This is a genomic window from Pedobacter sp. V48 (assembly GCF_000523515.1).
Taxonomy (GTDB): Bacteria; Bacteroidota; Bacteroidia; order Sphingobacteriales; family Sphingobacteriaceae; genus Pedobacter.
In genome coordinates, this window is record NZ_AWRU01000002.1 from 57,672 (window position 1) to 173,014 (window position 115,343).

Below are 115,343 nucleotides of genomic sequence, written 5' to 3' on the forward strand. Positions count from 1 at the left end.
ATATTTCCTCAGGCAGCAAATATGCTTCCCGGAAACACTACGATAGCACTTATTGCATTGCTGTTATTTATCGGAGCCTGCGGTAAATCTGCTCAGCTACCTCTTTTTACATGGTTACCTGATGCGATGGCCGGACCAACTCCAGTTTCAGCGTTAATACATGCTGCAACAATGGTTACTGCCGGTATCTATATGATCGCCAGATCTAACCTGATATTTGATTTGGCCCCTTTAATTCAGCATGTAATTGCAATCGTTGGCCTTGCTACTGCTATTGTAGCAGCAATTATTGCACTCACGCAAACAGATATCAAAAAAGTACTTGCTTATTCTACAGTGTCCCAATTAGGATATATGTTTTTAGGTTTAGGTGTAGGCGCATATAATGGAGCTTTCTTCCACGTGATTACCCATGCCTTCTTCAAAGCATTGTTATTCTTATGTGCAGGATCCGTTATTCATGCTTTACATCACGAGCAAGATATGAGACATATGGGCGGGTTACGTAAAAAACTACCTGTAACTTTCATAACAATGCTTATCGGTACTGTTGCGATAGCGGGGCTTCCTCCTTTTTCCGGATTTTTCTCTAAAGATGAGATTTTGGCACATGTATACCTGCACGATAAAGTAATGTGGGGCATCGCGGTGTTTGGCGCATTTCTTACCGCATTTTATATGTTCAGGATGTTGTTCCTTACTTTTTACGGTAAATATCGTGGAACTCATCATGCCGAAGAAAAAATTCATGAATCACCTAAGTCAATGACAATCCCTTTGATCGTGTTGGCAGTATTGTCAGCCGTTGGTGGTATCATTGGTGTGCCTGAGGCTTTAGGCGGAAATCATTGGTTGTCACATTGGCTTTCTCCGGTAATTAAGCATACTGGCGAATCACCGGATCATGCTACTGAATATATCCTTATGGCAGTTTCTGTTGTTGGTGTTTTAATCTCTATTGCAATTGCATATGGCAAATACATCAAGCAAAACCACATACCTGCTCCAGATGAAGCTAAACGTTCTGTCCTTGCAAACTTATCTTACAATAAATTTTATTTTGATGAGGTATATGATGCATTAATTAGAAAGCCTTTGGATGCAATTTCAGTATTCTTCTACAAAATTGTGGATAATAAGATTGTTGATGGTATTGTGAACAGCTTAGGTTGGGGAACTACCGAAGCGAGTAAAGGTTTACGCTTGATACAATCCGGCAATGTTGGGTTTTATATTTTTATGATGGTGGTAGGAATCATCTCATTGTTATTGTATACTTATTTATCTCTATAAAAGATCGTTCAAGAAAACATAATGGAACAACTTTTACTACTTCTTATATTCTTACCATTGCTAGGCGCCTTGGTTACCGCTCTTTCCGGAAATGCAGCAAAGCATGTGGCATTGGTTTCGGCAATTGTCTCTTTAGGTTTGGCATTGGCGATGGTATGTAATTTTACCCCGGATGCCACCACCCAGTTTGTGGTAAACTACTCCTGGATTCATGATCTTGGGATAAATTTCCACGCTGGTGTCGACGGAATAAGTATGATTACCATAATATTGACCAACGTGTTAATTCCATTAATCATACTGGCAAGTTACCAGCATAACTACAAGAGCTCAAACGCATTTTTTGCTTTAATTCTTTTCATGCAAAGCGGCTTGTTAATCGTATTTACGTCTCTTGATGCTTTCTTGTTCTATATTGGTTGGGAAGCAGCATTAATTCCTATTTACTTTATCTGTGCAGTTTGGGGTGGAAAAGATCGTATTAAGGTAAATATGAAATTCTTTGTTTATACCATAGCAGGTTCGTTATTTATGCTCTTGGGCTTGATTTATCTGTATTTACAGAACCCTGCACATAATTTTGATATCCAGGCTTTCTATAATCTTAATTTGGATTCAACACAACAGGGTTGGATATTTTGGGCTTTCTTTATTGCTTTTGCAATTAAGATGCCTGTATTTCCATTTCATACCTGGCAGCCAAATACGTATACTGAGGCTCCAGCTGCCGGTACCATGTTATTGGCTGGTATAATGCTTAAAATGGGTATTTATGGAGTGATCAGGTGGTTATTGCCTATAGTTCCTTCCGGAGTTCAGGATTGGGGCCATGTAGCAATCATACTGTCTGTTATAGGAATAGTATATGCATCAATTATAGCATTTACACAAAAAGATGCAAAACGCTTAGTATCCTATTCTTCAATTGCGCACGTTGGTTTAATCAGCGCGGGTATTTTTGCGTTGAATACACAAGGTATGCAGGGTGCAATGATTCAAATGCTTAGTCATGGTATCAACGTGGTAGGATTGTTCTTTGTTCTTGATATTATTTCAAGCCGTTTGAAAACAAATAAAATAAGTGAATTAGGCGGAATCGCGAAACAGGCGCCAATATTGGCAATTACTGCTTTGATCATCGTTCTTGGAACGGTTGCATTACCTGGAACCAACGGCTTTATAGGAGAATTCCTGTTGCTGATAGGTGTGTATCAGTACAATATCTGGTTAGCTGTTTTTGCGGGATTAACGATTATATTCGGAGCAGTTTATATGTTCAGAATGTACCAGAACATCATGCTTGGTAAAACGAACGATTTAACAATTACCTTTACAGACGTTAAAGGTTCGGAAAGGATAGTACTATACATCATTTGCGCACTAATTATTGTATTAGGCGTTTATCCAAAACCAATTCTGCAATTGTCTGAAGCATCAGTGCAGCATTTAATAGAACAAGTAACACAAAAATTAACATCGGTAAACTAAGCAAATGAATATCATAATAACAATTACTGTTACAGCTTTAGTAGTGCTTTACGCAGGTTTGTTTAAGGCTAAAAAAGCATTATTACCCATTACTCTTATTGGACTGCTTATTTCACTGGGTTTTGTTGCTACTTCATGGAACACTAATCAAACCTATTTTGGAATGATGCAGATGGATAATTTTGCATTGGCTTTTTCAGGTATAACCATCCTGGGTACATTATTTGTATTTCTACTTACACAAAATTATTTTGCAGCTGATAGTGAAAATATTGCTGAATATTTCACGCTGATATTATTTGCACTGGCGGGTATCATAATCATGGTTTCTTACAAGAACATGTCAATGTTGTTTATTGGCATTGAGATCATGTCTGTTTGTTTATATATACTTGCGGGTATTCGGAAAAGTAATTTTGCATCTAATGAAGCTTCATTGAAGTACTTCTTAATGGGGGCATTTTCAACAGGATTTTTGCTATTTGGTATCACCTTGATTTATGGTGCTACAGGTTCGTTTGATTTGGAGACCATTAATCAATATTTAGTAGGCAATTACAAATCGATCTCTCCACTGTTTTATCCGGGTGTAATCCTGATGTTAATTGGATTAAGCTTTAAAATAGGAGCGGCACCGTTTCACTTTTGGACACCAGATGTATATGAGGGTGCACCAACTTTGATTACAACCTTTATGTCAACAGTGGTGAAAACTGCAGGTTTTGCTGCTCTTTTACGCCTGTTTGCGGATACTTTTGCTCCTTTGCATGACTTTTGGTTACCACCACTAATAGCAATCGTTTGTATTACGTTGTTTATTGGAAATGTTACCGCGTTATTTCAAAAGAACTTTAAAAGAATGCTTGCTTATTCAAGTATATCTCATGCAGGTTACTTATTGTTTTCATTAGTAACACTATCTGCAAACTCATCAAATAATGTATTGGTTTATGCAGCTGCTTATACCTTTGCCAGTATCATTGCGTTTGCCGTTCTAATTATGGTTAAACAGAAAACAGGTAATGATCATTTTGACAGTTTTAATGGCCTTGCTAAACGAAATCCACTAACTGCCTTGGTGTTAACAATAGCGATGTTATCGTTGGCCGGGATACCGCTAACAGCAGGATTCATCGGGAAGTATTTAATGTTTCTGAATGTGATGGGAGAGTATCAGATCCTTCTTGTTGCATTTGCTATTTTAAATGCTTTGGTTGGCTTTTATTACTATTTTAAAGTAATCGTAGCAATGTACTTTAAAGAGGGTAATGAAATTGAACTGGAAGTGCCACTTCAATACAAGGCGGTATTGGTTTTTTCAGTTGTAATTACATTATTTTTAGGGGTATACCCTGCGGTAATTTTAAATTTGATATAACCATTTCTCTAGATAATTATTTGTAGTTTTACGAGTAATTGAACTATGCAAGATTTCTGGACCTCATTACAGCATTTTATCGACCCTGAAAAATTACTTAAAGAAGGTGGTTTTTATGTTGTAATGTTCGTTATTTTTGCTGAAACTGGTTTATTTTTTGGGTTCTTCCTACCAGGCGATTACCTTTTATTTCTAGCGGGCATGTTTGTAGCAACAGGAAAGTTGGATGTAAATATCTACGTGCTTATCCTGGGTTTATGCCTTTCCGCTATTTCAGGTAATTTTACCGGGTATTGGTTTGGTCGAAAGACTGGCCCTGTACTCTATCATAGAAAGGACACTTTCTTCTTTAAAAAGCGCTATTTAAAAGCTGCCGAGGAATATTACAACAAACAGGGAGCTTTTGCTTTGATAATGGGAAGATTTGTTCCGATAGTTAGAACTTTTGCGCCGATTTTTGCTGGTGTAGTTAAACTCGATTTTAAGAGATTTGCATTATATAACATTGCAGGTGCAATATTATGGATAGCTTCCTTAACTTTGCTTGGTTATTTCTTAGGTAAAAGATTTGAAAAAGAAATAACCGATTATTTATTATACATAATTATAGGCTTTATTATTGTTACGACCATTCCTCTTATCATCACGTTTGTGAAAAAGAAGGTGGTAAGTAGCACAGATAAAGAAACAACAAATACAGAACAATAAAATAAAAAATGAATAATTACGATCATCATCCATGGCACAGCGTTTCTCCAGGCGATAATTTACCTGAAATTGTTAATGCCATTATAGAAATTCCAAAAGGTTCGAAAGCGAAATATGAAATTGATAAAGAATCTAATTTGATTAAATTAGATAGGGTACTATTCTCTTCAGTAATGTATCCGGCTAATTATGGATTTATTCCGCAAACCTATTGCGATGACAATGACCCCCTTGATATTTTGGTGTTATGCTCGGTGGATGTTTATCCATTATCAATTATTGAAGCGAAAGTTATCGGCGTAATGCATATGGTAGATAATGGCGAGCAAGATGATAAAATCATTGCGGTAGCTAAAAACGATATGTCGGTTAATTACATTAATGATTTGGCTGATCTGCCTCCGCATACAATGAAAGAAATAGTAAAGTTTTTCCAGGATTATAAAGCACTGGAAGAAAAGAAAGTAACTATTGAACATCTGTTAGGTGTTAGATATGCACATAAAGTCATACAGGAAAGCATTGCTCTCTATGACGAAAAGTTTAGAAATAAGAATTCTTAATGGAAGGTCTCAAGATATTTTTAACATTCTTCTTAGTAGCGCTGAACGGATTTTTCGTTGCAGCAGAATTTGCAATTGTAAAGGTTAGGGCCTCGCAAATTGAAATTAAAGCGAAATCCGGAAGTAGGGTTGCAAATATCGCAAAATACATTACCCAGCATCTTGATGGCTATTTAGCCGCAACACAGCTGGGTATTACACTTGCCTCTCTTGGTTTGGGTTGGGTCGGTGAATCTGTGATGCATAACATTGTTCACGATGCGCTGATTAACTTTAATCTATCCGAGGTTTACATTACCTCTATATCTACGTTTATTGCATTTCTATTTATTACAGTAATGCACATCGTATTTGGAGAACTGGCGCCAAAGTCGGTAGCAATACAAAGACCTGTTGCGACAACATTATTCATTGCTGTACCGCTTCAGGCATTCTATTGGCTATTCAGACCGTTTATATGGGTTTTGAACGGCCTGGCAAATGTAATCCTTAAGATGTTTGGTATTTCTAGTGTTGGCGGGCATGAATCAGTACACAGTACAGAAGAGCTGTATTATTTATTGGACCAGGGTAAAGAAAGCGGCGCACTGGATACCAATGAACACGAACTTATTAAAAACGTTTTCGATTTTAATGAACGTGTTGTTAAAAATATCATGGTTCCAAGAACTAAAATTTCTGGAATTGAATTATCTACACCTAAACAGGAAGTTGTAGAAACAATAATTGGCGAAGGATATTCAAGGATGCCTGTTTATGATGACATCATTGATAAGATTATCGGAATTGTACACGCTAAAGATATTCTCCCATTATTGGCGGGTAATAAAGAATGGTCTTTAAGTGATATTATCAGGAAGCCATATTTTGTACCTGAAACAAAGAAAATAAATGATCTGCTAAGTGAACTTCAACAGAAGCGCATTCAAATTGCTATTGTCATTGACGAATTCGGAGGTACAGCCGGAATGGTAACGCTGGAAGATATTGTAGAAGAGATTGTTGGTGAGATACAGGACGAGTATGATGAGGAAAAACCAACTGTTGAAAAAATATCTGATACAGAATTTATCATTAATGCTTATGCAACAGTTTATGACGTAAATGAACATTTACCTCATGACCTGCCCGAAGATGAGGATTTTGATACGGTAGGAGGGCTTGTGTCTCATGCATTTGGAAAGATCCCTGAAGTCGGTGATAGCGAAGAATGTTATGGGTATTTATTTACGATCTTAAAGAAAACAGAACAGAATATAGAAACCATAAAACTGGAGCTCGTGATTAGCAAGAGTGATATGGTCGACAACCATTAATCTACTTTGTAATGCATGTTTTTTATACACCAGACATCATTTCTGATGATTATGTCTTAAATGAGGATGAAAGCAAGCATTGCATAAAAGTTTTAAGATTAAATATTGGTGCCGAAGTTTACCTCATTGATGGCGTTGGAGGACTTTACAAAGCCGCAATTGTAGGCCAAACAAAGAAAAACGTTGAACTAAAAGTTCTGGAAGCAACCCATAACTACAACAAGCGGAATCATCGGCTGCATATTGCTGTTGCGCCAACTAAAAACATGGATCGATTAGAATGGTTTCTGGAAAAAGCGACAGAAATAGGGATAGAAGAGATAACGCCAATAATTTGTGATCGTTCTGAGCGTCGTGTAGTTAAAGAAGACCGTATGGTTAAGGTCGTTACTTCTGCTGTTAAGCAATCCCTTCAGGCCTATCACCCTATAGTTAATCCTCAGATAAACTTTTCCGATTTCTTAAAAATAGAAAATACCACTAATAGGATGATAGCGCATTGCATTGATGAGTCTTCCAGGCAGTACATCAGTCAAATTGCTGAACCTCATCAGAATTATACTATCCTGATCGGACCAGAAGGTGATTTTACACCGATGGAAATTGATTTGGCTTTGCAGAATGGCTATAAACCCTTAACTTTAGGTAATACACGGCTAAGAACAGAAACCGCTGCTTTAGCGGCCTGTTTTGAGGTGAATTATTTAAATCGATGAAGTTTAAACCCCTTTTTTTCGCCGGAATAATTTTGATATGCTCAAGCTTTTATTCCCCTACTTATAAATTAGCAAAACTAAAATATAATGGTGGTGGCGATTGGTATGCCAATAGAACCGCACTTCCCAACCTTATCGACTTTTGTAACAAGAACCTGCAAACGAACTTTGCCCCTCAGGAGGCAATTGTCGAAGTTGGAAGTGCCGAATTGTTCAATTACCCATTCGTATACCTTACGGGACATGGAAATGTCGTTTTTAGCAATGCTGAAGCCAGTAACCTCCGTAAATACTTAATCGGTGGCGGCTTCTTACATATTGATGATAACTACGGGCTGGATAAGTTTATCCGTAAAGAAATGAAGAAAGTATTCCCTGAATTAACATTCACAGAATTACCAGCCAATCATCAGATATACAATCAAAAATTTAAGTTTCCCAATGGCCTGCCCAAGATCCATGAACACGACAATAAAAGACCTCAGGGTTTTGCATTAATCTGGGAAGGACGCATCGTTTGTTATTACACTTATGAATGCGATTTGGGGAATGGATGGGAAGATTATGGAACTTACCCCGGTGACACCCAGGATAAGCGCTCCAGCGCGCTTAAAATGGGCGCAAATTTAATTCAATACGCATTAACACAATAACTATGAAGGTAAAAGTCAACGAACATCACAATTTCAATGTTGAAATAAACAATAATTTAATGAGTGTTAATGGTTCAGAAGTAATTTTAGATTCCAGAAGTTTAGGAAATAACCATACTCATGTGATCTACAATAATAAATCATACAACGTAGAGGTCGTTTCCGAAAATAAAGCTGATAAAACAAGTATCATCAAGGTAAATGGAACTACATACACGATTGAGATGGAAGATCAATATGATCAATTACTCAAGCAATTGGGCATGGATAGTGCCTTGGCTAGTAAGGTTAGTGAAATTAAAGCCCCCATGCCAGGCCTGGTTTTGAGTGTTTTGGTTACTGAGGGGCAAGAGGTAAGCAAAGGAGATAGCTTACTGGTACTGGAAGCTATGAAAATGGAAAACGTTATTAAATCTCCAGCTTCCGGAATCATTAAAAAGATCCTCATCAATAAGTCAGATAAGGTAGAGAAAAATGAAATATTGATACAATTTCAATAAACAAAAAACGGGGGCCATATGACCCCCGTTTTTGTTATATCAAAATAAAAATATGTTTATCGCTTGCCAGCTCTAAAAGCTTTTTGCGGTTTGGTCTTAAATTGAGGTTTCCCCATAGATCTAATTTCAGATGCACCAAGCATTGTCATTGCACATCTGAAACCAATGTCTGCTGTTGACTCATCCTGCTGAAGGAATCTTCGGGTTGCAGGATTTAACCACATGGCCTGGTCATCCCATGACCCGCCTTTATATACCCTTGATTTATCCGTAATAAGCGTAATTTCCCCGTACAGGTCATTTGCCTTGTCACGATACCCTCTTTGGTCGGCATAGGTGTTAACAGAGTCTGCAGGTTTACTCGCAGCAGCTTGTTTTTCTGCCCATGTTTGTTTTCTTGCCGATACAGCTGCAGTCATCACAGGTCGGTTATGTTTATCTATTTCTATCCTTCCGGTGCTAGGGTCAGCTATTTTTTTATCCTCATAAAAGTTTCCTCTGTAAGGGTTAAATGCATCGGCAGCTTCAAAAGTTTTGGAGCGATACACGTCTGCAACCCATTCATTCACGTTTCCAGCCATGTTGTACAAGCCGAAATCATTTGGCATGTAAGATCTTACCGGAACGGTTAGCCCGCCTTTATCATTTAAAGAACCTCCAACACCCATATAATCACCTTTTGTTCTTTTGAAGTTGGCTAATATTAGGCCACGGGTTTTTTTCTTTGCCGAGCTTAGTCCAAGCCCATTCCATGGATAAATTTTGTTTTCATGAATGTTTTCATACTCTGTATTGCCAATTAATCCCAGCGCAGCATATTCCCATTCCGCTTCGGTTGGCAGGCGATACGGTTGTTTTACAATCCCATCTTCCAGTCTTACCGTCCTGGTTGCACCTTTATTACCATTTGCGCCGGCATCGGCAGCTTTAGCACTGGTAGGGCTTAAATCTTTCATTGCTTTTTTACCCTTATCATCATACTGCCCACTTAGGTAAGTTTCCGTATTAAAAGGTGCTGTCGGTCTTTCGCTTGCAGCGGCAACGCCATTTCTGGTATCCCCGTTGATGTCTTTGAAGCTCGTCATGTAGCCCTGATCCCTAAGGAGCAACTCGTTCACCCGGTCAGTTCTCCAGTCACAATACCTTGACGCCTGTTCCCAGGTAACACCAACTACCGGATAATCCTGGTAGGCAGGGTGTCTTAAATAATTGTCTACATAAGGTTCATTGTACGATAACGGCCTTCGCCAAACCAGGGTATCGGGTATTTCGTTATAATAGTATTCGTAATCAGTTGGATAATTGGTCCTTATCCAATTTAGGTATTCCAGCCAGTTCGTGTTCGAAACTTCCGTTTCATCCATATAAAAAGAAGAAACGGTGGTTTCTCTTTTGTGGTTGTAATCGTTTAATTCTTGCCCTGCAACATTTATTGCGCTGCCACTCATTACAAAAACACCACCTTCAATTTCGACCAGGCCAGGACCAGGTCCTCTTTTGAACTTATTGTTCACCTGAAATCCTCCATATTCCTTTTTATTATAGGCTAGTCCTGTCTTGTCCGAAGTTCCTGATTTAGATTTACAGGACATAAGGGAGGCCACAAGTACAAGATATGCAAGCGAGTATAGGTATGATTTTTTCATTGGATTGCGCAAATAGTTACTCTAAAGGTTAAAACTACACAAAAAAACGTGTTCGCTCCAAAAAAACTTTCTTTATAAAATTGAATAAATTATCTCAGAATAGAAATTTCGGTTGGGATCCTATTCAAATGCTTTGCAAACCGACGGAATACTTTGAAATTTAGCAGCACTATGTTAACTTGCGTGCAATAGTATTAATTATACGGGACGAATGAATTTAAGGTACGCTGTAAAAACTGCATTCAGCATTTTTTCACTGGTAGCATTTTCTATTGGAGTGTTTGCTCAGGAAGTACAGCCCGGTACCCAAACAAATGGAAGTATCCCAAATAATATCATTACCGCGGTGCCTTTCTTGTTGATTACTCCTGATGCCCGGATCGGAGGAATGGGAGATGCTGGAGTTGCAATTAGTCCGGATGCAAATGCAATGAGCATAAACCCTTCTAAATTAGCTTTTTTAGAAAAGCCATATGGATTTTCCGCATCTTATAGTCCTTGGTTAAAAACCCTGGTTCCTGATATTAACCTGGCCTATTTAAGTGGTTTTTACAAACTTAATGACGAAAGTACGATCGGGAGCTCTTTAAGGTATTTTTCTTTAGGTGAAATTCAGTTTGTAGATGTTAACCAGCAAGATCTTGGCGTGTACAGTCCAAATGAGCTTGCGTTGGATGTAACCTATGCCCGAAGATTTGGTAGCTCGTTTTCGTTAGGTACATCATTAAGGTACATTTATTCCAATTTGTTGTCAGGTCAGTTTGCAGCCGGACAACAAACTCAGGCTGGTTCAGCAATTGCGGTTGATGTTTCCGCATATTACAAGAAACCGACCATTTTCCTGGGTAAAGATGCGATCCTCTCCGCCGGAGTTAACATCTCTAATATCGGAACAAAAATCAGTTATGTGCAAGGTGGAGAAAAGAATTTTCTGCCCACAAACTTTAAAATAGGAGGGGCCTCAACCTTTTTAATCGACGACTATAATCAGTTTACCTTTGCGCTTGATTTCAATAAACTTCTTGTGCCAACTCAACCGATTTATGATGAAAATGGCGGTATAGTAGCGGGTAAGGATCCGGATCGCTCAGTACCATCTGGGATATTTGGTTCATTTAGCGACGCCCCGGGCGGTTTTTCAGAAGAATTAAGGGAGATTAATATAGCCGCCGGTGTTGAGTATTGGTACAATCAGCAATTCGCCCTAAGAGCCGGCTATTTTTATGAAAACCCGCAAAAGGGAGATAGGAGATATTTTACGCTTGGTGCCGGATTAAAATACAATGTCTTCAATATTGATTTTGCGTATCTGGCGGCCAATGCACAAAAGAGTCCATTGGCAAATACATTACGTTTTACATTGCTTTTCAATTTTGGCGATGCCAAATAACAGTATATAACAACACAATTAAACAAATGAAAATTAAAGTAGGGTTCGGGTTCGATGTGCATCAGTTAAAAGATAATCACCCATTTGTAGTAGGCGGAGTTAATCTGGAACATCATAAAGGAGCTTTTGGTCATTCCGATGCGGATGTTTTGCTCCATGCAATTTGCGATGCCTTGCTAGGCGCTGCAAATTTAAGAGATATTGGCTTCCATTTTAAGAATACCGACCCTCAATGGAAAGGAATAAGCAGTCTGATCCTCCTAAAGGAAAGCGTAAAGCTGCTTAAAGACAAGGGATGGCAAATTGGCAACATCGATGCAATGCTTTGCCTGGAAGCGCCAAAAATTAATCCTCACATCCCCCAGATGCAAAAAAATATAGCGGAAGCAATTGGAATGTCCATTGAGGATATTTCTATAAAAGCGACCACCAATGAACAGATGGGCTTTATTGGCAGGGAAGAGGGGGTTGTAGCCTATGCGGTATGCCTTATCGAAAAATAAAAAATAGGTATTATTCGTCAAGGTATCCAAATTTACCCTGGTTGTAATCATTTATTGCTTGCTGTATCTCTTCTGGCTTATTCATTAAAAAAGGCCCGTATTGAGCAATAGGTTCATCTATCGGCTCGCCGCTTAAGACCAGAATGATGCTATTTTCTAAAGCTTCAGCTTCTATTAGGGAACCGTCATTTTTGAAATGAACGAACTGATCGGCTTTGGCAATTTCAGCGCCATTAATTTTTACACGCCCCTCTATAATTATAAAACCAGTATTATACGTTGCAGGAAAATCAAAATATACCTTACCTCCTTCATTTAACCGGGCATTGAATAAATTTAGTGGGGTAAAGGTACTTGCAGGCCCTTTGATTCCGTTGCATTCACCTGCAATTACCTCAATTTCACCAGCTCCATTATCCAGATTGTACTTTGCCATATCGCTATGCCTTACCTCCTGATATTTTGGTGAGGTCATTTTATTTTTTGCAGGTAAGTTCACCCACAATTGAATCATTTGAAAGGCCCCGCCTTTTTTACTGAACTGCTCTTCATGATATTCTTTATGCAATATCCCACTTCCGGCAGTCATCCATTGAACATCACCAGGGTAAATAATACCGCTATTGCCAGCACTGTCGTGATGTGCCACTGCGCCATGATACACAATGGTTACCGTCTCGAACCCTCGATGGGGATGAACGCCCACACCTCTGGGTTCATTACGTGCTGAGAATTCTATCCTGGCGTTATAATCCAGCAGAAAGAATGGGCTCATTTTAATTTTATAACCTTTTGGGAAAAAATTGTGTACCCTAAAGCCATCGCCAACCATATGAGGTGCCGGCGCATTTAAAATGGCCGACACCGTTTTAGTTTTTGCTTCCATTTGTCGCTCTAATTTTTTATGGATGCTTGGTTTTAATTGTTTAGGCTTGTTTTACAAACTGTAATTCACCTGCTATTTTTACTGCCTCACTAACCATAACACCACCAGTTTCTAATGCCGCATTCCATGTTAAACCAAAATCAGTTCTGTTTATTTTACCACTTATCGTAAAACCAGCTTTTGTATTGCCCCATGGATCAGTTGCGATACCACCAAATTCAGCATTCAATTCTACTGGTTTAGTCACACCTTTAACAGTCAGATTTCCATTTAAAATGTAATCATCACCGTCTTTAGTTAATGAGGTAGATTCAAAAGTGATTTTAGGGAAATTTTCTGCATCAAAGAAATCAGCACTTTTTAAGTGAGTGTCTCTGTCAGCATTTCCGGTATTGATAGATGCTGTTTCACCTTCAAAAGTAACCTTTCCGTTTTCGAAATCATCACCTTCTGAAGTTAATGTTGCGCTGATCAAATGCAAACTACCGGTTACAGTAGTAATCATTAAGTGTTTAACTTTAAATTGTAGTTCGCTGTGGGTCGGGTCTAAAACCCATTGTGTAGTTGCCATAATATTGTTTTTTTTAAGTTGTTCTTTAATTACAACACAAAATTACAACTAGATGTTTGGCCTCACATTGACCTATGATAAGAAAATACTAAGGTTTAAAATGCTTATGAGCCAGGTCTTTACGAACCCTGCTTAACGACTCAGGTGTAATGCCTAAATAAGAGGCAATCATCCACTGTGGCACCCTTAATGTAAGATTTGGATATAATTTTATAAAATTCAGATAGCGTTCTTCGGCTGTAGCACTTAAAAGCATATTGATCCTTTTCTGCATAAACCTAATCGAATTATTGAGCATGGTGCTATTCAGGTCACTCATGCAGGGAACATGCTTTGCCGCGTCGTTCATAAAATCCTTGTTCACGGCAATAGCCGTTGTAGGCTCAATGGCATCAATAAAAAACTCTGAGGCTTCATTGAACATCCCATTACGTTCGGAAAGCCACCATTGTTCGGGGGCAAATTGAATAATGTGTGTTTTTCCCTTACTATCTATTGAATAACTGCGTAACAGACCGCTTAAAACAAAAAAGCCATGAGATAAAACTTCGCCCTTCATCAGGATCATCTCGTTTTTATCGAAGGATTTTACTTTAAGTTTGTCAGAAATGAGGCCAAACTGCTCATCAGTTATCGCTACTTTGTTTTTTAAATAATTTTTAAACGGCTCCAGTAAGGCTGTCATAGATAAAATCTATTTTTTGTCTATTTTAACATTGGAAAAATCTACACCACACTTGCAGTTGGAACCACAGCCGCCATTTTTAGGGGCTATTGAGCGATAAACGATGCGGCCAACATAAAATATTGCTCCCGCAAAAAGTATAATTACCAGAATAGTCTGAATATCCATATCCCAAAATTAGTTAATGCCTGCTTCTCGCAGGTCTGTTAATTGTAAATTTACTTTTCCATGAGCCCAATCGTACCGCCCACCCAATCAAAGTCTTTATTGTATCTCACCCCAATCATTTTGCCTCTGCTTAGGCGTGCCAAATTAATGCACAACTGGGGCTCTTGATCATCCGCCCATAAATACATCAATCTGATTTCCAGTTTTACCCCGCCATCGGGCGATTGCACAATAGGCTCATAAACAACTTTTCGCTGAAGTATCCAATTCTTCGGGTCTTTAATTTCAGCTATGTCCGCTTTTGTTACATCAATAATAACACCCATGCCTGCAAAAGAAAACAAAGGTTTTAAAACATAGTTTTCAAGATCTGAAGGTATTTCAGTTAAAGTATCCAGAAAATGAGTTTCTGGTACAAACTCACTCTTCAAAAAGGGCATGGTATATTTACTGATCCTGTAAAACCAGTTGGGATGTGTGATCCATTCCACATCAATTTCCGACCTGGGATCAAAGCTTTGTTCAAAAAGATCTGTTTTATCCTCAACTTCATCAAAAATCAATCGGTTGTAAATCCTTTTTAACTGTATTTTTTTTCCTTCCTCTTTATAGAATAGCGCATTCCCTTCTTTAAAGATATCTGTAAGGCTCAGAATTTTTATCCCTAAATATTTTTGGGTAATTAAAAAATCAATGGCTGTTTTTTGATTCGGTGCATCAATATCCATTAGCGCTACCTCCTCAGGTGCGTAATCGCCAATAATTACCTTTTTAAGTAGGCTGATGTATTTCTGCTCATCAAATCCATTAAAAAACGGGGTTAAACCTGAAGGCAATTCATATGACTGTTTATAAACGCCCGCCAGCTCAGGCTGAAATCCATATAAGGAGGGGAAGCCCTGCATTTCAATAAGCTTTGGTGTCAAAAGGCCATTAGCGTCTTTGCATATCCCAAAATCGAATGTTAAAAAATGAGGGTGTTCATTTTCGTTTGGCACATTCCAATTTGGGGGAATGGCACCTTTAGTAAGTGCTTTAAAATTAGGCTGTTTTATGAGTTTAATGATTTCCTCCCCCGCATCAATTAGTTTCTTCTGCAGCGCAGAGGGAATAAACACGGGAGTTTCGGCAACTCTAAAAGGTATGCTTGTTAATCCGGATTCCAGAACTTTTAAAAAGCTTTTGTACTTCTGTTCAGTGAAAGCACTGTTAAACTGGTCTCTGTATTTACTAATCATAGTTATGCTTCCTGTAAGGCATTTAATGCCTCAGTTAGAAAATTAGGCAGAATAACACTTTGTGTGAGTTTGATTCTATCAGGATTGTCAAGACTTAATAACATGTCTTCATATTTCTCCTGACCATAACTCTCGGTAATTGCTTTCTTCTTATCATCTTGTAACAGATACATTTTCATCCCAACAGGATCTGCCTCGGGATGAAACTGTGTTCCGACTATTTCGTTGGTAAAACGAACTGACATTACGCAACGTTCCAAATCAACATGGGGCCTTTCTTTTTCCAAAGCCAATACCTTGGCCTGGGAGTTGGAAAATAGGACATCATCAGGATTTATGACCTGCCAGTCACGACTGTCAACGGCATATAGCGGGTTAGGTAAGCCATTAAAAATTAAATCATTTTCCCCTTCTTCAGTTAAAAAAACAGGAAAAATGCCAAAAGCGGTCGATTTTCGTCTGATCACTTCCCCAACATGATACTTCCTGCAAGCCATTTGAAAAGAGTGGCAAATTAAAAAAACGTGTTTTTTTTGTTGGCTGATCTTATTGTGGTTTTCTATTTTGTTTAGCAGGTTAAAAAAGTCATGCTCCCATTTCTCACCCACACCATCAAATGGACTTCCCGGGCCCCCGCTTGAAATATAGATGTCATAATGCTCATCAGGGATTTCTCCCCGCTGTCTTAAGTCAAAAATATCATACCCCAGATCAATCTCATTCTCCCTGCGATAGCGCAACAAGATTTCCTGTATCCCACGCATTCCCTGGTTGGTGACACCATTATTCATGTCAATTACGGCAACCCTAATCTTATTTCTATCTATTATGCTCACTGCTTAGCCCCAATTAATGTTTGAGTAGTAATGTAATCTACTACGGCCTCAAAGTTACCATTTTGTTCGTAAACAGCCAATTGCCTGTCTGCCCCGGTTCCATTCTCAAGTATTTTAAGCACATAGTTGATCTCATTTCTGCAGCCCAGATCATCTACCACATCGTCAATAAAATCCAATAATTCCAATATCAGATTTCTGCAGTTTACCTCCATTTCCTTACCAAAATCAATGAGATTCCCGTCAATGCCATAACGGGCAGCCCTCCATTTATTTTCATTTATCAGGGCTCTGGAATAACTAATAAATTTCATATTCTGCAGGCGTAGTTTATATAACTTGGCACAAAGCGCCTGAAATAAGGCGACAAAGGCCATGGTTTCATCAATCAACATCGGGCAATCGCAAATCCTGAATTCTATGGTTTCAAAGAAAGGGTGCACCCTGATGTCCCACCATATTTTTTTGGCATTGTCAATGCTATTGGTCTTAATGAGTAGCTTAACATAGTTGTCATAATCTTCAATGCTATTGAAAATATCTGGAATTCCGGTTCTGGGGAATTTATCAAACACCTTAGTTCTGAAAGATTTATATCCCGTGTTCCTGCTTTCCCAGAAGGGTGAATTGGTAGATAGGGCAAACACATGCGGTAAAAAATAGCGCACCTGGTTTGCAATATGAATGGCAAGCTCCCTGGATTGGAAACCTACGTGCACATGTAAACCAAAAATCAGATTAGATCTTGCAGCCTCCTGTAATTCATTTACGATTTCACTATAACGTGGATGCTCCGTGATCAGCTGTTTTTCCCAATGAGAAAAAGGATGCGTGCCTGCAGCACCAATTCGTAATCCCTGTTCGCCTGCTAGCTGCGAAACGGTATACCTTAATTGTGAGATTTCGGCTCGTGCCTGCTCCGTGTTTTTACAAATTCCTGTTCCAACTTCTACAACAGCCTGATGCATTTCCGCTTTAACCTGATCTTTGTGTATTTTTTGTGCCGCTTCAACTATTTTTTGATCATGTGAGGTAAGTTCACGGGTTACCGGATCCACCACCATGTATTCTTCTTCTACACCAAGCGTAAATTCATTCATCATAATTCATTCCCTCCTGTTTATCCCTGATTATTTTTTTGTAGCAGGTGCTTTTTTGGGTTTAGCTTTACCCACTAATGGTAACCCCGCTGCCGAGGCTTTAACATACTCTCCCCATGTTAAATTGTCTTGCCCGTCAATTTGAGCCTTTGCTCTTTCTATTGCATACTGCGCGGAGGTTTCCACAACCCAATCAAAATTCTCCTGACCAACGCTGGTCACTTCTGCATCAGGTGCCGGATTGCAGAAATCAATGGCATAAGGTATCCCATCGCGTACCGCAAACTCTACCGTATTAAAGTCATAACCCAGAAACTGATTCAGCTTAATTACATATTCATGAATGGTTTTTAATAATTTCTCGCTCGAAGGTGGCGTGTTTACCTGGTAGCGTAAATGAAAAGGATTGCGTGGTTCGTATTGCATAATCCGAACATATTTGCCGCCAATGCAATAACATCTGAAATATTCATCAAAAACGATTTCTTCCTGCAGCATCATCACTGTCTTTTTTGTCTGACTATGTTTGTCAAAAAAATCTTCAATATCATGTAGCTTGTAAACTTCTTTCCATCCTCCACCGTCAAAAGGTTTCATGTATGCCGGGAAACCTGTGTATTCAAAAATAGCCTCCCAGTCCAAGGGAAATGCCAGGTTGCTGAACGATTCGTCAGAGGTGTCATCAGGTTGTTCGTAAGAAGGTATCAAAGCCGTTTTGGGGACAGGAACTCCAATTTTTACGGCCAATGCATTGTTAAAAAATTTTTCGTCGGCGCTCCACCAAAAGGGATTGTTTATTACCGCGGTTCCTGTAATTGCGGCATTCTTTAGCGCAGCACGATAAAAAGGAACATCCTGCGATATTCGATCGATAATCACTGCATAGTCCAATGCTTTAGCCTGAAATATTTTATCAATATTCACAAATTCGGCTCTAATGTCCTTTCCTGCAATCTCATTTACGCGCTTTACAAAAGCCTCGGGGAAAGATCTTTCTTTGCCGAACAGTATTCCGATTTTTTTCATGGTATATATTTTTAGATGTTTTTAGTTAAATGATAATTGTGATAGGTATTCTGGTAGCATCTTTCGCCATATAGGCCAATCATGATCTGCATTTTGCCTTACATCCAGCCAATGATTAATTCCTTTATTGGTTAATATCTGCGACAATCTTTCATTATCGGCCTTGCAGATATCTCTTTCTGCAGTACCCAGTATTATTTTCATGTTCCACAGCTCCGGATTATTGTCATTCGGTAAAAAGTCTACCGGATTATTAAAGTAAACCTCATCATTATAAAATCCGTCCAATTGTGCGCTAATATCAAAAGCTCCACTCAAGCTAAACATATGACTGACGAGCCAAGGATGCCTGAAGGCAAAATTTGCTGCATGATATCCTCCAAAACTACAGCCCGCAGTGATGATTTTGGAATGCCCTGTTTCCTGACGGGCCATTGTCGAAACCTCTTCCAATAAAAATTTGTCGTAACAAATATGATTTTTTACCCTGTCGGCCGGATGGATGCCCTTGTTGTACCAGCTCAAACCATCAATGCTGTCAACACAGTAAACCTTAACTTTCCCTTCATCTATAAACCACTGAATAGATTCGATCATTTTGAAGTCTTTATTTTCAAAATACCTCCCCATGCTGGTAGGAAAAAGGAGGATTGGATAGCCGCTGTGCCCAAAAGCGAGCAATTCAAAATCGGCACTTAAGTTATTGCTGTGCCACTTTTTATATTCCTCTTTCATCCCCATAAAATTTAGATGCTTTAAGATAAGAAATAAAGAATATTAAAAGCAAGCAACCTGCTTATTTCTTACACTAAATATCATTTATAGTTTCCCCCGCAACATCTAGGACACCGCCAAAGAAGAAAAACATTGTAGCTTTAGCAGATCTTTTGGAGGTGCTTTGTGTAGAGCAAGTAATAATAACAATAAATTGCCTTCATCATTTTATAACGGTATTGTTAATCGGATACTTGTAATGTCGATGGTTCTAATGGTAGATATCTCTTTCAGCTCTTAGTGTCTAATCCTTAAGGATCAATGTAGGCTAAAAGAATATTCGAAACATAATTGTATGGATTTGTTTTAAACAACAGTTCAAGGGGGATCGGTGACATTGGTCAATTGAAAGAACGCTCCATTTTGGAATCGTGGGGACACACCTACTAATAAAAGAAAATCAAATCTTAAACACTGTGCACGCCAGCGATACAACATATGCGCCGACAAAAGAAAAATAAATTCAGGAAACAACATAAAAGGCTCCTTATATCAAGTCAAATTCAGCAGCATTACCAAAGAAGCTTTATAGGGTATTTAGGGAAATTTTGGTCTTTTCCAATAATTGTCAACCCTTCAACGATTGCTTGAGAGATGATCATTCTATCGAAAGGGGGCCCGATGATGAAATTCCAAACCAATCAAGCCAGCGGAATGTTCAAAAGTTAGGGGAAGAAATTCAAAGCCATTTTTTATTGCCTGTAGCTGTAACTCTTCATAAGAAATTCCTAATTCCAGCTTTCCAAGACTTATCTTAATGGCAATTTCCCAAAATGAAACAATACTGACATAGCTCAATTGCCTATTGTCTTCAACAGCCTTTCTTGCTTTGGCCGATAAGTCATCACTTCCATTCAAAAGCCAAAGAAAAGTATGCGTATCCAGCAGATATGCCATTACATATACTCCTTAAAGTCTTCTAAAGGGGCATCAAAATCATCAGACAACGTGATCTTACCTTTTAGACTGCCAAATTTAGCGACACCAGCCTTATGATCTTTTCTCTTCGCCTTTTCCATCAAAAAATCTATAAAGACAGGCCCTTCATATTATGCTAAATCTCTGTTTGATATAAAATTACACACCAATTATTTTAATTTTTGCTAAGAGTATTACTTTTGCAGTGCATTTGAGAGAAGGGAAATTGCTGAATTATGTATACTACACTAACACTTCCGGAAGTTATTAAAACTGAAAAAAACATACCATCTAAATACCTTAAAAGAGGAGTAGAGCTTGAAATCTTTGTTCCAGACAACCTTTTGGGGAATGAACAATTAAATCTGCTGTTGTTAAACGATGGTCAGGATACAGAAGAATTAGAGTTGCAACACACACTTGCTGTCCTGTATGGCCAAAACAAAATAGAACCCCTGGTCGTAGTGGCTATAAAAGCTTCAAAAGATCGTTTACAAGAATACGGAGTTGCTGGTGTACCTGATTTTCAGGATAGGGGAAGCAAAGCGCAGGCTTATACAGATTTCATTATTAAAGAGCTTATTCCTTTCATACAAACCACAGTTGAGTTTCCGATAAATGGGAAGCGTGCTTTTGGGGGATTCTCGCTTGGCGGATTAACTGCGTTTGATATTGCCTGGAATAATGATAACTACTTTGATGCTGTCGGTGTTTTCTCAGGATCATTCTGGTGGCGTAAAAAAGACCTTAAAGATGGTTATACAGATAGCGATCGTATTTTGCATCAGCGAATTATTGATACGGAGGTCAAACCGGAATTAAAGTTCTGGCTGATGACAGGTACTGAAGATGAGCTTGCCGATCGAAATAAAAACTTTATCATCGATTCCATTGACGATACCATTGATGTGATCAAAGAGCTTTTAAAGAAAGGCTACAAGAGACCTGATGATATCGCGTACTATGAAATGGTCGGAGGCAAACACGAATTAATGACCTGGGCCAAAGCCATGTCGCCATTTCTAATATGGGCTTTTGGGAAGAAGAATCTTTTTTAAATCTGTCCGAGTGCCTGAATCTGATCCGAAGGGTAAATAAATACACCCTTTTTATCCGTTAATGATTCTTTAAGCATCGCCGAGGCAACAGTTTCAATTTTAATGCTCCTGTATTTTTTCAAACTCCCAATTAAAAGTGGGTTTAGGACACGCATCAGACCTATCAAAATTCTTTCTGCACCGCGTTTTTCTTTGCGGTCACCATCAAGCAGCGAAGGACGATAAATATAAATGCTTTTGAAGGGGATCGCCTTTAGATCTCTTTCTACCTCTCCCTTGGTTTTGGGGTAGAATAAGGATGAATTGATATCTGCACCCATTGAAGAGATTAAATGATATGAAGTCGCTCCATTATTTTGCGCAATCGAGCCAATGTCTAAAGGGTACCAGTAGTCAATTTTTTTATATTGTACTTTATCCGGGGTTTTACTGTTTGTGGTACCCAAACAACAAAATACGACATCTCCGGTAATGTCTGCGGCGTACTGAGTGATATGATCAAAATCAACAACCAGTTCTTTTAGCTTTGGATGTTCAATATTTAACTTTTTTCGCCCAATAGCGAGCACCTCACTATAATTAGGGTTATTCAGTAATTGTGCCAGCAAATTATTGCCTATCAATCCAGTCGCACCAAGTAATATTGCTTTTTTTGACATTTAAAGGAACTTATTTTTGAATATCTATGGTTTCATCCGATTGGTCTCCGCTTCCGGCTTTATAAGAATAATCCCTTGCTTTTTCGTCGGCAAGCTCATTACCCTCATGTTCGTTTTCACAGTTCTCATCCAAACGGTCATTCCACTCATCTAGTCCTGTTTTGCTGTGCTGGTCCACTTTTGGCGGATTTTTTTTGTCGGTTTTTTTTGTTTTGCTCATCACTATCGTAATTTAGTATATATGAAACATCTGAAGGTATACATTGTTTAAAATTAAAAAGAGTTAAATGCCTCTTAACTAATGTACTGAAATCTCGATAATTAATCTTATCTTTGCGCCAAAAATTAGTAGCATTTTATGCAAAAAATAAGAAATATAGCTATCATAGCCCACGTTGACCACGGTAAAACTACACTGGTCGATAAGATCTTACACTCTTGTTCAATCTTCCGCGATAACGAACAATCGGGAGATTTAATACTTGATAACAATGATTTGGAGCGTGAGCGCGGTATTACCATCGTGTCAAAAAACGTTTCGGTTCAGTATAAGGACGTTAAAATCAACATTATTGATACCCCTGGTCACGCCGATTTCGGTGGTGAGGTAGAGCGTGTATTGAAAATGGCTGATGGTGTATTGTTATTGTGTGATGCTTTTGAAGGTGCCATGCCTCAAACACGTTTCGTAACTCAAAAAGCTTTGGCTTTAGGTCTAAAACCTATTGTTGTGGTAAATAAAGTTGATAAAGAAAACTGTCGCCCTGAAGAAGTTTACGAGCAGATCTTCGAATTGTTCTTCAACTTAGAAGCAACAGAAGAGCAACTTGATTTTCCTGTAATTTACGGTTCATCTAAACAAGGATGGATGAGTACTGACTGGAAAGTACCTACAACAGACATTTTCGCACTTTTAGATACAGTTGTTGCTAAGATTCCACCTGCACCAACAAACGATGGTACTTTACAAATGCAAATTACCTCTTTAGATTATTCATCTTTCGTAGGTCGTATTGCAATTGGTCGTGTACACCGTGGTGTAATTAAAGAAAACCAACCGGTTACTTTGATTAAACGTGATGGTAAAATGGTAAAATCAAGAGTAAAAGAATTATATACTTTCGAAGGTTTAGGAAAAATCCGTGCCACTGAAGTAAAATCTGGTGATATCTGCGCAGTTGTAGGTATTGATGGTTTTGACATTGGTGATACTATTGCTGATTTCGAAGCTCCTGAACAATTGCCTGTAATCAAAATTGATGAGCCAACAATGAACATGTTGTTCACTATCAATAACTCACCATTTTTTGGTAAAGAAGGTAAATTTGTAACTTCTCAACGTTTAAAAGAGCGTTTATATAAAGAAATTGAGAAAAATCTTGCACTTAAAGTGGTAGAAACTGAGTCTCCTGATTCTTATTTGGTATATGGAAGGGGTATTCTCCATTTATCAGTATTGATCGAGACCATGCGTCGCGAAGGATATGAAATCCAGGTTGGTCAGCCACAGGTAATCATCAAAGAAATTGATGGTAAAAAATGTGAGCCTATCGAGACCCTGATCGTTGATGTACCGGGAGAAGTTGCGGGTAAAGTAATTGAATTGGTAACACAGCGTAAAGGTGAGTTATTGATCATGGAACCAAAAGGAGATTTACAACATCTAGAATTTGATATTCCTGCACGTGGTATCATCGGTTTAAGAAATAACGTGTTAACTGCTACAGGTGGTGAAGCGATTATGGCGCACCGTTTCAAAGCATACGAACCTTGGAAAGGTGTTATCCCTGGTAGATTGAATGGGGTATTGGTTTCTATGGAAAAAGGAAGTACTACAGCTTATTCAATTGATAAATTACAGGATCGTGGTCGTTTCTTTGTTGATCCGGGAGTAGATATCTACGAAGGACAAATTTTAGGAGAGCACATCCGTGATAATGACTTGGTCGTTAATATTGTAAAAGGTAAAGCTTTAACTAACATGCGTGCTTCTGGTACAGATGATAGTCAGCGTATCGCTCCGGCAATTAAATTCTCTTTGGAAGAAGCTATGGAATACATCCAGGCTGATGAGTACATCGAGGTAACTCCGTTAAGCATGCGTTTACGTAAAATTCACTTAACTGAAGCTGCACGTAAGCTTAATAAAATTGTATAAATAGGAAATTTTCTATTGATAAGTCATAAAGCCTGTTTCGCAAGAAACAGGCTTTTGTTTTTTGTTATTTTTGCATTTTAATAAAAGATACTATGGAATCATTAAAAGGTAAAAACGCAATAATTACTGGAGCAGGTAAGGGAATAGGAAAAGCATTGGCTATTGCTTTGGCACAGGAAGGCGTCAATGTAGGTCTAATGGCCAGAACAGCATCGGATTTGCAGATTCTTGCAGAGGAATTAAAGCAATATGGGGTTAAAACAGCAATTGCAACAGTAGATGTTTCTGATATTGAAAACGTTAATGCCGCGGTTACAAAGGTTAAATCTGAATTGGGTGTAATTGACATTTTAATTAATAATGCCGGTACTGCTTCTTTTGGACCATTCCTTGAATTGGAACCATCAAGATGGGAAGAGATTGTTAAAGTAAACTTGTTTGGGGCTTATTACACCACCAGGGCAGTTTTGCCTGAAATGATAGAAAGAAAAACCGGTGATATTATTAATATCTCCTCTACAGCAGGTAAAAATGGCGCGGCAGTAACCAGTGCCTATAGTGCTTCAAAATTTGGTCTTATTGGAATGTCAGAGTCGTTAATGCAGGAAGTGCGCAAGCACAACATCCGCGTAAGCACGCTGTTGCCAAGTACCATCGCAACCGATATGGCTAAGGATCTTAAATTGACGGATGGAAATCCCGATAAGGTGATGCAACCGGAAGATTTTGCCGAATGGGTTGTTGCCCAGTTAAAATTAAACAGGAGAGTGTTTGTAAAAGAAGCGGGTCTTTGGTCTACAAATCCGTAACCTGGCTATTCAAATAAGAACCTAAAGTAGGCATCCGGATTTTCCAGAAAACCTCTGGTTAAACGGTAATGCTCCGTTTCTTCGTAGCAGGTCTCTTTTAGTCCGTCTTCACCGAAATTAAAGATTTGTGAATTAGGATAACAAAGAAGCATCGGGGAATGAGTCGCAATCAGAAATTGCGCCCTTCCCGATCTTTCGAGATTATTGATGATTGACATAAAGGTCATCAGTCTGGTTGGCGACAATGCCGCCTCAGGCTCATCCAGGATATAAATTCCACTCTGAAACTGATTTTGAAAAAGCGCCAGAAATGATTCTCCATGTGATTGATGATGAAGCGATTTTCCGCCATACGCCTCAAGTATCCTCGGATCAGATAGGGCGATTTCATCTATGTAATCTGCAAAGTTAAAGAAGCTTTCTGCTCTCATAAAAAATCCTTCAGTAATACGTCTGGGTATCCATTGTAAGCCCAGGTGTTTTGTTAATGGATTTTCATAGCCTTCAAAATTATGTCCGGTATTTAAGTTATGATTGCGATTTCCTCCGCGCAGGTTAAATCCACAATGTTCTGCAAGTCCTTCCAGTAGGGTAGATTTGCCTGAACCATTTTCTCCAACAAAGAAGGTAACATTGCTGTTTATTTTTAACGTTATGCCTTGCTTAAACGCAGGGATAGAAAATGGATAATCAGGTGCATCTATTTTAGGTAACGATATTTGACGCAAAAAAGGCATTTATGAAACTAATCGTTGGTTCTGCGGTGGCGGATAAAATATTGAGCCAGGTTAATCCCGATAAAAATATGGTTAATCAGGTTTGGAATTAAACCATAATATTTTGTGAAGATGTGAAATCGTTCTTTAAGACTAGCCAGGTGCTTTTTCTTAGAAATTCCGCCTACCAGATACTTGGCCACATAAATATGTGTATTCACAATACTCGAAGCATGTTTGGCAGCTTTAATGATCCAGTCAATATCGGCGCTATATTTATATTTCAAGTCGAAAGGTTCTGCCAGGCTTCTTCTAACATAGATGGCCTGGTGACTGACACTCATTCCATACCTGAAGCTTTGCCAGTCAAAGTGTTCAGGTGCATGGTGTCTTCTTTGACCCAAGCTGATCCAGTCCTGGTCAAACATTTCAGTTTCGCCATAATAAATATCTGCCGATGCAGCACTCTGAAATACCTCGGTTACCGTTTCGGGGGCATAAATCTCATCCCCGGAATTCATGAAAAGTACATAATCTCCGGTTGCGAGCGCTAGTCCTTTATTCATGGCATCGTATATGCCTTTATCGGGTTCAGAGATGAACTGGGCTAGCCTCGATTTATAATTATAGATTTTTTCTACCGTACCGTCTTTCGACGCACCATCAATAATGATGTATTCAATGTTCTGATAAGTTTGATTCAGCACAGACAGCATGGTGCGTTCAATATCCTTTACATTATTATAAACGATAGTAATAACACTTAACTTTGGCTGCATGTGGCTGTGAATCTAAAAAATTATCGGGGTTGTAAATCTATCAGTGACTGATACAATAATAAGTGTTTTTCTGCAATTACTTGCTCAGAGAATTGATTTAAAATTGTTCTTCTTGCTTCTTTCTGAATTTCAGGAGCATTTTCATCGTGGTATAACCACTCTATGCCTGTTGCAAGGTCTTCAGATGATTCGTATTCTGCCAGGTATCCGTTTTCAAGGTGTCTTACCATATCTGGTATTCCGCCTGTTTTAAAGGCCACTACAGGCGTAGCGCAGGATAAGCTTTCCATTACCGTGTTCGGCAGGTTATCTTCAAGAGAGGGGGTTATAAATGCATCTGCAGCCGAATAACACTTGGCCAGATGTGCATCATTACTAATGGTACCTAAGAATGTTGTTTTAAACGGAAACTCCGGCATTTCGGCATTATCCTTATTGCCAAAAATCACCAGTTCTATATTCTCTTTAATAATCCCAGGTCTTGTGGCAAGATCATTCAGTGCATCTATTAAATAAGATGTGCCTTTATGCTTGTCATTTTTAGAAGGCATAAAACCACTCATCAGTACAAACTTATTCGGATCTATCTTAAGTATTTTTTTGGCTTCAGATTTTACATAAGGTTTAAAAACCTCAGTCTCAATTGTGTTTGGGATAACCGTTACCTCTCTAAATCCCATTAAACTGCTCAGTTTAACTGAATCGGCCATCCATCTGCTGGGAGCAACAATATGACAGTTTAATTCCGAGTAAGCTTTTTTCTTACGCAACCATGTTTTGTGCGAGAAGTCATTTTTACCGCTCGAGCGAAGTAAAGGGCAGTTCCCGCATTCCTTAAAATAATTTTCACATGAATAACGTACATGGCACCCGCCTGTAAAAGCATTGCTGTCATGAAATGTCCAAACTACGGGTTTCTCCAGCTCATCAATTTCTGCCAGAAATTTTGGAGATAAGAACCCGTGGTTAATCCAGTGCAGGTGTATAATATCGGCCTCTTTTACGGTCGGATGGTCAATTACTGAAGTGCCAAACCACTGTAGCGAGAAAGGTGTTTTCACCGCTTTGGCCACGGCTTTAGATAAATAACGTTCGGAAAGGATATTAAACACGGCTCTTGCTTTTGCAAAGGGCCCCTTACTAAAAGTTCCCGTTTTTGAGCTTTCGCTGAACTGAAAGTAAACCATTACTTTAGATTCGATGCCACTTGCATTCAGTGCATCACTTAATCTGAGGCAGGCCCTTCCGGCGCCTCCATTACCTTCGTATGTATTTAGGTGTACTACTTTCAATGAATCAAACTTAGATAATTGTTTCCTTTTTAAACGGTTATACAGCCTAAAATAATATATATTTTCAATCTTTATTAAATTCTTGTGTATTTTCGTCAGACTTTGATTTTTTACAGACTTTAGGCAAAAGTCCTGTAATGATCGTCTATTTATAAGAACTAAGAAAGCAATATGGGTAACCTGTTAACCGACAGACAGTTTTGGGTAAATTATTGGGAAAGCAAAACCGGATTATCGGTTAGTATTCCCGAAAACTATCTTTTTCATAAAGAACTGGCAGATATTATTAATGGCCAAAAAGTTAAAACGGCTATTGAGTTGGGCGGTTTTCCCGGATATTATGCCGTGTTTCTGAAGAAGTATTTTAAACTTGATGTTACCCTGCTCGATTATTTTGTACATCCACCGGTTACCAGCGCTTTATTGCAGGCCAATCAACTAAACGAAACGGACATCCATATTATTGAAACGGATTTGTTTAATTATCCCCCGGAGCAACAATATGATCTTGTTTTATCTTGTGGTCTTATTGAGCATTTTAATGATACTGCCGACATCATTAACAGGCACATTAATTTTGTAAAACCAGGGGGGACCTTGTTTATTACCTTGCCTAACTTTAAAGCTTTAAACGGATGGTTTCAAAAGAACTTTGATAAGGAGAATTACGATAAACACAATATTGATTGTATGGATCCCAGGCTGCTCGAAAACATTTGTAAGCAAGCGGGTTTAAAGGTGATAAAAGCCGAATACTTTGGGCATTTTAGTTTATGGCTGGAGAACCAGCAGCAAAAGTCGGCAGGAATAAGGCTGTTAAAAAAATCACTGTGGCTGGCCGGCAAAATATTCACCAAGATATTCCCTTTCAATTCCAAACAGCTTTCGCCTTACATCATTTTAGAAGCAAGAAAGCCTTAGATTTTTACTTAATTCGCTGTACCACGTAACGTTTCAACCTATCCCATAAGGTTCCTTTTCTGTTTTTCAGGAAGCCCTTGATGGCTGCATAGGCAGCGGGACTTTCCGCTATCGTATCAGGAAACTGGGTTATAGGTTTCGGATTGATGATGACATTGTAAATGTCGTTAATCCCCGAATGTATACCTGATCCATCATGACCTATATTGTTTACCAGCGATTGTGAGGGATTAAGTGTTAATCCTCCTTTTAAAAATATAGAAGCGTACCATCTGATTGCCCACGAATTGTTCTTGCCGCTTTTAAAGTCTTCCATCTGTTTCCAGAAATTCATGGTATGTTCAATGGAAAAAGCACTTTTTGCCGACTTGTCAAACTTAGCCATCAGGGTGTCTATGTTTGGCTCAAAATGTTCCCATGCGCGTTCCCACGTTGCCCAGCCCCAGCTGGTGGCAGCGCGATAAAAGAACGTTTCAGGTAAATCAGCATCTTTTAAATTGTACATATAAGCGCCAATATGCATTACTTTGCTTTCATCGCGGTACCGACTTAATGCTTGATTGAAATAGGTTAATGTATAAGGTGAGGTGATCAGGTCATCTTCAAAAACAATTACTTGCTTGTAGTCTTTTATGAGTTTGCTTACCCCAATGATAATCGATTTGGCAAGCCCCATGTTTTCCTTGCGCTCTATAATCTCGACCGATTTAAACCCGTCAATATTTTTGAGCAGTTCCCTCACCTCGAGCACATTCTTTTCGTCGGCTTCCGATTTAAATCCATCAGAAAACACAAACAGCCTGCTTTCAGCAGCCAGTTCATTCTGTTGTAAAAATTTGAGCGTTCGCGCAGTATGGTCAGGACGATTGTAAACAAATAATGCTATAGGAGCAAAGGTTTGCATAAATCTAATCTTTTATACCTTCAACAATTAAAGACGAATAACCCAGGGGTTCATTAAAACGTTTGTCGTACCTTTTAGATCTGATCACGTGCCCATCTTTACTATCCCATTCATTAAAATGGAACTGACCATTCTCGTCATAATACTCTAAAAGATTTACGCGATAGCCCGACTCCTGGAATGCTTTAGACAGCGTTTTATAATCATATAATAATTTATGGTCATGGGCCCCCTCTCCGTGTCCACCTGGCTTCACCATATTTATGTAATCAGGATTGGGATGAAAACCATCTGGAACAGCAATTCTAACCACTCCGCCTTTTTTAAGGTACTTATTGCAATTCTTTAACGCAATTATTGCATCATCATAACTGATGTGCTCAAAAACATGTTCAGCTAAAAAACGGTCTGCTTTTTTATCGCCAAATAAATTGTCAAACGAAGAGAGCTCTAACAAATTAAGGTTCTCTATATTGGTAGGTAACCAATCCTTATAATCAGTGGTATGTGCCCCAATAATGATCTGGAGTTTTCCGGTGCTGTTCTTTATTTTAGCCTTAAGCTGAATGAGCTCCAGTATGTTTTTGGGCTTATATATAATTTCTCTTATTACCTTTCTTAAGGACATCTTTAATGTGTTATGATTTATGGTAAAGTTAAAACGTTAAATGCAAGGCGCTAATATATTAATATTAAAATTTATGTAGTGCCTAAGCAGGCCGATCCGTTGAACCTTTTAATTTCTGGTATAATGTAATTAGCAGCAGCGACTTAAGCATCATTATACCTTGATGTCTTGTTTTTGGGATAAGTAAAATCCAAAATGTAGAACAGGCATAGGCAACCAATGTAGCCATTGCTGCCCCCGCTATTCCATATTTAGGGATCCAGAAAACATTTAATATAATGTTGATCACCGCACCCATTGCAGTACGTAGCATGGATAATTTCGTATAACCCTCGGCAATTAAGAACTGCGTACTTGCAGTACCCAAAAATACAAAGATTCCTGCCCAAATGTGTATCGACAACACACGCGCACCACTGTAAAATTCGGGTGTAAATATTCTGAAGAGATATGGAGCGGTAAATGTGATAAATATGGCCAGGACCATGCTTATCCAAACCATTAAATCGTACAGGTTTTGCATCCTCTTTTCATACCGCTGGAGGTTGTCCCTTCGGGCATTCATAATGGCGGGGAATACTGATGCGGCTACAGCAACGGGGATAAAATACCATGCTTCGGCAAACTGAACTGCATTGGCGTAAATCCCGAGCTCCCCGCTACCCTTATAATATTCAATCATCAGCTTGTCAATGTTCATGTAAATAGAAACAAGGATTGCTGAAAATGCCAACGGCCACGAGTTTTTTAACAGAAATTTAGCGATACCGCTCTTAAATGTCCATCGGAAAACTGATTCTCCATTGTTCTGATAAATAAATAGGTATCCCGCGGCCAGCAATGCAGCATCTAATAAAAGCGCAAAAATAAACCATTTCAAACTGGCACCAATAATGATCAAAGTAAGCTTAATCGCGGCAGAAAGAACATTTCCTGCAATTTGTACACGCATGATGTACTTGCCCTGCGTTCTGGACTGGAAGAAACTATCAATAATGTTAAAGGATTGGATTAAACCGGTAAATCCGACGGTCATAATAAAAACCAATGGAGTGTCGATTTTGTTATAGCTATTAACTATAACATAGGTTGTGTAGATCAGCGGAAGAACAATAAGGCCCCCAATAAACTTTATAGCAAAACCCGTTCCCAGCAATTCATTCTTCTTTTCAGGATTCCGCAATAACTCCCTGGTTATAAAACCATCTACTCCAAGGGCTGCTGCGGCAGTAAAAAAGGTTACAAAAGCCACAGGATAATTAAGTATTCCGTTTTGGTCTTTCCCTAAATAATTTGTTACGGTAATGCCTACCACAACTTTAATGGCCATACTTCCTACTCTGGCCAACATTAGCCAGCCTGTGTTTTTCACATATTTCTCCAGGGCCGCCTGATCAAAACCTTTAATGCTTGGGATCTTCACGCTCAATCTCTCTCTTAGTTTTTATTAGGTTAAAGGTGCACCAACCGATACTTTACAATCATGTCCGGGTTGTCCATGCGGTGGGTTCAATTTTACTTCTTTATCTGTTGCAGGCACTTGCTGTTGTGCAGGGGTAGCAACGGGTGCCTGTCCAGCAGGAGCGGTTGTGTTTTTTGCATTAAGTGGCGCCCCTACCGGAATTGAGCAGTCATGAAAAGGCTGACCATGTGCCGGATTGTTTGCCGGTCTTTCTCCGGTAGCTGCACTTTGCTGAGCAGGAGCAGATGGGGTAGTGGATTGTGCTGATGGAACACCACTGGGTGTAGGGGTAACAATATTCTGAGTTTCTTTAGGGCTGGTCTGACAAGCCGAAAAGCCGAATGCTAAAAAGCAGATGTAAAGGATTTTTTTCATTGAATATTTTTTAGGGATTAAAGGGATAATTATTTTGAGGCTTTTTTATTAATGTAATCCATTAGCTGGTCTTTACTAAAGTCAAACTCAAAGGCCTCTGTTACTTTAAAATAGTTTTGTTTATCTACAACCGAATCATAGGCCGATTTACTGATCTCAAGCCGGGAGGCATCAAAATCACAAACTTTTACAAGCGCCGTCAGCTGAGATGCCGAAATTTTATTGCTGTTCAATGCACTTTTAATCAGCTTTATTTTGCCGTTGTCAAAATCCGTACGGGTCACCATGTTTAAAAGCTGATCAAACGATTGGTTACTCATGATATTGTCTCTTGGCAAACTAGGTCTTGTAGGTCTGCCCGGTTCAGCAGGTCTGGAAGGGCGCGCTGGTCTGCCAGGGATGCCGTCATACATCCCGTCCCAATCATCTAAAGCATATTGACCATCATCAAACAGAGGTAGCGTTTTAACTACCTTTAGCCCATTAACACCCGAATAACGCGCAATGGTTCTGCTATTTCTTGTAAGGGATAGGGTTGTTTTTGCAATCTGTCTGTTGTTTCTCATGATGATAACCGTTGGAGCGGTGCTTTCCACATCATAAAAGCGGAAGCGGCCTTTCCAGGAACCAACCTGTTCATCATTCACATAAACAACAATTTTTCCCTGCTGGGCAACTTCAATAAATAATTCTGTGTCGGTGCCTGAATTTTGAGCAAAGATTAAGGAAGTTTGCAGCAGTGCCACAATAAATAATAGGAGCGTTTTCATAATGATTTTCTTTGTGTATATGTTGGAATCTAATCTCATAAGATCTGCAACATTTAAAAATGTAACATCAATTCTTCAAGATGCGTAATTTGCCATTCTACATCCGCAGGTTTTTCTTTATTTAAAGGGTTAAAGTAAATGGCCTTAATTCCATATGCCTGAGCACCGCGAATGTCTGCCTCCACACTGTCCCCAATCATAACAGACTCATGTTTTTCTGCACTGGCCTTGTCTAGTGCATATTCAAAAATAGCTTTGTCAGGTTTATTAACACCAACATCCTCAGAAATGATCACATTTTTAAAGTAAGGATTTAAACCCGAACGATCCATTTTAGTTAATGTACTTTCCTTAAAGCCATTAGAAATGATATGTAAGGTGTATTTTTTTTGAAGATAAGCCAGTACTTTTTCAGATCCTTCAAACAAATTCGTTCTTGTTGGAGTCAGGTTCACATAGTCCTCTTCAAATTGCTGTGGCACAAGTTCGGGGGATACCCCTAGCTGAATAAAAGTCTTTTTAAATCGCTCTGATCTTAACGTTTCTTTGCTGATAGTGCCCACATGGTATTGCGCCCAAAGCAGATGATTGTTTTCGGTATAAGTAGTTATGAAATCCGCTGCAGATGTTAATCCCAGTTTCCCAAGCTCATAATGTGTATAAAGTTCATGCAAAGTTTCCTGAGCATTTCTGTCAAAATCCCAGATGGTATGATCTAGATCGAAAAAAATATGTTTAATCATGGTAAAAACGCCTTACTGCTTAAGTCCGTATGCCAAATCTCCGGCATCGCCTAATCCGGGCACAATATACGCTTTACTGGTCATTTCTTCGTCAATAGCGCCAAGCCATAACTTAGCTTTGGGTAAATTTGCCCTTACATGTCTAACCCCCTCGGTACTTGCAATTACCGAAACAATGTGTAACTCTTTGAGTGGGTACCTTCGTATTAATTCCTTGCAGCAAAGTACCATTGTAAGGCCGGTCGCCAACATGGGGTCAGCAATGATCACGGTTTTATCCGTTAAATCCGGCGAGGAAATATGCTCCATTTGTATCTCAAAACTTCCGCTTTTGTGGGTTCTTCTGTAAGCAGCAATAAAAGCAGCATCCGCCTGATCAAAAACATTCAGCAATCCCTGATGCAGGGGGAGTCCTGCACGCAATATAGTAGCCAAAACCGGCTGATCTAATAATTGCACACTTGGTGCAATGCCCAGTGGGGTTTGAGTTTCCGTTTTTATGTATTCAAGGGTTTTGCTGATTTCGTAAGCAAAAAACTCACCTATACGTTCCATATTTTTGCGGAAACGCATGGCATCTTTTTGGATGTTTTCATTTCGAAGTTCCGAGATGAAAACATTGGCATGTGAATTTATTTTGCTGAGTTCGAATATCATCACATAAATTTAAACAAAATTGCCCTCTAAAACAATTGGCTGCTCTTTTAAGTTAAAGGTGTTACAGTTGCCAGCTCCAGGGTCACAGTTGCATGGCCGATGTGTACTTTTTTTCGTAAATTTGAAAATTATGCCAGGCATCATCTTACTATTAAAAATCATAAAAAACACGGATGAAATTTCAACTTGTTTCAGATTATAAACCAACGGGCGATCAACCTAATGCCATTCAGCAACTCGTTGAAGGTGTTAACGGAAATGAACATTATCAAACGCTTTTAGGGGTTACCGGCTCAGGTAAAACATTTACTGTTGCCAATGTAATCCAGCAAACGCAAAAACCTACGCTGATCCTAAGCCACAATAAAACGCTTGCGGCACAGCTTTATGGTGAGTTTAAGCAATTCTTTCCAGAAAATGCCGTGAACTATTTTGTGTCTTATTACGACTATTATCAGCCTGAGGCTTTTATGCCCAGCACCAATACCTATATAGAAAAAGACCTTAGTATAAATGAAGAAATAGAGAAATTAAGGTTACGTACGACCTCGGCACTCATGTCTGGCCGTAGAGACGTAATCGTGGTTTCCTCTATTTCCTGCATCTATGGTATGGGTAATCCTGAAGATTTTTCGAGATCCGTGTTTCGCTTCTCAGTAGGAACCAGGATCTCGCGCAATTCATTTTTACATAGCCTGGTCGAGATTTTATACGCTCGTACTACAAATGAATTTAAGAGAGGAACGTTTAGGGTAAAAGGCGATACAGTAGATATTTTTCCTGCTTACCTGGATACTGCTTATCGTGTTTCATTCTTTGGCGATGATATCGAAGAACTTAGCGCTATTGATCCTGTAACCGGGAAGACACTAGAGAAGCTGGAAGATATGGCTATTTATCCGGCCAATCTGTTCGTAACACCAAAGGACAGGTTCAACTCCTCCATCTGGGGTATCCAGGAAGAACTGGAGATCAGGAAAAACCAATTGATTGACGACAGACAATTGCTGGAAGCAAAAAGACTGGAAGAAAGGGTGAATTTTGACATCGAAATGATGAAAGAACTGGGCTATTGCTCAGGGATTGAAAACTACTCAAGGTTTTTCGATGGACGTTCACCAGGAATGCGGCCTTTCTGTTTACTTGATTATTTTCCTGATGATTATTTGATGGTGATTGATGAGAGTCACGTTACTGTTCCTCAGATCAGGGCAATGTATGGCGGGGACAGATCACGTAAAATGTCGCTGGTGGAATATGGCTTCCGCTTACCTTCGGCGCTGGATAACCGCCCACTTAATTTTGATGAATTCGAACGTTTGGCACCACAAACAATTTATGTAAGTGCTACGCCTGCCGATTATGAACTGCAAAAATCTGATGGGATTTATGTGGAGCAGGTAATTCGCCCCACAGGGTTGTTAGATCCTTTGATTGAGGTTCGTCCGGCAATTAACCAGRWAGRYSRTTTGCTTGACGAAATCGACAAAACCATTAAAATGGGCGATAGGGTATTGGTAACTACGCTAACAAAAAGAATGGCCGAGGAATTGACCAAGTATATGGACCGCTTAAACATTAAGGTCCGTTATATTCACTCTGAGGTAAAAACACTGGAGCGGGTAGAGATTTTAAGGGGGCTTAGGTTAGGTGAGTTTGATGTGCTGATAGGAATTAACTTGTTAAGAGAAGGGTTAGATTTGCCAGAGGTTTCTTTTGTGGCCATACTGGATGCCGACAAAGAAGGTTTTCTTCGCTCCGATCGTGCATTAATTCAAACAATCGGAAGAGCTGCGCGTAATGATAGGGGAAGGGTAATCATGTATGCCGATAAAATTACGGACTCTATGGCAAGAACCATAGAGGAGACCAATAGAAGAAGAGATAAGCAAATTGCCTATAATCTGGAAAATGATATTGTTCCAAAAACCGTAGGCAAAAGCAGGGAAGCAATACTTGAGCAAACATCAGTATTGGATTTCTCTGGCAATGCCACCCGTGCAAAAGCTTATGTCGAGGTTGATGAAGTGAGTATAGCTGCAGATCCGATTGTTCAGTATATGACTAAGCCCGAAATGCAGAAGTCGATAGATAAAACGCGTAAGGATATGGCTAAGGCAGCAAAGGAAATGGACTTCTTGTTGGCCGCAAGATTGAGAGATGAGATGTTTGCAATGGAAAAAATGTTTGAAGAAAGATTTGGTAAATAATGGACGGAAAAAATAGAAAAGACATATATCCGGGTTTAGAAGTGGATATCATATTGAAAAAAGATCAGCGTAACGGTACTTTAACAAGAGGTATTGTAAGTAATTTATTAACCTCAGCACCATACCACTCCAGGGGAATTAAGGTTCGGTTGGAAGACGGACAGGTGGGCAGAGTTGCCGCTATTGTTGATGAAGAATAAATAAGGTATATTGTAATTGCTTTGCAATAATCTAATTGCGTTTGTAATATTGATATCGCAACTGTGTCTATATTTTACCAATAAACCTCTTTTCAAAGGTTGCAGGGAGGTTAGTGAGGCTGTAATTAAACAGTTTTACTTAAATTTGTAAATATTAAAATAAAGAAATGGGACTTATAAAATTCATATTAATATCGGTACTGGTCATGTATATTATCCGGATGATCCTCCGTTTAATATTTCCTGTAGTATTAAGAAGTATGTTTAGTAAAGTTCAGCAGCAAGCTGCAAACCAGTCTCGCCAGCCGAACAATCAACGCTATTCAAAGCCAGAAGGCGATATCTCAATCGAATATGTACCACCTAGAGAAAAGAAGGGGAATTCAGATAAATTAGGCGATTTTGTTGATTACGAAGAGATAAAATAGCCGTTTTTTGCCAGTTTTTTATTTTTTTTAAAAAGGAATTTTTATCTAAGTTTGGGGTTAGTTTAAATCATAAACAAACCTTAATGAATAATTGGTTAAAAGCAAATGGCATACACCTGGMCRYTMTTNSGATYTTWTATAATCATCTGTTTTGTCTACTTCAGTCCTGTCCTGCAAGGTAAGGCGCCTGCTCAGGGAGACGTTTTGGGAGCTAAGGCAACCGCCACAGAAATCATGCACTACAAGGAAAAGGATGGTAAAGGTCCATTATGGACTAACCAGATTTTTGGTGGTATGCCTGCATACCAGATTTGGGTTCAGCATCCGTATAATGGAGCAACTTACGTGATCTCCCTAATTAAAACTATTTTTCCTGACCCGGTAGATTCTGTTTTGCTGTACCTTGTTGGTGCTTATTTCCTGTTTATCGTGCTGCGCATCAACCCATGGCTGGCAGCAGCGGGAGCAATAGCTTTCGCCTTTACATCGTATAATTTTATCATTATTGCTGCAGGGCATAGCAACAAAGCCCTTGCTATTGCATTTTGTGCACCCATCATTGCCAGTGTAATTTTAACCCTCAGAGGTAAATATTGGGTAGGGGCAAGTTTAACTGCTTTATTCCTTGCATTAGAGATCAGGTCAAACCACATTCAAATGACGTATTATCTGATGATTGCTTTATTAATATTCATCAGTATTGAAATTTACCATGCTGTGAAAGCTAAGAAACTTGCCGAATTGGGTAAGGCGCTAAGCTTTTTGGCCGTTGGGATGCTGGTTGCGTTTATGGTTAATACAGGCAAATTATGGACTACTTACGAGTACGGTAAAGAATCTAACAGGGGTAAATCTAACTTAACTACCGATGCGGCAGAAGAGAAAAATGGTTTATCAAAAGAATACGCATATGGCTGGAGTCAGGGTATTGGCGAAAGTTTTACTTTCCTGATCCCGGATCTTTATGGTGGTGCAACTAGCATCGATGCACTGGTAAAGCCCGAAAGCCACACTTATAAAGCTTTGCAAAGTATAACCGGAGGCGATCCTACTCAGGCAATTGGCCAGTTAGCCGGACAAATCGGCTTGCAACAGTATTGGGGCGAAAAACCGGGAACATCCGGCCCGTACTACTTTGGTGCTATCGTATGCTTCCTGTTTGTATTTGGCTTATTGATCGTGAGAAGCAGATTAAAATGGTGGATACTCGGTACAACCATTCTTTTCATGTTCCTTTCATTCGGAAAGAACTTCCCGTTGATCTCTGACCTTTTCTTCGAGTATTTCCCGTTGTATAACAAGTTTAGAGCAGTTGAGTCTATTCTGGCCCTTGTTGGTTTAATGGTCCCTGTTTTAGCTTTTCTTGCCATTAAAGAAGCTCAGGAAGGCACTTATGATCAAAAAACACTTGTTAAAAAACTGACGATCGCAGGTGGGATAACTGGTGGTTTTGCACTAATTGTGGCCATCATGCCTACTGCGCTGTTTAGCTTCACTACAGCTAATCATCAGTTAATGGTACAGGCGCTTACACAGATGCTTCAAAATAATGCCAGCGTTGCGCAATCTATCGCCAATGCACTTATTGCCGACAGGGCTGATATTGCACGTGCAGATGCCATTCGTTCATTCCTGTTTATTGCTGTTGGATACGCTTTGGTATGGGCACTTATCACTAAAAAGATCAACATGCAACTTGCCTTTATCCTGTTGGGATGCGCCGTTATGATTGACATGTGGCAGGTAGATCGCCGTTATCTGAACAACGGTAATTTTGCTAGTAAAACGGATTTAAATAACCATTTCCAACCACGTGAAGTGGATACTTTCATCTCTTCAGATAAGGATCCTGATTTCAGGGTAATGGATTTAACCATTAATACTTTCTCCGATGCAAGTACTTCTGCTTTCCATAAAACCATCGGCGGGTATCACGCAGCAAAACTGAAAAGATATCAGGAACTGATAGACAACCAGCTTACCAAAAGTGTTAACCAGGATGTGCTGGACATGCTGAACACGAAATATATCATCACCCAGGATCCTAAAAACGGATCTTACCAGATGAAAAATAATGCAACAGCAGCAGGAAACGTATGGATTGTTCAGAACGTCCAGTTTGTTAAAGATGCGGATGAGGAAATGAAAGCAATTAGCAGCTTTGATCCTAAAAAAGAAGCTATTGTTGATGTCAGATACAAAGATCAGATCAGCTCTAAGAATGTTGGGGCAGATCCAACGGCTTCCATTAAGCTGGATAGCTATAGCCCCGATCATATGATTTACTCTTACAGCGCTCCTCGTGATATCATTGCTGTGTTCTCTGAAATTTATTACGATAAAGGATGGAATATGTATGTTGATGGGGTTCAGAAACCATACTTCAGAGCAGATTATGTACTTCGTGCTGCGCAGCTTGAAGCGGGTAACCATAAAGTTGAATTTAAATTTGAGCCAACTTCATATTATTTGGGTGAAAAAATCTCTTTGGCCGGTTCTATCCTTTTAGTAGCTGGTCTTGGATTTGCCTTCTATGACGATAAGAGAAAGAAAAAAGCAGCTAAATAATAGTCGTTTATAAAATTTTACACAGGCCGTTACTTTAAAAAGTGGCGGCCTTTTTTTTTGCCCCTCCGGTTAATCATAATGTTTTCTTAACGCCTTGTTAATCTATGTGTTGCAAATTTGTATAATAAACTAATATCCTATNGYTNKWWTTSTTTYTMWTAKYRTGWKWSAWKGCAANTMSWAGNWTYMKYKYTMAGMMYRTWSGRRYWRAYMATGGAGGAAGATGATATCTAAAAGAGAAGTTGATATAGCTGTAATTTCCGACGTTCACCTTGGGACATATGGTTGTCACGCCAAAGAATTGTTAAAATACCTTAAAAGCATTAAACCTAAAATGCTGGTGCTGAACGGCGACATCATAGATGTATGGCAGTTTAGTAAAAGATACTGGCCAGAAACCCATATGAAGGTCGTTCGAAAACTAATGAAATTTGTAGTAGAGGGCGTTCCAGTATATTATTTAACAGGTAATCATGATGAATTGCTGAGAAAATTTGCCGACATGCATTTAGGTGCATTTCACCTTCAGAATAAGCTGATCCTGGAACTCGATGGAAAAAAGGCATGGTTCTTTCATGGTGATGTTTTTGATGTAACCATGCAGCATTCTAAATGGCTGGCCAAGCTGGGCGCAGTAGGTTACGATACATTGATCTTGATAAATAGTTTTGTCAACTGGTGCCTTACTTCTATAGGAAGCGAGAAAATGAGTTTCTCTAAAAAGATAAAAGCCAAGTTTAAAGATGCTGTAAAGTTCATCAATAAGTTTGAATACACCGCTGCAGAACTTGCAGTAGAGAAAGGTTACCAGTATGTTGTCTGCGGGCACATTCATCAACCTGAAATGCGTACCATTACCACAGAAGATGGTGAAGTAACTTATCTGAATAGTGGCGACTGGGTTGAAAATTTAACAGCACTAGAATATTACGATAAAAGCTGGAAGATTTTTAAGTACGATCAAAAGGACTTTGAGAAGGATGAAGCAGAAGAAGGTGTTTTGTCTGATAGTGAAGATCTTCACAGTAAATTGGATATCAATACTTTATTGCAAAAGATTAAATTAGAAATTGCCTAGCGCGTTAAACCTGCATGAGTTTACATTTATTCTTTTACTTTGAATTCAGCTCATGCGAGCTTCATAACTTATAAAAAAGCAATATATTCTGACGAAAATTACAGATATTCGGTGCGAATGAAGATACTTTACGCCATTCAGGGAACCGGCAATGGACACATTAGCCGGGCTAGAGAAATTGTGCCATTGCTGCAGCAATATGGAGATGTAGATCTTTTAATTAGTGGAACACAAGCAGATGTTAAATTAACACAGCAKSYSWASWMKMMGCTNCWTSSSWTTAGCTTTATCTTCGGTAAAAAAGGCGGTGTAAATCATTACCAGACCTGGAAGGAAATGAATCTTCCCCGCTTTGTTAAAGACATGCGCAGCGTGCCGCTTAAACAGTACAACCTGATCCTTAATGATTTTGAGCCGGTAACTGCCTGGGCTTGTAGACGGCAGCGAATAGAGAGTGTTGGGCTAAGCCATCAGGCCTCCTTTCAATCTAAAAAAGTCCCTAAGCCTAAAAGTATAGACTGGGCGCAGCTGGTTATGAAATATTATGCTCCTGCTTCTCACTATGTTGGCTTTCATTTCGATAGGTATGATGATTTCATTTATACGCCGGTAATTCGTGCCGAAATCAGGAATATGATTGTCTCAAACCTGGGACACTATACTGTCTACCTGCCTGCAATAGACGATAAATTTCTCGTCCCTATTTTAAAACAAATCCCGCATATCAAATGGGAGGTCTTCTCTAAACATACCAAAGTGGCCTATAATGATGAAAATGTGGCTGTTCATCCGGTGAATAATGAATTGTTCAATAAGAGCCTGGCTTCCTGCGAAGGGTTATTTACAGGTGGCGGATTTGAAGGCCCGGCCGAAGCATTGCATATGGGCAAAAAGTTGCTTGTTGCACCCATGAAATTTCAGTACGAACAGCAATGTAATGCTTTCGCACTAAAGCAATTTGGGCTGCCCGTAATATGGGGAAGTAATAAAAACTGGTTGCCTATTATTAAAAACTGGGTGAGCAATCCTCAAGAGCATCAATTTTATTTTCCTGATGAAACCGCTGCGGTAATTGATAAAGTTGTGAAGCAGTTTGCCAGATAATTTGCTTTACTTTGCCTTAATATACAGGCATGATCAATCAATTTAGAAATTTAAACCCTATAAACCTGCTCATATTATTCGCATATACTTTTTTTATGCGCATGGCAATATTTGCTGACCTACCTCCATCGCTTCAGTTTGAATTCCTGGAACCATATACTAAATTCTTTCTCCAGATACCCCTTCAAAATACTTTCTCGCCTGCAGGCAATGTTTTTTTTGCAGGGATAATCATTTTTGTCCAGGCAATCCTGTTTAACAGGGTGGTCAACAACCATGGCTTGCTAAGTAAACCGGGGTATTTACCAGCATTGTTATATGTTACCGCTTCGAGTTTGTTTATGCCTTTTCTCATTCTGAGTCCAACTTTGATTTGTAATTTCCTCATGATATGGATAATGGATAAGTTTCTGAAGATGGCGAAGTCTCTAAATGCAATCATGACAATGTTTGATGTAGGGATGATCATCGCTATCGGAACGCTTATTTATTTTCCTTTTATCGTCATGCTGGCGATGCTGTGGTTTACATTACTGTTGTATAGGTCGTTTAGCTGGCGGGAGTGGATTTCGGGCCTGGTTGGCTTTTTAACCATATTTTTCTTCGTTGGAGTTTACTATTATTGGAATGATAATTTGTCCATGTTCTACAAAATCTGGCTACCGCTAACCAATAAATTCCCTTCCGTATTTACAATCAATTACAACGATTACCTGGTATTGGTTCCGGTGGTAGTGATGATCGTTCTGGCTACTTTGCAGCTACGCGAGAACTTTTTTAGAAGTTTCATCAGTACAAGAAAAGCATTTCAGATGCTTTTCTTTATGTTCATCATTAGCATTGTCAGTTTTTATACCAAACCCGATTTCAGGTTATATCATTTCTTATTATGCGTGCCCCCGGGGGCCGTTTTATTGGCATACTATTTCTCAAACGCGAAAAAAAGATGGTTTTATGAAAGTCTGTTTCTGATCCTTGTTTTTGCCATTCAGTACTTTTTGTTTGTTTAACTTTTTTTAACAATTTGAAATGTTGAAACTTGCTAAAGATTAATAGCTTTGTGCAATGAAGTTTGGAGTAGCTGTCCTGAATGCATAATCTTGTCATAGATATTGGTAACACGAATAGTAAACTGGCTGTTTTTAATAACCGGAAGCTGGTTGAATATCAAACGCTGAAACAAGTAACGGCTGAGGCGCTGATAAGTTTAATTAAGCAGTATAAGGTTAGTAATTCAACAATTTCAAGTGTAGCCATTGAATTTGAAGATATCATTGGTGTTTTAAAAGAGAACACAAATTATATTGAGTTTTCTACAAGGATAAACACTGGAATCAAGAATCACTATAAGACGCTTTCTACGCTGGGTTTGGACAGGTGGGCAAAGATTATTGCAGCCCATTATTATTATCCCAAAAGAAATTGTTTTATAATTGATGCAGGAACTTGCATCACATATGATTTGCTGGATAGCGATGATGCCTATTTTGGAGGTAGTATAAGTTTAGGCTTACACATGCGTTTTGAGGCATTACATCATTTTACACGCAGATTGCCCCTGGTAAAGTGGGATAGGGGTGAGACAGAGATACCAGCCGGTGAAGATACGCCTACTGCTATTAAAAGCGGAGTTTTACAAGGCGTAATTAATGAAGTTGAGGGATTTATTTCCCATAAAAATAAAGAAAATAAGGATCTGACGGTACTAATGACAGGAGGAGATGCAGCTTTTTTGCTGAAACAATTAAAAAACAGCATCTTTGCGCCTCAAATTATACACGATCCATACCTAGTATTAAAAGGATTAAATGAAGTCATTGCTTTTGAATATGTACAAAAAGATTAATTATATAGCGGCAGCATTGTTATTGCTTACCAGTATTTCTGTTAATGCGCAGGTTACAACACAGTCGCCATACTCCAGATTTGGACTTGGAAACGTAAAAGGAGCATTACTTCCTCAGTTTAAGGCAATGGGTGGTATTTCCACCGGTGTTTATAAACCCAGTGGATTTAGCAACATAAATATGCAGAATCCCGCATCCTATTCCGGAATCACAATGACCACACTTGATATGGGTTTAAGCGGAGCTTTTACTACCCTAAAAGATGGTTCAAAATCTGAAAGCAGTTTTAACGGTACGCTTAGTCACGTTGCACTTGCTTTTCCGGTAATATCAGGCAAATCCGCATTGAGCTTTGGCTTGTTGCCATTTACGGAGCTTGGTTACGAATATAGCGTTAGTGATAAATTGGACACAAACAGCGTAAATTACCTGTATTCAGGAGAAGGAAACTTAACAAAAGCATATTTTGGTTACGGACAGCAATTCGGAGATCATTTCAGAATTGGTGGTAACATCGAATATATATTTGGAAATTTACAGGAAAGCGCCTCTTTAGAGCCAATTAATCAGGTTGCCCGTAATAGCCGTAACATTAAAAAGAATAGTGTTGGCGGAATAGGTTTTTCTTACGGAGCACAATATGAAATCCCACTGGGAACAAGAAAGCGCATTACTTTGGGTTATTCGGGATCTTCTTCTTCGTCAGTTAATTACAAAAAGACTTTCTTAACTACCTTATATCAAAGGGATAATGAAGGTAATGAGTTGCCAAAAGTTGATACCGTTAAAATAGTTGAAAACAGCTCAGCTAAAATGAAACTTCCTTTAATGCACAATTTCGGGATCTCTATCCAAAGAGATAACAAATGGATGATTGGTGCCGATTATAGAATGGGTCAGTGGTCTAAATTGAGCATGGATGGTGTTAATCAGGGATTGCAGGACAGCTGGGGTTTCTCGGCAGGTGGACAAATCACGCCGGATGCAAGCGCCGTTTCGGGATATTTTAAACATGTAGATTATCGTGTGGGATTCCAGTATGATAAAACCTATATCCAGCTAAATAATCAGGACGTGAAGCAAATGGCAGTCACCTTTGGTGTAGGGCTTCCTTTAGCACTTAGCAGAAGCTCTTTCTACAAGCTAAACTTTACCACTGAAGTAGGAAAAAGAGGATCACTAACTAATGGGCTTATCCAGGAGAACTATATTAATTTCCATCTAGGATTTACACTTAACGATACCTGGTTCAGAAGATATAAATTCGACTAATGAAAGTCCGGGGTATAATATATGGAAGTGTTATACTTTGTCTGCTGCAAATTTGTTTAAGCTCCTGCGGGGAAGACGACCTGAAGAAAGCCGCAAAGCTATCTGAAAAGGTTGCTTTAAACAGGGACCGTACTACAGGTGTAGACATTATTTATAGTGACTCCGCTAAAGTTAAGGCACAAGGGTTTGCACCTATTCTAGATAAAGTTACTCCTGCCAATGGTGCCGTTTATCAGGAAATGCCAAAAGGTGTAAAAATCAACTTCATCGACGAAATCACCACAAAGATCAAGGGATCTATTACCTCGGATTATGCGATTATGAAGGATACCGAGAAGCTGACCATCTTCAAAAGAAACGTTGTTGTTGTTAACGAGAACATGACCTTTAATACCGAAGAATTGGTTTGGGATCAAAACAAGAAACTGTTTTTATCTCCAAAAGGAGTGGTTACAAAACCAGACGGTACAGTGCTTAACGCGGTCGACTTTACAGCTACTGAAGATTTCAATTTTATCAACTGGAAAAACGGATCGGGCGAGACCTATGTGCCGGATAATTTCGGAGAATAAGCACAATTATTTAGGGGCCTTATTTCCCTAATTTTTAAATACTTATTCAAATACAATTTAATATTTTCTTTTTTTAGCAAAAGTTGTATCTTGCGCCCTCTTAAAAAAAATTATAAATAAGAATATTATGGGTTTAATGACATTTTTGCGGAATCGCGCAGGCTATATTCTGATAGGAGCCATCGGTTTTGCAATTGTTGCATTTTTGGTTGGTGATGCAATTAACGTAGGTAAGCCTTTCTGGGCTGCTTCTCAAAAAGTTGTGGGGTCTGTTGATGGTGAGGATATAAACATAGATGAGTTTGGTGCTAAGGTTGATCAAAGCCTTGCTCAGTTCAAACAACAATATGGCGGTTCAGGCAACGCCCAAATGCAGGCTATGGCGGTTGATAATGTGTGGCAAGGTGAAGTAGCAAGAGTTCTTTTAGGAAAAGAGTATAGCCGTTTAGGTATAAACGTTTCTGGTGATGAATTGGCTGACCTGATTAAGGGAGACAATCCAAGCCCGATAATTGTACAATATTTTGGAAACCCTCAAACTGGTCAGGTTGATAGAGCTCAGGTGATCAGAACTTTTAAAGAAGGTTATAAAGATCCTAACATGGCTAAACAGCTACAGGCTGTTGAAGCTGAAATAGAAAGACAAGCATTACAACAAAAATATGTTAAGATGATCAGCAATGCTGTTTATGTAACTTCATTAGAAGCTAATGATGAATATGTAAACCGTAATAAACTGGCTAACTTCAAATATGTTGGTCTTGAATATGCATCTATTCCTGACGCAAGCGTAAAGATTGCAGAATCTGATTACTCAGATTACTATAACGATAACAAACAACGTTTTGAAAACCCTACAGAAACACGTGCGTTTGAGTATGTGTCTTTCAGTGTTAGCCCAACTAAAGAAGATTCTGCAGCGGTTAAATCTCAGGTGGAGAAACTTGCAGCAGACTTTAAAACAGCTGCTAACGATTCTCTTTTTGCTGCGGTTAACTCAGACGTTAAAGTTCCATACACTTATATCAATAAAGGTAAACTAGATCCTGCTGTAGATTCAGTAGTATTTAACCTGCCTGCAGGAAGTTTCTTCGGACCTAAATTCTCGGGTAACTCTTACAAACTGGTTAAAGTTATAGATACCCGTTTCTCTCCTGATTCAGTTAAAGCAAGCCATATCCTACTTGATGCCAGCAAACTTGGTGGTGTAGATAAAGCTGTAAAAATGGCCGATTCGTTAAAAGGACTGATTCAAAAAGGTGCAAGCTTTGCTACTTTAGCCGCTCAGTACAGCGTAGACGGATCTAAAGATAAAGGTGGAGATCTTGGTACTTTTTCCCGTGGCCAAATGGTACCTGAATTTGAGAATGCTGCATTTAACGGAAGTGTTGGCGACCTTAAAGTGGTAACCTCACAGTTTGGTGTACACTTAATTAAAATCGAGAAACAAATTGGTTCTTCAAAAGTGGCTAAACTGGCTTACATCGAGAAGAGCTTATTGGCAAGTAATAAAACTAAAGATGCTGCCTATAAAAAAGCAAGTAACTTCTTAAGTGAAGTTAAAGGTGGCAGTTTCTCTGAGCTTGCTCAGAAAAAAGGTTATACTGTAGGTGTAGCTGATAAAATTACACCAACACAAGGTTTCGCTCCAGGCTTAGACAATCCACGTCAGTTAATTCGTGATGCGTATGATGCTAAAAAAGGAGATGTGTTAGATCAGGTATATCAAATGGATAATTCATTTGTAGTAGCGCGTGTTACGGATATCAGACCAAAAGGAACATTGCCATTAGAAGCAGTTAAGAAAGATATTGAGCCAATGGTTCGTAACCTGGTTAAGGCTAAAATGCTTAAAGAAAAAATTGACAAAGCATTACAAGGTGCTGCCAACATTGATCAGGTAGCGCAAAAACTAGCTAAACCGGCAACACCTGTTCAAAACATCGTATTCTCTAATCCTATTATCCCAGGCGGTGGCCAGGAAAATAAAGTGGTTGGAGCGGTATTTGGATCTCAACCAGGTAAGCTTTCTAAAGCAATTGATGGCGAGCGTGGTGTTTATGCATTCTCAGTGGACGGATTTACGAATCCTGCGCCGTTAGCGAATACTTATAAACAAAAAGAAATAATGATGCAGGCTACTGCTCAGCGCTCTTTAGGTGCGGCATTCCAGGCATTACAAGATAAAAGCGACATAAAAGACAATAGGGTGAAATTCTATTAATCTTATTTTACGTAATTTTGTAACCGGAAGTAGTGTCTACTTCCGGTTTTTTTATTTTAGAGCGATGGAGATTCAAGAAAATTTTGTCAATAAAGTAGCGGCCAGCGGTTTAATTACGTTTAACCTTGAAGATTACCTTAATCAGGGAGAAAGAGTTGTTTATGATATTAAGGATAATCTTTTTCACGGACTGATGTTAAGAGAGAAAGATTTCAGAGAGTTTATAAAAACGCACGAATGGACCGCTTATAAGGGTAAAAATGTAGCAATCACTTGTAGTGCTGATGCTATAGTACCTACCTGGGCTTATATGCTGTTGGCTAACAAAATGAGACCATATGCAAATGAGGTTGTATTTGGTAGCCTTGAAACATTAGAAGCCGTGTTGTTTACTAAAGCCCTGGCAAAGATTGATCTTAATGCTTTTGCCGGTGAACGTGTGGTCGTAAAAGGTTGTGCAGATATTGATCTGCCTGTTGCAGCTTATGTAGAGATTACTAATCTGCTAACGCCAGTTGTAAAAAGCATTATGTATGGAGAGCCATGTTCTACGGTGCCCATATATAAGCGAAAGGATTAATTTTGGATTGTTTTTTGTTTTAGCTTAGGTATGAGAAAATCACTATTGTTTATTGTTGTTGCATTCCTAAGCTTTAGCGCTGCGGCCCAGGAGTTACCTTTTGTAAAGGAACCCGTGTTTCAACCCGGAGAGGTTTTAACCTATAAATTAAAATATGGATTTATCACCGCAGCAGAAGGGACCTTAAAAGTGCTTAATTCTGACCTTAAATTTGATGGTAAACCTACTTATAGGTTAAGTGTTGATGGGGTAACATCAGGAACCTTTGATGTCTTTTATAAGATCCGAGATCATTATGATTCCTATATAGATATGGTTAATTTAAAACCTTATTTCTTTCAGGAGAATATCAGGGAAGGCGGTTACAGGCGACAAGACAAAGCCAGATTTAATCAGGATGAAAGGAAAGTAGTGGCTACAAAGGGTACTTTTATTGCCCCTAGCAGTCAAACATTCGACCTGGTTTCTTCTTACTATTTTGCCAGGAGCCTTGATGTCTCTAAAATGAAATCCGGTGATTTTGTTAAACTAAACTATTTTCTAAGCGATGAGATCAGTCAGCTCCAAATACAATATTTAGGTAAGGAAGTGATAAAGACTAAGCTTGGGAAGATAAGCTGTCTGAAATTTAGCCCTTCCATAAAGCCAGGAAGGATATTCCGTAAAGACAGTAAATTATACCTGTGGATTACCGATGATGGCAACAGAGTGCCTGTAAAGGCTCAGGTAGAGATTCTGGTAGGATCAGTAATAATGGAAATTAAATCGGCCGATGGATTAAGGTATCCCTTGGCTATAGTAAAATAGACGAAGATGATAGAAGTACAAAATACCCTCGTGCATGAAGACCTGATCAGGGAGAACTTTGTGTGCAACCTCAACAAATGTAAGGGTATTTGTTGTGTAGAGGGTGATGCTGGTGCACCTTTAGATGTAGCAGAAACAGCAATACTTAAAGAAATTTATCCAAAGATTCAGCATTTGCTTGAACCTAAAGGAATAGCCGCAATTGAAGAGCAGGGAACATCTGTAGTTGATGCAGATGGCGATTTAACTACCCCATGCGTAGATGGGCACAAAGAGTGTGCTTATGTTACATTCGAGAATGGAATTACAAAGTGTGGAATTGAGAAGGCATATGAGCAGGGAATAATTGATTGGCAAAAACCGATCTCTTGTCATCTATACCCGATCAGAGTGACCCAATACCCGGAATTTGAAGTGTTAAATTACGACAGATGGCACATCTGCCATGATGCATGTTCATTTGGAAGAGAGTTAAAAGTACCGGTTTATCAGTTTTTAAAAGGACCTTTGACCAGGAAATATGGTGCAGAATGGTTTAAAGAGCTGGAAGATAATGTATCTTCGGATAAAGACTTAAATAGTTAACACCTTAATAGATTTTTAAACAAACAAACGCTATAACTTGAAAGGAATAATTTTAGCAGGGGGAAGTGGCACAAGGTTGCATCCTTTAACCCTGGTAATGAGTAAACAAATGATGCCGGTTTATGATAAACCGATGATCTATTACCCATTGTCTATATTAATGCTGGCCGGAATCAAAGAAATTCTGATTATCTCAACACCTCACGATCTTCCTAATTTCGAAAAACTTCTTGGTGACGGTAGTGCCCTTGGTTGTAAGTTTTCTTACGCAGTACAAGAGCAGCCAAACGGATTGGCCCAGGCATTCGTAATTGGAGCGGACTTCATTGGAAATGATAAGGTTGCTTTAGTCCTGGGAGATAACATCTTCTATGGTGACGGAATGGCTAAGTTATTACAATCTAGTGCAGATCCGGATGGTGGTGTTGTATTTGCCTACAGGGTTTCTGATCCTGAACGTTATGGTGTTGTGGAGTTTGACGATCAAAATAGAGCGATTTCAATCGAGGAGAAGCCAGCTCAGCCTAAATCAGATTATGCAGTTCCTGGCTTGTATTTCTATGATAACTCTGTTGTGGAAATTGCTAAGAACATCAAACCTTCACCAAGAGGGGAATACGAAATTACAGATGTAAACAAAGTTTATCTGGAACAGGGTAAGTTAAAGGTTGGTGTATTGAGCAGGGGTACTGCTTGGTTAGATACGGGTACTTTTGCTTCTTTAATGCAGGCGGGACAATTTGTACAGGTAATTGAAGAACGTCAGGGATTAAAAATCGGATGTATCGAAGAGGTAGCCTACAGAATGGGCTTCATCGATAAAGAGCAGTTAAGAAAAGTAGCAGAACCTTTAGTGAAAAGTGGGTATGGCTCGTATTTGTTGAAGATTTTAAGATAGCCATCTTTTTATAAATCACAATTTTTCAACCAGTTGTAAATGTAATTCCATGCCGCTGTATGCATCTGTCAGCGGATTTTTTACCCTGCATGTTTTGATTCATTGATACATGCAGGGGTAAACCAATATCAATAAAAAGGCATTTTTGCGGCAGTGGCTGTATATTCCAAATCAATAGAGTCCATGGTGGTTGTATTATCTTTTGGACTTAGTGAGTACAGTTTTAGTCTCACCCTATGGCTGTACAAGCAGCCTCTTATTTCTATGCAAACAGCTTGTTATTCTTTTGAATTCGAAAAAAGATAAACCTTCCCGGATGGTATATCTATCAACCCAAGGTCTAATCAATTACCAGAATCTACGTTTTGTCATGCCCAGAGGACATGCATTTCTGAAACGGACTTACAATAGAGCATTGCATATTGCTTTCAAGATAGGTGATGCCAACTAATAGACATTTCTACTTAAACAATTCAGTGAGTGTTAAARTAMCCTCACCCTATGGCTGTGCAAGCAGCCTCCATATTAAATATCTTCTTCTCAAAGAACTAACCCTATCACCATCAAGCACAGGCCTGACACCTCTACTCAACTACTAGCTGAATCCCTGCTCTGTCCGCTTTATAGGCAATTTTTTCTTTCAGGCTGTAATAACTCCAGTTTCGCAATAAAAATTGATCATCCTTGGCTATTTCTTCCTTTAGTTCCTGATTGACAAGGATGAGGGTTGCCGCCTCATGCTTTACACACAGGTCTATCAGCATGCGGCTATACACATGGAGTTTATAGTCAATATATTTTCTTTCCTGATGCTGATAATCWTCCAGNGMTTTTCNTTTTTCGCTTGCGKCCRTGGCCACCCCGRTTRAARGTAACCGCCTTCTTTACCCGGTAGATCGCCGCCTGTATGGCTARTCTCCGGTGTAGGAATTCTTCCTTGTTGCCAATGGTGTGTTCCTGGCTGCCAATTTTAACGGTAACGGGGTGTTCAATAGATAGGAATGCTTCAGCAATAACAGAGGTATCCAAACGATGTTGTTCCTTTTCGATCTGAATGGCTGCCAGCAAAAAGATTTTACCCTGATCTAACTGTATATGACTTGCCCGGAGTTTTAGGGCGCCACCCTGAATTCTGTTCAACAAGATTTTTTTATCTGATCTGTCTTTACCCAAATAGGTCCTGAAAGGAATCTGAAACAGCTTAAAGCAAAAATTTCGTCCATCCGGCGTATGGCTTAGCTTTGAAATCACTTCCGCCCCGAAAGGCAAGGGGATATTCTTTTTATAGTTACGTAGCGATTTTTCACCTTTCCAATAGGCCACCTTTTCCTTGTTAAAAGAGGAAATCAGGGTGTTGTTTAGGTAGCTTAGAATATTTGTAGGAATCTGTCCTTTAAAATGATTGGAGAGTAACCGGTAGGTGGTGTTTTGCCTGGACGATTTTAAAATGCCGTTTTCTTCTTTCTTTTTATCAGCGATTTTAAGCTTGATTTCCTCTGTTAAATAAAAAAAATCTTTTACCTGTTCCTGGACGAAATGGTGGCTCATGATCATGTTGGCTGCACGGAAACAAATCCGCTGCCAGCTGTACAACTGATCCTTTGCTGCCTTAATCACTTCTTTGTCCTCGGAATTAATCAGCAGCTGGATCTTGCGGGTTAGGATCATGGTCTCTTTTTCCATAGCTTATTTTTTGATTCTTTTGATCTTGGTACAGGCCTGAGCGAAGGTTCGTTGAATGTGCTGCTGACTTAAATTCATTTGCCTGGCAATCTCTTCAAAGCTGTACTGGAGTTCGTAGCGCATGTGCAGGATCCTGGATTGCTCTTCGCAGAGGTCACCTTCGAATTTGAACTTGGTGGTCTTTCCAGTAGCCTCCAGTTTTTGTGAGCTGGTCAGAATGGACTTTAAGTTTTCCAGTGTTTTCTCGACCGTTGTGGCTACCTGATAATCAGAGATGCCACCAATATGCCAGGCAATACGCTCATAGTTGAAAGCGTATTTCAGGCAGAGCTTGATAAACAGTTGCTGATTTTCAGTGAGGTTGGGAATGACTGCTTCAACCTGCTGCCACTGCAGCTTTAAGCGGTCATCAAGTTCTTCCTGATAGAAGATGTCATCGGGATCCAATTCCTCTTCAGGATCGAAGCCTCCCATGAATTCCTGGTAGTTTTCGATCTCATCAAGCCTGAGCATATTCCGCTGGAAATTGTGACTGGAAGTTTTATAATAGGATTTGCAGGCTTCGATGGTGGTGTCACTCAAGAAGGTTTCAATGTGGCTGGGGTCGGTGATGCTGTTCCTGATTAGCCAGAGACGCAGAAAGGCTTCGCTGACGATGCTGGCCGCATTGGTATCATCTTTAATGTACCTCCTTCTTTTATAGAATAAAGGAGGGTAGAGGCGGTTGTAGAAGTATTCTAGGCCCTTTTCATCACCCTGACTAAATTTGAGGAAATAATGTTGGTTTTCAGTTAATCTGTTGTATTTCATAGCTCGTATTTCATACGAGTCTCGAATTGGCAGATAATAGATTTGGGATCTGCCAACCGTGGCGACTTAAAGTTTCTGAGGCCTTATGTTTACACGGAATTACAGCAGACCCCAAATCTATTTCGATACGCAAAGATAGCATAACTACGCATAGATTTTGGGATACTCTGCTGTCTTGCGTAAACGGCCTCAGATAATCGCCGCAAGACTCTTCTAAAAATCTTTATAAATTATATCATGTCATAAATTAGTTAATTGCAAAAACGCTAAGACTAAGATACATAATAATTTAATAGTCTCCTAATTAAGAGTATCTTTATTAAGAGTAATATTTGCCTTCTATTTTATCCAGTTTAGGGGTATAAATAAGTAAGAATGGCTGGGAGTAAGAAGAAAAGTGATTTACCACTGGATGTTAAGAAAATTGGATTGAGACTTAAGCAGATTAGAAAAGAACGAGGATTTAATAATTCGGATGAATTTGCTTATGAGTTTCAATTGAATCGCTCTCAATATGGAAAATATGAGGCCGGATCGGAAGATTTAAGAATTAGCTCGTTAATTAAAATACTTGATAAACTTAAAATTAGCTTAGGTGATTTTTTTAACCAGGATTATGAGAATATTCAGATATAATCTCCACTATCTAAAATTGAGGGTGAGAATTGATCTTGCCACAGACATTTAGACAAAAGTACTTATCGACGGCCTTAAATCGCTATCTAACGAAAAGGTAAAGCAATAAATAAGTTCATTGTAAAGTTGCATCATAGTTTAATTGTCTAGTCTTTATGTTTATCTCAATTTTGAGCCGCAATTGGTAACGGCTTTTTAGTTACCCCATGTGCACCATTAGTCAGTTTTTTTCAAAGTGATGGCTAAACAATAACGTTATTGCCAAGCCAAACTCTTTAGTAGAATTTTATATGCTATCAACAGATAAAAAATAACTATTTGAATTCTCCGCTTTTACCGATGTCTTATTCATTCATTTTTATAGATCCCAGTTTTGGGATGTTTAAAGATTTATAAATTAAATCTTTAAACAGAAGAGCATTGGTTTATATAAATATCTGTTTATGTGACTCTACGTATTTGAAGTAGTCCAAAAATATTTTCCTAATTATTAGGATATCATAAAATTACATTATACATTAGTGTATTATTTAACTAATACAGTAGTGATGATAACAATTAACAATCTTAATTTTGGTTACAGTAAGCATAATTTGCTTTTTAAAGACATGAGTATGCAGCTCAGCGCTGGTCATATCTATGGCTTACTGGGAAAAAACGGTGCAGGGAAATCTAGCCTATTGAAAAATATAGCAGGTTTGGTATATGCACAAAGCGGATCTTTAAAAGTGATGGGATTTGATCCCGCCAAAAGAGAACCGGAGCTATTAGCTGACATTTGTTTTATTCCTGAGGAGTTTTATCTCCCATCAATCAAAATTGATGCTTATATAAAGGCAAATGCTCCCTTTTATACGAAATTTGATTATGCCTATTTGAATGTGTTATTAGAGGAATTTAACATTCCGATTAGCAACAAGTTGGTAAACATGTCCTACGGACAAAAGAAGAAATTTATTATTGCCTTTGGTTTGGCCACCCAAGCAAAACTGGTGATCATGGATGAGCCAACCAATGGTTTGGACATCCCTTCAAAAGCGCAATTCCGTAAAGTGATGGCTTCCGCTTTAACTGACGATCGCTGCATTGTGATATCAACCCATCAAGTACGTGATCTCGATAATTTAATTGATACAGTAATTATGTTGGATGAAAGCACAATCTCATTAAAAGCATCTATTGAAGAAATCACCCAAAAACTAACCTTTAAAAAGATGAAGGAGTTAGATGAAACGGTGATCTACGCCGAGCCGGCATTATCGGGATATAACGTAGTTGTTCCTAACTTTCATCAGGAAGATAGCAAGATGGATATTGAGCTTTTGTTCAATGCTGTTATTGCAGAAAAGAAAAAACTTAAACCCATTTTTAATTAACGCGCTATGAGCAACTCATTTAATTTCAATCGTTTTTGGTTATTGGTAAAAAGACAATGGCTTGAGTTTGGGAAAATATACCTGATCAGTCTGCTGGTGATAACAGGTGCAGTCATTGCATTTTATTTTTATGCCCTGCCAGAGCCAGATTTACACACAACCAATCTCTCTTCAGTTTATCAACATAACAATGATGGATATGTAAATCTGAACTTTAGACTTCCTTTATTCCTTACGCTAGGTTTCATGTTTATCAGTATCATCGCCAGCGGGTATTTTTCATTGTTGGGACAAAAGTCTAAAGCAATAATCGAGTTAATGACTCCGGCTTCAACATTAGAAAAATGGCTTTGCGGAGTATTTTATACGAGCATTCTTAGTGTTTTTAGTTTTTTGTTGATTTTTTATCTGACTGATATGCTTTTTGTTAATTATTTGCAAAAAATCGTTGGCCAGATTAGCTATACCATAACATCAGACATGCGATCAGCTCCTGAAACTGTTGTACTTAGTGTAAAACCTTTTTTTATTGATTTTTTTGATCGTCAAGAAATGCAAAGCCTTGTTCTTTTTCCATTCGTAATTACCAGTGTTTTTCTTTTGGGCTCAGCTTACTTTAGCAGGTTTCATTACATAAAAACTGCAGTTGTAGTCATGCTCTTTTGTACAGCACTTATATATACAATGATCAAAGTAGCAGGATGGCTAACGTTTAATAAGGTACAGGATTCGGCTAATTTCGGATTTAGATCCCATAGCGGTGAAATGTTGGGTTACGTACTAATTGGGACCGCGTTGATAACATTGTTTTTCTGGACTGTAACCTTTTTTCGCGTAAAAGAGAAAGAGGTTTAATTAAATTACACAAACATGGAATTTAGAGATAATAAGGCAATATACCTTCAGATAGGGGATTACGTTTGTGAACATATTTTGTTGGGCAAATGGAAAGATGAAGAAAAAATACCCTCGGTAAGGGAGTTGGCCGTATCGTTGGAAGTTAACCCTAATACGGTAATGCGTACTTACGAGCTTCTTCAGAATAAAAATATCCTTAGCAACAAAAGAGGTATCGGATTTTTTATAGCGGAGGACGCCATTAAGCAGATAAAGCTTTACCGTAAAGTCCAATTTATGGACCAGGAGCTTCCTGTATTCTTTCGCAACCTTTATCTCCTGGATATTGGTTTTGAAGAGCTGGAAACTAAATATGAGAAATTTGTTAAAGAAACATTTACTAACCCTTAGGTTCAAGATGTCTTAACGACGTTGCAAACCACTAAAAAAATACTTCAATGAAAACAAGTAATAAATTATTAATCGCATTTGGAGTCCTGATGTTTGTTGTGCCCTTAACGATCATGGCCTACACGATAAACAGAGACTATAAAGATCCTGAAGAAATCAAGGAACAGGGCAATGCCAATTCACATTTTAATTCCCATTCTAATGGCTTTACCAGTATCGCACTTAAGGAAACGTTCAAATCTATAAGTATTACAGGGAAAGTACAGAATATGTGGTATGTGAATCTTGTCAACGACCAGGACTATGGCGTAAAAGTCTCGGAGATATATAAAGATTTTGTCAAGGTGAGTATTGATGCAAACGAGCAACTTCATATTACAATGAACGAAGGCTTTAAAGATGTAATGTATCCGATAGCCATCTATGTGTATGCGCCAAAAATAGAAACGCTAAACCTGGCCGGTGTAGATGCAATTACATTAACATTCAAAAATAAAACAGACGCATTACAGCTAAACGCCAAAGATGTAATGCAATTAACTATGGAGAGTGATTTCAAGGTTAATCACCTGAGCATCGACGCCGAAAAAGTTAATAATATGGTCTTTGGTGGAGCGGAACTCAAGTCTCTTAATTTGAATCTGAAATCTTCACGTTTTAAATCTGAAATGAAATCTTTCAATTCCCTAAATGTATCGGCATCAGATGGATCGGAATTGAGCATCTTCGGCGATGAACAAAGTAAAGCCCGTTTCGCTATTGAACAATTGACACTAAATACTTCAGGTAAAGTAGACGTGAATTTAACAGACATGAAATTGAACAACGTTTCTGGAACCTTATCCGATGAGACGATGATTAATGTGCCTGTTGTTTATTTGAAACAATTGATAAAATAGACGCACTTTTAAACTCGTACCTTAATTATGATCTTAAGCCAGCCCGAAATAGGACTGGCTTAATTATTATTACTTCATTTTGGCTTATAACTGGGGTGTTATGCCAAAATTGCTTAATATTTAGACAATTTCAGAAAACTTTGTAGATTGTAATTCGCTTTCTTTGAGAAACCAAATAAACCTAATAAGAAAGCTGATGAAATCTTTGTCCACATTCCTGTTTGCCTTATTGCTGATTGCTGGTCATGCCTTCGGCAAGGATATTTATGTTTCCCCAAAAGGCAGCGATAAGAATTCAGGATCCATAGACAAGCCTTTTGCCAGTATTAAAAAGGCTCAGCTAACAGCAAGAAATACACCCGGAAAAGTTATCATCTACCTTAGAAGCGGAACATACTACCTATCCGAGACTGTTGTATTCAGCCCAGAAGATTCAAGAAAAGCAAATGCCGGTCTAACCGTAAAGCCATATGCCAATGAAAAAGTAACCATTAGTGGGGGCACTCCTTTAACCCTAAAATGGGAGCCTTACAAAGAAAACATAATGAAAGCCAAAGTCAGTGGAGATCATGTTTTCGACCAGCTTTTTATTAACCGCCATCAGCAGCGCATGGCAAGATACCCCAACTATAACCCAGCTGTAAGGTTTTATGGCGGATCTTCGGCTGATGCCTTAAGTCCTGAACGCATTGCCAGCTGGAAAAATCCAGCAGGAGGATTCATTCATGCTTTGCATAAAGCAGAGTGGGGTGGATATCAATACCAAATCACAGGAAAAGATGCGGATGGTAAATTGAAAATGGAGGGCGGTTACCAGAATAACAGACAAATGGGTATGCACGATAAATACCGGTTTGTAGAAAACATATTTGAAGAATTGGATACTATAGGAGAATGGTACTACAACAAAGATGAAAAGCTGCTCTATTATTATCCCGAAAAATCAGACGCCAACCTTACCGCTGCTAAAGTAGAAATCCCACGACTAAAGCATCTTTTTGAATTCAAAGGATCAGAACAAAGTCCGGTTTCCAATATAAGCATCGAAGGTCTTGAGCTTACACACACGCTTAGAACGTTTATGGAAACCAAAGAGCCTTTATTGCGCAGCGACTGGACGATATACAGGGGTGGAGCAGTTTTAATGGAAGGTGCGGAGTCTTGCCAGATCAGATCTTGCTTCTTTAACCATGTTGGCGGAAACGCAGTATTTTTAAGCAACTACAATAGAAATAATAAAATCTCCGGTTGTCACATAGCTTACGCAGGCGCAAGTGGGGTTTGTTTTGTTGGCGATCCCAAAGCAGTCCGGTCTCCAAGTTTTGAATACGCTCAGTTTGTTCCGGTAAATGAAATTGATACCGTTCGCGGGCCAAAAACAAATAACTATCCCGCAAATTGCACTGTCGAAAATACATTAATGTACGGATTGGGGCAAATTGAAAAACAAGTCGCTGGTGTACAAATCTCCATGTCTATGAGCATTACGGCTACCCACAATACCATTTACGATGTCCCAAGAGCAGGTATAAACATTAGCGAAGGAACATGGGGTGGTCACGAAATTTCTTTTAACGACGTCTTTAATACTGTTTTGGAATCTGGTGATCATGGTGCATTTAATTCATGGGGCAGAGATAGATATTGGAATGCTAATGTTCCGGTAATGAATAAGATCGCTAAAGACAATCCTGCATTAATTACTGCCGATGTCATTAAAACCATTGCATTACATGACAACAGGTTTCATTGTGAACACGGATGGGATATTGATCTGGACGATGGATCAAGCAATTACCACATTTACAATAATGTTTGCTTAAATGGAGGTTTAAAACTACGCGAAGGCTTTTATAGAAGGGTAGAGAATAACATTATTTTAAACAATTCTTTCCACCCGCATGTATGGTTCGAAAACAGTGGTGATGTCTTTAAACATAACATCATCACCAGGAACTATTATCCAATCGGAATTAATTTTTGGGGCAAGGAAATCGACTATAATTTCTTTGCAGATAAAGCCTCATTAGAGAAATCGCAAAAGGCTGGTACCGACCAGCACTCTACATTTGGGAATCCTGAATTCTTAAATCCGGCAATTGGCGATTACAGCGTGAAAAGCACTTCTAAAGCGCTTACTGTAGGCTTTAAAAGCTTTGCTACAGATCAATTTGGGGTAACCTCTCCGGCGTTACGTAAGCTAGCGAAAAAAGCCCCAATTCCAGTGCTTAAAGGAATTGAGGGGATAAATACGAGTGAATCAACAGAATGGTTCGGCCTGCGCCTTAAAAATCTTGAAACATTAGGAGAACGTTCTGCAACGGGGATGCCTGAAGAAATAGGGATTCTGGTGCTTAGCGTTCATGCCAGCAGCCCTTTTGCCGGAGTGTTAAAAGCCAACGATGTTATTCTTTCCTTTAAGCAGAAAACCACAAATAAAGTTGCAGATCTGATTGCCCTACAGCAGCAAAATAAGTCAGATAAAGCTGTCGAAATAACTATTTTTAGAAATCAGAATACACAAAAGATTACCCTGGATAAACCACTTAAATAAAAATGAAACACACAACGACCATTTTATTTGCGTTAGTACTTTTCTGTAAAACCCTTGCATTTGGACAGCACGATCCTAAAGCATTAAGGGAATGGCAGGATCAAAAATATTCAATGTTCATTCATTACGGAATCTACTCTGTACTGGGTGGCGTGTGGGAAGGTAAGCCGGTAACCAAAGGGTTAAGTGAACAAATTCAGGCGCATGCAGGTATTTATAGTGATACTTACGCAGATGTTGCTAAAAGGTTTAATCCCCAAAACTGGAATGCAGATTCTATTGTTGCCCTGGCAAAAAAAGCAGGTATGCGCTCGCTGGTAATCACCTCAAAGCATCATGATGGATTTTGTATGTTTAAAACAAATACCACAGATTTTAACGTGGTTGATGCCACTCCATTCAAAAGGGATATTGTAAAAGAGCTTTCCGATGCTTGTAAGCGTGGTGGGTTAAGGTTTGGCTTGTACTTCTCGCTAATCGACTGGCACTTCCCGCAGGCATCGCCAATCTCGAGCAGCAACTCAGATTATATTACCCCCGAACATGTGGAATACAATAAAAAGCAGATTACAGAATTGCTAAGCAACTATGGCCCTGTTTCTGAACTGTGGTTTGATATGGGCTCCCAAAATGCTAATGAAAGCAAAGACCTTAGAGACCTGGTCCATAAACTTCAGCCAAATTGTATGATCGGAAGCAGAATTGGGAATGATATGGGCGACTTTAACGTAATGGGCGACAATCAGGAGCCTGATTATGCCATCGGAGTGCCTTGGCAGTCTCCTGCATCTTTCTTCGACGAAACATGGAGCTATCGTTCGTGGCAGGTGAGGGGGAGCGAAGAAGAAAAAATGCGCGAAAAACTAACCAGTTTGATCAGGGTTGCAAGTCGTGGCGGAAACTTCCTTTTAAACATCGGTCCAAAGGGAGATGGTTCTGTAGTTGATTTCGAAAAGGATGTTTTATTAAGCATCGGTAAATGGCTTGATAAAAATAAAGAAGCCATTTATGGAACAGACCCGGATCCTTTTCACATCTCATTCAAATGGGGAAGCCTAACCAGCAGACCTGATAAAATTTATCTGCACCTGCTTTCAGCTCCTGAAAATGGAGTGATCACACTTCCTGGTCTTACCGGAAAAATTAAAGATGCATATGTTCTTGGAGAGGATAAAAAAGCGAAATTCTCCCAAAATGCTTCAGGGGTGAAAATTAATGTACCAGAAGGTTTAGACGTCAGCAAAGAGTTTAAAGTAATTGCAATAGAATTTGTTCATGGTTATTCAGTACCTCCTGCAAATATCATCGCTTTCACTAAATCGCCTTTAATTCTTGACGCGCACAATGCCTTTAAGCACTACAGCAGTTCAGGCATAGATTACAACAACCGTTATCAGAGTACGGTAAAGGAATCATGGACCATTAGTCCTTCAAAAACCGGGGATCTCGCTCCTGCAATCTATTACACAGATGAAGAAAAAGGAAAGGTTATAGATGTAGAAGTGAATGGTAAAGCAACAGTGGTAACCTTAATCGGAACCGGAGCAGAAAAGTTAAAGAACGATCCTTCCGCCATTACATGGGGCGGTATCTATCAAACAGGGCCGCTTTATTCTGGTGTTGGTGGCGTACATGGTAACCTGACTAATGTAGATGTAAGCAAACCATGGCCAGATTCAAATGGTGGAACATGGGAGAAAAAGGGAGAACTGAAAAATAATGTGACCTACGAAATAAAAGCCGACAGAAATTCGGCAACCTACCTTTTACAAGAAATAACTTCAGCTAAAGATCAATCATATCTGGTGGGCATAACCAGTGGAGATGGGGTAACCGTAACACTGAACGGAAAGGTGCTGGCAGAGCATAACAATCCTTTTAAAGACAAGCAGTTGAAAGATGTGATTTTATTGCCGCTAAAAAAAGGAGCAAACCAGCTTATTGTTAAGTATTACAATGGATTCAAAAAGGTTAATGTAATGAGCATTGATAACAATGTAAGTCAAGCCATTTACCATCAGGAACTAAAACCAATGGCTGTAGAAAAGGGCAAGTATTATCCCGTTAGCTGGCAATTGCATAAACCGCTTTCTCCGCATACTACTATCGGATTATTTAACGCAAGAATCGAAATCAAATAATAACTCAGTGTCTTTATTATGGTATTTTGCAAATCAAGCTACGTAACAAGAATAATAGATGCTTTATTTGCCAAAATAGCTTAATAATAAGATAAAATGGTAAAATAAATCACTTCAAAAAACGCGTTCTTTGATTAACCAAAAAATTAAACCAGATGACTAAAAACAAGTACCTTTTTCCGTTTATTATGATTACTTCCCTGTTTTTTATGTGGGGTTTTGTACATAATCTAGATCCAATACTTATTCCCCATTTAAAAAGGTCTTTTAGTCTAAGTACTTTAGAAGCATCTTTGGTTGATTCTGCAGTGTTCATCGCTTATTTTTTTATGGCACTTCCAGCGGGATTTATTATGAAAAAGTATGGCTATAAAACAGGGATAATTCTGGGGCTTGCCTTATTTGCCATAGGATCATTTTTATTTATACCAGCAGCGAATACGCAAGCTTACGTATTCTTTTTGGGTGCACTATTTATCATAGCATGTGGACTAACCATTCTGGAAACAGCCGCCAACCCTTATGCATCATTGCTTGGCCCTCCTGAAACGGCAACGTTTCGATTGAATTTTGCGCAGTCATTCAATGGACTAGCAGCAACGGCTGCTCCAATAATCGGTGCTAAAATTATTTTAATAGAAGGGATATCTGATGAGAAGTTAAGTAAAATGTCTGCCTCTGCAAGGGAATTTGCTTTGGCATCAGAAGCTTCATCAGTAAAAACACCATATCTGGTGCTGGGGAGCATTATTCTGGTAATAGCGATCATCTTTGTCTTTTTGAAATTACCTGAAATTGTGGAGACAGAAGAACCGGGCGACAAAGCAACTGACCATACCCTATTGGATGCGCTTAAACACAAACATTTAAGGTGGGCCGTTCTTGCACAATTCTTTTACGTAGGTGCTCAGGTATGTGTGTTTAGCTTTTTTATTCTGTATGCTACCAAAGCTGCCGAAATAGATCAGCAAAAGGCAGCTGGTTATGCAGGTATCGGCATGGGCTTAGCCTTCCTGATTGGAAGGGTACTTGGTACGTTCCTCATGAAATTTATTAAAGCAGAGCGGTTATTGGCTATTTATGCTGTAGCCAGCATGGTACTTTGCGTTCTTGCAATCGTAACACATGGCACCATATCATTATTTGTTGTTATCGGAATTGCATTCTTCATGTCCATCATGTTCCCTACCATCTTCTCTCTGGGTATTAAGGATCTTGGAAAAGACACGAAATTTGGAAGCAGTCTGATCATCATGTCTATCGTGGGTGGCGCAGTATTGCCTCCGGCAATGGGTTACGTTGCTGATATAGCTGATATTCAGATAGGTTATATCGTGCCATTAATATGCTTCGCAGTTGTATTTTTATTTGGCGTAACCGGTCACAAGGTTGTTAAAAGAACATAGAATTAAAATCTTAGAAAATATATAAAATGAAAAGATATTGTTTAGCGCTTGATCTGGTAAATGATCCTGATCTGATCAAAGAATACGAAGTAATGCATCAGCAGGTATGGCCTGAAATTCAGGAGAGCATCACCTCTGCCGGAATCGATACAATGGAAATTTACAGATATGGCAATAGGCTGTTTATGATTATGGAAGTAAATGGTAAATTTAGCTTTGAAAAGAAGGGAGCCATGGATGCCTCAAATGAAAAGGTACAGGAATGGGAAAAATTAATGTGGAAATATCAACAGGCAATCCCGGGTGCTAAACCTGGTGAGAAATGGGTGATGATGGATAAAATATTTGAATTAAAAGCATAATGTCAATAATAACTAATAAAAGTTTTTTGCAAATACATCCAGACGATAATGTTCTGGTAGCCTTACAGGATTTGCAGAAAGGACAAAAAATTGAATGGAACAACTTAACGTTCGATTTAAAGGATGATGTACACGCCAAGCATAAGTTTTTCATAACGGATAGGGCAATTGGTGAGGATGTTTTAATGTATGGAGTATTGGTTGGCAAAGCAACTGCTTTTATTCCTCAGGGAGGGTTAATGACCACCGAAAATGTTCATCACGCCTCTCAGGATTATGCTTACAGAAATGTAAATTACCAATGGCAGGCTCCCGACGTATCAAAGTTTCAAGACAGAACATTCAACGGATATCACCGTCAGGATGGTAAAGTCGGAACAGCAAATTATTGGTTATTTATACCTACAGTTTTCTGTGAAAACAGAAATATGGATGTTATAAAAGAATCATTATACAATACCCTGGGCTATAATGTAACCGATAAGTACAAACAGTTTACAGATCAGTTGCTTACTGCATATCAGGACGGAGAATCAATAGATTCCTTTAATGTAGATAGTCTTGCATCTGCTCAGGCAACTAAAAAAAGAGTATTCAAAAATGTTGATGGTATAAAATTCCTTAATCATCAGGGTGGTTGCGGGGGCACACGTCAGGATGCGGATCTGTTAAGTAATCTGTTAGCTGCTTATGCGGATCATCCAAACGTAGCAGGAATAACCGTGCTTAGTCTTGGTTGTCAGCACCTGCAAACACAAAGCTTGCTGGATGATATCAAAGAGCGCAATCCTACTTTTAATAAAAAGGTCTTGATTTTTGAACAGCAGCAAAGCCAGAGTGAAGAGCAGCTGATAAAAGATGCCATTCTTAAAACTTTTGAAGGTTTAACCGAGATCAATAAAATAGAAAGAAGCCCTGCTCCACTTAGTAAGTTGTGTGTGGGGGTTAAATGTGGTGGTAGCGACGGGTTCAGCGGTATTTCTGCTAATCCTTCAGTTGGCTATACCTCTGATCTTTTGGTAGCTCTTGGAGCCAAGGTATTGTTGGCAGAATTTCCGGAACTATGCGGTGCAGAACAAAACATAATCGACAGGTGTGTAGATAAACCAACGGCCGAGAAATTTATCAGGTTAATGCAGGAGTACGATGCCCAGGCACATGCAGTAGGTTCCGGATTTCATATGAACCCATCACCTGGAAATATTAAGGATGGTTTAATAACCGATGCCATCAAAAGTACCGGAGCCGCTAAAAAAGCAGGTACTTCTCCCGTAGTAGATGTTTTGGATTATACCGAGCCGGTAACCAAACCAGGATTAAGCCTGGTATGTACTCCTGGAAATGATGTGGAGGCAACAACAGGAAAAGCGGCCAGTGGTGCTACATTAATCTTGTTTACCACGGGTTTAGGTACGCCAACAGGAAATCCTGTTTGTCCGGTAATTAAAATAGCAACAAACACAGCCCTAACCAACAGAATGGGCGACATCATTGACATAGACACTGGTGCAATTATTCGTGGCGAAAAAACCATTGAAGAAATGGGCGAAGAAATTCTGGAATATTGCGTCAGAGCTGCTAGCGGCGAAATCACACCTAAAGCAGTATTGTTGAATCAGGATGACTTCATCCCATGGAAAAGAGGCGTTTCATTATAATAAGGTAAGCATGTTCAGTTTAAAAGGAAAATCAGCAATTATTACAGGCGGAGGAAGCGGAATAGGCAGAGCAATATCTGCTCTATTTGCAAAACAGGGAGCTTTGGTTCATATTATCGAACTCAACTCGGAGGCGGCCTCACAAACAATAGACGAGATCAGTAAAGCAGGCGGAAACGCAATAGGCTATAGCTGTGATGTAAGTAACCAGGCTCAGGTAATCGATATCTTTAACAAAATAGGAAATATAGATATCCTCGTTAACAACGCTGGTATTGCCCATGTAGGAAAGCTGGAAACCACAAGTGAAGATGATTTCACTAAGATCTTTAATGTAAATGTTAAAGGGGCTTACAATTGCTTGTATGCTGCAATCCCGGCATTGAAAAAAAGCAATTCACCAGTAATCCTTAACATGGCTTCTATCGCTGCGTTGGTTGGCATTACCGACAGGTTTGCTTATTCTATGAGTAAAGGCGCTATTTATGCCATGACACTCTCTGTAGCGCGCGATTATATGGCCGACGGCATCAGATGTAACAGCATTTCACCAGCAAGGGTGCATACGCCTTTTGTGGATGGCTTTATTGCCAAAAACTATGCAGGTCAGGAAGAAGCTGTTTTCGAAAAACTATCCAAAAGTCAGCCAATAGGCCGCATGGGTAAACCAGAGGAGGTAGCCTCTCTGGCATTATACTTATGTTCAGACGAAGCTGGTTTTGTAACTGGAAACGACTATCCTTTAGATGGAGGATTTGTTAAATTAAATAACTAATTTGAGTTTTTAAATAAATATATATCAATGAAATTAATCAGATGGGGAGCAGCCGATCAGGAAAAAACCGGCGTTATTATAAACGATATTTGGTATGATACCTCGGCCTTTGGCGAAGACTATAATGAAAAATTTTTTAATGATAACGGATTAGCCAGACTGGATGCATTTGTTAAAGCAAATGAGGGTAAATTGGCCCAAGTCCCTGCAGGCACACGTTTAGGTTCACCGGTCGCACGTCCTTCAAAAATAGTTTGTATAGGATTAAACTATGCAGATCATGCAAAGGAAACCAATGCACCAATACCACCTGAACCTGTTATTTTTATGAAATCCTCTACTGCTATGGTGGGGCCTTTTGATGATATTGTGATCCCTAAAAATTCTGTAAAAACAGATTGGGAAGTTGAGCTGGCAGTTGTAATCGGGAAAAAAGCATCTTACGTTGATGAGGCTGATGCGCTTGGTTATGTAGCAGGTTACGTTTTACATAATGATGTATCAGAGCGTGAATTCCAGATCGAAAGAAACGGAACATGGGACAAAGGAAAAGGTTGCGATACTTTTGCTCCTTTGGGTCCATTCCTTGCCACACAGGATGAAATTGCTGATGTAGACAACCTTAGACTTTGGCTTAGCGTAAACGGCAAAATAATGCAGGATGGAAATACTTCCAACTTTATATTCAATGTACCTTTTGTAATTTCATATGTAAGTCAGTTCATGACTTTACTACCTGGAGATGTAATCTCTACCGGAACACCGGCAGGTGTTGGATTAGGATTTAATCCTCCTGTTTATCTTAAAGAAGGTGATGTTGTAGAACTTGGTATAGATGGCCTTGGCAGCTCAAAACAACAGGTTAAAAATTATGTTAAGAATTGATTCTCATCAGCATTTCTGGAAATATAATGCAGTAAGGGATAGCTGGATAACCGATGATATGGCGGTGCTGCAGGATGATTTTCTTCCAATGCACCTTCAGCCCGTTCTTCAGCACTTTGATTTTGATGGTTGTGTGGTTGTTCAAGCAGATCAATCTGCTGCCGAGAATGCCTTTCAACTTCAAAATGCTAAGGACCATTCTTTTATTAAGGGCATAGTCGGCTGGGTCGATCTGAGGGCTGCAAACATCAGTGAGCAGCTGGCCGATTTAAGCGAACATCCTCAGATGAAGGGATTCAGGCATATTCTGCAAGGCGAAACAGACCGGGCGCTAATGCTCAAGCCTGATTTTGTTAACGGAATAAGCAAGTTAAAGGATTACGGATTCACTTATGATATATTGGTTTTTCCTGATCAGTTACAATATGCCGCTGAATTGGTAGCTAAATTTCCGGACCAGCCCTTTGTACTGGATCATATTGCTAAACCGGATGTTAAAAATAAAAACATTGAGGATTGGGCGCTTGATATACAAAAACTGGCAGCTCATGAAAATGTATACTGTAAAGTATCTGGTCTGGTAACTGAGGCAGATTGGAAATACTGGAAAAAAGAAGACTTTACCCCATATCTTGATGTGGTTTTTGAAGCCTTCGGAACAAATAGACTGATGTACGGGTCCGATTGGCCGGTAAGCCTGGTTGCAGCTGCTTACGGGCAGGTGGTAGATCTGGCTAAAAGCTATGTTTCCGAACTCTCAGAAAACGAACAAGGGTTATTCTGGGGAGGTAATGCAACTAAATTTTACAATTTGAAATAAGCAATCTATGGATCTGCAATTAAAAGATAAAGTAATTATCGTAACAGGTGGTGCTAAAGGCATTGGCGAGGGCATTGTAAGGGTATTGGCCAAAGAGGGAGCCATTCCTGTTATCATTGGAAGAAACGAAACCGATAATTTGAAAGTGGCTGATGATATAGCCGCAAACGGAGGTAAAGTGTTTCAGGTCGTTGCTGAATTAACTAATCCGGAGGATAATGCTAAGGCTATCGCCCAGGTGTTGGAAAAGTTTGGTCGAATAGATGGATTGGTAAACAATGCAGGCGTAAATGATGGGGTTAGCTTAACCAGTGGCAGCTATGAAAAGTTTATGGAAAGCTTACATAAAAATATTGTGCATTATTATTTAATGGCACATCACGCTTTACCATCACTCATTAAATCAAAAGGGTCTATTGTTAATATAGGTTCAAAAGTTGCTGATACTGGTCAGGGTGGTACATCAGCCTACGCAGCCGCTAATGGGGGTAGAAATGCGCTTACAAGAGAGTGGGCGGTTGAAWKMTWRSMKCATGGCATTCGTGTAAATTCTGTGATCGTATCAGAGTGCTACACGCCTTTGTATCAAACATGGATCAGCTCCATCCCTAATTCTGAAGAGAAACTGGCTTCTATTAAAGCCAAGATCCCATTGGGAAATAGAATGACAACTGCCGAAGAGATAGCCAACGCTACGGTGTTTTTGTTGTCAGAACTTTCCAGCCATACTACAGGGCAACTGGTGTATGTTGATGGGGGATATGTTCATTTAGACCGTTCCGTTAGCTAAAGAAAAAAGAATAATGTACTTCTCCTCCTCAAATATTTTGCTGAAGGGGATGAAAAACACGCCTTTACAGTAAGTATAGGCGTGTTTTTTATGTCGAAATATACATCATTCTAACAGAATGACGTGGGAGGAGATAAAATAACGATTGTGCTATAATCACCCTATTCCAATAAAGCCTCCTTAAATATCCCTCGTTTCCTGTTTCAACCACTCTGCTTCTTCTTTACTCAAAAACGGACTAAGTTTCTCAAAAACCAACGTATTATAACCATTTAGCCAATCAATCTGATTTTGTTCCAGTAAATCCTTTTTAACAATCTTAGTGCTTATCGGCGCAATTGTTAAACATTCAAAAGCATAAAATTCATTAAACTCATTGCTTACATCCTTAATGGTGTTTACCAGGTTTTCAATTCTGATACCATGTTTCCCCGGACGGTAAATCCCAGGTTCAACAGAAGTGATCATTCCAAGTTCAATAGCAACGGGCGTTGCAGTTGGGTTAAATACCTGCGGACCTTCATGTACATTTAAAAAATAACCTACACCATGTCCGGTTCCATGCCCATAATTAAGCGCATAATCCCATAATGGTTTGCGCGTTATCGCATCAATCTGATAGCCACAGGTACCTTTTGGAAAGCGCGACTTACATCCGTCAATCATTCCTTTTAATACCAGCGTATAATCCGTTTTTTCTTCTTCTGTATTGTTTCCCATCGGGATGGTACGGGTAATATCCGTTGTTCCATAAAAATACTGGCCGCCGGAATCTACCAGAAATAACCCCTCAGCTTTTACTTCCGAATTGCTTTCTTCAGATGCCCCATAATGAGGCAGGGCACCATGCGCTTTAYAMGNCRCTMWTCSKATYWWARCNTNATYMCSAASAAAYMSWKSMTGSKYTRMWMWGRANTTMCGKARWWCAGCWNGMTRYWSAWWGWTCMGWAAYKNAANAGTTTTTCCAATGTTTTCCGAAAGCCATTTCAGGAAACGGKTAATCGCAACCCCGTCTTTGACCATTGCTGTGCGCGTATTGGCCAACTCTGTCTCGTTTTTAATGGCTTTAAGCTGGGTAGATGGGTTGATGTCTTTTACCACCCTAACCGTTTTCGGAATCAACTTAGCATAGGCAAAACAGTTCCGTTTCGGATCAATGAATATCGAGCTGTTCTCCGGAATCCTTTTTAAAGCATCCTCTATTTCTTCGTAATCAAATACTTCTACACCTTCTTTTAACAACTGCGCCTTATCATCAGCACTTAGTTTATCCGGGTTGATGAATATTTTAGCATGATCCTGGTTAATTAATGCAAAACTTAAAACCACAGGGTTGTAGCTCACATCATTGCCGCGGATATTAAATAGCCAGGCCATATCATCTAATGATGATATTAAATGATAAACCGCACCTTGTTTGCCCAGTGCCGAACGAACTTCCGCAAGCTTACTGCTTACCGATTGTCCGATATGCTTTTCTGCTACCAAAAATGCGTTTTGATTTGGCAGTTCAGGTCTGTTTTCCCAAATAGCACTTAAATAATCTTTATTGGCTAAACTGATGTTCTTAACCGAAAACTGCTGTGTAAACAGATCTCCTAAAAGCAGCGATAGCAATTTCTCATTGCTGGCAACTACTGCACCACTGTCCAGCTTTTCAATAAGCCATTGAATATATTCAGGAGCATGTTGAACTTTTTGTTTTACCAGTTCAAAACCACTGTTTTCTAATTGTTCAGCAGCCTGCTCAAAATAACGGAAGTCGGCCCATAAGCCTGCAAAATCAGCCGTTATGACCAATGTGCCTGCCGATCCGGTAAACCCGGAAGCAAATGGAATGCATTTATAGTGGTCTGGCAGGTATTCGCTAATGTGTGGATCTGCAGATGGAATAATATAAGCCTGTACATTGTCGGCTTGCATTTGTTTACGTATCGCGCTCAGTTTTTCCGGATAAGTCATATCTAGCTTTTTTATGTTATCCAGCAAATCTATGGAATTATCTTTTTAACTCACCGGGCGAATATCCAAAATGCTTTTTAAAGGCTTTAGAGAAGTTATATGGTTCATTATATCCTATGGTATAAGCAGCTTCATATACGGTACAGTTGGAATCTAGCAGCATTTGTCGGGCGTAATTCATTTTCAGTTCATTTAAATACCCAAATACGGTTAATCCGAATAGCTCTTTAAAGCCTTTCTTAAGCATAAACTCATTTAGGCCCGCCTCACGTGCAATTCCGTTTAAGGTTAATGGGTCAAACATTCTTTGCTGAACAAACTGTTTTGCAGCATGCAGCTTATCGACATTATGGCGTTCTATTTTAATGGGTTTCTGCCCATCTAAACTATCTGCCTGTTCCGCCTGGAGCAGAAAAAGCTCAATAATTTTAGATTCAAAAAACAACTGTTTCATATGTCCTGAATAAACACATTGCTGCATTTCATTGATCAGCACTTGTTGCTTGGAAGTTACCGGCAGGGCATGTTTCGAAATTTCCGCCATTTTCCCTGCATCCACTTTATCCCAGAAGCGCTTTAAACAATCCATATCTGTTGCAAACAGCCTGCGAAAGAAGGGCTCATACAGCGAAATACCAAAACTCTTGATCTCCGGACTGCTCAATGCATAATACCCATCAAAACTTGGCATAAATGAAATCACATGCTCATTGTCGTTCAGCACATACCTGTCCTTGCTTTGCGCCTCCCATGCAGCACTTTGTCCCTGTAACGAAAAATACATGTTTAGAGTAGGCGTTTCGGTTTGCTCGCGCATGGTAATTTCATGCTCCTGTTTGCAGCTCGCGGCAAAAATATCTGCCCCATCAATTTTTATTTCACTGATGTTCATGTAGCCCGATGCACCTAATTCGTCAGTATAGTGCAACTCGCAGGTTTCTGAGAGGTCTGTAAGAAAGGGTGCTTTTAATTCATTGTCGTTCATAGAGTTAGGAGATGATGTTAAAGGCGCTTCACTGGAACGAATTTAGTTAAATTTTACTTTTTAAAAGAAGGAGTCAGGAAATTATTCCTTTTCGCATGGTTTATTCTCCTTTCAGAAGGGTAGGCAAAACGCATTTTAGACCAATTTTGATAAACCAAATAATTAACCCGTTTACCTATAATTCGAAATCCCGATGAAGCAAGAATTTATAGAGATCAAAGGTGCCCGCGAAAATAACCTCAAAAATATTTCCCTGCGGATTCCAAAAAGAAAAATTACGGTATTTACCGGAGTATCTGGCTCTGGTAAGTCCTCTATTGTTTTTGATACCATCGGGGCCGAAGCCCAAAGGCAGCTCAACGAAACCTTCTCCACTTTTATACGAAACCGCTTACCAAAACATAGCCAGCCTGATGCCGACTCCATAAGTAACCTTTCTACCGCAATTGTGATCGATCAGAAACGCCTCGGGGGTAATTCCAGGTCTACTGTAGGTACAATCACAGATATCTATTCCATCCTTCGCCTTTTGTTTTCAAGGGTGGGCAAGCCTTTTATCGGTTACTCAAATGCTTTTTCCTTTAACGATCCTGCCGGAATGTGCCCCGAATGCAATGGCCTCGGAGAAACGGTAAAGCTGAACCTGGATAAATTGCTCGATAAATCTAAATCACTTAACGAGGGCGCAATCCTATTCCCCATGTTCTCGGTAGGCAGCTGGTATTTTAACACTTATGCCTATTCGGGTTTTTTTGATAATGATAAAAAACTTAATGATTATACCCAGGAGGAGTGGCAAACCCTGCTACACGGGAAAAGTAAGAAGTTTCAGGTTAAAAAAGACAATGTGCCACTTAATGTCAATTTTGAAGGACTGGTAGATAAATTTAACCGCATGTACATCAAGCGCGATACCAGTATCCTGTCCGAATCCATGCGGAGCACCCTTGAACGGTTTATCCTTTTTGCGCCTTGCCCCTTATGTAAAGGAACACGGTTAAGTCAGGCCGCATTAAGTTGCAGAATAAACGGATATAACATCGCTCAGCTCACCAATCTTGAGGTCGATGAGCTCATTAAGATCATTGCCAAAATAGATGATCCCATAGCCGAAACCATGACTTCCGCATTAATGATGCGTCTACAGCATTTAATAGATATCGGTCTGGGATACCTGAGCCTCGACCGCGAGACAGCAAGCCTTTCAGGCGGAGAATCTCAGCGCATTAAAATGGTCAGGCATCTTGGCAGCAGCCTTACTGATATGATCTATATTTTCGATGAGCCGAGTGTTGGACTGCATCAGCATGATGTGCACCGTTTAAATGAGCTCTTATTGCAGCTTCGCGATAAAGGCAATACCATTCTTGTGGTAGAGCACGATCCGGAAGTGATCCGGATTGCCGACCATGTAGTAGATGTGGGCCCTCATGCAGGAACCCATGGAGGCGAAATCGTGTACCATGGAACAATAGAGGGGTTGTTGAAATCAGACACCTTAACGGGTAACTGCATGAACCGGCAGCACTATGCAAAATCCTCCTATCGCAGTGCTAAAGGGGCCCTTACCGTTCGTAACGCAAAACTGCATAACCTTAAAAATTTAACTGTAGCCATTCCAACCGGGGTTTTTACGGTGGTAACAGGAGTAGCCGGATCTGGTAAAAGCTCACTCATTAACCATGAATTTATAAAGCAATATCCCGAAGCAATCATTATTGATCAGACTGCCGTTAGCACTTCAATTCGATCTAATCCTGCTACTTACACCGGCATTATGGACGAGATTCGCCGGCTCTTTGCCCAGCAAAATGGAGTAAGCGCTTCCTTGTTTAGTTTCAACTCAAAAGGAGCCTGCCCCAATTGTCAGGGCCTGGGCTTTATCTATACAGACCTTGCTTTTCTGGAGCCGGTAAAAACCGAATGCGAAATATGCAATGGCAAGCGCTTTAAAGAAGAAGTACTGGCCTATAAATTAAATGGCAAATCGATTAGCGAGGTGCTGGCCATGACCGTACAGGAAGCTGTAGATTTTTTTGATAAGAAAGAACTGAAACGCAAAATAGAAGCCATATTGGATGTAGGGCTCGATTATTTAACCCTCGGGCAGCCCCTCAGTACGCTATCCGGTGGCGAGTGCCAGCGCATTAAACTAGCTAGTAACCTGCACAAAAGAGGAAGCATTTACGTGCTGGATGAACCAACCACCGGATTACACATGTCTGATGTAGAGCATCTCCTTGAAATCATGAATCACCTGGTTGATATCGGGAATTCCGTAATCGTAATTGAACATAACCTGGACGTGATCAAAAATGCCGACTGGATCATTGATATGGGGCCGGAAGGCGGCAGAAAAGGAGGAGAGGTCATTTTTACAGGAACCCCTGCCGAATTAATGGAATACCCCGGTTCATTAACCGGGCATTACCTCAATAAAGAAAAGCAATTAATCCTATAAGCGATAAATACCTATGAAAACCAAAATCTATCTCATAATACTACTCCTCTTTTTTGCCGGCGGAATGGTTCAGGCTCAGGTAACTGATTCCCTGAATTATAAGTTTAGTCTAAAGGAGGCCATAGATTATGCGCTAAACCACCAATCGGCCGTGCTAAACGCGCAGATTGATGAAGAAATAGCTAAAAATGATGTTAAAAAAACAGTGGGTACAGGCTTGCCGCAAGTCTCCACTACTTTTAACTTTCAGGATTACCTTAAAGTGCCAACAAGTTTGCTACCCGGCGAATTCTTTGGTCAGCCCGGTACGCAAATTCCGGTTAAGTTCGGTGTAAAGTATAATTCTTCAGCAGGTATAGAGCTAAATCAGCTCCTCTTTGATGGAACTTATATTGTAGGCCTGCAGGCTTCAAAAACCTATAAGGAATTGTCTGTCAGAACCAGCACAAGAACTAAAATTGAAACCGTAGTTGCTGTTACAAAAGCCTACTATTCGGTATTGGTCAATAAAGAACAGTTAACCCTTATCGATGCCAATTTGGTACAGCTCACCAAATCCTTTAACGACACCGAGGCCATGTTTAAAAACGGTTTTGCAGAAAAAATTGATGCCGACCGGCTACTGGTGTTAAAGAATAACCTCGAAACAGAACGCGAAAATGCTACCCGCTCATTGTCTATTAATATTGATCTGCTTAAGTTTCAGATGGGTATGCCCGTCACGGCTGCACTTGAACCTGTCGACAAGATCAGTGAGATACGCGCGCAACCTATTTCAGCTGTAGTGGCCGATACCTCTGCCTACAAGGCAAGAATTGAGTATTCCCTTTTAGAAACACAGAAAAAGTTAAACCTGCTCGATGTGAAAAGGTACAAAAGTACTTTTCTGCCTACGCTAAAAGGTTTTGCAAGCGCAACCAAAAGTTTTCAGTCCGATAACTTCTCAAACCTGTACGACCAAAACTACCCTACATCGGTAATTGGCCTTACCCTCTCATGGAACCTGATCAACGGAGGCCAGCGGATTTATCAGTTGCGAAATGCCAAGCTTGTGGTAAAGCAAACCGAAAATCAGATGCAGGACCTCAAAAATGGAATTGTCAATGAAATCTCCACCAATCAAAAGCTGTACGCCAATAGCCAGCGTTCATTGGAAAATCAGGAAAGGAATTTAAAGCTTGCCGAGGAGATCCTCAGGGTTACCCGAATCAAATATGAACAGGGAATAGGTTCCAGTCTGGAAGTTACCACTGCCGAGACCTCTCAAAAGGAAGCGCAAAACAACTATATCACTGCTTTATATAACCTGCTCATCAATAAGGTGGATCTGGATAAAGCCACAGGAAAAATTAACTATTAACCAAGCAACATAAACTCATGAAAACAATATATAGCATCGCATTAGTTCTCTTTCTGGCTTCCTGCGGATCATCAGAAAAACCTAAGGACAAAAAAGCAGAGCTTGAACAACTCAAAAAAGACCGTACCGCTCTTAACGGAAAAATTGAACAGATCGAGAAAGAACTTGGTCAGAATAAAAGTCAGGCAGATACTAAAGATGTGACCGCAACAGAACTTAAGGAAACCGAATTCCGGAACTTTGTTGAGGTCCAGGGGAAGGTAGATGCGGAAGACAATGTCGAGATCACTCCGGAATCTCAGGGTTCAGTAACTGCAATTTATGTTAAAGTTGGACAAAGCGTAAGCCGCGGTCAGGTACTCGCACAGATTGATGATAAAGTGCTGCGTCAAAATATCGCACAATTACAAACACAGCTGGATCTGGCCACTACCGTTTTCAACCGCCAGAAAAATCTTTGGGATCAAAAAATCGGTACCGAGGTTCAATACCTCACAGAGAAAAGCAAGAAAGAAGGACTTCAAAAGCAATTGTCGGGTTTGCAATCTCAGGCCGCAATGAATAAGATCAAAAGTCCTGTTTCGGGCACTGTTGATGCCATGGAGCTTAAATTGGGGCAATCCGTTGCGCCGGGAACACCTACAGGCATCCGGGTTGTTAATGCAAGCCGCCTAAAAGTCAAAGCCCTGGTTTCAGAAAACTATGCCGCCAGGGTAAACCAGGGAGATGAGGTTGAGGTATCCTTGCCCGATGTGCCAGAGAACCTGCACACTAAAATCTCATTTGCCGCCAAAGTTATTGATCCGATATCAAGAGGCTTTAATGTAGAGGTTAAGCTTCCTTCCAGTAAAAAGTACCGTCCAAATATGCTGGCCATTCTTAAAATTATTGATTATAAAAATGATAAGGCACTAACGGTACCGGTCAATGCCATCCAAAAGTCCGAAGCTGGTGAATATGTTTTTGTAGCTATAAACGGCAAAGCCAAAAAAACAGATATCAAAACAGGGAAAATATCCAATAGCCAGGCCGAGGTACTAACAGGATTAAAATCCGGTGATAAAGTGATCACCACAGGATTCCAGGATCTGAACGATGGCGATTCCGTAAAACTATAAACTATGAAAGACGTCAATAAAGAATTCGGCCCATCCAGTTGGGCTATAGATAACCGCACAGCGATATATGTGTTTACATGTATCCTGATTCTGGCGGGGTATTTTTCCTACAACAGTTTGCCAAAAGAGAATTTTCCGGAAGTTGTAATTCCTAAAATATTCGTGCAAACCATATATCCGGGAACCTCGCCTGCAAATATGGAGAACCTGATTACAAAACAGCTCGAAAAGGAAATAAGGGGAACGCTCGGGTTAAAAAAGATCACCTCCAATTCCTTTCAGGATTTCTCATTCATTACCGCAGAATTTAATACCGGGGTGGATATCAAAGATGCAAAGCAGCGGGTTAAGGATGCCGTTGATAAAGCAAAAACAGACCTCCCGTCAGATTTGCCAGATGATCCTGTAATTATGGACATCAACCTCTCAGACCTACCGATCATGTACATCAACATTTCCGGAGATTATGACCTGAAAAAACTAAAAGAGTATGCCGATGATATTGAAGATAGGGTAGAAGGACTTAAAGAAATCGCCGGGGTAGATATTGTGGGTGCCCTTGAGCCCGAGATCCAGATCAATGTAGATCTCCGTAAAATGGAATCAGCACAAATCTCATTTGACGATATCGGAAATTCAGTAAAAGCCGAAAACCTGACCATATCAGGAGGTTCCGTAAAAATGGACGGGATGCAGCGGACCTTAAATGTGAAAAAGGAATTTGTAAATGCCGAGGAATTAGGCAATATGATTGTCAAATCCCAGGCAGGAGGTTCGGTTTACTTAAAGGATATTGCCGAAGTAAAAGACTCATTTAAAGAGCAAAATAGTTATGCGCGCTTATACGGAAAAAATGTAATTACTTTAAATGTGCGCAAGCGCAGTGGCGAAAACCTGATCGAGGCATCCGACAAGATCAATGCCATGTTAAAGGAAATGAAGGGCACTTTACTGCCTTCTAAACTGGATATTACCATTACCGGCGATCAATCAGATCAGACCAGGATTACCCTGCATGACCTGATCAATACCATCATCATCGGTTTTATCCTGGTTACCCTGATCCTGATGTTCTTTATGGGCGTCACAAATGCGCTGTTTGTGGCCCTGTCCGTCCCGTTGTCCATGTTTATTGCCTTTCTCTCCATGCCCGTGCTGGGGGGAGTGTTCGACTTTAATTTCACCATGAACATGATGGTGTTGTTCTCCTTCCTGCTCGGATTGGGTATTGTGGTAGATGATGCCATTGTGGTGGTCGAGAATACGCACCGGATCTTTGATAACGGAAGGGTTCCCATTGTGCAGGCGGCTAAAACGGCCACTGGCGAGGTTTTTATGCCCGTATTATCCGGAACTTTAACCACCCTTGCGCCATTCTTTCCATTGCTGTTCTGGCCTGGAATCATTGGCGAGTTCATGTATTTCCTCCCGGTTACGCTTATTGTAACGCTCTCTGCTTCATTGGTAGTGGCCTACATTATTAATCCGGTTTTTGCGGTCGACTTTATGAAACCGCATGATGATCATGAAGACCAGAAACCAAGGTTCGATAGAAAAGTAAAACGGACGCTCCTTGTTTTTGCCGGAATGGCCTTGCTGGGCTACCTCATCAATTTCGGATTCGGTAACTTCATCATACTGCTTGCCTTGTTATACCTGCTAAATCACTTCTTCTTAACGGGGGTAATCAAGAAATTCCAGACGGTAGTATGGCCAAAAGCAATAAATAAGTACCATAATTTATTGACCTGGGCACTTAAGCGCCCGCGGACCATGATCTGGAGTACGGTAGCATTGTTTTTCTTTACCATGATCCTGGTAAATATTGTGCCGCCAAGAGTGGTGTTTTTTCCGACTGCCGATCCGAACTTTGTATATGTCTATATAGAGTTGCCGGTAGGTACAGATCAGGCTTATACCAATAAAATAGTCGAAAAGGTTGAGCAGCGGGTAGAAAAGGTAGTTGGCCAAAAGAATCCCGATGTATCTTCAATAATCTCCAATGTGACCGTAGGAGTAACTGATCCGCAAGGCGAAGACCAGGGTGAGTATACCAACAAAGGGAAAGTTACGGTAGCCTTTGTGGCCTATGGTAAAAGAACAGGAGAACGCACTATAAATTACCTCGGCAAGATCCGTGAGGCCGTAAAAGGCATTCCGGGTGCACAAATCTCGGTAGCTCAGGAACAAGGAGGCCCGCCAACGGCAAAACCAATCAGTATAGAAATTACAGGTGATGACCTGGATTCCATTGCTGTAACTTCCGATCGCTTAAAAAAATACCTGGATAGCAGGCAAATTGCCGGGGTAGAAGAACTGAAATCCGATTTTCAAAATAACAAGCCCGAAATCATTTTTGATATCGATCGGGAACGGGCTAATCGCGAAGGGATCTCAACCGGTCAGGTTGGTATGGCATTGCGTACCGCACTTTATGGTAAGGAAGTTTCTAAATACAGAGACATCAATGAAGACTATGAGATCAATGTCCGGGCACGGGAAGACCAAAGGAACAACCTCGAAGCCTTACGAAACATGAAAGTTACCTACCGTGATATGGCAATGAACGGCGTTATCAGGCAAGTACCTATATCATCTTTTGCAAATATAGATTATATCAATACTTATGGTGGTATCAAGCGCAAGCAACAGAAAAGGATCATAATTCTTTCCTCAAATGTGCTTTCAGAGTATAATGCGAATGAGGTTGTGGCCAATATTCAGCGGGAGATAAATGAATTTAAAGCACCTGCCGGAATTGAGATAAAAATGGCCGGTGAGCAGGAAGAACAAATGGAAACAGCTGCGTTTTTAGGCACAGCCTTAGTCAGCGCTTTGTTTATTATCCTCATTATTCTGGTACTGCAGTTTAATTCCATTAGTAAGCCGATTGTTATTTTGAGTGAGATCCTGTTTAGTATCATCGGGGTATTATTGGGTGTTACCATCTTCGGAATGGAGTTGTCTATTGTAATGACGGGACTGGGAATTGTTGCCCTGGCGGGAATTGTGGTCCGGAATGGAATCCTGCTGGTCGAATTTGCCGACCTGATGGTTAGTCAGGGTATGGAAGTAAGAGAGGCCGTTATCGAAGCAGGCCGTACCCGGATGACCCCGGTATTGCTTACCGCTACCGCGACTATGCTAGGCCTTATTCCGCTGGCAGTAGGCTTGAATCTTGATTTCGTGACTTTATTTACGGAGTTTAACCCACACCTTTATTTTGGAGGTGATAACGTAGCGTTCTGGGGCCCACTATCATGGACCATTATCTTCGGTTTGAGTTTTGCCACTTTCTTAACCCTGGTATTGGTTCCATGTATGTATTTAGTTGCCGATAGAAATTCTAAAAAGATAAAGCAATGGTTTAAAAAATAACATGCGTTCTTCTTAAAGCGGCCGCCCTATGGCGGTCGCTCTTTGCCTACAGCCTCCTGCTAAAGCACGTGCTGTCATCTCCGACGATAGGAGAAATCCCGTGATTATCCTCTCTCCATTCTAAGTCTGCAAGAAAGATTATTAACCGGACGTCCTTTCGGTTGCCTGCTTATTGTCCTAAAACGGGGAATAAACGAGAAAAATTTGCCCGGTTATTCGGGTTGAATTTCGTTAAATGATTAGAAATAAGGTCAGATTTAACCATGGCCGGGTTTTTGCCTTTTTATTTGTAATAAGTTTGTGAAATAATTTTTAATAATTGATTTTGCATACCTTTGCGGGATTTTATAAAAAAGCTAAATTAATTTCTCTAATACATGAGCTATCAGGATTATAAGTGCAGGAGGTGCAATACAGATTTTCATTATCAGGTTCCACGCGGATTTGTGTTAAAACATTTGCTGGGGTTTCTTCCTATACGAATTTACTGGTGCCCAAAATGCACTACAAACCGATATGTGTGGGTAGGCAATAAAGCTGAGGCTAAATAGCAACCACTTAAAAATACCTATTTATGGGTATTGCTTGCTTAAGCGTTTTCCTTTTCCTTTGAGTAAATCTTCTGAATTTTCGATTCAGTTAAGAACCTGGATTTAATTAGATTATTATGGGAAGTCGAATTGTAGGCAAATGGGTTGTCGCAAACGCGGTCGAAATAGACTATGTTGATGGGGATGAAGTATTCAGATCGGATATGTTTGCGCTCTCTGGTGCTTATCTCGAATTTAAAGAAGGAAAAAAAGGAAGTATATATGATGGCGAGGGCGATGTTGATGCTTTTACTTACACCTCCACCAAAGAAAACCTGGTCTTAAAACATATCGATGGTGATGATATCACTATTTATCATATAAAGGAACTAACCAGTTCCACTCTTTCTGTATATGAAGAGCATATTGAAACCCAGAAAGGGATCGTACATAAAGAAGTCGTCGAAATTAAGCTAATGAAATATTTTTCTTAAAATTAACGCTCATGAAAACGCTCAGCAAATTAATACTACTTATCTTGTTTTCTGCAAGTTTTACGGCTTGTGAAAAAAGCAGTGATGGTCCCTCAAATGAGAGCCCTGGTCCCGATAAGGGTCCTGTAATTGGTAATGGAGATGCAGTTGATAAAACACTGCATATGGCCTTTAAAACACCTGATTGGGAAAGAAAGATCGACTGTACTCATCTCGATTTGGATCCTATCGGCTTAAACGATTCCACATCATATGTATCAGCAACATCGGCCTCTACAAATGAAACATTTTACTTTTCATTTCCCCGTGATAGCTCGGTTATGGTAAGGTCTTCAAATATTAAAAAGTATGGGATCACAAGAGTTGGGGCCAATAAAATGCCCTTTGAGTTTTCACAAACACTTCCAATAATTGCAAACTCAACCACAAAATTAGTAAGTCTGGCCGGCTCCAGCTCCGATTTTTATAATGAAGTTTTAGAGATCAAGTATATCGGTGTTAAAGGGAATTATGCTCAATTTCAGATAAAATGCCGTTACAGCATGAGTATGGGGGAAACCCTTAACGAAAGTAACAAGAGATTGGTAACGGGGACTTTCCATTTTAAAGTTAAAACAAAACGAATATAACGCTCTGCGATTTAATAGTTAATAATCGTAAAGCAGCCTGGCATACCGGGGCTGCTTTCGTTTGTCAATCATTATTGTTTTTAAAATCTAAACACAACCGTCATATCGAATAAAACATTCGTCATCTCGACGTCGTCCGATATCCCTAGTCTGAATTGTCAAACTTACTAGGAACGCTTCTAATTACTATATTGTCGGGAATCATTCGTCACTAGCAAAGGTTTTAAAAGGAATAAATGAACTACAAAATAGAAATGGCAATTAAAAGAACGGTATATATCCTTTTATTAGTGGGTATTTTAACTGGTCTGTATTTGTATGTAGCTAAGTTCATTAAAGGTGAATTGTTGATGCGCGTTTTGATAGTGTATTTAGTTGTTTATGTCATTTATCTCTTATCCGTTCGAATGACTATTTTAAATAAAGCGGTAATAAGGTCGATTTTTATAATAATACTAATCGCGACTAATGTATTTTATTTAAGATATACTTTTAACATCGATTTAAGTATTTTGGTAGTCCCAAAGGATTTTAAAGGGAGGGTGCAAATTGTAACTGGAGATGCAGCATCAATAAAAATCATTAGACCATTTAATGGAGTTGTTCTTTTAAATATAGATGCATCTGGAAAAATTAATACAGCTTCAGCCCTTAATATAAAATTTAACAGACTCATTATTGCTGAAAAATCTGGTGACAAATTAAAAGTTAATAATCAATTAGAATTGGGGAATATAGAATGGAGAGATGATAAGGAATCCGGTGGAAAGGTGATATGGGGTGTTGTGAGGGATAAATCTTCAAATGATTATAAGGATAGAGGAGAGGTTGGTTACATAATGAAACATTGAATGAAAATAATAGAAGTTCTTAAAATGGTTAAACCTGAAGAGATTGTTTTTGGTACTTTAACCATTTTCACCGTTTCTATGAACGAAACAAGCGGGATTCCCGGCATGATTTGCTTACTATTATTAGCATTTTACTATCTAATATTTTCCTGGTATATATTCCCGATTAGTGAAGAAAAACACCTGATATTTTCTATTTTAGCAGGTCTAGTATATGCTGTTTGCCTCGTTTGCCTGGCCGTATACTCAGTGAAGATCTACGATGGTTACTTTCTTTTATATTTGGAGGGGCTGTTGTTGCTGTGTATGATCTTTTACTTAATACCTAGAAGGGGTTGGAAGATTTACAGGAATCTTCATTTTTTTAGAGCGATTGTGATAGCTTTACTAAATGTCTATTTATATGTTTTTCACTTTAACTGAAGTTAAAATATGACCATCCAATACAATTTTATTCAATCTAAATGATAATATTGTTTTACATTTGATAAAGGATAATCTCGTTAATTGTATATATGAAAGACCTTTACTACTAGTTCTATTCTTGCTAGATTATTATACTATAAATTTAAATACATGAATATTTTACATCCATCTATAACAGATATAAAACAACTGGGAAAAGATATGCATCAGAAATACATAAGTGCTGATCCTTTCCCCAGTATTGTATTAGATAATTTTTTTAACGAGGAGTTTTTAAGCAAAGTGGCCGATGAATTTCCTGACTTGTCTAAACAAAAGGATGTAAAGAAATATGATAACCATAATGAAAAGAAGCTGGAGGCTATAGGCGAGAAACACTTCAGTGAATCAGCACGTTTGCTGGCTCATTTTTTAAATTCACAGCCAATATTGGAATTTTTGCAGGAGCTTACGGGGATTAAGGAAACTTTACTGCCGGATCCTTATTTTTTGGGCGGCGGCTATCATGAAATAAAATCAGGTGGTTTGTTAAAAGTGCATGCTGATTTCAATAAGCATGAATTGGCATTGGTGGATCGTCGCATTAATTTGCTGGTTTATCTTAACAAGGACTGGGATGAAAGCTACGGCGGACATTTTGAACTATGGGATCGTGATATGAAGGAGGCGCGCACAAAGGTACTGCCTATTTTTAATCGGGTAGCTGTATTTTCAACCACGGATTTTTCATACCATGGCCACCCTAATGCGCTAGCCTGCCCGCCGGACCGGAGTCGGAAATCTCTGGCATTATATTATTATAGTAATGGCCGACCAAAAAGCGAGGTAAACCACAAACCGCATGGAACGCTATTTGTAAACCGATCCGGAACGAAAAATGATGTTACCAAAGAACCTATCACCTTGCGCAGCGTATTATATGATTTAACACCCCCAATATTAATCAGGCTGGCTAAGAAAGTCATTCGATCAAATTAAGTATATATGAAAAAACCTTTACTAATAGCTCTATTCTTGCTAACTACTGTTACTGCATTTTCACAAATGAATGGCGACTATAATTATAGTATCGCCATCAGAGGATATAGTATGTTAGAGATGCCTAAAGTATTTAATGAAACCAGCTCTGATAAGTTTACAGATGCTTATTTTAACGGAGTGATGGTTAAATTTAACGACAATCAGTTTAGCTACCGTTTAAACGGTAGCTATTATAATAAATCCAAAAAGTTTTTCAATGAGTGTGAAAGCTGTCAGGAAGCCGATGGCAAGCTTCTCGACTACTCCTTTAAATTAGGATTTGAGAAAAACTTTAATTATTCACGAATTCAACCCTATGTCGGATTTGATTTGGGCTATCGTTACAACAGGTTTAAAGGTAGTCTGGAGAATAGGAACCAATTGAGAGACGTTAGTGCTGATGCCGTAGGCCAGGAGATTGAATCCACTAAGCATGGAATTATGGTATCCCCGGTTGTAGGGTTTAAAATCAACCCAATACCTCAGATTTCTATTTTCGCTGAAGGCACTCTGGATCTTTTGTACTCTTTCGAGAAGCAGAAAACGATTTTGCAGGATATTAATAATACCCGGACAGTCAATAACGACCGGACAACCGAATTTCTTTTGACTCCTTTTTCAGTAGGGATTCAAATCCATTTAGGTAGCAATAAATAGCTTTCTACTTCGTATATGCCTTTATTCGAGGTTTATCTTTTGCTTTCAAAGTAAATAATTCCGTATGTTTGCGTGAATAAATTGAACACACTTATCAATGAAACTGCATGAGCTTACCGCTCAGATGATCTAACTTAACAAGTCTCATGCAAGCTTCATAACACCTAAAGCGTAAACACACAGATGAAAATTGCCTTAATTACGGGAGTAACGGGACAGGATGGAGCCTATTTAGCTGAATTTTTGTTAAAAAAGGGATATTTTGTTCATGGATTGAAAAGAAGGTCTTCATCTTTTAATACAGAGCGTATAGATCACCTTTATCAGGATCAGCACGAAAATAATGTACATTTCAAACTTCATTACGGTGATCTAACGGATTCAACCAATTTAATTCGAATTATACAGGAAACTCAGCCCGATGAAATCTATAACCTGGCTGCAATGAGCCATGTTAAGGTAAGTTTTGAAACGCCTGAATATACCGCAAATGCCGATGGAATCGGAACGCTTAGATTATTAGAAGCTGTTCGGATTTTGGGTCTTACAAAAAAAACTAAAGTTTATCAGGCTTCTACGTCCGAGTTATACGGATTGGTTCAGGCTGTCCCTCAAAGCGAAACAACACCTTTCTATCCACGGTCACCCTATGCGGCAGCAAAAATGTATGCTTACTGGATTACAGTTAACTACAGAGAGGCTTATGATATGTTTGCTTGCAACGGCATTTTGTTTAATCACGAAAGTCCGGTTAGGGGCGAAACCTTTGTTACCCGTAAAATCACTCGCGCGGCATGTAAAATAGCATTGGGCTTGCAGAGCTGTTTGTACCTTGGTAACCTCTCGGCCCAACGTGACTGGGGTCACGCAAAAGACTACATCGAAGCCATGTGGTTAATTCTGCAACAGGAAAAGCCAGAAGATTATGTAATCGCTACAGGCGTTACTACTACGGTAAGGGATTTTGTTAAAATGAGCTTTGCCGAATTGGGAATTGAAATTGAGTTCAGTGGAAAAGACCAATATGAGCGAGGAGTAATTATTGATGTTGATCAGGATATGACTGTTCAACTTGGATTAAATGACGAATATTTAAAACCGGGTACCATTGTGGTACAGGTTGATGAAAAGTATTTCAGGCCAACAGAAGTTGATCTGCTATTGGGTGATCCAACAAAAGCCAATACCAAACTGGGCTGGAAACCTAAATACGATCTTCCGCTATTAGTAAAAGATATGGTTCATTCCGATCTCCATTTGATGAAAAAGGATGAATACTTAAAGCAAGGCGGCTTTAAAACATTAAATTATTTCGAATAAACTATTWSATNRSAMKAKCNRTYRYSTAKGRARWKTAAAAATATAGTTACAGCATTACTTTTTTTCTTTGCCATTGCTCTTTCTCAATCGGCATTTTCGCAAACCAATTATGCAGACGTAAAGATTGATGACCTAACGGATACACAGATCCGACAATTGATGCAGAGAGCGGAATCGGTAGGGTATAGTGATGCGCAGCTTGAGCAAATGGCTGCGGCTCAGGGCATGAATGCCACTGAAATTCAGAAACTCCGTTTAAGAGTAGAAAAGATCAGGAAAGAGGAAGGTGGCCAAAGTAATGATAAATCTGATACCAATGGTTCCAATAAAAACCAGCAAAATGGAAATGAGCTGGATAGAACCAGAGGGTTTGATAAGCAAAACGTACGCGATACCACTAAAAATAACAACAAAACCGATTCGAGCGGCAATCTGAAAACAAAAAAAGCATTGGAAGAGGAAAAGCTTGAGGAAATGAAAAAGCTTTTTGAAGGGCTTAAACCGAAAATATTTGGGGAGGAACTGTTTAAAAATGAGAACCTTACTTTTGAGCCAAACCTTCGTATGGCTACCCCGAAAAGCTATGTGGTTGGGCCTGATGATGAATTGCTTATCGATTTAAGTGGAGACAACGAGGCTAACTATAAATTAAAGGTAAGCCCTGATGGCACCATCCGTTTACAGTATGTAGGATTGATATCAGTAGGTGGATTAACTATTGAACAGGCCACTTCAAAGATCCGTTCAAGCATGGCAAGTACCTATCCAAGTTTAAGGTCTGGCAGAACTAGTGTCGCTATAACTTTGGGTAATATCAGAAGTATTAAGGTTACCGTAATAGGAGAGGTCGTTAAACCAGGATCATACACCGTTCCTTCGCTGTTTACCGTATTTAATGTCTTATATGAATCAGGAGGGCCGAACAGGAACGGGTCTTTCCGTAAAATACAGGTGGTTAGGAACAATAAAGTCGTATCTACTATAGATGTTTATGATTTTCTGTTAAACGGAATTCAGTTAAACAATATCCGCTTGCAGGACCAGGATGTGATCAATGTGCCGGTGTATCAAACACGGGTTGAAATGGCGGGAGAAGTTAAACGCCCGGCATTGTACGAGGCGCTAAATACAGAAACTTTAGAGGATATGGTGCGTTTTGCCGGTGGTTTCTCTAATGATGCTTATACTGCGCAGATCAAGGTACTCCAAAAAACAAATAAAGAACGTAAGATCACAGATGTACAAGCTGATGATTACAATAAATACAATCCGTTAAACGGCGATAAATATGTAGTAGAGGCTATTCTAGATCGTTTCGAAAATAGGGTAGAGATTTCAGGAGCCGTTTTCCGTCCTGGGCAGTTTGAGCTTGATGAGAACCTGACGCTAAAACAATTGATTGCTAAGGCCGATGGATTAAAAGAAGATGCGTTTTTAAACAGAGGTTATATATCAAGGTTAAATGCAGACAACAGCTTATCACTTTTATCATTCGATGTCGCCAAAGTACTGGCCGGAACCGAAKCAGRTNTYAWRYTRYAGAGAGAAGATAAAGTAACCATCTCTTCAATATTTGATTTGAGAGAAGAATATAAAGTAACCATTCAGGGAGAGGTTAGAGAGCCAGGTACTTTCGAATATGGGGATAATATGAACCTGGAATCCTTGATCCAAATGGCAGGTGGTTTTAAAGAGGGCGCTACGCCAAATCGTATTGAAATTTCGAGAAGGATTAAAAATAGTGACGCAACTTCGGCATCTGCGCAAACTGCAGAAGTATTTACTGTTAATGTAGATCAGAATCTAAAAATTCAGGAGAAGGATTTTACATTAAAACCCTTTGATATTGTTTCCATCCGTAGCTCTGAAAGTTACCAGGTACAACGCCAGGTAAAAGTAGAGGGAGAAGTCCTTTATCCAGGTACCTATACCATTACTAAAAAGGACGAGCGAATTTCAGACATTATGAAAAGAGCGGGCGGGCTAAGTCCTTTGGCTTATGTTGAGGGAGCTTCTTTAAAACGTACCGGTGGTGCACAGGCAAGAGCGATAGATAGTCTGGAGAGAAGAAAGGAAGAGAAAGAAAAGCTGATGAATTTGCAGCGTTTGAAACAGTCTGGAGCGAAAGATACTACTACATTTGAAAAAGATATACAGGTTCTGCGTAGCGATTTAGTTGGTATTGATCTTGAAAGGATTTTAAAGAAACCCCTATCCAGAAACGATTTAATTGTTGAAGATGGAGATATAATCAGGGTTCCTAAGGAGTTGCAGACCGTACGAGTTACAGGAGAAGTTCTGAAACCAAATAGTATAGTTTACGTGAAAGGCCGAAGTTTTAAAGGATACGTGGACGGTGCTGGAGGATATAGTTATAATGCTTATAAAAGAGGGGCCTATATTGTATATTCTAACGGGTCTGTTGCGGCAGCTAAGAAGTTTTTGTTCTTTAATAACTATCCTCAAGTTAAGCCTGGAGCAGAAATTTTTGTTCCAAAAAGAGCGGAAAGAGAGAAAATAGGCATACAAGGTATAGTGGGGATATCAACAGCTATTGCGTCTCTTGCAGCAATATTAATTACAGTACTTAGGTAATTATCCCATTCAAATAGTCGACTAAAATGCATGAAAATGACTGATAATTCTCAACTTAAAGACCCTGCCACTGAAGCTAAAGCTGAGATGTCTTTGAAAGAAGTGATCTTAATATCTTTGAAATGGTTTAGGTATTTGGTATCAAAGTGGAAAATCATTTTACTCTTTGGATTGCTTGGAGGAATCATAGGTTTTATTTGTTCTTTATATAATAAGCCTGTTTATATTTCCTCTAGTACTTTTGTTCTTGAAGAATCCAATGGTAATGGTGGAGGATTGGGCCAATATGCCGGGATCGCTTCGATGGTTGGGATCGATCTTGGTGGAGGCGGAGGTGGAATTTTTGAAGGAGATAACTTGCCTGAATTGTACAAGTCCAGATCTATGATTTTAAAAACACTTCTAACAACAGTGAATGTGGGAGTGAAAAAAGAATTGCTAATTGATAGGTATATTAAAGCATATAATTTGAGACAACGCTGGGACGCTGTAGATAAATTAAAGGGGATCACATTTCAATTAAAAAATGGCGATTTATTTAATAGAGAGCAGGATAGTATTATTAATGCAATTGTAAATGACATCAATAAAAGCTCGTTGTCTGTGACCAAACCAGATAAAAAATTAAGTATAATTAAAGTGCAGGTTAGATCTATTGATGAATTATTCGCGAAACAATTTAATGATCAAATAGTTAAAAATGTTAATGATTTTTATGTGCAAACAAAAACAAAAAAATCACAACAAAACATTTCAATACTTCAACATCAGGCAGATTCAATTAGAAACTCTTTAAATCATGCTATATCGGGAGTGGCTTTAGCAACTGATGTAAATCCAAATGTAAATCCTTCAAGACAAATATTAAGAGTTCCTTCTCAACGGAGACAAATAGATGTACAGGCTAATTCTGCAATTTTGCAAGAATTGGTAAAAAACTTAGAAATTTCCAAAGTATCACTCAGAAAGGAGACTCCTCTGATACAAATAATTGACGAACCCATATTTCCACTCGAAAAAGAGCGGCTTGGTAAAATTAAAGGAGTCGGTCTGGGGGGAATTATTGGTGGGATGATTATCGTCATATTTCTATTGGCCAGAAGATTTTTAAAGCTTATTTTAAGCTAAAACATTGGAATTAATCAATAACAATCGATATTAGTATGTTAGACTTAAGAAATAAAAGTATTTTAATAACAGGGGGAACAGGGTCCTTAGGTAAAGCTTTAACCGAGGAGATTTTATCGAAACACCCTGAGGTTAGAAGGATAATAATTTTCTCCAGAGATGAACAAAAGCAATTTCAAATGGCTCAGGAATATCCAGAAACTGAATATCCTCAGTTAAGATTTTTTATAGGAGATGTTAGAGACGAACAAAGATTAGTCAGAGCATTTAAAGGAGTAGATTATGTTATCCATGCAGCTGCTATGAAACATGTTCCTATCGCAGAATACAACCCCGACGAATGTATAAAGACAAATGTAATGGGAGCACAGAATGTGATTCATGCTTGTTTTCAAACTGATGTTCAAAGAGTTGTAGCACTATCTACAGATAAGGCTTGTGCACCTATTAATTTGTACGGGGCTACAAAATTAACATCAGATAAACTTTTTGTTGCCGCCAATAATATTAAGGGCGAAAACCCTATTGTATTTTCGGTAGTTCGTTATGGAAACGTAATGGGATCTAATGGCTCTGTAATTCCTTTTTTTATCAAGAAAAAGGCTGAAGGCAGATTACCTATTACGGACCCGAAAATGACCCGTTTTAATATTTCTCTAAAGGGAGGTGTTGAGATGGTAATGCATGCCTTGGCTAATGCGTGGGGTGGAGAGATTTTCATACCAAAAATACCATCATATAGGATAACGGATGTGGCAAGTGCAATCGGTCCCGACTGTGAGCAAGTAGTGGTTGGAATACGCCCGGGGGAAAAGGTGCATGAGGAAATGATTACGCCATCAGACTCTTTTTATACTTATGACCTGGGGAAATATTACACCATTCTTCCAGCCACCCATAAATGGAAGATCGATGATTTTAAAAATCAATTTCAAGCTGAGTTGGTCAAGGAGGGCTTTGCTTACAATTCTGGAGAGAATACGGAATGGGAAACAGTTGACACATTACGAGCCTTAATAAGGGAACACGTAGATTCTAATTTTTAATTCAGATGGAAATGAAATCAATCCCTTATGGCAGACAAAATATAACAAAAGAGGATATTGAAGCTGTAGTAAATACTTTAACCTCTGATTATTTAACCCAAGGGCCTAAAATCTTAGAGTTTGAACAAGAATTTGCAAAATATATTGGTTGTGAATATGCGGTAGCAGTATCCAATGGAACAGCTGCCTTACACCTATGTACATTAGCTTTAGATGTCAAAGATGGTGATAAAGTAATTACAACTCCAATTACTTTTGCTGCCTCCGCGAATTGTGTTCGTTATGTAGGGGGTGAGGTTGTTTTTTCTGATATTGATCCAGAAACATATCTTTTAGATATAGATAAAGTGAGAGCCTTATTGGAAGCTTCTCCAAAGGGTGCCTACAAGGGAATTATTCCAGTAGATTTTGCCGGTCATGCGGTAAATCTACAAGAATTCAGAGCCTTGGCAGATGAATTCGATTTATGGATAATCGAAGATGCCTGTCATGCTCCAGGCGGTTCTTTTGTTGATAGCAATGGCGATAAGCAAAATTGTGGAAATGGAAAATTGGCGGACTTAGCAATTTTTTCGTTTCATCCAGTAAAACACATTGCTTGTGGAGAAGGGGGTATGATAACTACTAACGACAAGAGTTTATACCAAAAACTATTACAACTACGAACTCACGGAATCACAAAGGATGAAAATTTGTATTCAAATTCAATAGAGTTTGCAGGGGGAGATGAAAGCTATCCTTCATGGTATATGGAGATGCAGGCTCTTGGATATAATTATCGCTTAACAGATTTTCAAGCGGCTTTGGGTATCAGTCAACTAACACGGGCCGAGCTTGGGATTGAGAGAAGACGTGAGATTGCCAAAATTTATAATGAATCATTTAAAGATAAATCTTTTATAAAAGGACAGTCTGGAATAGTGGAGGGCCATGCTTATCACTTATATATCGTAGAAGTAGAAGACCGTCTTGGGTTATATAATTTCTTAAGAGAGAATCGCGTTTTTGCTCAAATTCATTACATCCCATGCCATCTTATGCCTTATTACAGGCAATTTGGTTGGAAAGACGGAGATATGCCTTTGGCAGAAAATTACTATAAACATTGCCTAAGCTTACCGATGTATCCTACATTGTCAGAGGAAGAGCAAAATTTGGTTATAGATCTAATCGACAGGTTTTATGAAAAATGAAAGTCAAAAGAATGCTTTTTTAAAATATGAGGCAGATGCTTGGTTTGAAAGGAATAAGAGTGTTTTGCTTAATTATTCAAAAGATAGAGACCGTGTAATTACACTGATCAATGAATATGATCTACAGCCCAAAAGTGTGCTGGAAATAGGATGTTCCGCGGGATGTAGGTTAAAAGGAATAAAAGATATCTATAAAGAATGTTTGGTAAATGGTGTTGAACCATCCAATGATGCAATTGGTTATGGGAAAATGCATTTTTCTGAGGTGAATTTTGTTCAGGGAACGGCAGATAATTTAGCCGCATTTGAAGATGGCTCGATGGATATTGTTATTGTTGGTTTCGTTTTTTATGTAATTGACAGAGATATTGTTTTTAAAGTAATCTCCGAAGTCGATAGGGTTTTAAAAAATGGTGGAATTTTAATCATAGTTGATTTCTTTTCTGAGAAAGCATTAAAGAACACTTACGAGCATATTAAAGAATTTAGTGCCTTTTCTTTTAAGCAGAACTATGATGAGATATTTACCTCATCTAAACTTTACTATCTTTTAGATAGATCAACCTGGAATCATACTCAAAAAGTATTAGACGCCTCTGATAATTATCATGATAAGTACAGTGTTTCTTTACTAAAGAAAGATATAAGTGCAAGCTACAGATAAAATCATTTTGGGAACGGTTCAGTTTGGCCTGGAATATGGAATAAATAATAATTCCGGACAGCCAACTCAATTGCAGGCAAATGAAATGTTGTCTGTTGCATATAATGCTGGCATTCGTGTTTTAGATACCGCCGAGGCATATGGCAACGCACATTTTGTAATAGGTGAGTTCCATAAAAATTATCCTGATCAGCTTTTCCAGGTAATAACTAAGTTGCCCCATTATATCAATGAAGATATCGAGGTAAAAATCGAAAAATATCTTAATGAGTTATATATTTCTGAATTAAATGGGCTGTTGTTTCATTCTTATAAAACATATAAAGAAAATAAGGCATCAATAGCATTATTGAATGATTATAAGCGTAGTGGTAAAGTGAAGAATATAGGCGTTTCGATTTATACCAATGACGAGATGGAAGATGTGATCAAAGATGAGAATATTGATGTTATACAACTCCCATTCAATCTGTTTGATAACATAAATTTACGAGGGGGTGTTCTGAAAGAGGCAAAAGAACGTGGTAAAATTATTCATACCCGATCGGCTTTCCTACAGGGCTTATTCTTTGCACCATTGGAGAAGGAAAGCAAGGTAATACGAAACTTAACCAAAGAGTTAAAGTACATACATACAATAAGCAAGGATTACCAAACCTCTATACAAAATATGGCGCTAAATTATTGTCTCCAGCAACCTGATATTGATAATGTATTGATCGGTGTAGATAACCTGATTCAGCTGAATCAAAATCTCATTGACTCAAAAAACCGTATACCGGTAGAACTTGTTGAGAAAATAAATGAAATTCATATTAGAGAAATGGAATTACTAAATCCCTCTCTATGGAACTAGTAAATACAATATTAATTACGCAGGCACGTACTGGAAGTACCCGTCTTCCGGGAAAAGTACTTTTAAAAATCGGTGGCAGTGAATTATTGAAGATCCATCTCGCACGTTTAAAGTTATGTGCGAAAGTAGATAAGATCATTGTGGCAACAACAATCCAAGAGAGTGATAACCAGATCTTGAGTTTATGTGAAAAATGGGGATATCAGGTGTCGAGAGGTTCAGTTGACGACGTTTTGGATCGATTTTATCAAGCAGTCGTTAATATTAGGCCCAAATGGGTAGTTCGGGTAACCTCAGACTGTCCGCTGATCGATCCTGAACTTGTAGATGCGGTAATTGCACTGGCTCAGGTGAATGGAGTTGATTATTGTTCAAACGGAATTATAGAAAATTTTCCGGATGGCCAGGATGTTGAAGTTTTTAAATTTTCTGCCTTAGAAAAGGCCTGGAAAGAAGCAAAATTGAAGTCAGAACGAGAGCACGTAACGCCGTACATAAGACAAAATTCTGGGAAAGATAAAATATTCTCATCGCTTAATTTTCCATGTGCCCATGACTTCTCAAAGATCAGAATGACAGTGGACGAGATACGTGACTTTGAATTGGTTACCCGGCTAATTGAAGATTTGGGTATTAACGAAAAGTGGTTGAATTATACAAACCATATTATAGAAAACAATCTGGATAAGATAAACGACAATATTATTAGAAATGAAGGATTGTTAAAATCCTTAAAGAATGATTAATACAATGGGTAAAGGACAAGAGTTATATAAAAAAGCAAAGACACTGATCCCCGGAGGAACAATGCTATTATCTAAGAGGCCAGAGATGTTCTTGCCAGATCAATGGCCTTCATACTTCTCAAAAGCCAAGGGTTGTAAGGTTTGGGACCTCGATGGAAAGGAGCTGATCGATATGTGTATTATGGGCATCGGTACAAATACATTAGGCTATGGTAATGATGAGGTGGACGCAGCTGTAATGGAAACCGTGAAAAGCGGCAATATGAGTACATTAAGTTGTCCAGAAGAAGTTTATTTGGCTGAAAAATTAGTCGAAATAAATCCATGGGCAGATATGGTAAGATTTGCAAGAAGCGGTGGGGAAGCTAATTCCATTGCTATCCGTATAGCGAGAGCTGCATCAGGGCGTGATAAGGTTGCGATCTGTGGTTACCATGGCTGGCATGATTGGTATTTGTCTGCAAACCATAATGATGGCGATGAGCTGTCAGGGCATCTTTTGCCTGGTTTGAGTCCAAAAGGAGTTCCTAAGAATTTAAAGGATACCGTATATCCCTTTCACTACAATAATTATGAAGAATTACTCTCCATAGTGGAGAATAATGAAATTGGGGTTATTAAAATGGAAGTTGTGCGCAATTTCGGGCCAGAGGACAATTTTTTACAAAAAGTCCGAGACCTTGCAACTAGAAATAACATTGTATTGATCTTCGATGAATGTACCTCAGGCTTTAGAGAAACCTATGGAGGTATTTATAAAAAATACGGTGTTGAACCAGATATAGCCATGTATGGTAAAACAATAGGCAATGGCTATGCTTTAACTGCAGTGGTTGGTAGAAGGTCTGTCATGGAAGCAGCACAAACTACTTTTATTAGCAGTACATTCTGGACAGAGCGCATAGGTCCTACAGCTGCACTTGCTACTTTAAAAGTTATGGAAAAGACAAAGTCGTGGGAAATAATTACAAAAGCAGGTCAGAAAATGCAGAGTGGCTGGCAAACTCTGGCTAGTACCCACGGCCTTTCGATTTCTTTGTCAGGCATTCCGGCATTATGTACCTATAGCTTTAATAGTGAAAAAGCTATGGAGTACAAGACTTTGATTGCTCAGGAAATGTTGAAAAAAGGATTTCTGGCAAGCACCAATTTTTATGCATGTACAGAACATACAGATAACTACTTTGAACAATACTTCAATGAACTCGACAAGATCTTCTTTACCATTTCCAAATGTGAGAATGGAGTTGAAAATGTTGAAGATCTGCTTCAAGGGCCTGTTTGCCATTCGGGATTTAAAAGGTTGAATTAATTGTGAGATATAACGAGGTCATTTTCAGAGTAGATGGTAGCCCAAAAATTGGTTTAGGGCATCTGGTGCGATGCCTTGCATTAGCACAAATGCTTGATGGACATTTTAGGATCTCGTTTGCCAGCAAGGAAATCCCAGTTGAAATGATTTCTGAGCTTAATTCTTTCGGATACACTTTAAGGGTAATTAATTCTGAAGAAGATTTTTTGAATGGGCTTAACAGGGATAATATTGTGGTACTGGATCATTATGACTTAGATTCTACCTATCAGCAAAATATCAAAGAAAAGGGGTGTAAGCTTATTTGCATTGATGATCTGCACGATAAGGTCTTTTTTGCTGATGTGATTATTAATCACGCACCAGGTATGTTTGCACAGGACTATGAAGCGCAGTTATATACCCAATTTGCATTAGGATTAGATTATGTACTGCTTCGTCCGGTTTTTCTTAAAAATGCACTAAAAAAGAAAATACAAAAACCATTAGAAACTGTTTTTGTGTGTTTTGGCGGATCCGACAGCAAAAATATTACTCAGGTTGTTGTAGATATTCTTAAATCAGACCATAGGTTTAAACACGTTATTGTAGTTACTGGGACTGCTTATGAAAAACCTGAAAAATTATCAGCATCTGTCGGACAGGACGAAAGATTCAGCTTTTTCCACGCGGTAGATTCATTGACCATGTCTAAGCTGATTAATGAATCCCAACTGGCCATTGTTCCTTCCAGCGGTATTTTACAGGAAGTAATTTCCTTGGGTTGCCGGGTTATTTCAGGTACCTATGTCAACAATCAAAAAGATATTTATGAAAAATATTTAGCTATTGGTGGTTTTGAAAGTGCGGGAGGTTTTTTGAAAGTGGAAATTGAAGAAGCTATAAATAATGTTTTTATAGGTAAGAATAGACCTAATAAGGTTTTTATAGATGGCAGATCAGGTATAAGACTACTTAATGTTTTTAGGCAACTGTGTGGCGATGAAATTGTTTTGCGTGATGTGATTGAAGCAGATCAATTTAAAACGTTTGATTGGGCCAAAGATAAACTAGTGAGGGCATTTTCTTTTAATCAGCAAGAAATTGTGTTCGAAGAACACTCCAGCTGGTTTTTAAAAAAAGCAAATAGCCCGGATTGCTATTATTTCATTGCTGAAATGGATAAAGTTGCGATAGGGTCTATCAGGTTTGATATCCAAGATGATTTAGCAATAGTTAGTTACTTGTTAGATCCTTCTTTTCACGGGAAAGGATTGGGAATCTTACTTTTAAAAAAAGGTCTGGAAATGCTTATTAATAAAAAAGATAAGCGGATCATTCAGGTCATTGGTTTCGTGATGCCACAAAATAATGCCTCTGTTAAAGCTTTTGAAAGATTGGGCTACACAAGAACACACGAAAATGGAAACTATAAATTCATTAAAAAAATAGTACAATGAAAATTGGATCGTTCGATATAAATAAGGATAGTTCTGTATTTATTATAGCAGAACTATCAGCAAATCACAATGGAAGTCTTGAGAATGCCCTCGAGACAATTAAAGCTGCAAAACGTGCGGGTGCTGACTGTATAAAATTACAAACCTATACTGCAGATACGATAACGTTAGATAGCCATGCGGATGACTTTAAGTTAAAACAAGGGACAATTTGGGACGACAGATATTTATATGATCTGTATAAAGAAGCCTATACACCCTGGGAATGGCATAAGCAACTATTTGAAGCAGCGGCTAATGAAGGGTTAGTTTGTTTTTCTTCACCATTTGATTTCACGGCAGTAGATTTATTAGAGGATCTGAACGCACCAGCATACAAAATTGCGTCTTTTGAAATTACGGATATCCCTTTGATTGAATATGTTGCATCCAAAGGTAAACCAATAATTATTTCTACTGGTATTGCAGATCAGGAAGATATTGTATTGGCTCTCGATGCTTGCAAAAGAATGGGGAATAATAATATTGCTTTGCTAAAATGTACTTCAAGTTATCCAGCACCAATTGAAGAGGCTAATTTGATCATGATAAAAGACCTTGAAGTAAGATATGGAGTTGTATCTGGCCTTTCGGACCATACAATGGGTAGCACCGCCCCGATTGTGGCTACAGTTATGGGCGCAAGGATCATTGAGAAACATTTTATCCTTGATAGGTCGATTGGGGGGCCGGATGCCTCCTTTTCTATGAACGAGCAAGAATTTAAAGAAATGGTCAAAGCGGTTCGGGAAGCAGAAAAAGCAGTCGGTAAAATAGATTATTCATTAACTGAGAAACAATTAAAAGGCAGGGAGTTTTGCAGATCTCTTTATGTCGTGGAGGATATTAAGGCGGGGGATGAAATTACAGTGGAAAATGTACGGTCTATTAGACCTGGATATGGTGCTCATCCCAAGTATTATAAAGAGATACTCAACAAAAGAGTAAATAGAGATTTAAAAAAAGGTGATAGATTTAATTTGAATTTTTTGTGATGCAAAGTCAAAAAAGCAATATCTACATGGACTTAGCAGGGTCAGATCTTGACCAAAGTATGCAAGATGCCTTATTATACACTATTAATGGCGTTTTGTATAATTTCGGGGATCATCACAAATCCAATAACTATAGTTTTAAAGGAAATATTAAAGTTTTATTAAGAAGGCTGTTTTTGAGATTTTACTGCTTCAGGTTTTTTTTCAAGTCAAAATCTAACCAAAGAGTAATTATAAGTAGTGCGTATGTTGATATTGAGAGTCCAGGCCATTGTCTAGTCTCACCACCCTGGCTGATGTCTCTAAAAAAAAGATCTTTTTCAAGCTGGAGGTTATCAAATATAGTTCGAAGGATTCAGGCAGAATTAGAGAAAAAAAGCCTAAGAGTAATTTTTTCAAATATTTTTTTTTCGTTACTAAAGAGCTATGAATTGGAATTTAGAAGGTTATTGAAGAGCGAGAATGTAGCTTGTTTGATAGTTCCAAACGATCTTGCTCTTTTCGAAAACTTATCCATAAAGATTGCTCAAAGTGTTAATATTCCTACCATTGTATATTTACATGGGCTTCCTGGACGATATAATTCTATTGATGATAACAGAGCAGATTATTTAGTTGTTTGGGGGAAAGGACTTAAAGAAGAGTATATTAATGCGGGGATGCCTGCGAATAAGATACTAACGTTAAAGCATCCAGTCTATTCTAGTTTTGAGCAATATTCGCTTAGGTCCAGTTTTGAAAATGTTGTAGTAATTAGTAAAGCGATGTCCGGAACTCCTAGCTCCAGTGATGAAGTTATTTTGTCCGACAGATCAAAATCCCTATATTATATAGAAAGAGTAAAGCAATTGCTGGTTGAAATGGGGGTTAAATCTGCTAAACTTAGACTACATCCCTCTGAATCTGAGTCTTTCTATCTAAAAAACATTATGGATGGTTTCTATTCTATAGACTATGATAATAAAATTACAACGCTTGCTAAGGCGAGTTTGGTAATAGGTCCTACTTCCACTATGGCGCTGGATGCCATTAAAAATGGTGTTAATTATATATTATTTGACCCAATTGTCGATGGTAAGACTCTTGAGAATACTGAAAGCCTTGTGAAACCATTTGATGGTAGTTCATTTATTCGTCTTTCAAAAGGAAGTGATGATTTTAAAAGAAACATTAGCAATCCAAACGATAATATCAATATTACTTTGCTAAATGAATACATGAGTGTGAATGATGATGATATTAATACTTTTTTAGAGATCATCTCCCGATGAAACAATTCCTTAAAATTTATCTTTGGCAAGTTATTTCATTGTTGACGGGATTTGCAACCATGTTTKYRKTKANGCMWWRTMWTNMYTSAWATYAWMGTTTKKWTKGNNAATSTWYAYTTTNWGWTRTWKMTWTRWWSCWKKTTCTATCTTATGCTGATTTTGGCTTTCTCAATGCCGGGGCTAAATTTGCTAGTGAAGCTTATGCCAGAGACGATCGAAAAGAAGAACAGGAAATACTGGGATTTGTTTTTTTTATTATGGGCATCATGTTCATCCTTTTCGGAGTGTTGATCTTATTCTTTTATTTTAACCCTCACTATATTCTGAAAGACTTGCAGAGACCAGAAAATCTTAAATTGACTAAAGATTTATTTCTGGTTTTTCTGATTTCTCTCCCGGTTTTAGTGGCTCACAGAGGAATGCAATTGATCTTTAACATTAGGTTGCATGATTATCTTTATCAGAGAGTTTTTTCAATATTTAATCTGTTAAAAATATTTTCCGTATTATATTTTTTTAAAGACGGGGAATATAATATTGTAGGATATTATATCTTTACTCAGGTTATAACAATCGTATCAGTTGTATTTGGTGCTTTTGTTGCTAGGAAACATTTTAAGTACAGTTTTTTATCCTTAATAAAAGCAATCAGATATAATCCTGAAGTATATAAAAAGACAAAGAGTCTTGCATATAACAGTCTTTTTATTACCATATCATGGGTACTATATTATGAATTAGATTCTTTGGTGATTGGTAAATTTGTGGGGTTAAGAGAGGTAGCTGTCTTTAATATTTGTATTTCGGTTATGACGCTTTCAAGATCATTGTATGGAATACTTTACAATCCTTTCTCTGCTAAATTTAATCACTTTTTGGGGGTGGGTAATAGGAACAAACTTACGGAGGCATTTAAAAAAATACTAATTATCGGTTTGCCTCTTTCAATTATTCCCACAACTATTCTTATTCTTGCAATGAAGAATTTCATTTATTCCTGGGTTGGAACAGAGTACGCAGATGCTATCCCTATCATCACGGTTATGTTTGCAAGTTATTACTTTGCTTTTCTGTCAAATCCGGCTGGAATTGCAATGGTAGCTATACAAAGTATCCGAGGGCTTTATTTAATAAGCGCAGTTCTTCCTATAATCTATTGGGTAGGAATAATATTAAGTTTTAATTATTTTGGATTGTTTGCTTTCGGCATCTTTAAGCTGGTTGCCTTTTCGATTTCCGGATTGTTGTACTTTTATTTTGCTAAAGACCTATTTGATATTCAGTGGATAATCTTCTTTAGGAAGAATGTCGTGCCAGCTATTATTACCATAGCTATACTAAGTATTCTGCACATATTTGTTAAAGACCTATTGCCTGTTGTAAAAGGTAAGGTTGAATTTATTAAGTTTTCATTAATTGCAATGAGTTACGGTCTTATAGGAATGATGGTTTATTATGTAATGGCGAGCGAATTTCGATTAACTATGAAAGAATTGTTTTTGAGTTCATTTAACCGTAAAACTAAATAAAACATTATTATGCAAATCAGGCTTTTGTTTATATATTAAAAACAATTAGAAACTTATCTCAATCATAATATTGTATGAAAAGAATAGATTTTGGGTGTGGAAATTCAAAAAAAGAAGGTTATATCGGCGTTGATATTATTCAACTTTCAGGTGTAGATGTTGTTCATAATTTAGACGAATTTCCCTATCCCTTTGCAAATAATGAAATTGACGAAATATGGATGGATCAGGTTTTGGAACACTTGAAAGAACCACTAAAAGTGGTTGAAGAGCTTTACCGAATTTGTAAAAATGGCGCAATGATACACATAGGAGTTCCTTATTTTCGGAGTTTTTATTCTGCGATAGACCCTACCCNTCGTAATTTTTTTGGGGTATATTGGTTTTGTTACTTTGATCCGTCTCATGAATTTAATACAAAATACCAGTATTCGGCCGCTAAATTCGCAATTGAAAGTTTAGAATTTGATCGTGAATGGAAGAGAAATAAGATGGGCTATTTTAAAAGAAAGCTTATAAGCTATGCAGAGAGAAAACCTTATACTTATGAAGCAAAGTTATCACATTTAATACCGTTGAATTCTTTAACTTTTCATCTAAAAGTTATTAAATAGATTGTATGATACAAAAAAAAAAACTTCTAATATTCAGCGACTGTTTTGTTTATAGTGGGAGTGAAGTTGTGATTGAGAATCTTTTATTGTCAGAGAAGCTAAATGATTTGTTTGATGTCCGGTTTCTTTATGGATACAATAAGTCTTACAGTGAACGATTTAAACAGAGAGTTGAACTCCTTAATCTGGATGAAAAAAAAGCTACACCAATATCTTTATTAAGTCCGGACTGGTCAATTTATCAATACAATTTATTGAAGGGGCTAAGCATTGGAAAGATTATTTTTTTGATTAGAGTTATACTGCTAAAAACCTTGAAGTTTTTGTGCCTGTCGCATATTTTTAATTTTTTCTCTTTAAAAAAAGCGTTTAAAAAAGCTTCACCAGACCTGATCTATATAAATAATGGAGGGTATCCTGCTTCTTTGCAATGCTGCTTGGCAGTTTTTGCTGCTGATGCTGCTGGCATCGAGAAAATTTATTTTAATATCAATAATATGTCGATACCACCAAATAGGTTTTATGAAAAATATATGGATCGTTTGATTAATAAAAAAGTAACTAGTTTTATTACAGCCTCTTATGCTGCTCAGAGACAGGCAGTTCAGACCAGAGGATTTGAAAAACAGTTATTCAAACGAATTCCCAATACGATTTTCAATGATGAGCAAATACCCAATATTTATAGAATGAATAAAAGTAAAGAGAAGTTAATCTTTGGTTCAATTGGATTACTGACAGAACGTAAGGGCTACCATGTTCTGCTCAAGGCGGTAAAAATATTGGTAGAACGCTACTATATGACTAATTTTGAAGTAGTTTTTGTCGGTGATGGGGAAGATAAGTCGATGTTAATTAATAAAAGCAAAGCTTATAATATTGAAAAATATGTTAAGTTTTTAGGTTTTAAATCAAATCCTTTGGTAGAATTAAAGGAATTTGATGTATTTATTCTGCCATCAATCAGGAATGAAGATTTTCCTTATGTTATTCTTGAAGCGATGCTATTATCGAAACCTATTATCGGTACCAATGTGGCGGGAATTCCTGAACAAATTGTAAACGAAAAAAACGGATATGTGGTGGAAGCCAACAATCCAGAAGAATTGGCTATCGCAATGATGAAGATGAAGGAAGGTGAAATTTCTGAGATGGGTGTAAATAGTTTTGAGATCTATAAAAGCTCATTCTCTTTTAAGAAAATTGAAGTTAAGTATTGTGAACTATTTATATCTTAAATGAAGAGTTTGGCAAGTAGTTGTTGGAAGATTTAAATGATCTACTGGCGAAAGTAGGTTCATTTTTTGTAGTTTTGAAAATTAATATATAATTGTGTTTTTCTCAATAGTAATTCCAACATATAATAGAGCGGATAGATTGTTAAGGTGTTTAAATTCTTTGGTTGGTCAAACATTTAAAGATTTTGAAGTAATAGTTTGTGACGACGGTTCAACTGATCATACAAAGGCTATTATAACACAATTTGCGAACAACTTGAATATTAAATATATATATAATGATAATTGGGGTGGACCGGCAAAACCAAGGAATATTGGTCTAAAAGAGGTGTCAGGGGAATGGACTTGTTTTCTTGATTCTGACGATTGGTGGAAAGCCAGTAAACTTGAGGAAGTAAAAAAACAAATAAGTAAAGATTATAATATTTATTATCATTCCTTACAGATCGTAACCTCGCAAAAAGAGTTGGACATTATAAAATGTAGACGTGTTAATAACAAAAACCCTAAATTGGATCTTTTGATAAATTTAAATACACTTCTTACATCATCCGTGTGCATTGAAAGTGAATTATTAAAAAGATCCCAGGGATTTTCGTTAGATAAGGACTTCATTGGATTGGAAGATTATAAGTTTTGGATCGATTTAGGGGGTAGTGGAGGTGTTTTTAAGAGAATTAACATGTGTTTAGGATACTATTTTGTAGGTGATTCAGATAGCATAACGTTTGAAGATGAAAGGCAAATTAGAAGATTTGAACAATTGTACGACCCTTATTTAAATGACCCCGCTCTAATAAAATCCAGAGAGCGGATTATTGGGAGTCTAAATTTTCATATCGGAAGAATAATACAAGATGCAAATTTAAATAAATCATATAAGCAATATTTATTTAAGGCATTTTTAATGGGAGGTGTTAGGGTGAAATTGATGGCTTTAAAACGATTGATAAAGCTTTAACCATGTGAAAAAATCAGTTATAGGAATAATTCTTTATTTTTTAATTCTCCATGTATTAATCCCTGGGGTATATTATCTTTTTAATGGATTTGTACCTATTTATACAGACCTGATCGATATCCCTTCTCTGATTAAGTCGGCAATATTAATAATTCTACCAGTATGCCTCTCTTTAATCATTTTATATCTTTTGCCTAAGGATCAGGAGATTGCGCCGAACATTGAAGGCAAGCCGGTTACAGAGCTATTTTATTTTTCCGTTCTTTTCAAAATGGCGGTGTTTTATTATTTCGGTGGCTTTGCATCAATAATCAATGGAGAAGTCAACGGGACATTCAGTAATTACTTCTCATTATTTTTTAATCCGTTTATCTTATTGTTAGTTGTTCTTTTTGTGCAAAAAAAGAGGACAAATATTATTTTGGCAGTTTTGTTTTATGTAGTTTCAATAACCTTGTCGGGAAGCAGAAGTGGTATTTTGGCTATCTTTTTTGTATTCATGATAGGTTATTCTTTTCAAACATTTCAAGGGTATAAAAATAAATTATATTCATTTCTGAAATATAGCTTGTTGATCTCACCATTCCTTTTTATTTACGCAACTAGTATTAGAGGTGCTGCTGATACCATTGATAAATCTGTTTTATTAAATCAAATAGTGGGGCGGATGTCTACTTTAGAGACATCAATGATGCCTTTATATTTCTATCACAACAACATGGATATGGAATTGTTTTACGATAAGTATGGTATTTGGAATCAATTGAAATTGATCCTGGATGGCATTATACCAGGTCAGATATTCGATTACGATGTAATGCCTAATAATTACTATCGTGCCATTTTTATGGGGTATAGCAAGTCTTTCGTGGTTGAAAATTATATGTCAATCAATTTGACTTTACCTATATACTTGTATCTAAAATATAGTTACTTGTCTATTCTCTTCACAATTTTATATGTTCTAGGGTTTTATAAAATTGTTCTTGCACTCAAAAATTACCCTTTGCTGGTTGTTGTGGTATTATCAGTTTTTTATAACGTCATTTATTTCTTTGACTGGGTAATGGTTTTCAGCCAGATCTATACAGCCCTGTTGACAGTATTGTGTTTAAAGATGTATGTTTTTTTTAGAAAAGAAGTTATTGTCGGTTTAAAGCGGGATTTAAATGAGTATTGAAATCAGTTTAATTGTATCAACCTATGGTAGGTATCATGAATTAGATTTGCTGTTGGAAAGCTTTTCTCAGCAAGATGTTAGCCCAGATATATTTGAGGTAATTATAATTGACCAAAATGATGAATTGAATCTGCAGCCTTTAATTTTGAAGTATAATGAACTTATAAATATTAATCATTGCAAAGTTTCAGTTAAAGGATTGTCTAAAGCTAAAAATAAAGGTGTTGACTTAGCGAAAGGTAGAATTTTAACTTTTCCAGACGATGATTGCAAGTTTTATCCAAATACAATTTCAGCCGCCCTTGGGTATCTAGCTGCTAATCCGAGTGTAGACGTTGCATATGGTAAAGTATTTGACAGGGTTACAGGGTTAAATGTAATGAGAAACTGGTCTAATGATGAAAATAAACTAAGTCTGTTAAACTTTAGTCTAAACTATTCTGCAATAACTTGCTTTACCAGGCTCAAAATCAAATTTGACGAGAATTATGGTGTTGGCTCTCCCATTGCATCAGGAGAGGAATTGGATTACGTTATAAGAGCAATTGAAAGCGGCTTCCAAGTTGTTTATACACCGATAATTGAGGTATGGCATCCTGAATTAAATGTGATGTCTATGACATCTAAAAAAGCATATAACTATGCTTATGGATACGGGGCAATAATGAGGAAAAATCTGAATTTACCAATATTTTTTATTTTTGGCATTTCTCTGTGTTACCAGGGGATAAGGTTTTTATTGAGTATTTTTTCTAAAGACTCCTCAAAATACTTGATGGCAATAAAAGGGCGCATTTACGGATTTTTGAAAATTTAGGCATTATGTTAAAAAGGTATGGATTCTTTGGTTCTATAAGATTAATGATATCTCTGATATATACAAAGATGTTTTTTCCTAAGGCAAGGATAATCCGTCTTCCTTTTGATATTAGAAATAAGCATCTTGCTGAGATTGGTAAAGGATTTACTACAGGCTTTGGCTGCAGAATTGAATCGGTCCCAGTGAATAGCAATGCAACCAATTGCATTAGAATTGGCGACAACGTACAAATTAATGATTATGTTCATATTGCTGCAGGCGAATCCATAACAATTGGTAACAACGTGTTGATAGCGAGTAGAGTATTTATTTCTGACCTCAATCATGGCGCCTATTCAGGTGATCATCATGATAGCCCTCTTACTCCGCCAAATGATCGGAAACTTTCGACTAATCGCGTTGTTATTTGTGATAATGTCTGGATAGGAGAAGCAGTATGCATTATGTCAGGAGTAACGGTCGGGGCGGGTAGTATTATTGGGGCTTCATCAGTGGTTACGAAGGATGTCCCCCCAAATTCAATTGCAGTTGGAAGTCCAGCCAAAGTTGTAAAAGTTTATAATTTTGAAAATGCCATTTGGGAAAGAATTAATAATAGCAATTAAACGTATATGAGTATTGGAATATCGATAGTTCTCTATCACAATGGTGATGAAATTCAAGAAACAATTAATTGTATCCTGAATTCCTCACTTGATATTAAATTATTCCTAATTGATAACTCGGAAACTAATAATCTTGGAAGGTTTGCAACTGATAATAGGATTGAATATATTTTCAATAATAAAAATATTGGTTACGGAAGTGCGCATAATATTGGTATTAGAAGATCACAAAAAGAAGGGACAAGATATCATCTGGTAATGAATCCAGATATAACCTTTGAAAATGGCACACTAGAAGCTGTTTTCAAATACATGGAAGCACATTCTGATGTCGGGTCCTTAATGCCTAGTGTATTTTACGAAGACGGGTCTGTACAAAGATTATGCAAGCTGTTGCCCACCCCTTTTGACTTGATTGGAAGAAGGTTTCTCGGCAAGACAAGCTGGGCTAAAAAACAAAATTCCAGGTATGAATTACACGATTTCGATTACAAAAGTATTTTAAATACACCTTGTTTATCAGGCTGCTTCATGTTTGTTAGGACTCGCGTTTTTGAAAAATCTGGTTTATTTGATCCCAGATACTTCATGTACTTGGAAGATTATGATCTCGTCCGACGGATTAACCGAAATTCAAAGACCATATTNNTWACMMASRYGWWKCMRYNNCTSATRRWCAWGSTRWAKWNTMAWATAMWWNTKGTAAWCKWWWWMRWRTWMAWATRSWRWMSKCNNTTAAAWANTTYAATAAATGGGGATGGTTTTTTGATGATGAGCGAAAAAGAATTAACCAGGAGGTTCTGTCTCTAATAAAAAAAAATATCACTAATAGGTGATATCACATAATTTTCTTTATTTTTGGCATTATAATAGTTCTTGCTCTCAAACATAATCGCACCTATGCTTTTTACCCTTATTTATCTTACAAGTCTTTTAGTTGTAGCCTTTGCTATACCGCCTATTATCACTGTTTCACTAAGAAAACGGTTGTTTGATGACCCAAATGAGTCCAGGAAGATCCATAAACGCATTATTCCAAACTTTGGTGGGGTAGCCATTTTTACTGGATTTCTTTTTTCGTGTTCTATATTCATACCATCCCACATACTACCAGAGGCTAATGTTTTAATGGGGGCGGGGCTTGTACTATTTATGATCGGGTTAAAAGACGATATTATAGGTTTAGGTCCGGGTATCAAATTTGTTGCACAGTTCGCGAGTGCATTTATTGTAGCGATGGTTGCAAACATAAGGATAACGGACTTGCATGGGGTGTTTGGAGTTTATGATTTGCCTTATTATGCAAGTATCACTTTAACTGTCTTTTTTATTGTAGGTATTGTTAACGCTTTCAATCTAATTGATGGTATCGATGGGCTTGCCGGATCAATTGGATTAATTCTTTGTGTGACATTTGGTGTGCTTTTTTATAAATCGGGTGATTTGGGATGGGCCTATCTGGCAACAGCACTAGCCGGAGCACTTCTTGGATTTTTATTTTTTAACGTAACGCCTGCAAGAATTTTTATGGGAGATTCAGGCTCATTATTGTTGGGATTTATTGGTGCTGTGCTGAGCATTAAGTTCACCACCATAAGTCTTACTGAAAACGTAATGGCCGGGCCATTTGTAGTTACTTCGGGTATGGGGCTGGTCTCTGCAATTTTAATTGTACCCGTTTTTGATACCTTACGTGTTTTTACATTAAGAATCATGCGCGGTACCTCTCCTTTTACTGCAGATAGTAATCACATCCACCATCGCCTGCTCTCACTGGGTTTAAGCCATGTGCAGGCTACATTAGTACTCGCCTCGGTAAATGTTGTTTTTATTGTTACTGCATTGGCATTACAAAGCCTAGGTGATGCACAGCTGATCTCGTTAATCATGCTGTTGATGTTAAGTTTAAATGGCGTTTTAAGCTTATCTATAAATATTATTAGAAAGAGAGCTCTTCTCTTATCTAATTCAGTTAAAGCGGATGAAAAAATGCCTAAAACTGAAAAAAGCTTTGCTGAACGGGTGCTTGAGAAAATCTCAGAAAATTAAGCTCCTTCCTTATTAAAAAGGGTAAGTTTGCGGTGCAAAAACTGGGATTGCTATATTTTGCAAAATACGGCATTAAAGTTGTGTGCATAGAATCCGATGAACACCTGTATGAAGAAAAAGCTATTTAATGAATAAATGTCTATTATTTTTTTTGTGTGTGATCTTGTTTGGATCATGTGCAAAGGACTATCGCAACCAGGCTGAAGTCTATAGTAATGATTTTGAACAAAGTAATCTAACCGGTATTTCCGGTGGAGAGATTGAAGCGTTCAACAACTCTAAAGTTCTGGGTAGATACAACAATAGCGGCTTTGAGCTATCGTTGACTAATCTACCGGAACATGATTTGATAGAAATCTCTTTTGATTTGTATATCCATGATGCCTGGGATGGGAATAAGGAAGGTGAAGATGGCATAGCTGACGGGCCCGACTTATGGGAGATGATGCTGGACGGGAAGAGTTACATCAGAACAACTTTCTCTAATGTGCCCTGCGGAACCGGTACTTTTTGTGAGCCTCAGTCTTATCCGCATAATTATCCAAATAATAATAACAATCCTAAAACCGGTGCGGCTAATAGAAATCTTCCTGGAGTTTGTAACATGGCAGGTATAATAGGAGGAACCTCTTTATATAAAATTGTTAAACAAATCAAACACTCCGATCAACAGCTAATCCTTAAATGTATTGATCAGTTAAAGCAAAGCAATGCTCCTGATCCTAAATGCGACGAAAGCTGGTCGGTTGATAATATTAAAATTAAAGCAATCAGGTTATGAGATACTTAAAATTAACCACCCTGATTTTATTAGCAGGAAGCTTTAATTTCAAATCAACGGCTCAATCTTTACCCGTAGGAACGCCTGGCATAGAGGATTATTACAGACGTAGTCAGCTCCTAGGGCAATTGGATTCCAGTGTTTCCTTTATGGTAAGGCCGGTGATGCCTAAATCAGCTTTTGGTAAAAAGGATGTGTTTTACCTGGAAGATGAAACACGGTATAACCTGCTCGATGCTGATCACAGCTGGGGTTTGGATTCGGGCAAGTTTAAAGCCATGCTTTTGCCTTTAAGTATTCAAAATCAAATAAACACACACCATCCTTATGGATGGAACGATGGGGCGATGATTCCTGCAAAGGGTTTACAAACTGTTTTAAGTGCAGGGATTTATGCCGAGTACGGACCGCTTACCATTCAATTCAGACCTGAAGTGGTCTTGGCCGCAAATACTGGGTTTGATACCTTTGATAAAGATCATTATGACGTAATTGCCGCCAGGTATTACGACTTTTATAACAATATAGACCTTCCGGCCAGGTTCGGAAAAAGTGCTTACAATAAAGCTTATTGGGGCCAAAGTAGCATCAGGTTAAATTACAAAGCCCTATCATTCGGCCTTTCAACAGAGAATCTTTGGTGGGGACCCGGCATGCGTAGTTCTCTTCTGATGAGCAATACAGCCCCTGGCTTTAAACACTTAACCTTAAATACCAGGAAGCCGATCTCCACACCAATTGGATCTTTTGAAGGCCAATTAATTGCCGGAAGACTGGAGTCATCAGGTTTTGGAGTGCTTGAACCTGAACGTGAATATTTTTTTAATCCATTGTATGTTCCAAAAAGAAACGATTGGCGTTATTTGTCGGGACTTGTTGTTACCTMMCRACNKMWMTKSMKWCCTGGATTATTTCTAGGCATAACCAGAACTGCCCAAACCTATAGCGATGACTTGAACAGCTTTGGCGATTATCTTCCTTTCTTTTCAAGGGTTAAACGGGTAGTGGGAGACGAATCCCTTAACCAACGGGATGAGCACAGTTCCATATTTATGCGGTGGCTATGGCCTGAGGAGCATGCCGAAATTTACTTCGAGTATGGACACAGCAATTCCACACAGGATTTGCGTGGCGCACTGCTTGAACCGCAGCAATCCAGAGCCTATCTTTTTGGGCTTAGAAAAATTCTTCCCTTCAACAAATCAAGAGATGAGAACATCATGATCAATGTGGAAGTTACGCAAATGCAGGAAACCTTAGCTGATAAGATCAGAACGGCCAATAGCTGGTACCTGAGTAAAAGTATCCGACATGGTTATACCAATCGGGGAGAGGTGCTCGGCGCAGGCATCGGACCGGGCGGGAACTTACAGTCATTGGATGTGAGTTGGTTTAAGGGACTAAAGAGAATAGGATTGCAATTAGAACGCTACGTTCACAATAACGATTTTTATTTTTATGCCTATGAGGATAGTGTTGATCCCAGAAGGCATTGGACTGACCTGAGCCTCGCGGCAAATGGGGAATGGAATTATAAGAATTTCATTTTCAATGCGAAACTGCAGGGAATAAAGTCCTTAAATTATCAATGGTATTTGTTTCAGGGGCCTAATGATCCGATTTGGGTAAATGGAAGAGATGCCTTTAACTTACAGGTTCAGGCAGGTGTTACCTATCGTTTTTAATCAGGCATTACAATGAAGAAGATATATTACTCAATCCTTACTGTTGTTATTTGCAGTGGTTTAAATTTAAGTAAGTCACAGGCTCAGTCACTTCCTGTTGGAACACCGGTCTTAGAAGACTATTATCGCAGAAAGCAGTTGCTGGGAGAGCTGGATTCAACAGTATCCTTTACAAGCAGACCATTATTCCCCACCGAAGCATTTAAAGTGCATAACGCATTTGATCCGGATAGCTCATTGCAAGAAGAAGGATGGTTGAAGTTCGACGGCCCCCTTTCTTTTGCAAATGGAAAGGGAAAGTTCCAGATCTTGCCTTTCAGCTGGCAGCAGCAATTCAACTCCCATCATCCTTACGGTTGGAACGATGGAGCCATGATCCCTGCGCGTGGGTATCAATCTTTAATCACAGGAGGTTTCTTTGCGAAAATTGGCCCTTTAAGTATTCAGCTACAGCCAGAATTTGTATACGCAGCAAATAAAAGCTTTGATGGATTTAATAAAGACCGTTCTTATGCAGAACTGTTACGTTATTATAATATGCATAATAATATTGATCTCCCAGAGCGCTTTGGGAATGGGACCTATAATAAGGTACTATTGGGGCAAAGTAGCATTAGATTGACCTTTGGCCCAGCATCGGTAGGAGTTTCAAGTGAGAATTTATGGTGGGGTCCCGGGATGCGTAATTCATTGTTAATGAGTAATACCGGTGCGGGATTTAAGCATATCACTTTAAATACGGTAAGACCAGTTCATACCTATATAGGATCTTTTGAAGCACAAGTTATCGGGGGGCGATTGAACGCCACAGGCTTATCTCCACTTGAAGTTAGAAGTGCTGCAAATGGAACAAATTTGTTTAGAGAAAAAAGAGACGATTGGCGTTATCTCTCCGCTTTTAACATTATTTATCAACCTAAATGGGTTCCTGGATTGTTTTTCGGATTTACCAGGGCATTTAATGCCTACCACTCTGACTTGAATGGCTTTAAGGATTATGTGCCTTTTTTCACTCCGTTCCAGAAGGTGAAAACTGATGACGGAGACCCTTTCGATCGTGACCAGTTGACTTCTTTATATGCACGCTGGATATTTACTAAGGCAAAGGCAGAGGTTTATTTCGAATATGGAATTAATGACAATTCCTATAATTTTAGGGATTTTATCGGCTCTCCGGATCATTCCAGAGCCTATCTTTTTGGGGTAAGGAAATTGGTGCCATTGAAGGCACGTCAGGACGAATTTATTTCAATCAATGCAGAGCTTACACAAATGTCCCAATCACCCGATAGATTAGTAAGGGAGGCCGGTGGATGGTATTATCATGGTGGAGTTTGGGATGGATATACCAATGAAGGGCAGTTGCTTGGTGCTGGAGTCGGTCCTGGAGGTAATTTGCAGTCCGTTGATGTCAGTTGGGTTAAAGGCTTAAAAAGATTGGGTCTTTCATTTGAGCGTTATGAGCATAATATGGATTTTTACTATTATGGCATCAATGATCTGGACGGTCAAAGCAGACGCTGGGTAGATTTTGCATTAGCGGCACAGGGCGAATGGAATTACGGAAACCTCCTATTCAATGCAAAACTACAAGGAATTAGATCCATGAATTACCAATGGAGATTAAAAGATTACGATCTAACTTCCAACAGATATTACATCCCTCACAACGGTGTATTTAACTTTCATGGGGAACTGGGCGTTTCTTATCGCTTCTAAACAGAAGGATGTAGAAACCACACGCAATGCCACCTATAAGCATACCGGTTAATATACCCATTGAGTATTTTAACCGGTTTTTTTTTAATGGCAGTTCAGGTTCATCTACAATCTGTACCGTTGGAGTTTCCTGAGCCAGCATGGTTTTACTTACCTCCAGGTTCTTAACAGTTTCAGTAAAGATGGTGCTTAAAACAATCTTATCGCGCTCCTTTACCTCCGCAGTAGCATTAGCTGAAGCGTAAGCTGGATTCAGGTCTAACAAAGCCTGACTGGCAGAAGATGCCGCATAAGTCTTACGGTTTAAGATCAGGCCAATACTGTCTGCACGGTGCTGTAAACGATTTACATTACTTCTTAACCTGCTGGTTTTGGTACGGATATAGAAATCCGTCGCTTGCTTGATGATGCGGGTACAAAAGAGCTGTGCCAGCCTTTCATCCTTCATGGTGGTATTTACCTCAAAAAAACCAAGTTTTTTATCTGTTTTTGCAATGCCAAACTCACCGCCAAGGATTTGTTCGGTCATCACATGTAAAAGACTGTCCTGAATTCGGGTGTACTGCTTACCATTAACCGGAAAAGAAATAATCTTTCCATCAGTACTGTATTTAAGCCATTTTTTGTTCAGCTTATTTACTTCGGCATAACGATCGGCCAGGGATCTGGTTTGTGTGGTATCATAAGCCGAAAGCAAGGTGGCTTTAATTAATTTCTGACTTTTTACGAGTTCCTGCACATTGTCTCCGGCTAGCACGCCACTACCACCACCAATCCCGTCCATACTAAAGCCAAACTGCCCTGCTAAGGCAGCAAGCCCACCGGCTCCGGATGATTTAGCGTCATCAATTACAAAAGTTAACCTTGCCGTATAAGAAGGCGTCCATAGCCAGGCGCTTGAAGCACCAAGCAGTGCTCCCGTAATGATTGCAGCGGCAAGCAGTTTTTTAAAACTGAAAACGTATTTAAGGTCATTTATGCGGTTTCCGATTACTTTGCTTAAAGAGAACTCGGGCTCGTATGGATATGGATTTTCCTGGGCCATGTTATTTGTTTAAAATAGCGATTAAACTGATCAATGCGGTCAGCGCCGATGTAATACCGGTGATTTCAGCAAAGCCGAGCTTAAACCTGTTATTTGGATCTTTTTCCGGTACAATGATCTTACTTCCCGGCTTCACAGAAGGGTAATTACGGAAAAACAAGAAACGTCTTACAGGTTTGTTTAATCCATCAGGATACTTTACATAAGCACCTTTCAATCGTGCATTTTCTTTTGCTCCTGCAGCCGCATTGATATAATACTTAAAGCTACGGCCATTGTAATCTACAAATTGAGGGTTATTTACCGCCCCTGCAACTTCTACAAAAGAGATCTGACGAGGGATATAGATACTGTCGCCCGGTAAAAGGATCATGCTGGTCTTTACTTTTGGATCCTGGCTTTTATTGGTCAGGTCCAGGTTCACACGTACACCTTTTCTAAACACTTGGGCATTCTCTAAAGCACCATATGGGCTCAGTCCACCGGCTCTTTGTAAAAGATCCAATGCCGTTTCATCCCTTCTTTGCACGGCATAATCACCAGGAAACAACACCTCACCCTTCACGCTGATGTTGCCCAGTGCGCGGTAGTTTACCAGTCTTGGAACATAGATATAATCCATCGGCTCCAGCTCCAGTTTCTGTGCTTCCCCTGAGGTTTTATTCATATTTATGGTAAAGCTCTTCACCAATTGGTTGGCAACGCTATCTGAACTGTTCTTAATGATTCTCGAAATCTCTACATGATGCTCAGCAGCTTCATCCTGAAAACCACCCGCCATCGCAATTACATCTGCCAGTTTCATGCCTTTTCGATACGTAAATGCAGCAGGAAGCTTAACAAACCCGGCAACGGTTACATTCTGGGCAGAAGTAAAAACAGCCCTGTCCTGAACCATAATAGAATCTTCTCTCATTAAGGGGATATCATTTTTTCCACTCACCACATCTGCCGGATTAAAAGAGATCAGCTCTTTCTCCAGGTTGGTCAATGTTCTTTTAATGTATCCACGCTCCATATAAGCTTCGGGCTTTAATCCCTGGGCTGTTTTTAATAACTCAGAAAGGCTTAATCCTGCTGTAAGCTCATAAGTGCCCGGTCTATATACAGAGCCTTCCAGAACCACTCTATTGGTGTATCTTTCGGTAATCGCACCAATTTGTACCAGGTCACCATTGTTAGGTGTAAAATTCTTGTACAAAGAAGAAGGCACATCTTTTACCTCTCTTTGCAGTTCATTTACCTGATCAACCTTAGCGATGCCACGATACGCAACATCTGTAAATCCGCCTGCATATTTGATCAGGTCTTCCAGTTGCTCATTTTCTTTAAGTTCGTAAATAGCGGGTCTTTTAACCTCACCTTTAATCCCAACTCTCTTTTTGTAAACCGGAATACGGATCACATCCTGATCTTCCAACCTGATGTTTCCGTCCATTAAGCCGTTTTGCAAAAAGCTGTAAAAATCGACTGTTTTATATACTTTATTATTTCTTAGTAATTCAATATTTCTTAAGGAACCATTGTTATTTGGACCCCCTGAATTGTATAGGGCATTAAACAAGGTCGACAAAGAAGATAAAGTGTAAGAACCTGGGGTTTTTACCTCCCCAACCAGTGTAACCTTAATGCTGCGTGTACTGCCCAGGTTTACGGCCAGCTGTGTTTGTCCATTGCGCAATGCGGGATATACTTTAGTCATTTTATTACGGATCAGACTTGTTGCCTGTTCTATCGTAAACCCATTCAGGTAAACAATACCGGCATATGGGATCTGTACATTTCCCTCAGGAGTGATCCTGGTGCGTACACTGCTTTCGTTTAATCCCGTAACCAGCACAATCAGCTCATCGCCTGGTCCCAATACATAGCTCTTAGGGGTAGCCATGCTAAAATTCGGCTCAAATTTTATGGTGGTCTGGTTAAAGAACTCCATCCC

Annotated in this window: 101 protein-coding genes and 5 pseudogenes (2 of these 106 cut by a window edge); 76 read left to right on the forward strand and 30 right to left on the reverse strand. The window is 38.8% G+C overall.

Features of this window, described 5'->3' with window-relative positions:
* The 9 genes in view from nuoL to N824_RS01645 are tightly spaced (at most 45 nt apart) and all read left to right on the forward strand, a layout consistent with a single transcriptional unit that may run on beyond the window.
* Positions 1-1,293, forward strand: the 3' portion of a protein-coding gene (nuoL, locus tag N824_RS01605; RefSeq protein WP_048903600.1) for an NADH-quinone oxidoreductase subunit L. 600 nt of this gene lie to the left of the window's left edge; only the last 1,293 of its 1,893 coding nucleotides appear in the window; its start codon lies beyond the left edge, outside the window; the stop codon is at positions 1,291-1,293.
* A 21-nt stretch (positions 1,294-1,314) separates the two neighbouring features.
* Positions 1,315-2,781 (forward strand): NuoM family protein, encoded by a 1,467-nt coding sequence (locus N824_RS01610; protein ID WP_048903404.1) that lies wholly within the window; start codon positions 1,315-1,317, stop codon positions 2,779-2,781.
* A gap of 4 nt (positions 2,782-2,785) precedes the next feature.
* Positions 2,786-4,159, forward strand: coding sequence for an NADH-quinone oxidoreductase subunit N (locus tag N824_RS01615; RefSeq protein WP_048903405.1), 1,374 nt, complete (start codon positions 2,786-2,788; stop codon positions 4,157-4,159).
* 45 nt (positions 4,160-4,204) lie between these two features.
* Entirely contained in the window at positions 4,205-4,867 is a 663-nt protein-coding gene (locus N824_RS01620; protein WP_048903406.1) for a DedA family protein, read from the forward strand.
* Positions 4,868-4,875: 8 nt separating this feature from the next.
* On the forward strand, positions 4,876-5,430 hold the full coding sequence (locus N824_RS01625; RefSeq protein ID WP_048903407.1) for an inorganic diphosphatase: 555 nt from the start codon (positions 4,876-4,878) through the stop codon (positions 5,428-5,430).
* A complete protein-coding gene (locus N824_RS01630; RefSeq protein WP_048903408.1) occupies positions 5,430-6,746 on the forward strand; it encodes a hemolysin family protein in 1,317 nt (438 codons plus the stop codon). Before N824_RS01625 ends, N824_RS01630 begins: the two co-directional genes overlap by 1 nt.
* An 11-nt stretch (positions 6,747-6,757) precedes the next feature.
* Positions 6,758-7,462, forward strand: a complete 705-nt coding sequence (locus N824_RS01635; protein WP_048903409.1) for a 16S rRNA (uracil(1498)-N(3))-methyltransferase — start codon at positions 6,758-6,760, stop codon at positions 7,460-7,462.
* The gene (locus N824_RS01640) at positions 7,459-8,115 is read left to right on the forward strand and encodes a DUF4159 domain-containing protein (protein WP_048903410.1); all 657 of its coding nucleotides are present in this window, start codon (positions 7,459-7,461) and stop codon (positions 8,113-8,115) included. The genes N824_RS01635 and N824_RS01640 overlap by 4 nt, the downstream gene beginning before the upstream one ends.
* 2 nt (positions 8,116-8,117) lie before the next feature.
* The gene (locus N824_RS01645) at positions 8,118-8,615 is read left to right on the forward strand and encodes an acetyl-CoA carboxylase biotin carboxyl carrier protein subunit (RefSeq protein WP_048903411.1); all 498 of its coding nucleotides are present in this window, start codon (positions 8,118-8,120) and stop codon (positions 8,613-8,615) included.
* A gap of 56 nt (positions 8,616-8,671) precedes the next feature.
* On the opposite strand, the gene N824_RS01650 is transcribed toward N824_RS01645, so the two are convergent.
* Positions 8,672-10,261 (reverse strand): SUMF1/EgtB/PvdO family nonheme iron enzyme, encoded by a 1,590-nt coding sequence (locus N824_RS01650; protein ID WP_048903412.1) that lies wholly within the window; start codon positions 10,259-10,261, stop codon positions 8,672-8,674.
* Between the two features lie 211 nt (positions 10,262-10,472).
* Here N824_RS01650 and porV point away from each other — a divergent pair, with 211 nt between their 5' ends.
* Both porV and ispF read left to right on the forward strand, forming a co-directional pair.
* Complete coding sequence (gene porV / locus N824_RS01655; protein WP_048903413.1) at positions 10,473-11,651, forward strand: type IX secretion system outer membrane channel protein PorV; 1,179 nt, start codon at positions 10,473-10,475, stop codon at positions 11,649-11,651.
* A 26-nt stretch (positions 11,652-11,677) separates the two neighbouring features.
* Positions 11,678-12,154, forward strand: coding sequence for a 2-C-methyl-D-erythritol 2,4-cyclodiphosphate synthase (gene ispF / locus N824_RS01660; RefSeq protein ID WP_048903414.1), 477 nt, complete (start codon positions 11,678-11,680; stop codon positions 12,152-12,154).
* Between the two features lie 10 nt (positions 12,155-12,164).
* On the opposite strand, the gene N824_RS01665 is transcribed toward ispF, so the two are convergent.
* The 11 genes from N824_RS01665 to N824_RS28840 form a co-directional block, all read right to left on the reverse strand.
* On the reverse strand, positions 12,165-13,040 hold the full coding sequence (locus N824_RS01665; RefSeq protein ID WP_048903415.1) for a pirin family protein: 876 nt from the start codon (positions 13,038-13,040) through the stop codon (positions 12,165-12,167).
* A 40-nt stretch (positions 13,041-13,080) separates the two neighbouring features.
* Positions 13,081-13,611: a YceI family protein gene (locus N824_RS01670; RefSeq protein ID WP_048903416.1), complete on the reverse strand. Its 531-nt coding sequence runs from the start codon at positions 13,609-13,611 to the stop codon at positions 13,081-13,083.
* 88 nt (positions 13,612-13,699) lie between these two features.
* Entirely contained in the window at positions 13,700-14,296 is a 597-nt protein-coding gene (locus N824_RS01675) for a Crp/Fnr family transcriptional regulator (protein WP_048903417.1), read from the reverse strand.
* 9 nt (positions 14,297-14,305) lie between these two features.
* Positions 14,306-14,464 (reverse strand): FeoB-associated Cys-rich membrane protein, encoded by a 159-nt coding sequence (locus tag N824_RS28835; protein WP_084498153.1) that lies wholly within the window; start codon positions 14,462-14,464, stop codon positions 14,306-14,308.
* Between the two features lie 50 nt (positions 14,465-14,514).
* Positions 14,515-15,702 carry a hypothetical protein gene (locus N824_RS01680; protein WP_048903418.1) on the reverse strand — a complete coding sequence of 396 codons (1,188 nt, stop codon included), beginning with the start codon at positions 15,700-15,702 and terminating at the stop codon, positions 14,515-14,517.
* Positions 15,703-15,704: 2 nt separating this feature from the next.
* Positions 15,705-16,538 (reverse strand): type 1 glutamine amidotransferase, encoded by an 834-nt coding sequence (locus N824_RS01685; protein WP_235206962.1) that lies wholly within the window; start codon positions 16,536-16,538, stop codon positions 15,705-15,707.
* The gene (locus N824_RS01690) at positions 16,535-17,641 is read right to left on the reverse strand and encodes a carboxylate-amine ligase (RefSeq protein WP_048903419.1); all 1,107 of its coding nucleotides are present in this window, start codon (positions 17,639-17,641) and stop codon (positions 16,535-16,537) included. Before N824_RS01690 ends, N824_RS01685 begins: the two co-directional genes overlap by 4 nt.
* 27 nt (positions 17,642-17,668) lie before the next feature.
* Positions 17,669-18,664: a RimK family alpha-L-glutamate ligase gene (locus N824_RS01695; protein WP_048903420.1), complete on the reverse strand. Its 996-nt coding sequence runs from the start codon at positions 18,662-18,664 to the stop codon at positions 17,669-17,671.
* Positions 18,665-18,685: 21 nt separating this feature from the next.
* Positions 18,686-19,399 (reverse strand): esterase family protein, encoded by a 714-nt coding sequence (locus N824_RS01700; protein WP_048903602.1) that lies wholly within the window; start codon positions 19,397-19,399, stop codon positions 18,686-18,688.
* A gap of 642 nt (positions 19,400-20,041) precedes the next feature.
* A complete protein-coding gene (locus N824_RS01705) occupies positions 20,042-20,335 on the reverse strand; it encodes a type II toxin-antitoxin system VapC family toxin (RefSeq protein ID WP_048903421.1) in 294 nt (97 codons plus the stop codon).
* Positions 20,335-20,460 carry a DUF2281 domain-containing protein gene (locus N824_RS28840; protein ID WP_255327397.1) on the reverse strand — a complete coding sequence of 42 codons (126 nt, stop codon included), beginning with the start codon at positions 20,458-20,460 and terminating at the stop codon, positions 20,335-20,337. The genes N824_RS01705 and N824_RS28840 overlap by 1 nt, the downstream gene beginning before the upstream one ends.
* 132 nt (positions 20,461-20,592) lie before the next feature.
* On the opposite strand from N824_RS28840, the gene N824_RS01710 reads away from it, so the two are divergent.
* Positions 20,593-21,414 carry an esterase family protein gene (locus N824_RS01710; protein WP_048903422.1) on the forward strand — a complete coding sequence of 274 codons (822 nt, stop codon included), beginning with the start codon at positions 20,593-20,595 and terminating at the stop codon, positions 21,412-21,414.
* Here the strand turns inward: N824_RS01710 and N824_RS01715 are convergent.
* Both N824_RS01715 and N824_RS01720 read right to left on the reverse strand, forming a co-directional pair.
* Positions 21,411-22,073, reverse strand: a complete 663-nt coding sequence (locus tag N824_RS01715; protein ID WP_048903423.1) for an NAD-dependent epimerase/dehydratase family protein — start codon at positions 22,071-22,073, stop codon at positions 21,411-21,413. The two genes, N824_RS01710 and N824_RS01715, sit on opposite strands and share 4 nt — an antisense overlap.
* A gap of 10 nt (positions 22,074-22,083) precedes the next feature.
* Positions 22,084-22,293, reverse strand: coding sequence for a hypothetical protein (locus N824_RS01720; RefSeq protein WP_048903424.1), 210 nt, complete (start codon positions 22,291-22,293; stop codon positions 22,084-22,086).
* 138 nt (positions 22,294-22,431) lie between these two features.
* Between N824_RS01720 and typA the strand changes: the two genes are divergently transcribed.
* Both typA and N824_RS01730 read left to right on the forward strand, forming a co-directional pair.
* Entirely contained in the window at positions 22,432-24,231 is a 1,800-nt protein-coding gene (typA, locus tag N824_RS01725) for a translational GTPase TypA (RefSeq protein ID WP_048903425.1), read from the forward strand.
* A gap of 92 nt (positions 24,232-24,323) precedes the next feature.
* The gene (locus N824_RS01730) at positions 24,324-25,040 is read left to right on the forward strand and encodes a 3-ketoacyl-ACP reductase (RefSeq protein ID WP_048903426.1); all 717 of its coding nucleotides are present in this window, start codon (positions 24,324-24,326) and stop codon (positions 25,038-25,040) included.
* Positions 25,041-25,045: 5 nt separating this feature from the next.
* Here the strand turns inward: N824_RS01730 and N824_RS01735 are convergent, their stop codons facing one another.
* The 3 genes from N824_RS01735 to N824_RS01745 are packed head-to-tail and all read right to left on the reverse strand — an operon-like array spanning position 25,046 to position 27,827.
* Positions 25,046-25,777 carry an AAA family ATPase gene (locus N824_RS01735; protein ID WP_048903427.1) on the reverse strand — a complete coding sequence of 244 codons (732 nt, stop codon included), beginning with the start codon at positions 25,775-25,777 and terminating at the stop codon, positions 25,046-25,048.
* Positions 25,778-25,785: 8 nt separating this feature from the next.
* Complete coding sequence (locus N824_RS01740) at positions 25,786-26,535, reverse strand: glycosyltransferase family 2 protein (protein ID WP_048903428.1); 750 nt, start codon at positions 26,533-26,535, stop codon at positions 25,786-25,788.
* Between the two features lie 20 nt (positions 26,536-26,555).
* Complete coding sequence (locus N824_RS01745; protein ID WP_048903429.1) at positions 26,556-27,827, reverse strand: glycosyltransferase family 4 protein; 1,272 nt, start codon at positions 27,825-27,827, stop codon at positions 26,556-26,558.
* Between the two features lie 171 nt (positions 27,828-27,998).
* Between N824_RS01745 and N824_RS01750 the strand changes: the two genes are divergently transcribed.
* Complete coding sequence (locus N824_RS01750) at positions 27,999-28,748, forward strand: bifunctional 2-polyprenyl-6-hydroxyphenol methylase/3-demethylubiquinol 3-O-methyltransferase UbiG (protein WP_048903430.1); 750 nt, start codon at positions 27,999-28,001, stop codon at positions 28,746-28,748.
* Between the two features lie 4 nt (positions 28,749-28,752).
* On the opposite strand, the gene N824_RS01755 is transcribed toward N824_RS01750, so the two are convergent.
* The 7 genes from N824_RS01755 to upp form a co-directional block, all read right to left on the reverse strand.
* On the reverse strand, positions 28,753-29,652 hold the full coding sequence (locus tag N824_RS01755) for a glycosyltransferase (protein ID WP_048903431.1): 900 nt from the start codon (positions 29,650-29,652) through the stop codon (positions 28,753-28,755).
* Positions 29,653-29,656: 4 nt separating this feature from the next.
* On the reverse strand, positions 29,657-30,280 hold the full coding sequence (locus N824_RS01760; RefSeq protein WP_048903432.1) for a hypothetical protein: 624 nt from the start codon (positions 30,278-30,280) through the stop codon (positions 29,657-29,659).
* Positions 30,281-30,362: 82 nt separating this feature from the next.
* Positions 30,363-31,703, reverse strand: coding sequence for a flippase (locus tag N824_RS01765; protein ID WP_048903433.1), 1,341 nt, complete (start codon positions 31,701-31,703; stop codon positions 30,363-30,365).
* 24 nt (positions 31,704-31,727) lie between these two features.
* Entirely contained in the window at positions 31,728-32,117 is a 390-nt protein-coding gene (locus N824_RS27840; RefSeq protein WP_052334036.1) for a hypothetical protein, read from the reverse strand.
* A 29-nt stretch (positions 32,118-32,146) separates the two neighbouring features.
* Positions 32,147-32,887, reverse strand: a complete 741-nt coding sequence (locus tag N824_RS01775; RefSeq protein WP_161662248.1) for a DUF4476 domain-containing protein — start codon at positions 32,885-32,887, stop codon at positions 32,147-32,149.
* 53 nt (positions 32,888-32,940) lie between these two features.
* Positions 32,941-33,630 carry a YjjG family noncanonical pyrimidine nucleotidase gene (locus tag N824_RS01780; RefSeq protein ID WP_048903435.1) on the reverse strand — a complete coding sequence of 230 codons (690 nt, stop codon included), beginning with the start codon at positions 33,628-33,630 and terminating at the stop codon, positions 32,941-32,943.
* A 12-nt stretch (positions 33,631-33,642) separates the two neighbouring features.
* The gene (gene upp, locus N824_RS01785; protein WP_048903436.1) at positions 33,643-34,287 is read right to left on the reverse strand and encodes a uracil phosphoribosyltransferase; all 645 of its coding nucleotides are present in this window, start codon (positions 34,285-34,287) and stop codon (positions 33,643-33,645) included.
* A 173-nt stretch (positions 34,288-34,460) separates the two neighbouring features.
* On the opposite strand from upp, the gene uvrB reads away from it, so the two are divergent.
* From uvrB to rfbA, 14 genes and pseudogenes are all read left to right on the forward strand, one after another.
* Entirely contained in the window at positions 34,461-36,497 is a 2,037-nt protein-coding gene (uvrB, locus tag N824_RS01790) for an excinuclease ABC subunit UvrB (protein WP_048903437.1), read from the forward strand.
* Positions 36,497-36,697: a YwbE family protein gene (locus tag N824_RS01795; protein WP_048903438.1), complete on the forward strand. Its 201-nt coding sequence runs from the start codon at positions 36,497-36,499 to the stop codon at positions 36,695-36,697. Before uvrB ends, N824_RS01795 begins: the two co-directional genes overlap by 1 nt.
* A gap of 167 nt (positions 36,698-36,864) precedes the next feature.
* The gene (locus tag N824_RS01800; protein WP_048903439.1) at positions 36,865-37,125 is read left to right on the forward strand and encodes a DUF4834 family protein; all 261 of its coding nucleotides are present in this window, start codon (positions 36,865-36,867) and stop codon (positions 37,123-37,125) included.
* Between the two features lie 2,794 nt (positions 37,126-39,919).
* Positions 39,920-40,771 (forward strand): UDP-2,3-diacylglucosamine diphosphatase, encoded by an 852-nt coding sequence (locus tag N824_RS01810; RefSeq protein ID WP_048903604.1) that lies wholly within the window; start codon positions 39,920-39,922, stop codon positions 40,769-40,771.
* A gap of 117 nt (positions 40,772-40,888) precedes the next feature.
* Positions 40,889-41,875 (forward strand): annotated as a pseudogene (locus N824_RS01815) (glycosyltransferase family protein).
* Between the two features lie 101 nt (positions 41,876-41,976).
* Entirely contained in the window at positions 41,977-42,885 is a 909-nt protein-coding gene (locus N824_RS01820; RefSeq protein ID WP_235206971.1) for a DUF6427 family protein, read from the forward strand.
* An 80-nt stretch (positions 42,886-42,965) separates the two neighbouring features.
* Positions 42,966-43,721, forward strand: a complete 756-nt coding sequence (locus N824_RS01825; protein ID WP_048903442.1) for a type III pantothenate kinase — start codon at positions 42,966-42,968, stop codon at positions 43,719-43,721.
* Positions 43,684-44,994, forward strand: coding sequence for an outer membrane protein transport protein (locus N824_RS01830; protein WP_235206963.1), 1,311 nt, complete (start codon positions 43,684-43,686; stop codon positions 44,992-44,994). Before N824_RS01825 ends, N824_RS01830 begins: the two co-directional genes overlap by 38 nt.
* Complete coding sequence (locus N824_RS01835; RefSeq protein WP_235206964.1) at positions 44,994-45,566, forward strand: hypothetical protein; 573 nt, start codon at positions 44,994-44,996, stop codon at positions 45,564-45,566. The genes N824_RS01830 and N824_RS01835 overlap by 1 nt, the downstream gene beginning before the upstream one ends.
* Before the next feature lie 127 nt (positions 45,567-45,693).
* Complete coding sequence (locus N824_RS01840; protein WP_048903444.1) at positions 45,694-47,790, forward strand: SurA N-terminal domain-containing protein; 2,097 nt, start codon at positions 45,694-45,696, stop codon at positions 47,788-47,790.
* A 64-nt stretch (positions 47,791-47,854) separates the two neighbouring features.
* Positions 47,855-48,370 carry a DUF2480 family protein gene (locus N824_RS01845; protein ID WP_048903445.1) on the forward strand — a complete coding sequence of 172 codons (516 nt, stop codon included), beginning with the start codon at positions 47,855-47,857 and terminating at the stop codon, positions 48,368-48,370.
* 30 nt (positions 48,371-48,400) lie between these two features.
* The gene (locus N824_RS01850; protein WP_048903446.1) at positions 48,401-49,177 is read left to right on the forward strand and encodes a DUF3108 domain-containing protein; all 777 of its coding nucleotides are present in this window, start codon (positions 48,401-48,403) and stop codon (positions 49,175-49,177) included.
* A 6-nt stretch (positions 49,178-49,183) separates the two neighbouring features.
* The gene (locus tag N824_RS01855) at positions 49,184-49,762 is read left to right on the forward strand and encodes a DUF3109 family protein (protein WP_048903447.1); all 579 of its coding nucleotides are present in this window, start codon (positions 49,184-49,186) and stop codon (positions 49,760-49,762) included.
* 37 nt (positions 49,763-49,799) lie between these two features.
* Positions 49,800-50,660: a glucose-1-phosphate thymidylyltransferase RfbA gene (rfbA, locus tag N824_RS01860; RefSeq protein ID WP_048903448.1), complete on the forward strand. Its 861-nt coding sequence runs from the start codon at positions 49,800-49,802 to the stop codon at positions 50,658-50,660.
* Between the two features lie 584 nt (positions 50,661-51,244).
* Here the strand turns inward: rfbA and N824_RS32930 are convergent.
* Together N824_RS32930 and N824_RS01870 are read right to left on the reverse strand one after the other, a co-directional pair.
* The gene (locus N824_RS32930; RefSeq protein WP_200869793.1) at positions 51,245-51,424 is read right to left on the reverse strand and encodes a hypothetical protein; all 180 of its coding nucleotides are present in this window, start codon (positions 51,422-51,424) and stop codon (positions 51,245-51,247) included.
* A 922-nt stretch (positions 51,425-52,346) separates the two neighbouring features.
* Complete coding sequence (locus tag N824_RS01870) at positions 52,347-53,153, reverse strand: sigma factor-like helix-turn-helix DNA-binding protein (protein ID WP_048903449.1); 807 nt, start codon at positions 53,151-53,153, stop codon at positions 52,347-52,349.
* Between the two features lie 375 nt (positions 53,154-53,528).
* On the opposite strand from N824_RS01870, the gene N824_RS01875 reads away from it, so the two are divergent.
* From N824_RS01875 to N824_RS01940, 14 genes are all read left to right on the forward strand, one after another.
* Entirely contained in the window at positions 53,529-53,789 is a 261-nt protein-coding gene (locus N824_RS01875) for a helix-turn-helix domain-containing protein (RefSeq protein ID WP_048903450.1), read from the forward strand.
* Between the two features lie 548 nt (positions 53,790-54,337).
* Positions 54,338-55,165: an ATP-binding cassette domain-containing protein gene (locus tag N824_RS01880; protein ID WP_048903451.1), complete on the forward strand. Its 828-nt coding sequence runs from the start codon at positions 54,338-54,340 to the stop codon at positions 55,163-55,165.
* Between the two features lie 6 nt (positions 55,166-55,171).
* The gene (locus N824_RS01885; RefSeq protein ID WP_048903452.1) at positions 55,172-56,020 is read left to right on the forward strand and encodes a hypothetical protein; all 849 of its coding nucleotides are present in this window, start codon (positions 55,172-55,174) and stop codon (positions 56,018-56,020) included.
* Between the two features lie 15 nt (positions 56,021-56,035).
* Positions 56,036-56,413 (forward strand): GntR family transcriptional regulator, encoded by a 378-nt coding sequence (locus tag N824_RS01890; protein WP_048903453.1) that lies wholly within the window; start codon positions 56,036-56,038, stop codon positions 56,411-56,413.
* Positions 56,414-56,460: 47 nt separating this feature from the next.
* Entirely contained in the window at positions 56,461-57,312 is an 852-nt protein-coding gene (locus N824_RS01895) for a GIN domain-containing protein (RefSeq protein WP_048903454.1), read from the forward strand.
* A gap of 196 nt (positions 57,313-57,508) precedes the next feature.
* Positions 57,509-59,866: a PDZ domain-containing protein gene (locus N824_RS01900; RefSeq protein ID WP_048903455.1), complete on the forward strand. Its 2,358-nt coding sequence runs from the start codon at positions 57,509-57,511 to the stop codon at positions 59,864-59,866.
* Positions 59,867-59,868: 2 nt separating this feature from the next.
* Positions 59,869-62,007 carry an alpha-L-fucosidase gene (locus N824_RS01905; protein ID WP_048903456.1) on the forward strand — a complete coding sequence of 713 codons (2,139 nt, stop codon included), beginning with the start codon at positions 59,869-59,871 and terminating at the stop codon, positions 62,005-62,007.
* Positions 62,008-62,162: 155 nt separating this feature from the next.
* Complete coding sequence (gene fucP, locus N824_RS01910) at positions 62,163-63,413, forward strand: L-fucose:H+ symporter permease (protein WP_048903457.1); 1,251 nt, start codon at positions 62,163-62,165, stop codon at positions 63,411-63,413.
* A gap of 26 nt (positions 63,414-63,439) precedes the next feature.
* Entirely contained in the window at positions 63,440-63,775 is a 336-nt protein-coding gene (locus N824_RS01915; protein ID WP_048903458.1) for an L-rhamnose mutarotase, read from the forward strand.
* Positions 63,775-65,433 (forward strand): UxaA family hydrolase, encoded by a 1,659-nt coding sequence (locus N824_RS01920; RefSeq protein WP_152541963.1) that lies wholly within the window; start codon positions 63,775-63,777, stop codon positions 65,431-65,433. The genes N824_RS01915 and N824_RS01920 overlap by 1 nt, the downstream gene beginning before the upstream one ends.
* Positions 65,434-65,443: 10 nt before the next feature.
* The gene (locus N824_RS01925) at positions 65,444-66,208 is read left to right on the forward strand and encodes an SDR family NAD(P)-dependent oxidoreductase (protein ID WP_048903607.1); all 765 of its coding nucleotides are present in this window, start codon (positions 65,444-65,446) and stop codon (positions 66,206-66,208) included.
* 27 nt (positions 66,209-66,235) lie between these two features.
* A complete protein-coding gene (locus tag N824_RS01930) occupies positions 66,236-67,093 on the forward strand; it encodes a fumarylacetoacetate hydrolase family protein (RefSeq protein ID WP_048903459.1) in 858 nt (285 codons plus the stop codon).
* Positions 67,080-67,913: an amidohydrolase gene (locus tag N824_RS01935; protein WP_048903608.1), complete on the forward strand. Its 834-nt coding sequence runs from the start codon at positions 67,080-67,082 to the stop codon at positions 67,911-67,913. Before N824_RS01930 ends, N824_RS01935 begins: the two co-directional genes overlap by 14 nt.
* Before the next feature lie 7 nt (positions 67,914-67,920).
* Positions 67,921-68,703: an SDR family oxidoreductase gene (locus N824_RS01940; RefSeq protein WP_048903460.1), complete on the forward strand. Its 783-nt coding sequence runs from the start codon at positions 67,921-67,923 to the stop codon at positions 68,701-68,703.
* 180 nt (positions 68,704-68,883) lie between these two features.
* Here the strand turns inward: N824_RS01940 and N824_RS01945 are convergent.
* Positions 68,884-70,665 (reverse strand): annotated as a pseudogene (locus N824_RS01945) (aminopeptidase P family N-terminal domain-containing protein).
* A 37-nt stretch (positions 70,666-70,702) separates the two neighbouring features.
* A complete protein-coding gene (locus N824_RS01950) occupies positions 70,703-71,650 on the reverse strand; it encodes an AraC family transcriptional regulator (RefSeq protein WP_048903462.1) in 948 nt (315 codons plus the stop codon).
* Between the two features lie 193 nt (positions 71,651-71,843).
* On the opposite strand from N824_RS01950, the gene N824_RS01955 reads away from it, so the two are divergent.
* The 33 genes and pseudogenes from N824_RS01955 (at position 71,844) to N824_RS02115 (ending at position 112,359) form a co-directional block, all read left to right on the forward strand.
* On the forward strand, positions 71,844-74,111 hold the full coding sequence (locus tag N824_RS01955; protein WP_048903463.1) for an excinuclease ABC subunit UvrA: 2,268 nt from the start codon (positions 71,844-71,846) through the stop codon (positions 74,109-74,111).
* A gap of 13 nt (positions 74,112-74,124) precedes the next feature.
* Complete coding sequence (locus tag N824_RS01960; protein WP_048903464.1) at positions 74,125-75,471, forward strand: TolC family protein; 1,347 nt, start codon at positions 74,125-74,127, stop codon at positions 75,469-75,471.
* 17 nt (positions 75,472-75,488) lie between these two features.
* Positions 75,489-76,589, forward strand: a complete 1,101-nt coding sequence (locus N824_RS01965; RefSeq protein WP_048903465.1) for an efflux RND transporter periplasmic adaptor subunit — start codon at positions 75,489-75,491, stop codon at positions 76,587-76,589.
* Between the two features lie 3 nt (positions 76,590-76,592).
* The gene (locus tag N824_RS01970) at positions 76,593-79,967 is read left to right on the forward strand and encodes an efflux RND transporter permease subunit (RefSeq protein WP_048903466.1); all 3,375 of its coding nucleotides are present in this window, start codon (positions 76,593-76,595) and stop codon (positions 79,965-79,967) included.
* A gap of 667 nt (positions 79,968-80,634) precedes the next feature.
* The gene (locus N824_RS01975; protein WP_048903467.1) at positions 80,635-80,991 is read left to right on the forward strand and encodes a lipocalin family protein; all 357 of its coding nucleotides are present in this window, start codon (positions 80,635-80,637) and stop codon (positions 80,989-80,991) included.
* 11 nt (positions 80,992-81,002) lie between these two features.
* Positions 81,003-81,620 (forward strand): hypothetical protein, encoded by a 618-nt coding sequence (locus tag N824_RS01980; RefSeq protein WP_048903468.1) that lies wholly within the window; start codon positions 81,003-81,005, stop codon positions 81,618-81,620.
* 236 nt (positions 81,621-81,856) lie between these two features.
* On the forward strand, positions 81,857-82,471 hold the full coding sequence (locus N824_RS01985) for a hypothetical protein (protein WP_048903469.1): 615 nt from the start codon (positions 81,857-81,859) through the stop codon (positions 82,469-82,471).
* Positions 82,472-83,047: 576 nt separating this feature from the next.
* The gene (locus N824_RS01995) at positions 83,048-83,875 is read left to right on the forward strand and encodes a 2OG-Fe(II) oxygenase (protein ID WP_200869795.1); all 828 of its coding nucleotides are present in this window, start codon (positions 83,048-83,050) and stop codon (positions 83,873-83,875) included.
* Positions 83,876-83,881: 6 nt separating this feature from the next.
* The gene (locus N824_RS02000) at positions 83,882-84,574 is read left to right on the forward strand and encodes a hypothetical protein (RefSeq protein ID WP_048903471.1); all 693 of its coding nucleotides are present in this window, start codon (positions 83,882-83,884) and stop codon (positions 84,572-84,574) included.
* Positions 84,575-84,757: 183 nt separating this feature from the next.
* Positions 84,758-85,894 carry a GDP-mannose 4,6-dehydratase gene (gmd, locus tag N824_RS02005; protein ID WP_048903472.1) on the forward strand — a complete coding sequence of 379 codons (1,137 nt, stop codon included), beginning with the start codon at positions 84,758-84,760 and terminating at the stop codon, positions 85,892-85,894.
* A gap of 159 nt (positions 85,895-86,053) precedes the next feature.
* Positions 86,054-88,489: pseudogene (locus N824_RS02010) on the forward strand (SLBB domain-containing protein).
* 36 nt (positions 88,490-88,525) lie between these two features.
* On the forward strand, positions 88,526-89,617 hold the full coding sequence (locus N824_RS02015; protein WP_048903610.1) for a lipopolysaccharide biosynthesis protein: 1,092 nt from the start codon (positions 88,526-88,528) through the stop codon (positions 89,615-89,617).
* A gap of 35 nt (positions 89,618-89,652) precedes the next feature.
* Positions 89,653-90,663: a UDP-N-acetylglucosamine 4,6-dehydratase (inverting) gene (gene pseB, locus N824_RS02020; RefSeq protein WP_048903474.1), complete on the forward strand. Its 1,011-nt coding sequence runs from the start codon at positions 89,653-89,655 to the stop codon at positions 90,661-90,663.
* An 11-nt stretch (positions 90,664-90,674) separates the two neighbouring features.
* Entirely contained in the window at positions 90,675-91,856 is a 1,182-nt protein-coding gene (pseC, locus tag N824_RS02025; RefSeq protein ID WP_235206965.1) for a UDP-4-amino-4,6-dideoxy-N-acetyl-beta-L-altrosamine transaminase, read from the forward strand.
* Positions 91,846-92,520, forward strand: coding sequence for a class I SAM-dependent methyltransferase (locus N824_RS02030; protein WP_048903476.1), 675 nt, complete (start codon positions 91,846-91,848; stop codon positions 92,518-92,520). Before pseC ends, N824_RS02030 begins: the two co-directional genes overlap by 11 nt.
* Positions 92,504-93,376 carry an aldo/keto reductase gene (locus tag N824_RS02035; RefSeq protein ID WP_048903477.1) on the forward strand — a complete coding sequence of 291 codons (873 nt, stop codon included), beginning with the start codon at positions 92,504-92,506 and terminating at the stop codon, positions 93,374-93,376. The genes N824_RS02030 and N824_RS02035 overlap by 17 nt, the downstream gene beginning before the upstream one ends.
* Entirely contained in the window at positions 93,367-94,122 is a 756-nt protein-coding gene (locus tag N824_RS32935; protein ID WP_200869796.1) for a cytidylyltransferase domain-containing protein, read from the forward strand. The genes N824_RS02035 and N824_RS32935 overlap by 10 nt, the downstream gene beginning before the upstream one ends.
* Positions 94,115-95,434 carry an aminotransferase class III-fold pyridoxal phosphate-dependent enzyme gene (locus tag N824_RS32940; RefSeq protein ID WP_200869797.1) on the forward strand — a complete coding sequence of 440 codons (1,320 nt, stop codon included), beginning with the start codon at positions 94,115-94,117 and terminating at the stop codon, positions 95,432-95,434. The genes N824_RS32935 and N824_RS32940 overlap by 8 nt, the downstream gene beginning before the upstream one ends.
* A 2-nt stretch (positions 95,435-95,436) precedes the next feature.
* Entirely contained in the window at positions 95,437-96,873 is a 1,437-nt protein-coding gene (gene pseG, locus N824_RS02045) for a UDP-2,4-diacetamido-2,4,6-trideoxy-beta-L-altropyranose hydrolase (protein WP_048903478.1), read from the forward strand.
* Positions 96,870-97,907, forward strand: a complete 1,038-nt coding sequence (gene pseI, locus N824_RS02050; RefSeq protein WP_048903479.1) for a pseudaminic acid synthase — start codon at positions 96,870-96,872, stop codon at positions 97,905-97,907. Before pseG ends, pseI begins: the two co-directional genes overlap by 4 nt.
* Complete coding sequence (locus tag N824_RS02055) at positions 97,907-99,178, forward strand: hypothetical protein (protein ID WP_048903480.1); 1,272 nt, start codon at positions 97,907-97,909, stop codon at positions 99,176-99,178. The genes pseI and N824_RS02055 overlap by 1 nt, the downstream gene beginning before the upstream one ends.
* A 266-nt stretch (positions 99,179-99,444) precedes the next feature.
* Positions 99,445-100,707, forward strand: coding sequence for a lipopolysaccharide biosynthesis protein (locus N824_RS02060; RefSeq protein WP_152541964.1), 1,263 nt, complete (start codon positions 99,445-99,447; stop codon positions 100,705-100,707).
* A 74-nt stretch (positions 100,708-100,781) separates the two neighbouring features.
* Entirely contained in the window at positions 100,782-101,321 is a 540-nt protein-coding gene (locus N824_RS02065) for a methyltransferase domain-containing protein (protein ID WP_048903482.1), read from the forward strand.
* 5 nt (positions 101,322-101,326) lie between these two features.
* Positions 101,327-102,559 carry a glycosyltransferase gene (locus N824_RS02070; RefSeq protein WP_048903483.1) on the forward strand — a complete coding sequence of 411 codons (1,233 nt, stop codon included), beginning with the start codon at positions 101,327-101,329 and terminating at the stop codon, positions 102,557-102,559.
* A gap of 94 nt (positions 102,560-102,653) precedes the next feature.
* The gene (locus N824_RS02075) at positions 102,654-103,520 is read left to right on the forward strand and encodes a glycosyltransferase family 2 protein (RefSeq protein WP_161662249.1); all 867 of its coding nucleotides are present in this window, start codon (positions 102,654-102,656) and stop codon (positions 103,518-103,520) included.
* Positions 103,521-103,524: 4 nt separating this feature from the next.
* Positions 103,525-104,700, forward strand: coding sequence for a hypothetical protein (locus N824_RS02080; protein WP_048903485.1), 1,176 nt, complete (start codon positions 103,525-103,527; stop codon positions 104,698-104,700).
* A complete protein-coding gene (locus tag N824_RS02085; RefSeq protein WP_048903486.1) occupies positions 104,690-105,517 on the forward strand; it encodes a glycosyltransferase family 2 protein in 828 nt (275 codons plus the stop codon). The genes N824_RS02080 and N824_RS02085 overlap by 11 nt, the downstream gene beginning before the upstream one ends.
* A 5-nt stretch (positions 105,518-105,522) precedes the next feature.
* Positions 105,523-106,125: an acetyltransferase gene (locus N824_RS02090; RefSeq protein WP_048903487.1), complete on the forward strand. Its 603-nt coding sequence runs from the start codon at positions 105,523-105,525 to the stop codon at positions 106,123-106,125.
* Positions 106,126-106,131: 6 nt separating this feature from the next.
* Positions 106,132-106,935 (forward strand): annotated as a pseudogene (locus N824_RS38175) (glycosyltransferase).
* 90 nt (positions 106,936-107,025) lie between these two features.
* Positions 107,026-108,174 (forward strand): MraY family glycosyltransferase, encoded by a 1,149-nt coding sequence (locus tag N824_RS02100; protein WP_048903489.1) that lies wholly within the window; start codon positions 107,026-107,028, stop codon positions 108,172-108,174.
* A 127-nt stretch (positions 108,175-108,301) separates the two neighbouring features.
* Positions 108,302-108,955, forward strand: a complete 654-nt coding sequence (locus tag N824_RS02105; protein WP_152541965.1) for a hypothetical protein — start codon at positions 108,302-108,304, stop codon at positions 108,953-108,955.
* Positions 108,952-110,640: pseudogene (locus N824_RS02110) on the forward strand (capsule assembly Wzi family protein). Before N824_RS02105 ends, N824_RS02110 begins: the two are co-directional and overlap by 4 nt.
* Positions 110,641-110,652: 12 nt before the next feature.
* On the forward strand, positions 110,653-112,359 hold the full coding sequence (locus tag N824_RS02115) for a capsule assembly Wzi family protein (protein WP_048903492.1): 1,707 nt from the start codon (positions 110,653-110,655) through the stop codon (positions 112,357-112,359).
* On the opposite strand, the gene N824_RS02120 is transcribed toward N824_RS02115, so the two are convergent.
* Together N824_RS02120 and N824_RS02125 are read right to left on the reverse strand one after the other, a co-directional pair.
* Entirely contained in the window at positions 112,319-113,404 is a 1,086-nt protein-coding gene (locus N824_RS02120; protein WP_048903493.1) for a hypothetical protein, read from the reverse strand. The two genes, N824_RS02115 and N824_RS02120, sit on opposite strands and share 41 nt — an antisense overlap.
* 1 nt (position 113,405) lies before the next feature.
* On the reverse strand, positions 113,406-115,343 hold the 3' portion of the coding sequence (locus tag N824_RS02125) for an SLBB domain-containing protein (RefSeq protein WP_048903494.1). It continues 399 nt past the right edge of the window; 1,938 of the gene's 2,337 nt are visible here — the last part of the coding sequence; its start codon lies off the right edge, out of view; it ends in the stop codon at positions 113,406-113,408.

Bases quoted from the DNA above. Each gene is read 5' to 3' on its own strand.
- upp (WP_048903436.1), bottom strand. From the start codon at position 34,287: ATGATATTCGAACTCAGCAAAATAAATTCACATGCCAATGTTTTCATC.
- N824_RS01925 (WP_048903607.1), top strand. From the start codon at position 65,444: ATGTTCAGTTTAAAAGGAAAATCAGCAATTATTACAGGCGGAGGAAGC.
- N824_RS01615 (WP_048903405.1), top strand. From the start codon at position 2,786: ATGAATATCATAATAACAATTACTGTTACAGCTTTAGTAGTGCTTTAC.
- N824_RS01695 (WP_048903420.1), bottom strand. From the start codon at position 18,664: ATGAAAAAAATCGGAATACTGTTCGGCAAAGAAAGATCTTTCCCCGAG.
- N824_RS01715 (WP_048903423.1), bottom strand. From the start codon at position 22,073: ATGTCAAAAAAAGCAATATTACTTGGTGCGACTGGATTGATAGGCAAT.
- N824_RS01740 (WP_048903428.1), bottom strand. From the start codon at position 26,535: ATGCAGCCAAAGTTAAGTGTTATTACTATCGTTTATAATAATGTAAAG.
- N824_RS02060 (WP_152541964.1), top strand. From the start codon at position 99,445: ATGTTCATCCTTTTCGGAGTGTTGATCTTATTCTTTTATTTTAACCCT.
- N824_RS01955 (WP_048903463.1), top strand. From the start codon at position 71,844: ATGAAGCAAGAATTTATAGAGATCAAAGGTGCCCGCGAAAATAACCTC.
- N824_RS01845 (WP_048903445.1), top strand. From the start codon at position 47,855: ATGGAGATTCAAGAAAATTTTGTCAATAAAGTAGCGGCCAGCGGTTTA.
- pseB (WP_048903474.1), top strand. From the start codon at position 89,653: ATGTTAGACTTAAGAAATAAAAGTATTTTAATAACAGGGGGAACAGGG.
- N824_RS01905 (WP_048903456.1), top strand. From the start codon at position 59,869: ATGAAACACACAACGACCATTTTATTTGCGTTAGTACTTTTCTGTAAA.
- pseC (WP_235206965.1), top strand. From the start codon at position 90,675: ATGAAATCAATCCCTTATGGCAGACAAAATATAACAAAAGAGGATATT.
- N824_RS01870 (WP_048903449.1), bottom strand. From the start codon at position 53,153: ATGAAATACAACAGATTAACTGAAAACCAACATTATTTCCTCAAATTT.
- N824_RS01620 (WP_048903406.1), top strand. From the start codon at position 4,205: ATGCAAGATTTCTGGACCTCATTACAGCATTTTATCGACCCTGAAAAA.
- ispF (WP_048903414.1), top strand. From the start codon at position 11,678: ATGAAAATTAAAGTAGGGTTCGGGTTCGATGTGCATCAGTTAAAAGAT.
- typA (WP_048903425.1), top strand. From the start codon at position 22,432: ATGCAAAAAATAAGAAATATAGCTATCATAGCCCACGTTGACCACGGT.
- N824_RS01980 (WP_048903468.1), top strand. From the start codon at position 81,003: ATGAAAACGCTCAGCAAATTAATACTACTTATCTTGTTTTCTGCAAGT.
- N824_RS32940 (WP_200869797.1), top strand. From the start codon at position 94,115: ATGATTAATACAATGGGTAAAGGACAAGAGTTATATAAAAAAGCAAAG.
- N824_RS01855 (WP_048903447.1), top strand. From the start codon at position 49,184: ATGATAGAAGTACAAAATACCCTCGTGCATGAAGACCTGATCAGGGAG.
- N824_RS01825 (WP_048903442.1), top strand. From the start codon at position 42,966: ATGCATAATCTTGTCATAGATATTGGTAACACGAATAGTAAACTGGCT.
- N824_RS01630 (WP_048903408.1), top strand. From the start codon at position 5,430: ATGGAAGGTCTCAAGATATTTTTAACATTCTTCTTAGTAGCGCTGAAC.
- N824_RS02055 (WP_048903480.1), top strand. From the start codon at position 97,907: ATGCAAAGTCAAAAAAGCAATATCTACATGGACTTAGCAGGGTCAGAT.
- N824_RS02085 (WP_048903486.1), top strand. From the start codon at position 104,690: ATGAGTATTGAAATCAGTTTAATTGTATCAACCTATGGTAGGTATCAT.
- N824_RS01730 (WP_048903426.1), top strand. From the start codon at position 24,324: ATGGAATCATTAAAAGGTAAAAACGCAATAATTACTGGAGCAGGTAAG.
- N824_RS01915 (WP_048903458.1), top strand. From the start codon at position 63,440: ATGAAAAGATATTGTTTAGCGCTTGATCTGGTAAATGATCCTGATCTG.
- N824_RS01675 (WP_048903417.1), bottom strand. From the start codon at position 14,296: ATGACAGCCTTACTGGAGCCGTTTAAAAATTATTTAAAAAACAAAGTA.
- N824_RS01995 (WP_200869795.1), top strand. From the start codon at position 83,048: ATGAATATTTTACATCCATCTATAACAGATATAAAACAACTGGGAAAA.
- N824_RS01610 (WP_048903404.1), top strand. From the start codon at position 1,315: ATGGAACAACTTTTACTACTTCTTATATTCTTACCATTGCTAGGCGCC.
- N824_RS01755 (WP_048903431.1), bottom strand. From the start codon at position 29,652: ATGCAAACCTTTGCTCCTATAGCATTATTTGTTTACAATCGTCCTGAC.
- N824_RS27840 (WP_052334036.1), bottom strand. From the start codon at position 32,117: ATGAAAAAAATCCTTTACATCTGCTTTTTAGCATTCGGCTTTTCGGCT.
- N824_RS01920 (WP_152541963.1), top strand. From the start codon at position 63,775: ATGTCAATAATAACTAATAAAAGTTTTTTGCAAATACATCCAGACGAT.
- N824_RS01875 (WP_048903450.1), top strand. From the start codon at position 53,529: ATGGCTGGGAGTAAGAAGAAAAGTGATTTACCACTGGATGTTAAGAAA.
- N824_RS01735 (WP_048903427.1), bottom strand. From the start codon at position 25,777: ATGCCTTTTTTGCGTCAAATATCGTTACCTAAAATAGATGCACCTGAT.
- gmd (WP_048903472.1), top strand. From the start codon at position 84,758: ATGAAAATTGCCTTAATTACGGGAGTAACGGGACAGGATGGAGCCTAT.
- N824_RS01975 (WP_048903467.1), top strand. From the start codon at position 80,635: ATGGGAAGTCGAATTGTAGGCAAATGGGTTGTCGCAAACGCGGTCGAA.
- N824_RS02100 (WP_048903489.1), top strand. From the start codon at position 107,026: ATGCTTTTTACCCTTATTTATCTTACAAGTCTTTTAGTTGTAGCCTTT.
- N824_RS01665 (WP_048903415.1), bottom strand. From the start codon at position 13,040: ATGGAAGCAAAAACTAAAACGGTGTCGGCCATTTTAAATGCGCCGGCA.
- N824_RS01850 (WP_048903446.1), top strand. From the start codon at position 48,401: ATGAGAAAATCACTATTGTTTATTGTTGTTGCATTCCTAAGCTTTAGC.
- N824_RS02115 (WP_048903492.1), top strand. From the start codon at position 110,653: ATGAAGAAGATATATTACTCAATCCTTACTGTTGTTATTTGCAGTGGT.
- N824_RS01970 (WP_048903466.1), top strand. From the start codon at position 76,593: ATGAAAGACGTCAATAAAGAATTCGGCCCATCCAGTTGGGCTATAGAT.
- N824_RS01705 (WP_048903421.1), bottom strand. From the start codon at position 20,335: ATGGCATATCTGCTGGATACGCATACTTTTCTTTGGCTTTTGAATGGA.
- N824_RS01800 (WP_048903439.1), top strand. From the start codon at position 36,865: ATGGGACTTATAAAATTCATATTAATATCGGTACTGGTCATGTATATT.
- pseI (WP_048903479.1), top strand. From the start codon at position 96,870: ATGAAAATTGGATCGTTCGATATAAATAAGGATAGTTCTGTATTTATT.
- N824_RS02120 (WP_048903493.1), bottom strand. From the start codon at position 113,404: ATGGCCCAGGAAAATCCATATCCATACGAGCCCGAGTTCTCTTTAAGC.
- N824_RS02030 (WP_048903476.1), top strand. From the start codon at position 91,846: ATGAAAAATGAAAGTCAAAAGAATGCTTTTTTAAAATATGAGGCAGAT.
- N824_RS01820 (WP_235206971.1), top strand. From the start codon at position 41,977: ATGGCAATATTTGCTGACCTACCTCCATCGCTTCAGTTTGAATTCCTG.
- N824_RS28835 (WP_084498153.1), bottom strand. From the start codon at position 14,464: ATGGATATTCAGACTATTCTGGTAATTATACTTTTTGCGGGAGCAATA.
- N824_RS01680 (WP_048903418.1), bottom strand. From the start codon at position 15,702: ATGATTAGTAAATACAGAGACCAGTTTAACAGTGCTTTCACTGAACAG.
- N824_RS01960 (WP_048903464.1), top strand. From the start codon at position 74,125: ATGAAAACCAAAATCTATCTCATAATACTACTCCTCTTTTTTGCCGGC.
- N824_RS01650 (WP_048903412.1), bottom strand. From the start codon at position 10,261: ATGAAAAAATCATACCTATACTCGCTTGCATATCTTGTACTTGTGGCC.
- N824_RS01670 (WP_048903416.1), bottom strand. From the start codon at position 13,611: ATGGCAACTACACAATGGGTTTTAGACCCGACCCACAGCGAACTACAA.
- N824_RS02015 (WP_048903610.1), top strand. From the start codon at position 88,526: ATGACTGATAATTCTCAACTTAAAGACCCTGCCACTGAAGCTAAAGCT.
- N824_RS01690 (WP_048903419.1), bottom strand. From the start codon at position 17,641: ATGATGAATGAATTTACGCTTGGTGTAGAAGAAGAATACATGGTGGTG.
- N824_RS01700 (WP_048903602.1), bottom strand. From the start codon at position 19,399: ATGAAAGAGGAATATAAAAAGTGGCACAGCAATAACTTAAGTGCCGAT.
- N824_RS01840 (WP_048903444.1), top strand. From the start codon at position 45,694: ATGGGTTTAATGACATTTTTGCGGAATCGCGCAGGCTATATTCTGATA.
- N824_RS01710 (WP_048903422.1), top strand. From the start codon at position 20,593: ATGTATACTACACTAACACTTCCGGAAGTTATTAAAACTGAAAAAAAC.
- N824_RS32935 (WP_200869796.1), top strand. From the start codon at position 93,367: ATGGAACTAGTAAATACAATATTAATTACGCAGGCACGTACTGGAAGT.
- N824_RS01985 (WP_048903469.1), top strand. From the start codon at position 81,857: ATGAACTACAAAATAGAAATGGCAATTAAAAGAACGGTATATATCCTT.
- N824_RS01775 (WP_161662248.1), bottom strand. From the start codon at position 32,887: ATGAAAACGCTCCTATTATTTATTGTGGCACTGCTGCAAACTTCCTTA.
- N824_RS01835 (WP_235206964.1), top strand. From the start codon at position 44,994: ATGAAAGTCCGGGGTATAATATATGGAAGTGTTATACTTTGTCTGCTG.
- N824_RS01830 (WP_235206963.1), top strand. From the start codon at position 43,684: ATGAAGTCATTGCTTTTGAATATGTACAAAAAGATTAATTATATAGCG.
- porV (WP_048903413.1), top strand. From the start codon at position 10,473: ATGAATTTAAGGTACGCTGTAAAAACTGCATTCAGCATTTTTTCACTG.
- N824_RS01930 (WP_048903459.1), top strand. From the start codon at position 66,236: ATGAAATTAATCAGATGGGGAGCAGCCGATCAGGAAAAAACCGGCGTT.
- N824_RS01720 (WP_048903424.1), bottom strand. From the start codon at position 22,293: ATGAGCAAAACAAAAAAAACCGACAAAAAAAATCCGCCAAAAGTGGAC.
- N824_RS32930 (WP_200869793.1), bottom strand. From the start codon at position 51,424: ATGCTGATAGACCTGTGTGTAAAGCATGAGGCGGCAACCCTCATCCTT.
- N824_RS01965 (WP_048903465.1), top strand. From the start codon at position 75,489: ATGAAAACAATATATAGCATCGCATTAGTTCTCTTTCTGGCTTCCTGC.
- N824_RS01645 (WP_048903411.1), top strand. From the start codon at position 8,118: ATGAAGGTAAAAGTCAACGAACATCACAATTTCAATGTTGAAATAAAC.
- N824_RS01750 (WP_048903430.1), top strand. From the start codon at position 27,999: ATGGGTAACCTGTTAACCGACAGACAGTTTTGGGTAAATTATTGGGAA.
- N824_RS01640 (WP_048903410.1), top strand. From the start codon at position 7,459: ATGAAGTTTAAACCCCTTTTTTTCGCCGGAATAATTTTGATATGCTCA.
- N824_RS01885 (WP_048903452.1), top strand. From the start codon at position 55,172: ATGAGCAACTCATTTAATTTCAATCGTTTTTGGTTATTGGTAAAAAGA.
- N824_RS01950 (WP_048903462.1), bottom strand. From the start codon at position 71,650: ATGAACGACAATGAATTAAAAGCACCCTTTCTTACAGACCTCTCAGAA.
- N824_RS01625 (WP_048903407.1), top strand. From the start codon at position 4,876: ATGAATAATTACGATCATCATCCATGGCACAGCGTTTCTCCAGGCGAT.
- N824_RS01760 (WP_048903432.1), bottom strand. From the start codon at position 30,280: ATGTCCTTAAGAAAGGTAATAAGAGAAATTATATATAAGCCCAAAAAC.
- N824_RS02090 (WP_048903487.1), top strand. From the start codon at position 105,523: ATGTTAAAAAGGTATGGATTCTTTGGTTCTATAAGATTAATGATATCT.
- N824_RS01935 (WP_048903608.1), top strand. From the start codon at position 67,080: ATGTTAAGAATTGATTCTCATCAGCATTTCTGGAAATATAATGCAGTA.
- N824_RS01880 (WP_048903451.1), top strand. From the start codon at position 54,338: ATGATAACAATTAACAATCTTAATTTTGGTTACAGTAAGCATAATTTG.
- N824_RS01635 (WP_048903409.1), top strand. From the start codon at position 6,758: ATGCATGTTTTTTATACACCAGACATCATTTCTGATGATTATGTCTTA.
- N824_RS01900 (WP_048903455.1), top strand. From the start codon at position 57,509: ATGAAATCTTTGTCCACATTCCTGTTTGCCTTATTGCTGATTGCTGGT.
- N824_RS02000 (WP_048903471.1), top strand. From the start codon at position 83,882: ATGAAAAAACCTTTACTAATAGCTCTATTCTTGCTAACTACTGTTACT.
- N824_RS01895 (WP_048903454.1), top strand. From the start codon at position 56,461: ATGAAAACAAGTAATAAATTATTAATCGCATTTGGAGTCCTGATGTTT.
- N824_RS01795 (WP_048903438.1), top strand. From the start codon at position 36,497: ATGGACGGAAAAAATAGAAAAGACATATATCCGGGTTTAGAAGTGGAT.
- N824_RS01890 (WP_048903453.1), top strand. From the start codon at position 56,036: ATGGAATTTAGAGATAATAAGGCAATATACCTTCAGATAGGGGATTAC.
- N824_RS02105 (WP_152541965.1), top strand. From the start codon at position 108,302: ATGAATAAATGTCTATTATTTTTTTTGTGTGTGATCTTGTTTGGATCA.
- N824_RS02070 (WP_048903483.1), top strand. From the start codon at position 101,327: ATGATACAAAAAAAAAAACTTCTAATATTCAGCGACTGTTTTGTTTAT.
- N824_RS01780 (WP_048903435.1), bottom strand. From the start codon at position 33,630: ATGATTAAACATATTTTTTTCGATCTAGATCATACCATCTGGGATTTT.
- fucP (WP_048903457.1), top strand. From the start codon at position 62,163: ATGACTAAAAACAAGTACCTTTTTCCGTTTATTATGATTACTTCCCTG.